Origin of the sequence: Nocardia sp. NPDC006982, assembly GCF_042869435.1 — a bacterium.
In the GTDB taxonomy this organism is placed as follows: domain Bacteria; phylum Actinomycetota; class Actinomycetes; order Mycobacteriales; family Mycobacteriaceae; genus Nocardia.
Genome location: NZ_JBIAFV010000022.1, coordinates 1 through 90,444, shown reverse-complemented (window position 1 = coordinate 90,444; position 90,444 = coordinate 1). Strand labels below are relative to the sequence as shown.

Below are 90,444 nucleotides of genomic sequence, written 5' to 3'. Positions count from 1 at the left end.
GTTCGCGGCCCCCTGGTGTCTCGCGTCCGAGCCGTCGAGACTCGCGCCTGCGGCGCATGCGCTTCGACGACTCGGACGCGAGACGGGCCGCGAACTCCTCGCTCGTAAGACTCGCTCCGTAGTCGTTGCGTCGGCGATGGAAATGTCACCCCAAATGGAGCATCACCCCAAGAGGACGGCTTCCATCAGGGCGCAGACGCGGGCCAGTTGTTCGGGCCGGGGATCGAATTTGGTCAACCGGCCCACGTCGATCACCTGAGCGATGGCGGCGTGCACGCGGAAGCGCGCCTCCACCGGATCGCCGTCGAGCAGGTTGGCCCACTCCAGCACGTTCTGGCGCTGGATGGCGCGCAGCTTGTGCTGTTCGGCCTGCGGCAGATTACTGAATTCGGCGTAGTAGACCGGCATGATCTCCGGCATCGAGAAGGTGAGCCGGGCTTGGCGATAGGCGATACGCCGGACCGCGTCCGGACGGCTGGTGGCCTCGGCCAGCGCCTCGGTGATCGCGATGGCCACCCGGTCGCCGGTGCGGTGGAAGGCGGCGGCGAGCAGGTCGGCCTTGCTGGTGAAGTACCGGTAGACGCTGGAGGCGTTGATGCCGACGGCCGCGCCGATTTCCTCGATGCTGGCCTCGTGATAGCCCTGCCTGCCGAAGATCCGGATCGCCTCGGTGAGCAGCTGTTCGCGTTTCGAGGTGACCGGTAGGCCGCGGGTGGCCGGTCCGGGCTGGGGCTCGGTCGGTGCGGGTGGCAGTTCGGCGCGCAGGATCGACCAGCTCATCTCGCGCAGCAGCGGCATCAGCCGGGCGGTGGCGAGCGTGGTGCGATGCGAGGAGATGCTGGCGATGGCGCTGAGCACCCCGGCGGCGAGCATTGCCACATCGGCGGGCGGCGCGGTGGGGCGCAGCTGTCCGATCGGTTCGGCCAACGTGGCGTTGAGTGCGTCGTAGACCTTCCTGATCCGGGCGCGGTCCTCGGCCTCCAGGTAGCGCCGCTCCCAGCGATACAGTCCGGCCTCGCGGCGGATATCGATGGTGTGTTCGCTGATCGCCTTGATCAGGGCATCGAGCCTGGCTTCGGGCTCCAGATCCGGGTTGTCGGCGGTGCGCGCGACCTGCAGCAGGTGCAGTGCGCCTTCTTCGGCGGCCGCGACCAGCAGTGCGTACTTGTTCGCGAAGTGGCGATACAGCGCGGGGCCCGAGATGCCGACCTCCGCGGCGATCTCGTCGACGCCGACCGGGTAATACCCGCGCTCGCTGAACGCGCGCGCGGCGGCCCGGATGATCTGGACCTTGCGATCCTTCGGGCGACGCCGCACCGGCTCCGCGCCGGTCCTGCTCGCACCCGCGTCAGGCCGCGCGGAAGCGAGACCGACCTCGCTGCGATCCGCGACCATGTAGCTCTCCGTTCCGGTACGGCGCTGCTGGTTGACAGCGCCGGACAAATCATCCTAAGTTAACCACAATTCGCAAAGTTAACCACCATTCATGGTTCCCACTAGCGATTGCTTGCAGATCGCTCGAAAGAACCATCCCCGCTGAATTCCAGACCAGGAGCACCAGATGAGCCAACCGGATTCCGCGACCACACCCGCCGGTTTCAGCGCCGTCCACGACGGCAAGGTGCTCCGGGTCACCATCACCAAGCCCAAGCGCAAAAACGCCATCGACTACGACACCATGGTCGCCCTCGGTGACACCTTCCTCGCGGCCGCCGAGGACCGCTCGGTGCGGGTGATCGTACTGACCGGCGAGGGCGGCGACTTCTGCACCGGCGCCGATCTTGCCGCATCGGCCGCCGAGGCGCAGCGCGGCATCACCTCGAACATGGTGATGGATGTGGCCAACCGGCTCGTGAAAGCCATTGTGGACGCACCGATTCCGGTCATCGCCCGGATCAAGGGCGCGGCCGCGGGAGTCGGCGTCGGCATCGCGCTGGCCGCCGATCTGGTCTACGCCGCCGAGGATTCCTACCTGCTGCTCGCCTTCATCAATATCGGCCTGATGCCCGACGGCGGCGCGGCAGCCATGGTCGCCGCCGCGGCCGGACGCCCGCTGGCCGCCGAAATGGCCCTGCTCGGCGAACGACTCCCCGCGCCTGCGGCCAAGGCGGCCGGGCTGTTCACCGCCGTGGTTCCCGAGGACGAACTCGACGCAAAGGTCGAGGCGGCGGCAGCCAAGATCGCCACGGGCCCGCGCCGTGCCCTCGAACTCACCAAGAAGGCGCTCAACGCCGCAACCCTCTCGGCATTGGACACCGCCCTCGCCGCCGAAAAAACCGGCCAGAGCGAACTGCTCCAATCCCCCGACTTCTTCGAGGGCGCGACCGCCATGCTCACCAAGCGCAAGCCGGTCTTCGCCGACTGATCGCACGAATCGGGCGCGCCGTGATCCCGGACACAGGTGCGCCCGCACAAGCGACTATGTTGATCGGCTATGGCTTACCTGGTTACCGGAGCAACTGGGTTCATCGGTCGATTTCTTATTCCCGAGCTGCTGAAACGGGAGGGGGATATTCATGTATTGGTCCGGCCGGGGGTCGATTCAGCGGACCGGTATACCTGTTGTGCTCGGGAGTGGATGGGTGGCGAGCGGGTGCGGCCGGTGCGCGGGGATATGGGCGCACCCGGGCTCGGTATCGATCCGGCGTGGATCGCCGAGCACCGAGGGTCGATCGACCACGTCTTCCATCTGGCGTCGAGCTACGACCTCGCTGAACGCGACGGCGGCACCAGACATGTCGTCGATGTCGCGGAGCAGCTGAAAGCCACTCTGCTGCACCATGTCTCGACGGTTGATGTGGCGGGCGGGTTCGACGGTCTGTTCACCGAGGACATGTTCGACGAGGGGCAGGTGCTGCGTTCGCCGATGCAGCGGGCGAAATTCGAGGCCGAGAAGATCGTGCGCGAATCCGAGTTGGGCTGGCGGATCTATCGGCCCTCGATCGTGATCGGGCATTCGCGCACCGGTGAGATCGATCGAATCGATGGGCCGTACTACTTCTTCCGGCTGCTGCGCATGGCCGCGCAGCTGCCCAGGATTCTGCCCGTGCTGGTGCCGAAGCTGGGTGAAACCAATATGGTCCCGGTCGATTTCGTGGCTCGCGCGCTGGCCCATATCGCACACCGGCCCGACTCGATCCGCACCACCTACCACCTGGCCGATCCGCGCCGACAGAGCGCCGCCGAGGCGCTGAATCTGTTCGCCGACGAGGCCGGTGCACCGCATCTGGTGGAGGTGATGCCCAAGCGCACCCTCGAGATGATGCTGCGCGTCCCCGGCACGAGCTGGCTGCTCCCGCGCGTCGGCGTCCCCCAGGATGTGTTGGAGCACAGTGAATTCAGCTGCTGGTTCGACTGCCGCAATGCCACCGCCGCACTCGCGGGCACCGATATCAAGGTGCAGCCGCTGGCCGCCTATGCCCCGATGATCTGGAAATACTGGATCGAGAACTGGGTCTGATCACCCTGCCTGCTCGTATTCGGCTCTGGCCGCATCGATTTCATCGATGTGTTCGATGGCCCAGGCCCGCAGAATGTCTACGGCGGCACTGAGGCTGTGCCCGAGCGGTGTCAGCGTGTATTCGACGGTGACCGGCACGGTCGGATACACCGTGCGCGACACCATGCCGTCGCGCTCCAGGCCGCGCAGCGTCTGGGTGAGCATCTTCTGCGTGATGCCCTGCACCTGCCTGCGCAACTCCGAGAAGCGCAGCGTGCCCGGCTTCAGGGCCAGCAGCACGAGCCCGGTCCAGCGTTCACCGAGCCGGTCGAAAACCGCGCGGGACGGACAGTTCGGATTGAAGATGTCGTATGCCATGGGATTGTTGGTATCCACCAGGTACCTATACCACTAATTACTGCCTTCTTTCATCTGGAAACCAACCCTCTTAATGTCGGTTTTCGTCGCAACGACCAGGAGGAAGTCAGATGAAAGCCCTTGCAGCAACCGGTGATCGGGCCTTGGTGCGGTTCGCCGACACCCCCGAACCAACGGCCGCCGCCGATGCCGTGATCGTCCAGGTCGAGGCATTCTCGGTGAACCGCGGCGAGATTCTCGCCATGACCGGCGCCTACGGCACGCCGACCGCACCGGGCACCGTGATGGGACAGGATGTTGTCGGCCGGGTCGTCACGGCCGCCGCCGACGGCTCGGGGCCGGCCGTCGGCACCCGCGTGGTCGGTCATGCCGAAGGCGGCGGCTGGGCAGAACGGGTGGCCATCCCGACCGCCGCACTGGCCCAGTTGCCCGACACCATCACCGCCACCACCGCGGCAGCTTTGCCACTCGCGGGTTTGACCGCATTGCGTCTACTCCGGCACGTCGAGGCCCCTGCGGGCAAGAAGGCACTGATCACCGGAGCATCCGGCGGAGTCGGTCACTACCTGGTGGAATTGGCAACGGCGGCAGGCATTTCGGTGACCGCGGTGGCGGCCTCGCCCGAACGCGGCGCCCGGCTGGCCGAACTCGGCGCGGCCGCCGTCGTCCATGATGTCGCGGACGCCGACGGTCCCTTCGATGTCATCTTCGAATCGGTCGGCGGCGATGTCTTCGCGGCGGCGCTCGCCCGGATCGCGCCCGGCGGCACCGTGCTGTGGTTCGGTCAGGCGAGCCTGCAACCGATCCGGCTCAGCTTCTTCGAATACCTGACGGCCTCGCCGTTCACGCTGCGGCATTTCCCGCACTGGGTCGCCGACACCACCGATGCCGAGGATCTGCGCGTCCTGGTCGACCTGACGGCCACCAGCCGCCTGCATCCGGAGCTCGGTAGGGTCGCCGACTGGGCCGAAACGGCAAGCGTACTCACCGATCTGAACAACCGCCGGATCCGCGGCAACGCCATCCTCACCATCGACGTCTGAAGGAGCATCATGTCGACCACAGAGCAGACCCGCGCCACCATCCTTGCCTATATCGAGGCACTCGGATCCGGTGACGCCGAACGCGCCGCAGGCTTCTTCACCCCGGATTCGACCTGGACCCTGTTCGGCGACCTGCCGACCGCGCGCACCTGGACCGGACCGGAGGAGATCTTCGGGCAATTCGTCGCGCAGATGATCGAGCGGATGGATGTGTCACAGCCGATCGGCCAGGAGGTGCGGACCGTGCTGGCCGACGGTGCGCAGGCGGTCGCCGAATGGACCACCCGCGCGACCACCAAGGCGGGCGAACCGTACGTCAACAATGTGGCGATCGTCTTCCGGGTCGAGAACGGCAAGATCGCCGAGGCCCGTGAGTATTTCGATACGGGCTATGCGCAGCGCATGCTGTTCGCCTAGTCGCCGGTGACGGTCAGGTAGATCAGTGCCACGTTCAGCAGGCTGATGATGATGGCGACCAGCCAGGCCAGGCCGGTGGTCACCCGGTGGTTGACGTCGGTGCCCATCAGTATGCGGTCGCTGGTGAAGCGGACCAGCGGGATCAGGGCGAACGGGATGCCGAACGACAGCACCACCTGCGAAATGATCAGTGCGCGAGTGGGATCGATGCCGATCGCGAGGATGATGATGGCCGGAATCAGGGTGACCAGCCGCCGGACCAGGAGCGGAATCTTGCGGCGCAGCAACCCTTCCATGATCATCGCCCCGGCATACGCGCCGACCGAGGTCGATGCCAGACCGGAGGCCAGCAGGCCGATCGCGAGCAGCAGCGCGGCGACCGGGCCGAGCGCATCGCCGACGGCGGCGTGCGCACCCTCCAGGGTGTCGACATTCTCGCGGCCGCGCAGGGTGTTCGCGGCCATCAGCAGCATGGCTAGATTGACCGTGCCCGCGAGCACCATGGCGAGTCCGACGTCGTATCGGGTGATCCGCAGCAGCCGGGTCCGCAGCGGACCGATCTCGGGCTGACCGTGGCGGTCCCGGGCCAGCCCGGAATGCAGGTACACCGCGTGCGGCATGACGGTCGCGCCGATCATGGCCGCCGCGAGCAGCACGCTCTCGGTGCCCTGGAACCGCGGCAGCAGACCACCGACGGTGCCGGAGGCCGACGGCGGCGAAATCACCACGCTGGCCAGGAAGCCGATGGCGATGACGGCGAGCATCCCGGTGATGACCCGCTCGAACGGCTTCTGCCCGCGATGGTTCTGCACCAGCAGCAGCGCCATCGAGACCACGCCGGTGATCACGCCGCCGACCAGCAGCGGCAGATCGAACAGCAGCTTCAGCGCGATCGCGCCGCCGACCAGCTCGGCCAGGTCGGTGGCCATCGCGACGGTCTCCGCCTGCACCCAATAGGCAAGGCGCACCGGACGACTCGACTTGTACCGCACCGCCTCCGGTAGCGACATACCGGTGACCAACCCCAGCTTCGCCGACAGGAACTGCACCAGCCCGGCCATCACATTGGCCATCACGATGACCCACACGAGTAGGTAGCCGAACTGGGCGCCCGCGCTGATATTCGAGGCCACATTGCCGGGATCGACATAGGCGATGGCCGCTACGAAGGCCGGACCGAGCAAGACGCTGACGGATCTCGCCCGGGTCGTCGCGTTCCGCGCCGACTCGACCAGGGTTGTACTCATAGAACAGAATTTTACGGGTTCCCAAACTTTTTGTTTAGCACTATCTATAAAAAACAGACCGCCCCGATTGTGCAATAGCGCACAATCGGGGCGGTCGGCTGGAAGTCGCGGGGATCAGCTCAGATGCCGAGGCCCTTGGCCAGGGTAGGCCAGGAGGCGTGCAGCTCGTCGTTCCAGTAGCCCCAGGAGTGGGTGCCGTTGGGACGGAAGTCGTAGGTGGCGGGGATGCCCAGCGAATCCAGCTTCGCCTGCATGTTGTGGGTGCAGTAATTGGTGCCCGCCTCGATGACACCACCAATCAGGATCTGGTTGGCCAGGCCGCCCGGACCGGGCAGTGTGTACGGACCGTCGAGGGTGTCGTACGGGCCGGGCAGACCACTGCCGGTCGAGATGTAGAGATCGGTGCCGCGCAGCCCCTCGGCATTGACGTACGGATCGTTCGCCACCCACTCCGGCCCACCGACCGGGCCCCACATGTTGTCGACATTGCCGCCGCCCCAGGTCTCGACGGTCAGCTTGACGAACTCCGAGCCGACCGGATCACTGGTCTGGGCGCAGCCGCTGTAGGCCGCGGCGGCCTTGTACAGACCCGGCTTGGCGATCGGCAGCGCGAGCACGGTGGTGCCCGAGGTGGACAGGCCCGCGATGGCATTGGTGCCGTTGGTGCCGAGCGCGCCGTCGATCAGCGGCGGCAGCTCCTCGGTGAAGAAGGCCTTCCACTTGTTGCGGCCGAGTACCGGATCATCCTTGATCCAGTCGGTGTAGTAGCTCCACTTGCCGCCGATGGGCTGGACCACATTGACGTTCTTGTCGCCGAGGAACTTCAGCGCATCGGTCTTGGCCACCCAGGACGCGCTGTCCTCACCGCCGCCCGCACCGTTGAGCAAGTAGAGCACCGGACGCGGCACCGAGGCGTCGGCGGGGCGCTGCACGTCGATCGGGAAGGTCCGGTCCATGGCCGCGGACCAGACGTACAGGCGGATGCTGCGGTCGTCCTTGTACTCGGCCTTGGTGATCTTCGAGCCGTCCGGCGCAACCGGGTTCGCCAGCAGCGTCTTCGAATCGATGATCGGATCAGCCGTCGCGGTAGATGCGCCGAAGCCGGACATGACTCCCGCGAATACCGCGGTTGCCGCGATCACCGCCGCCGCACGTGTGCCGCGACGCCGGATCAGACTACGCATCAATTTCACACCTTCACTTCGTATCGTGATTACGGGAGGGCTTCCCCTGGCCGCGGGCATGCACCGCGGCCGACCATACGGCCTATTTAGTCGTGACGATAGTGGACATCGTTACCGCAATGTTGCTCCATCATGCCTCAGCGGCCGGAATGTGATCATGGTCGCCCCGGATATCGCTGACCGTATTCGGCCAGTCCACCGAGGGCCCGTATCCAGTGTTCGGCGAAAGTCTTGACCTCGTCACCACCGAATACCTCGGCCGCGTAGTCGAAGCGCACGAGCAGGCCTTCGGCAGTCGCGTCGGCGGTGATATCGAGCAGCAGATCAGCGGCCGGTGCGTCGGTGTGCACGCGCGCCGGGCGCAGATCTCTGTAGCGCAACGCACACCGGCCGGCGGGGAGTGCGCTCAGGGCGGCGGCGGTATCGGGATTGAGATAGCGCAGCAGGCCGTAACCGACGCCAAAGGACGGCACGGCTCCGATGAGCCGTTTGACCTGCTCGATCGCGATACCCGCCGCCCGACCACCGACCAGCGCCTCCTGGATGTTCACACCATCCAGTTGCAGCGGGAGCGGGTAATCGGTGGTGAAGGCGCCGACGAGGGCATCGGTCTCGGCCATCGACCGGCTGTCGGCGTGCAGCCGGACCACCGGGCCCATCGCCTCGGTGACGGTTTCGCCCGCGGAGGTGATCTGTGCGATCGCCAGTGCGGTGAGCAGGACTTCGTCGATGCCTGCACCATGCGCGGCGGCCGCGGCGACGACGGCGGCGGTGCCCTCGGTAGTGATCGTCAGCGAGACCCGGCGCCGCGCTCGCAGGTTCTTGTTCGTGGCACCGGCCTTGGCGGCGGGGACCGCGCTCAAGGTGTGGTGCCACCACGCCACTTCCTCGATTGCTGCCGGGCCGCTCGCCCCCTCGGACAGCACCCGGAGCAGGGCGGACAGTCCGGCCTCGGGAACGGCGGGCGAGCGGTGCCTGCCACGCGACCAGGCCAGCGACAGCTTGTCGATGATGGTGCGCCAGGAGGTGTCGTCCACGACGAGACCGTTGGCGACGATGACCATGGTCGATGGCACCTCGCGGCCGCCGACCAGTACGAAACGGATATTGCGGCCATTGACCGGATCGAGTTCCGTAGCGACCGCACGCACCACATCGTCGACCGGCGGCGGCGTCTGCTCGATGCCGTATTCCAGGCTGAGGAACGCCTCGTCGAGACGCTGCGCCTCGGCCGGGATCTCGAAGACCGGATCGGCGCCCGCACGGTCACGATGCAGCCGGACCCACAGCATCGGGTGCTGTTCGAGCACCGTATCGACGGCGAATTGCACCGCTTCCGGTGAGTAGTTGGGCGGGATCTCGAGGGTGACGACGCGCAGTTCGACACCGGAGTCCAAGAGCCGCACGGCATTCGGAGTCAGCGACAGCGGGATGGGCGCGTCGTCGGGTTCGTCGCGACGGTGCGGGACGGCGTACTCGATCGGATCGTCGTCGTGGATGACCGCGAACGGGACACGCTCGGGCTGGACCGCGATCTCGGGTTCGTCGGCAATCTCGGGTTCGTCGTCGTCGAGGTCCAGGACCGGTGCCTCGACCGTCGGGGGCAGCTCCTCGATCGGTGCCGGGACATCGATTTGTACCGGGACCAGGACCGATGTCGGATAGTCGTGGTCGAACCCGGCCGGATCGGCGAGCGGTGCCGCGTACTCGTATCCCTCCGGTGCGGCGGCGTATTCGACCGGTGCCTCGGCTTCGGTTGGCTCCGCGGCATTCTCGACCGGGGGCTCGGGCTCGGTGAGCAAGGCGGCCAGGACGGGTCCGATTTCGGCGAGGGCCGCCGGTGACGTCATCAGCTCATGGGTCGCCTCGACCGGATGCTCGTTGATCGTGCCGTCGACATACGGCCGCCAGGCCCGGGATTCGGCGGTGTGGCCGGTGGCGCTGAAGAAGTCGAGTGTGCCGTGGAAAACCTTGTGCTGATGGTTGATTCCGAGCTCGACCGAGCGCACCGCGCCACGGTAGCTCTGGCGCAGGCGTTCCGGGGTCAGCAGTGCCAGTTCGGGCGGAATGTTGGCGTACAGCACCGCGAGCGCCTCTTCGGTGAGGTTGCGGATATTGCTGTCACCCAGCATGTCCGGGCCGATGCCGAGTTCGGCGAAGGCCGAGCGCAGTTCCGCCCAGAAGTCGGCGATATTGCCGCCGGTGCGGCTGTCCAGCATGGCGAGCAGTGCGACTTCCGCACCCGCGGACTGTAATTCGACGGCGACCGCATGGGCCAGCGCACCACCGAGCGACCACCCGAGCAGCCGGTACGGCCCCTCTGGCTGCACCGCGCGGATCTCCTCGACATAGCGCCGAGCCATGGCATCCAGCGAATCCGGCCGGAAGTCGGATTCGGACAGTGCGGGCGACTGCACACCGAAGATCGGGCGCTCGGCGGGCAGATACTGCGCGAGACCGGTATAGCACCAGGACAATCCGGCCATCGGATGGATGCAGAACAGCGCTTCGCCGGTGCCGTGGCGAATCGGCAGCAGCACGTCGAGTGCGGCCTCGGCGTTCAATCCGTATTCGTAGACCTCGGTTTCGTCGGCGGCCATGATGCGCTGGGTGAGCGCCGCGACGGTCGGATCGGTGAAGAACCACTGCACCTGGACCGCGATTCCGGTCAGCTCGCGCAGCTTGTTCACCGCGCGCATGGCGGCCAGCGAACTGCCGCCGAGTGCGAAGAAATCGTCATCGGAGCCGACCAGGTCGAGGCCGAGTACCTCGGCGTATACGTCGGCGACGGCCTGTTCCTGCGGGGTCGCGGGCGCGAAATAGGGACGCGGGGCGAGTTCGGGTGCGGGCAGCGCCGCGCGGTCGAGCTTGCCGACCGGGGTCAGCGGCACATGGTCGAGGACCACCACCGCCGAGGGCACCATGTGCCGAGGCAGACTGCGCGCGGCGTATTCGGTGAGCGCACCGGTATCGATGGTCCGCCCCACCACCGGAAGCACGTAGGCGACGAGAATCTTTTCCCCCGTCGGGTTTTCCCGACCGATCGTGACGGCGAACTCGACATCGTCGTGCCCCCGCAACACCGCATCGATCTCACCGAGTTCGATGCGCAGACCGCGGATCTTGAGCTGGAAGTCCGTGCGACCGACGTATTCGAGCTCCCACTCCCCCGGTTCGCCGACCCACCGCACCAGATCACCGGTGCGATACATCCGGGCACCGGGCGGGCCCCACGGGTCGGCGACGAAACGTTCCGCGGTCAGCGTCGGGCGGTCATGATAGCCGCGTGCCAGCGCGTTGCCACCGAGATAGAGCTCGCCGACCGCACCCGGCGGCACCGGGCGCAGCCGCGAATCCAGCACCACCATCGGCGTTCCCGGCACCGGGCCGCCGATCGTAATGCGCTGTCCGGCGATCATCTCGCTCCAGGACGCGGCCACCGTGGCCTCGGTCGGACCGTAGCCGTTGATGAAATGCCGTCCCGGTTGCCATTTGGCGACCAACTCGGGCGAACTGGAATCGCCACCGCAGCACAGGAATCGGAATTCGTCCAGACCGGCCGGATCGACGGTGCCGAGCACAGCGGGGGTGAAGATCGCGTGCGTGACCCGCTCGGTGCGCAGCAGCGCGGTCAGATCCGGGCCGCCGAGGATGGTGGACGGCACGATGACCAGCGTCGCGCCGTTGTGGAAGGTGCACAGCCACTCCAGAATCGACGGATCGAAGCTCGGCGAGCACAGATGTAGGAACCGATGCTGCGGACCGAGCTGGAACACTGCGGTGGCGTTCTCCACGGCACCGCCGAGGCCGACCTGGGTGACGGTGACGCCCTTGGGTGTGCCCGTCGACCCGGACGTGTAGATCACGTACGCCGGATGCTGCGGCAGCAGCGTGCGCAGCCGCTCGGCATCGGTGATCGGCGATGGCGACTTACCGGCCACGGCCGCGTGGATCGCGGGATCGTCGAGCTGTAGCCAGCTGGTTTCGGTCGACTCCTCGGGCAGCCGCTCGGTGTAGGTGGAGGTGGTGATGCCGAGGACGGCACCGGAATCGGTCACCATGTGCCGGATCCGGTCCGTCGGATAGGTCGGGTCGATCGGCACGTGCGCGCCACCGGCCTTGGCGATGGCCCAGAAGGCCGCGACCATCTCCAGCGAACGCGGGAAGGCAAGGGCGACAAGGCTCTCCGGGCCGACACCCCGATCGATCAGCACCCGGGCCAGCCGCGACGAGTATTCGTCCAGTTCGCGGTAGGAGATCGAGCGACCGGCGGTGCGCACCGCGACATGTTCGGGATCGACGCTGACCGCGCTGGTCAGCAGGTCCGGCAGCAGCCGGACGGCGGGTGTCTCGCCGCGCCGCACCGGTGTCAGCGCCTGCTCTTCGGCGGCGCCGAGCAGCCGCAGGTCACCGATCGGGGCATCGGGCCGCGCGACGATCTCGGTGAGCAGCCGGGTGAACCGGGCGGCGAACATCTCGATCGTCTTGTCGTCGAACAGGTCTCGCGCGAAGTTGAACTCACCGCGCAGGCTCTCCTCGGCGGTACCCGGCGCCCACATGGTCAGCGAGAGATCGAATTTCGCGGTGTCGACGGCGAAATCGAAGGTCTCCGCGCGTAGTCCGGGGAGTTCGAAGGTGCTGGTCGGCAGGTTCAGATACGACATCGACACCTGGAACAGCGGGTGCCGAGCCGTGGAACGCGGCGGGTTCAGCAGTTCGACCAGTCGCTCGAACGGAAGGTCGGCTTGCGAAAAGGCTTGCAGGTCGGTGTCTTTGGCATGGGCGAGCAAATCACCGAAGGTGCGGTCGTCGGGCACCGGTAGGCGCAGCACCAGCGTATTGACGAACATGCCGATCATGTCGTCGAGTTCGGCCGCGCCGCGACCGGCGACCGGGGTGCCGATGGCGATATCGTCGGTGCCGGACATGCGCGCGAGGAATACCGACAGCGCGGCGTGCACCACCATGAACATGGTGGCGTTGTGCCGGCGGGCCAGGCGCACCAGTCCGGCGTGCACCAGCGGGTCGATCTCGAATTCGGTGCGACCGCCCGCGAAGGTCCGCAGCGCCGGGCGCGGCCGGTCCGCGGGCAGGTTCAGTTCGTCGGGCAGATCGGCCAGCGCTGTCCGCCAATATGCGGCCTGTGCCGAGATCAGGCTCTCCGGATCGTCCTCGGAGCCGAGCACATTGCGTTGCCAGACACTGAAATCCGCATACTGCACCGGCAGCGGTGACCACGAGGGCAGCTCACCCGCGCTGCGGGCCGAGTAGGCCAGCATGACGTCGCGGACCAGCGGCGACATCGACCATCCGTCGGCGCCGATGTGATGGGCGACGAACACCAGGATGTGATCGGCGTTGTTTCGAGCGACCTGCGAGTAGTCGCTAGCGGCGGTATCGAGCCGGAACAGGGTGGCGCGGAAGGGCACCTCGACGGTGACGTCGAAGCCAGCCGCGACGATCTGCTGCACCTGCTGCACCGCATCCGATTCCGCGATCGGAATCGGGACCAGATCGATCGGCACTTCGCTGGGTGCGAGCACCTCCTGCACCGGACCGTCCGCGGTCTGCGGGTAGACGGTGCGCAGCACCTCGTGCCGCGCCACCATGTCCTCGACCGCCGAACCCAGTGCGGCGATATCGAGTTCGCCGGAGAGCCGGATCGCCACCGGGATGTGGTAGGCCGCCGAGCTGGGATCGAACTGGTTGATGAACCACATCCGCAACTGCGCCAGCGACAGCGGGATCTGCTCCGGCCGCAGCCCGGCCAGCAGCGGCTGCCGCCGACCGGAACCGGCATGGGTTTCGACCTTGGTGGCGAGGCCGGCCACGGTCGGCGTCTCGAAGATCGAGCGCACCAGCACCTTGGTATCCAGCGCGTCGCCGACCCGGGCCGCCACCTGTGTGGCAAGCAGCGAATTGCCGCCCATGGCAAAGAAGTCGTCATCGCGTCCGACGCGCTCCACGCCGAGCACATCGCCGAAGACTCCGGCCACGATCTCCTCGACCGGTGTCGCAGGCGCGCGGAAGACCTGGGTCTCGAACTCCGGATCGGGCAGCGCGGCGCGATCGAGCTTGCCATTCGCATTGCGCGGCAAGGCCATCAGTGTGACGAACGCATTGGGCATCATGTACGACGGCAGCACCGCGGCCAGCGCGGCCTTCAGTTCGGCGACCACGATCGGCGTAGCGTCGTCAGCCGGCACGACATAGGCCACCAGCCAATCACCGATCCGCGCATCGGATTTGACGAGCACCGCGGCCTGCGCGATCTCGGGCCGGGCGAGCAGTGCCGTCTCGATCTCGCCGAGTTCGATCCGGAAGCCGCGGATCTTCACCTGGAAGTCGGTGCGGCCGTGGTATTCCAGCTCACCGTGCTCGTTCCAGGACACCAGGTCGCCGGTGCGGTACATGCGGGCACCGGATTCGAATGGGTTGGCCACGAACCGTTCCGCGGTGAGGTCGGTCCGCCCGAAGTAGCCACGCGCCAATTGTGCACCGGCCAGGTACAACTCGCCGGATACGCCGACCGGCACCGGCCGCAAGCGCGAATCCAGTACGTAGACATGGCTGTTCCACTCCGGCCCACCGATCGGCACCGAAACGGAGTCGGCGTCGGTCACCCGATGGTTGGTGATCGAGACCGCGGCTTCGGTGGGGCCGTACAGGTTGAACAGGTCCGCGCCGTTGCCCTGGCGGAATCGCTGCGCGGTGGCGGCCGGTAGCGTCTCACCGATGGCCAGCACCCGGCGCAGCGATCGGGACAGCTGACCCGTCGACAGCGCGTCCAGCATCGACGGCACCACATGCAGGGTCGTCACCGACTCGCGCGCCATCAATTCGTTCAGATAGGCCGGATCCCGATGACCATCCGGCGCCGCAACGACCACCGTGCCACCGCATATCGCCGCCGTCCAGAACTCCCATACCGACAGGTCGAAGGTGGCGACCGTCTTGAGCAGCAGCACATCATCGGCTCCGAGCCCGAATTCGGCCGTCTCCCATAGCAACTGGTTGACGATCGCGCCGTGCGGAACCGCGACGCCCTTCGGCTGCCCGGTCGAACCCGACGTGTAGATCACGTACGCGGTATTGCCTGGCAGCAGTGCGCCACGGCGTTCGTGCGCCGCGAGCGGAGCGTCCGAGTAGCGCGACAGGTCGAGCTCATCGATCGTCACGGAATCGACGGCGTCGGTGTGGAAGCCGTCGTGCACGGAGCTCAGCAGGCAGACCGGTTGTGCGGTTTGCAGGATGTACTCGACGCGTTCGACGGGTTGATCCGGATCGATGGGCACATACGCCGCACCGGATTTCGCCACCGCGTACATGGCGACGATCAGATCGATGGACCGGCGGATGCCCAATGCCACCCGGTCCTCCGGGCGCACACCGCGCTCGATCAGGTACCGCGCCAACCGGTTCACCCGGGCGTCGAGCTCTGCATAGCTGAGCTTGCGCCCCGGCTGATCGGATACCACCGCCACCGCATCCGGCGTGGCGGCCACCGTCGCATCCAGGAGCGACACCAGCGTCGCGGTCGCATCGATCGGATGCGCGGTGTCGTTCCAACCCGCCAGAATCCGCGAACTCTCGTCAACGGCGAGCAGTTCGATCTCGCCGACCCGCACCGACACATCGTTGAGCACGGCGTCGAGCACCCGGACGAACCGGTCGGCGAAACCTTGCACCGTCGACTCGTCGAACAGGTCGGTGGCATAGCCGAAGTTCGCCACGATCCCGGCGGGCGCGCCGTCGTCGGTGTAGCGGTCGGCCAGCGAGATGTGCAGATCCGTCTTGGCCAGCTGCAGATCGAAATCGACCGTGGCGACAGAGAGTCCGGGTAGCTCCAAGGTGGTCTCGGCCAGGTTCTGGAAGGAAAGACCCACCTGGAACAGCGGATTGCGGGCGATCGAGCGAACCGGATTCAGCGCCTCGACGATTCGCTCGAAGGGCACATCGGCATTGGCGAAGGCCTCGAGATCGCGCTCGCGCACGTCAGCGAGCAGGGCCGCGAAGCTGTCACCGGGACGCACCCGCGTCCGGAACACCAAAGTGTTGACGAACATGCCGATCAGATCATCGAGTTCGCGCTCGCCACGACCCGCGATGGGCGTACCGACCGCGATGTCGTCGGTGCCCGACAACCGGGCCAGCAGTACTGCGAGCGCCGCATGCACGACCATGAACAGCGAGGCGTGATTGGCCCGCGCCAGCGCATGTAGTTCCGCGTGCCGATCCGCCGAGATCTCGAACCGCACCGACTTGCCCTGGAACGACTGCACCGGCGGGCGCGGACGATCGGTCGGTAGTTCCAGCTGGTCCGGCAACTGCGCCAACGTCCGTCGCCAGTAGGCGATCTGCTGTGCGGCCGGCGATTCCGGATCGTCCTCGTCGCCGAGTGCCTCGCGCTCCCACAGCGCGTAGTCGGCGTACTGCACCGGCAGCGGCTGCCACAGCGGCGCCTGCCCCTGCACCCGCGCGGCGTAGGCGACCATGAGATCGCGGGCGAGCGGTCCCATCGATGCGCCGTCGGCCGCGACATGGTGCACGGTCAGCGCTATCACATGCTCGCGCGGCGCCAGGCGGAACAGCTCGACCGCGACCGGAACCTCGACGGCCACATCGAAGGTCAGCACCGCGAAGTCGATGAGCCGACGTACCAGTTCGTCCTCGGCCACATCGACCGGCACCATGGCGAACCGTGTGTCCGGCACCGGATGGATGACCTGATGCGGCCGCCCGCCGATGCTCGGATAGGTGGTTCGCAGCACCTCGTGCCGGGACAGCACATCGCCGATGGCCAGCCCGAGCGCCGCCGCATCCAGCTCACCCGTGAGCCGCACGGCGAGCGGAATATTGTCCACAGCCGAAGTTTCGGTATCGAACTGGTTGAGGAACCAGTACCGCTGCTGCGCCAGCGACAGCGGAATCAGTTCGGGCCGCTCCCCCGCGACCAGCCGCGGCCGACTCCGGCCGGATCCGGCGGTGCGTTCGACCACGGCGGTGAAGGCGGCGACCGTAGACGCGTGGAACAGATCGCGGACCGCCAACTGCGTATCCAGCGCGGCATCCAGCCGTGCGGTCACCTGGGTGGCCAGCAGCGAATTGCCGCCTAGCTCGAAGAAGTCGTCGTCCAGGCCGACGCGCGCGACACCGAGCACATCACCGAAGGTGCCCGCGACGATCTCCTCGACCGGTGTCGAAGGTGCGCGGAACACCTTGGCCTCGAATACCGGTGCGGGCAGCGCCTTGCGGTCCAGTTTGCCCATCGGCGTCAGCGGCACCTTGTCGAGCACCGTGATGCACGCGGGCACCATATGCGCCGGCAATTTCCGCTCTACCAGTGCCTTCAGCTCCGCCATATCGACGGTCAGCCCGTCGATGGGGTGCACATAGGAGGCCAATACGGTGGTACCGCTGTCGAGTTCGTGCCCGACGGTTACCGCGAAATCCACATGGTCGTATGAGCCGAGTACCGCGTCGATTTCGGTGAGTTCGATGCGGAAGCCGCGGATCTTGACCTGGGAGTCGTTGCGGCCGAGGTACTCCAGTTCACCGGTCGCGGTCCAGCGCACCAGATCGCCGGTGCGGTAGAGCCGGGTACCCGGTTCGAACGGGTTGGCCACGAATCGGGCCGCGGTGAGCGTCGGTTGGCCCAGGTAACCGCGCGCGAGTTGCGCACCGGCCACATACAGTTCGCCGACCACCCGGTTCGGCACCGGCACCAGCCGATCATTGAGCACATAGGCGGCGATGCCGTGGATCGGCGAGCCCAGGGTCACCGGCTCCCACGGCACCATCGGCGCGGTGATATTGGTGGCGATGGTGGCCTCGGTCGGACCGTAGGCATCGAAGAATTCGCGCAGCAGCCCGCCCGCGATCGGTAATACCCAGCGCCGCACCAACTGCGGCGGGCAGGCCTCACCACCGGTCACCACGACCCGCAGTTCGTCGAGTCCGGCGGGCTCCACCGAGGCCAGGGCCGCGGGTGTCACGAAGGCGTGGGTCACCCGCTCACGCCGCAGCACCGCGGCCAGTTCCGCGCCACCGTAGACGGTCGGCGATACGACCACCATGGTTGCCGCGCCGCCCAATGCCAACAACAGTTCCAGCACCGATGCGTCGAAGGACGGCGAGGCGAAATGCAGTGTCCGGGCGGTGCTGATAACCCGGTATCGGGTCCGCTGTTCATCGCAGAAGCCGGATAATCCCTGATGGGTGACCACCACGCCCTTGGGGACGCCGGTCGAGCCCGAGGTGTAGATGACGTAGGCCGGATGTGCGCCGTGCAGTGGTCGCACCCGATCTTGATTGGTCACCCGGTCCACCGGATACCGCTGCAGCTGTTGCGCGGTGATCGGGTCGTCGAGGATCAGCCATTCGGCGTGATCGGGCAGGCCGCGGCGGACCGCGGCGACGGTCAGGCCGAAGCTCACACCGGAGTCGGTCAGCATGTGTGTGACCCGATCCGCCGGATAATGCGGGTCCACCGGCACGAATCCGGCGCCGGTCTTGGCCACCGCCCACACCGCGAGCACCGAATCCACCGATCGCGGCACGGCCACCGCGACCAGATCCTCCGGTCCGACACCACGATCGATGAGCAGCCGGGCCAGCCGGGTCGAACGCTCATCCAACTCGGCATAGGTCAACCCGCCGGAGGTGGCGGCGGCATCGGCGAATACGACGGCGAGGCCGCCGGGATTCGCCTCGACGGCGGCCGCCATCAGCTGCGGCAGGGTGATGACGCGCGTCCGCTGTGTCCGTGTCCGAGCCGGCCGCACCCGAGCCTGGCGCGTCACCTGGTCACCGCTTCCTCATGCCGACGTTGTCCAACCACCCGAAACATGAAGGAGCTCACCTACCCTGTAATCCCTAAAAAGTGCTCCCCTCCCAGTGCTTGCTCAGAAGCATCGCATGGTCAGACGCCGATCGTAACCGCATTGGCAGCTTGTTCCCGTCGACGATCCACCTGCGTTCCCCGGCCGGTTGCTACCGCTCAGGGGTTTCGAGCAGCTCAGCGAGCCGGGGACCGATCTCGGCCAACGCTTCGGCAGAGGTCATCAACTCGTGCGTCGACCCGATCGGGCGATCGATGATCTCATCGGAGACGAAAGGCTGCCAGTCGGTGGGGGCGCGATCTGCTCGAGCCTCGGCATCGACCGTGGCGCGGAAGAACTCGAGCGTCCCCTCGAATACCCCCGGCCGGTACTGCGACTCCAGCTCGACTGTGCGCATGGCCGTGCGGTAGATCAGCCGTATACGTTCGGGGGTGAGCACGTCCACGCCCTGGCCGATGGCCATGGTGTGCAGCGCCGCCACGGCCTCATCACCGATTTCCTGCAGATTTTCCGCCGCGGGCAGAGCCGCCGCGCCCAGTCCCAATTCGGTGAAGGCCTCGCGGATCTGGTTCCGGAAATCGGTGAAATCGCCGCCCGGGTAGGCGTCCAGAATCGCGAGCAGTTCGACCTGCGCGCCGTCGGCCTGCAGTTCGGTCGCCACCGCGTGGGCCAGCTTGCCGCCGAGCGACCAACCGAGGATCCGATACGGCCCCTCGGGCTGCACCGCCCGCATCTCGGCGACATAGCGACGCACGATCTCGACCATCGAGCCCGGGTCATAGTCGTCTTCGGTGAGCGCGGGTGTCTGGATGCCGTAGATCGGTTGGTCGGCCGGGAGGACCCCGGCCAGTCCGGCATAGGACCACGACAGTCCGGCCAGCGGGTGCACGCAGAACAGCGGCGCCCTGGTGCCCGCGGCGCGGATCGGGAGGATCACGCCGAGTGCGGCCGCGGAGCCGGAGTCGAAATCGCGCCCGTGCTCGAGCACCGCGCTGATCTGCTTCGAAATGCCGAGCACCGTCGGCTCGGTGAAGAACCAGGCGACCTTGATCTGCGCGCCGGTCACCTTGCGCAGTCGGCTGACGACCTGGGCGGCCAGCAGCGAATTACCGCCGAGGCCGAAGAAGTCGTCATCGATGCCGACCCGGTCGATGCCGATGACCTCGGCAAAGACAGCGGCGACTGTCGATTCCAGCGGGGTCGTCGGTGCGCGGAACTCCCGTGCCGCGAAGACAGGATCGGGCAGGGCGCGGCGATCGAGCTTGCCGTTGGGGTTCAACGGCATGGCGTCGAGGACCATGATGGCGGCCGGAACCATATAGGACGGCAGATGTTCGGCGACATGGGTCCGCAGTGCCTCGGCATCGACCGCGGTGGTGGCTACGACATAGGCGACGAGCTGATCTGAACGCACCAATGCCACCGCCTGGGCCACCGAATCGTGTGCGGTGAGCGCGGTTTCGACCTCGCCGAGTTCGATGCGCAGACCGCGCAGTTTGACCTGGAAGTCGGTGCGGCCGAGGTAGACGATCGAACCGTCGGCCTTGCGGGTGACCAGGTCGCCGGTGCGGTACATCCGGGAACCGGGGCCGCCGAACGGGTTGGCGACGAAGCGATCCGATGTCAGGTCGGTGCGACCGGCGTAGCCGCGGGCCAATTGCGCACCGGCCAGGTACAACTCGCCCGCGATGCCTGACGGCACCGGATGCAGCCGGGAATCCAGTACGTACGCTTGGGCATTCCAGACCGGCAGGCCGATCGGCACCGCGCCCTCGATATCGGCGGCCACCGGACTGTGCGTCGCGTGGACGGCGAATTCGGTCGGTCCGTACAGGTTGCAGAGCTCGGCTGAGCTGACCTTGCGGATGGCCTGCACCGCGTCGGCAGTGAAAGCCTCACCAGCGATCAACAGGGTGCGCAGGGATGCCAGTGTGGAGCCGTCGACCGCGCCCGCGAAGACGGTCAGCATCGAGGGCACGAACGAGGTCATGGTGACCCGCTCGGCCGCAATGACCTCCGCGAGGTACTGCGGGTCACGATGGCCGTCCGGGGCGGCCACGACGATTCGGCCGCCGGTGGACAACGGGCCGAAAAGCTCCCACACGGACACGTCGAAGGTGGCGGGGGTCTTGAACAGCACGATGTCGTCGGCACCGATGCCGTATTCGCCGGTGATCCAACGGATCTGGTTCACCACTGCGGAATGCGGCACCGCCACACCCTTCGGGCGACCGGTCGAACCGGAGGTGAAGATGACGTACGCGGGGTTGCTCGGCCGCAGCGGCGCAATCCGCTCGGTGTCGGTGACCGGCTGCTCCGAATAGCCGGACAGGTCCAGCTCATCGATCGTGATCGTAGGCAGTTCAGTCTCGAAGTCGTCGCGCGAACTGGTCAGAACGCACACCGGTGCGGCCGACTCGAGTACATACCCGATCCGCTCCGCGGGCTGCTCGAGGTCGAGCGGCACGTAACCGCCACCGGCCTCCTGCACGGCGTATGCGGCGACCACGAAATCGACCGAACGCCGCAGGGCAAGGGCGACAAGCTTTTCTGGTCCGACATCAGCCTCGATCAACCGCCGCGCCAGCCGGTGCACACGCACACCGAATTCGGAGTAGGTAGACGAAGTGCCGGTCGCCGGATCGATGATCGCGACCGCATCCGGCGTCACCGCGGCCTGCCTGGCGAATTCATCCACAAGCGTCCCCACCGCGGCGAGCTCACGGTTGGTGTCGTTCCACCGCCACAGCACCGCGGCCCGTTCGGTATCGCTGAGCAGATCGATATCGCCGACCGGTGCGTTCGGCCGGGCAATGATCTGTTCGAGCAGCCCGACGAACCGATCCGCGAACCCTTGGACGGTGGCGTCATCGAAAAGATCCCTGGCGAAGGACAATTCGGCGACCATACCGGCACTCCGAGCCGCCTCCTGAATGGTCAGCGACAGATCGAATTTCGCGGCATCGATCTCCAGGTCGACCGCGCCGATGCGCAATCCGGGCAGTTCGAACGAGGTGTCCGGCAGATTCTGGAACGACAGCATGACCTGGAACAGCGGATGCCGCGCGGTCGAGCGCACCGGGTTCAACAGGTCGACCAGCCGCTCGAACGGAATGTCGGCGTGTGCGAAGGCCCGCAGATCCGCATCCTTCGTATGTGCCAGCAGCGCATCGAAACTCAGTTCACCCGACACCGCGCTGCGCAGCACGAGGGTATTGACGAACATGCCGATCACATCATCGAGTTCGGCCTCGCCGCGACCGGCGACCGGGGTCCCGATGACGATGTCATCGGTGCCGGACAGCCGCGCCAGCAAGACCGCGAGCGCGGTGTGCACGACCATGAACATGGTCGCATTCTCGGCCCGCGCGAGTTCCTGCAGGCCACGGTGCAATTCGGTGCCGACCGCGAAGGCCACCCGGCCACCGCGGAACGACTGCGTCGTCGGACGCGGCCTATCCGTAGGCAGATTCAGCTCGTCCGGAATACCGGCTAGCGCGTTGCGCCAGTAGTTCGCCTGGGCCGTAACGACGCTGTCCGGATCGGCTTCCGAACCCAGCACCGCACGCTGCCAGATGCTGAAATCGGCGTACTGCACCGGAAGTGGCGACCAATCCGGTGGCGAACCGGCCGAGCGAGATGCGTAGGCGATCATCAGATCCCGGGTCAGCGGGCCCATCGACCAGCCGTCCGCGCTGATGTGATGCGCCACCAGCACAAGCACATGCTCGTCCGACTCGACCTGGAAGAGCTTGGCCCGCACCGGAACCTCGACCGTCACATCGAAACCCGCCGAGGCCGTGGCGACGACCTGCATGGGCAGATCGGCCGCGCTCACCCGCACCGGCGTCAGATCCGGCACCGCCTGCTCGGCGGGCACGATCAATTGCACAGGACCGTCATCGGTCTGTGGATAAACAGTGCGCAGTACCTCGTGCCGCTCGATCAGATCCACGACGGCCAGCTCCAGCGCAACCAGATCCAGCGCACCGGTCAGGCGGACTGCGGCCGGAATATTGTTGACCGCCGAGGACGGATCGAGCTGGTTGAGGAACCACATCCGCTGCTGTGCCATCGACAGCGGAATCCGTTCCGGGCGCGGACCGGCGGTCAGCGCGCGGCGACCACCGGATCCGGCATGCTGCTCGATCTTGACCGCGAGCCCGCCGACCGTCGACGCCTCGAACAGGGTGCGCACCGGCACCCGGCCGCCGATGGCCGCACCGAGCCGGGCCACCACCTGGGTGGCGATCAGCGAGTTGCCGCCGAGTGCGAAGAAATCGTCGTCGGCGCCGACTCGATCCAAGCCGAGCACATCGCCGAAGACGCCCGCCACGATTTCCTCGACCGGTGTTGCCGGGGCACGGAATTCGCGGCTGGCGAAGGTGGGTTCCGGCAGCGCCTTGCGGTCCAGCTTGCCGCTGGTATTCAGCGGGAGTGAATCGAGCGCCACGACGGTGGCCGGAACCATATATGCCGGAAGAGTTCCCGCGATCACGGTCAGCAGTTCGGTCTGATCGATCTGGTGACTGGGGGCAGGCACGGCATACGCGACCAACTGGTCGCCCAACGTCGACGGCAGCACAACGGCCACCGCCTGGCTCACCGAAGCCTCGGCCAGCAGCGCGGTTTCGATCTCGCCGAGTTCGATGCGCTGACCGCGGAATTTGACCTGGAAGTCCGTGCGGCCGATGTATTCGAGCACACCGCCGGACTCGGTCGCGCGCCAGACGACGAGGTCACCGGTGCGGTACATGCGTGTGCCATCGCCGAAGGGGTTGGCCACGAACCGATCCGAGGTCAGATCGGGTCGGCGCACATAGCCGCGGGCCAGCTGGTCACCGGCCAGGTACAGCTCACCGGCCACGCCGGCAGGCACCGGATGCAGTCGCGAATCCAGTACGTATACCTGGGTGTTCCACTGTGGCAGGCCGATCGGGACGCCGGGGCGGTCGTCGCCGCGCGCCTCCCAGTAGGTCACCGAGACCGCCGCCTCGGTCGGACCGTAGAGGTTGTGCACGCGGGCATTCGACATGGCCCGCACGGCGGCGACGGTTTCCGGCGGCAGCGCCTCGCCGATCACGAAGATGTCCCGCAGCGTCGGGCAGGAGCCCGCCGGTGTGTGCGCGGCGAAAACGGTGAGCATCGACGGAACGAAGTCAGTGACGGTGACGCTCTGTGCAGCAATGGTTTGCGCGACATAGGCCGGGTCGCGGTGGCCGTCGTGCGTGGCGACCACCAGTTTCGCGCCCGCGCGCAGTGGCATGAAATAGCCCCACAGCGAGACGTCGAAGGTGGTCGCGGTCTTCTGCAGGTACACATCGCCGACGCCGAGCGGATACTCCGCTAGCATCCACGTGGTCTGGTTGTGGATGGCCGCTTGCGAGATCGCCACGCCCTTGGGACGTCCGGTCGAGCCCGAGGTGAAGATGACGTAGGCCGGGTTCTCCGGACGCACCGGACGCAATAGTTCGTCGGCGCGCACCGGATTCGCGTCGAATCCGTCCAGTGCCAACGTATCCAGGTGCAGTACCGGCGTATCACCTGGCACCGCAACCGCATCCGCGGTGGTGGTCAGCACCGCCACGGGCTGGGCGGTATCCAGAATGTGCGCGATCCGCTCCGCCGGATGATCCGGATCCAACGGCACATACGCGCCACCGGCCGTCACGATCGCGTACATCCCGACGACCAGCTCCACCGAACGCCGAATCGCCAGGCCGACCAGGGATTCCGTGCCGACACCGCGCTCGATCAGCAACCGCGCCAAACGGTTGACCCGCTGATCGAATTCCCGATATGTCAGGGTCGCGGAGCGACTCGATGAGCGGTGGTGGCCGGGCGACGGGTGGGCCAGGGTCGCGGAGCGACTCGATGAGGGGTGGTGGCCGGGCGACGGGTGAGCCGGCTCGGTGCCCTCGTAGACCACCGCGATCGCGTCGGGGTGGTCCGCGACCGCTCGGCGATAACCGTCGAGCAATAGTTCCGGGGCCACCGGATTGGCGGTCTGGTTCCATTCGAGCAGGATTTGCTCCTGCTCGGCGGTGGCCAGCAGGTCGAGTTCGCCGACCGGGATGCGCGGTGCGGCGATGATCCGGTCGAGCAGGCGTGCGAAGCGCTCGGCGAACCCCTCGACAGTCGCCTGATCGAAAAGGTCCCTGGCATAGACGAATTGACCGGCGATACCGGCGGGCACGCCGTTCGCATCGTAGGCGTCGCTCACGATGAGGTTCAGATCGAACTGCGCAACCTGGGTGTCGATGCCGACTCCGGTGACGGTGAGGCCGGGCAGTTCGAGGCTGGACTGCCCCAGATTCTGGAACGACAGTCCGACCTGGAACAGCGGATGCCGCGCGGTCGAGCGGACCGGGTTGAGCACCTCGACCAGCCGCTCGAACGGTATATCCGCATGGGCAAAGGCCCGGATATCGGCCTCCCGCTGGCGCGCGGTCAGCTCGGCGAACGTGGCACCGGCATCCACCCGGGTGCGGAACACCAGGGTGTTGACGAACATGCCGATCAGATCGTCCAGCGCGGCCTCACCGCGACCGGACAACGGGGTACCGATGGCAATGTCATCGGTACCCGAGAGCCGCGCCAGCAGTACGGCCAGCGCGGTGTGCACGACCATGAACAGCGTCGCGCCCTCGGCACGCGCCAATTCGATGAGGGCACGGTGGGTTTCGGGATCGATGCGCACCTCGGCCGTGCCGCCCGCGAAGGACTGCACCGCAGGACGCGGCCGGTCCGACGGCAGATCCAGCTGTTCGGGCAGATCGGCCAGTGCGTCACGCCAGTAGGCGACCTGCTCGGCCGCCAGTGATTCCGGATCGTCCTCGCTGCCGAGCAGTTCGCGCTGCCAGATGCTGTAGTCCGCGTACTGCACGGGCAGTGGTGCCCAGCCCGGCGCGGCATTCGCGGAGCGGGCTGCATACGCGAGCATCAGGTCGCGGGTCAGCGGTGCGACCGACGAACCGTCACCGGAGATATGGTGCACCACCATGGCGAGCACATATTCGTGTTCGATGACGCCGTCCGCGGATCCCTGTGCACCCACGCCAGCCACCACCTCCGACCCCGCCGCACCAACACCGCCGATAGCGAACAGCACGACCCGGACCGGCACCTCGCGGGTGACGTCGAAGGTCGTCGAAGTCAGCTCGACGACTGCGGATTCGAGTTCATCCGACGCGACCTCGCGGACCTCGAGTTTCGGCACGACACCATCCGAGGGCAGAATCAGCTGGACCGCACCCGCATCGGTCTGCGGGTAGATGGTGCGCAGGATTTCGTGCCGCTCCACTACATCCGCGACCGCTTGGCGCAGCGCCGCCACATCGAGGGTGCCGGTGAGCCGCACGGCAATCGGGATGTTGTAAGCCGTGGACTCGGTGTCGAATCGGTTGAGGAACCACATCCGCTGCTGTGCCAGCGACAGCGGAATATGTTGCGGCCGATCGCCTGCCACCAATGCCTTGCGAGCGCCGGTACCGGCGAGCTGTTCGAGCTTGACCGCGAGTTCGGCGACCGTGGATGCCTCGAAGAGCACCCGAACGGGTACCCGGGTGTCCAGTGCCGCGCCGAGACGCGCGACCAATTGCGTTGCCAGCAGCGAATTTCCGCCGAGGGCGAAGAAATCGTCGTCCAGGCCGAGGTAGCGGCCGTCGTCGGTACCGGTGCCGATGCGCAGCACGGCCGCGAACGTGCTTGCCACGATCTGCTCGGTATGGCTCTTCGGCGCACGGAAGGCAGCCTGCTCGAAGACCGGTTCCGGCAGCGCCTTTCGATCCAACTTGCCGACCGGGGTCAATGGGATCTCGTCGAGCACGACGACCGCGGACGGCACCATATGCGGCGGTAGACGCCGCGCGGCGTGTTCGACGAGCACTCTGGGCTCGATGACCCGACCGGGCACCGGCAGCACATAGGACACCAGGATCGTGACACCCGCGTCGCTCCGCCTGCCCATGGTGATCGCGAATTCGACATCGGCGTGCCCGCCGAGCACGGCATCGATCTCACCGAGTTCGATGCGGTAGCCGCGAATCTTCACCTGGAAGTCCGAGCGGCCGACGTATTCCAGCGCCCACGGGATCGACGGCAGCGCCGCATTGCCCATCCGTAGGTCGGGTTCGGCGAACCAGCGCACCACGTCACCGGTGCGGTACATCCGCGCTCCCGGCTCGCCCCACGGATTGGCCACGAAACGCTCCGCGGAAAGCCCCCGACGGTTGTGGTACCCACGCGCCAACGCGCCGCCGGACAGATACAGCTCCCCCGCCACGCCCGGCGGGACCGGGTGTAGCCGAGCATCCAGCACCAGCGCCGACATGCCGTGTACCGGTGTGCCGATAGTGATCGGCGAACCCGCCCGCAGCGTCGCGTAGGAGGCGATCACGGTCGCCTCGGTCGGGCCGTAGCCGTTGTAGTATCTGCGGCCCGGCTGCCACTTACCGAGCAACTCCGGTGTCGTGGCATCGCCGCAGACCATGAGCATTTCGAGCTGCTCGAGCCCGACCGGATCCACCGAGCTCAGCACCGCCGGGGTGATGATCGAATGCGTGACCCGCTCGCTGCGCAGCAGATCACCTAGTTCCGGACCGCCGATGATCGCCGCAGGGACAATCACCACAGTCGCGCCGACCGAAAGCGCGACAAGCCATTCCAGCACCGACACGTCGAAGCTCGGCGAACAGATATGCAGCAGCCGGTGCCCCGGCTCCAGCCGGTACAGGCCGACCGAATGGTCGACCAGGCCGCCGAGACCGGTGTGGGTCACGGCGACGCCCTTGGGCATACCGGTAGAGCCGGAGGTGTAGATCACGTAGGCCACATGGTGCGGCCGCAACGGCATGATCCGGTCGGCGTCGGTGACCGCTGCGGCGGATCGGTCGGCGCACAGCGCGTCCGTCGCTGCATCGTCGAGCGCAAGCCATTGCACGTCGTCCGGCAACTCACTCAGGTACTGCGAACCTGTCAGGCCGACGAGCGCACCCGAATCGGTCAGCATGTGCCGCACTCGATCCACCGGGTAATTCGGGTCGACCGGGACATGTGCGCCACCGGCCTTCGACACCGCCAACACGGCGGCCACCATCTGATACGAGCGCGGCAGAGCCAGCGCCACCAGGCTTTCCGGTCCAACGCCGCGATCGATCAGCACCCTGGCCAACCGCGACGAGTACTCGTCGAGTTCGCGATAACTGATCGACCGGCCCTGATAGCGGATCGCGGTACGCTCGGCACCACGACGCAGCCCGCGCACCAGCAGATCGGGCAGCAGCCCACCGGCCGTCACATGATCCGGATGCACCCGGGTCAGGAGTTTCGCCTCGGCTTCGGCCAGCAGCGGCAGATCACCCACCGGCAGCTCCGGCCGGGTGGTGATCGACTCGAGCAGCCGAACGAACCGATCCGCGAAAACCCGAACGGTGGACTCGTCGAACAGGTCACGCGCGAATGAAAACACCGCGTACATGCCCTCGGATGTGCCCGGCAGCTCGGTAATCGCCAGCGACAGATCGAATTTCGCAGTATCGATATCGAGAGCGACGGCGCCGACCCGCAATTCGGGCAGCTCGAATGAATTATCCGGCAGATTCTGGAACGACAGCGCCACCTGGAACAGCGGATGCCGTGCTGTGGACCGCTCCGGATTCAGCAGATCGACCAGGCGCTCGAACGGAATATCGGCATGGGCGAAGGCCTGCAGGTCGGCGTCCTTCACCGCCGAAAGCAATTCCGGGAAGGTCGCGCCGCCGCGTACCGGGGTCCGCAGCACCAGCGTATTGACGAACATGCCGATGACGTCGTCCAATTCGGCCGCACCCCGACCGGCTGTCGGCGTGCCCACGGCGATGTCCTCGGTGCCCGACAGACGTGCCAGGAAGATCGCGAGCGCGGTATGCACGACCATGAAGATCGTCGCGTTCTGTTCGCGGCCGATCTCCCGCAGCCTGCGGTGCACCCGCGGGTCGACCGTGAAACCGACTGTGCCACCGGCGAACGACTGCGTCGTCGGGCGCGGCCGGTCGGCGGGCAGGTTCAGCTCGTCGGGCAGTCCGGCCAGTGTCGTGCGCCAGAATTCGGCCTGCGCGGTGATCAGGCTTTCCGGATCGTCCTCGGAACCGAGCACTTCCCGTTGCCAAAGACTGAAATCCGCGTATTGCACCGGCAGCGGCTGCCAGGCAGGCGGTGTACCTGCCGCGCGCGATGCGTAGGCGAGCATGAGGTCGCGGGTCATCGGTCCCATCGACCAGCCGTCCGCGCTGATGTGGTGGGCCACGAAAACGAGCACGTACTCGTTCTCAGGTGCGACCTGGAACAGTGCGCCTCGCAATGGCACCTGATCGGTGACATCGAATCCGGGGGCGATGATCTCGACGATCTTCGCGTGCACCGCATCCGGCGTGACCTGCTGCGGAGTCAGATCCGGAACCGCCTGTGCCGCAGGCACGATCACCTGATGCGCGATACCGTCGCGGTCGGCAGGATAGACGGTGCGCAGGGTTTCGTGCCGCTCGACCAGATCGGCGACCGCCTGCTGCAATGCGGCGATATCGAGCGCACCCGTCAGCCGGACCGCGACCGGCAGATTGTTCACCGCCGATTCGGTATCGAACTGGTTGAGGAACCACATCCGCTGCTGTGCCAGCGACAGCGGAATCTGTGCCGGCCGTGCACCGGCCACCAGCGGCACCTCGCGACGCTGACCCGCGCCGGGTGCGACCGCGGCGGCCAAGGCGGCAACCGTCGGCGCTTCGAAGACGGCGCGCACCGGGACGCGGTTGCCGATCGCGGCACCGAGCCGGGCCACCACACGGGTGGCGACCAGCGAATTACCGCCGAGGTCGAAGAAGTCGTCGTCCGCACCCACGCGCTCGATGCCCAGCACATCGGCGAATACCTCGGCAACGGAGCGTTCCAGCGGCGTCGACGGTTCCCGGTAGGGCTGTCCGATGAACTCCGGTGTGGGCAGGGCCTTGCGGTCGAGTTTGCCGCTCGCATTGAGCGGCAAAGCGTCCAGATGCACGATCGCGGACGGGACCATATATGACGGCAGCGCCGCGCGTGCCTGGTCGAGCAGGGCATCGTCATCGATCTGCGCGCCGGGCGCGGCCACCACATACGCGACCAGCCGATCGCCGGCGCTCCCCTTGACCAGCGCCACCGCGGCGCGCTGTACGGCATCCAGACCGAGCAGCACCGTCTCGATCTCACCGAATTCGACGCGCTGGCCGCGCAACTTGACCTGGAAGTCGCTGCGGCCCAGGTATTCCAGGGCGTGTCCGCCATCGCGAGGCAGCCAGCGCACCACATCGCCGGTGCGATACAGCCGCGCACCTTCGACATGCGCGACGAACCGTTCGGCCGTCAGCGCTGGTGCATTCACATAGCCACGCGCCAATTGCACACCGGCGACATACAACTCGCCGACCGCACCGACCGGTACCGGCCGCAACTGCCGGTCGAGCACATGCACCCGAGTGTTGGCGACCGGGGTACCGATCGCAATCGCCACGCGCCCATCGGCTTCGGCGGGATAGGCGGTGACGACCGTCGCCTCAGCCGGGCCATACCAGTTGAACAGGTCCGCATCGGGTACGAAGGTGTTGAAGCGCACGGCGGTCTCCCCCGACAGCGCCTCACCGGCGGCGAACACCCGGCGCAACGACGGGTACGCCGCCGGCGCGCCGTCGAGAAATGCGTCGAGCATCGACGGCACGAAATGCACAGTGCTGACCGAGTATTCGTCGATCACCCGGGCCAGGTACGCGGGATCGCGGTGCCCATCCGGTTCGGCGATGACCACCGCCGCCCCGGTCTGCAAGGTCCAGAACAGCTCCCACGTGGAGATATCGAAGGTGATCGGCGTCTTGTGCAGCACCACATCACCAGGACCGTGCGGATAGGTCCGCTGCGCCCAACGGAATTGGTTCGCCATCTGCCGATGCGTGATCGCCACGCCCTTGGGCCGACCGGTCGAGCCGGAGGTGTAGATGACGTAAGCGGTGTTGCCGGGAAGCGGCGCCGTGACGGTCGGCAGGTCACCGAAGATCGAGGCGTCGGCCGCAGAGCGAACAGGTCGCTCGAAAATGTCCACATAGACCAGCGGTGTGTCGGTCTCGGTTTCGAAGCCGGTCCCGGTCGTGGTCAACACACACACCGGCGCCGCACTGGACAGCACATATTCACTGCGCTCGGCCGGATGGTCTGGATCGATCGGCACATACGCCCCACCGGCCCGCAGCACACCGTAGATCGCGACGACCATCTCGATACTGCGCCGCATCGCCACCGCCACCAGCGATTCCGAGCCGACGCCGCGACCGACCAGGTCCCCCGCCAGCTCCCGCGAACGCGCATCGAGTTCGCGGTAGTTCAGCGTGGTATCGCCGTAAATCACCGCGGGTGCGTCGGGGGTGCGGGCGACCTGCGCGTCGAACAGCGTCAGCAGTGTCGAATCATCCAGCAGCTCGGCCACTTCGGTGGCATTGACGGCGTCGAGCACGGCCCGATCGGCATCGGTCAGCGCGTCGACCTCAGCGACCTTTGCGAACGGATCGGTAAGGAAGCGCCCGATCAGTGTCGAGAAGCGTTGAGCCAGCGCTCGCGCCGCCGCCTCGTCGAAGACATCGCGCAGGTATTTGAGGGTGAAGTGCATGCGCGCGCCGGGGACGATCACTACGGTGACCGGATAGTGCGTGCCGTTCACCGCGACCGCGCCCTCGATGCTCATGCCATCGAGTGCACCCGCCGCCGCAGTAAGCGCCTGCTCGTCGACCGGGAACGATTCGAACACCACCAGGGTGTCGAAAAGCCCTTCCACGCCGACGATTTCCTGAATTTCGCTCAGGCCGACGTAGTGGTGGTCCAGCAGCGCCGCCTGTTCGGACTGCAACTGCCGCAGCAATCCGGCGAGGGTGTCGTTCGCATCCAGGCGCACCCGGACCGGAATCGCATTGAGGAACAACCCGACCATGGTCTCGATGCCGTCGAGCTGCGGCGGCCGCCCGGAAACGGTGGCACCGAAGACGACATCGTCGCGATCCACACTCCGGCCGATCAACAAACCCCAGGCCGCCTGGATGACGGTATTGACGGTGACCCCGGCATCGGCGGCCAACCGGCTCAGCGCCTTCGTGTCCGCCTCGGTCAGTTCGAAACCGACTTCGCCTACGCCCGCGGCGATTTCGCGGGCCGGATCGACCGAAGCCAACGGTGTCGGCTCGGTGATGCCGTCCAGCACCTCGCGCCAGGCCTTGCGCGCGGCCCCGTGGTCCTGCGCACCGAGCCAGGCCAGATAGTCACGGTAGGAGCGGGCCCGCGGCAACTGGCTCGCATCACCACCGAGCACATAGAGCGTCAGCAGGTCCTGGGTCAGCAGCGGCATCGACCAGCCGTCGATGAGGATGTGATGACTGGTCACCAGCAGGTGATAGGCATCATCCGTCGAACGGATCAGCGTGAACCGCAGCAGCGGCGCGGTCCGCATATCGAAGTGGTCGGCCAGCTCGGCGGCCATGATCCGCTGCAACTCGGCAGTGGCGTCCGCGCGATCGGTGAGATCGACTGCACGCCAGGGCACTTCGACCTCGTCGAGCACGACCTGCACCGGATTACCCGCGGCATCCTCGGTGAATGCCACCCGCAGATTCACATGCCGACCCACCACGGCGACCGCCGCCGCGCGTAGTCGCTCGGCATCGACATCGCCGCCGAGATCGACCATGAACTGGGTCATATACGCATCGACCGAGGACTCGGCCAATTGCGCGTGGAACAGCATGCCCGACTGCAGCGGGGTCAGCGGCCACACCTCGGCGAGCTTCGGGTATTCCCTTGCCAGCCGGTCATTATCGGCCTGGGACAGCTCGACAAGCGGACCCTGCGTGTCGGTCTCGACCAGTGCCCCCTGCGTGGCGAGCGGCGCGAGTACGGCGACCGTACGCGATTCGAAAACGTCGCGCGGCGTGAAGATCACCCCGCGCGCCCTGGCCCGCGACACCACCTGGATCGAGGTGATGCTATCGCCGCCGAGTGCGAAGAAGTCGTCGTCGAGACCGATGCGCTCGATACCCAGCACCTCGCCGAGCACCTCGGCGATGATCTGTTCGATTTCGGTCTTCGGCGCCCGGTACTCCTTGGTCTCCAGCACCGGTGCGGGCAACGCCCGGCGATCCAGCTTGCCGACCGGGGTCAGCGGAATCGTATCGAGCACCGTAATGGTCGTCGGAACCATATGTGCCGGTAGTGAGCGTTCGGCGAAGGCGGTCAGCTCGCCGGTATCGACAACCGCGTCGCCCGCCGGGTGCACATAGGACGCGAGAATCGTTGCACCGGTGTCGAGTTTGTGCCCGATGGTGACCACAAAGTCGACACTCTCGTGCGCGCCGAGCACCGCATCGATCTCACCGAGTTCGATGCGGAATCCGCGGATCTTGACCTGGAAGTCGTTGCGGCCCAGGTATTCGATCTCACCGGCCGATGTCCAGCGCACCACATCGCCGGTGGCGTAGAGCCGAGAACCGCTGGGATCGAACGGATTCGCCACGAAACGCGATGCGGTCAGCGCGGGCCGATCGTGATAACCACGCGCCACCTGCGAACCCGAGATGTACAGTTCGCCGACCACGCCGCTGGGCACCTGATTCAGTCGGTCGTCGAGCACGTATTCGGTAATGGCCCGGATCGGGCCGCCGATGGTCACCACCGCACCGGGTGTCATCGGCGAGCTGATATTGGTCATGATCGTGGTCTCGGTCGGCCCATAGCCGTTGAAGAACTCACGTGTTCGGCCGTCGGCGATCGGTAATACCCAGCGCCGCACCAGATCCGGCGGACAAGCCTCGCCACCGGCGACGACGACCCGGAAATCGTCGAGCCCCGCCGGATCGACCGAGGCGAGCGCGGCCGGGGTGATGAATGCGTGCGTCACCCGTTCCCGGCGCAGCAGCGTCGCCAGTTCGTCGCCGCCGTAGATATTCGGCGCGACCACCACCATGGTCGCCGCACCGCCGAGTGCGAGCAGCAGCTCGAGCACCGACGCGTCGAAGGACGGCGACGCGAAATGCAGTGTGCGCGACTGGTTCGTGACGCGATACCGCTCGCGCTGTTCATCGCAGAAGCTGGACAATCCGGCCTGCGTGACGACAACACCCTTCGGCCTGCCGGTGGAGCCGGAGGTGTAGATGACATAGGCCGGGTGCTCCGCCCGCACCGCGCGAACCCGGTCCGCATTGGTGATGGCCTCGCCCGAGTATTCCGCCAGGCGCCGTGCGAATTCGGGCGCATCGATCACCAGCCACTCGACCCGATCCGGCAGCTCCGCCGCCACCTCGGCGACCGCGAGCCCGAGCACCGCACCGGAATCGGTCACCATGTGCGCGACGCGCTCGGCCGGGTAATTGGGGTCGACCGGCACGAATCCGGCACCGGTCTTGGCCACCGCCCACACCGCGACCACCGACTCCAGCGACCGCGGAATACCAACGGCGACAAGATCTTCCGGACCGACGCCGCGTTCGATCAGCAACCGGGCCAACCGGGTGGACCGATCGTCGAGTTCGGCGTAGCTGAGCTGTCCCAGGGTCGCGCCGGCATCGGCGAAAACGACCGCGATGCCGTCCGGATTCGCCTCGACCGCGGCACCCATCAACTGTGGCAGCGTGGTGACCCGCGACTGACGGGTCCGGACCGGACGGCTTCGGGCTGGCCGGGTCACGCGAACGACCCCCCTCCGATACCGAGCGGCCGCGCCCGATCCTGTCCCACCGACCGGTATCCCGGCATAGGAACTTCCTCCCCTCGCTCATCGTCACTACCCGGATCTCCCGGGTGGAAGATCAGCTCGGGTGCTGGACGCCCAATAGCGCACCGAGGTCGACCACAACCGGGACGGCCCCGAATTCCGGCGCGGGCGCGCCGTCATCGAGCACCACCGCGTGCAGATCCTCCAGCCCCGTCACCTCGACCGGCCCGAGTCCGGCCCGATCGATGAACAGGTGTGTAACCCATTCGTCGGCCAACAGTGCCGAAAGCGTTACGTTATCCAGGTCGCCGGCGGTCACCACCACCGACGCGCCGTTCTCTCCGGCCGCGACCACTTCCAATAGCGCCGCCGCCGAATCCGCGCGGCCGTGCCGGAACACCCGGGACTCGAAGGTGAGCTCGGTGCGCGCCCGCAGCCGCTTGGTCGCGACGGAAATATCGTTGTAGGACAACGTAACCGCGGCCACGAAGGCCGGATCCTCACCGCGCAGCGCCTGCGTCCGGTTGGCATAGGTCACCGGGCGCGGCGATTCGGCGGCGATCTCGGCGAGCACATCCGGATCGTCGAGTGCCAGCCAGTCGACGCTGCTGTCGGCGGGCCATGCGCCGGTGGTAATTCCGACCTTGACCTGCAGGCCGACGGGCAGTGCTCCGTCGAGGGCGGTCACCGGGGTCAATGCGGCACCGGCTTTGAGCACGGCCCAGGTGGCAACCACCGCGTCCACCCCGCGATCCAGCCGGATCGCGACACCGGTGCGCGGACCGCAGCCGCGGGCGATCAGCACCCGAGCAAGTCGCGAGGACCGCGCGTCGAGATCCTGGAAGGACACCGCGTCCTCGCCGAAGACCACCGCGGGTCCGTCCGGATCGTCCTCCACCGCGGCGGCCAGCGCCTGGGTCAGGGCAGCACCGCTGATGACCGGTACGCCATCGGCGGCAGGCTCGAGCACCGTTTCCGGCGCGGCCAGTGCGCGATCGCGTTCGGCGGCATCGAGGATATCGATATCGCCCACGCTGACCTGCGGGTCCGCGACCACCGCAGTGCAGATCCGAGTCAGCCTGCGGCCGAATGCCTGCACCGTCGGCGCATCGAAAAGGTCTGTGGCGTAATTGAATACCGCGACGAGCTCGCCGGGTGCGCCGTCCGCACCGTGCCGTGGCTCGACGGTCAGCTGCAGATCGAACTTCGCCGCGACCGCACCGGTATCCAGTGCCGCGACCGTCAGCCCCGGCAGTTCCAGTTTCGGCTGCTCGAGATTGTCGAAGGACAGCACCACCTGGAACAGCGGATTGTGCGAGGTCGCGCGGTTCGGCAGCACCACCTCGACCACCCGCTCGAACGGGATATCGGCATTGCCGAAGGCCGAAAGGTCGGTCTCGCGAACAAGTTCGACCAGCGCGTCGAAGGTGGTCCCCGATTCGGTCCTGGTGCGCAGCGCCAAGGTATTGACGAACATGCCGACCAGATCGTCGAGCGCGCGCTCGCCGCGGCCCGCGATGGGGGTGCCGATGGTGATATCGGAACTGCCCGACAGCCGCGCAAGCAGCACCGCGAGCACCGCGTGCACGACCATGAACAGCGACGAATTATGTTCCCGGGCAATGCGAATCAGTCCGGCGTGCACCTCGGGCGAGAGCGTGAAGGCCATCGAAGCACCGCGCATGGACGGCACCGCGGGGCGCGGCCGGTCCAGCGGCAGCTCGATCGCGCCGGATAGTCCGGCCAGTTGGTCGCGCCAGTAGGCCAATTGCTGTGCGGCGACGGAGTCCTCGTCGTCATCGGTGCCGATGACCTCGCGCTGCCAGATCGCGAAGTCGGCGTACTGCACCTCGAGCGGCGTCCAGGTCGGGACATCGCCCGCACAGCGCGCGGCGTAGGCGAGCATGAGGTCACGGGCCAGCGGGGCCATCGAGGCACCATCGGCCGAAATGTGGTGCACCACCATGGCGAGCAGGTGACGGTCCGGGGTATCACCGCGCAGCAGTACGCCGCGCACCGGAACCTCTCGGGTCACATCGAATCCGGTCGACATCAGCTCGGTGATGCGGACTATCGGGTCGGCGTTCGACTCGACGGCGAGCCCGCCCGGCCAGGCCTCGGCGACCGGCAGGATCTCCTGGTACGGCAGCCCGCCGGGACCCGTCGACGGGTAGCGGGTGCGCAGCGCCTCGTGCCGCTCGAGCACATCGGCGACCGCATCGCGCAGCGCCTGCACATCGAGCGCACCGGTCAGGCCGATGCCGAGCGGAATGTTGTAGGCCGCCGAGCGGGTATCGAACTGATTGAGCACCCACATGCGCTGCTGCGCCAGCGACAGCGGCACCCGCTCCGAGCGCACCGCCGCGACCAGCGGGGCACGAGTTCCGGTCGAGGATCCGGGCACGATCCGCGCGGCCAGCGCCGAAACGGTCGATGCCTCGAACAGTTCGCGCACCGAGACATTCGCGTCCAACGCCTCGTTGATCCGGCTGACCGCCCTGGTGGCCAGCAACGAGTTACCGCCGAGGCCGAAGAAATCGTCGTCCAGGCCGACATCGCGCATGCCGAGCAGTCCGGCGAATACCTCCGCGACGGCCTGCTCGATGGGGGTCTGCGGAGCGCGGTAGGTGGCGCTGCTGACGAATTCCGGTGCGGGCAGCGCCTTTCGGTCCAGCTTGCCGTTGGGAGTCAACGGCAGCGCGTCCAGTACGACGATCGCGTCCGGAACCATATAGCTGGTGAGGAAATCGGCGACCGCAGTGCGCAGCTCCGCACCCACTACCCGCGAATCCGGCTCGGCTACAACGTATCCGACCAGGCGATCACCAGCGTGCTCGTCGGAGCGCACCAGCACAACTGCCTGGCTGACCGAAGGCTGGGCAAGCAGCGCCGATTCGATCTCACCGAGTTCGATGCGGAAGCCGCGCAGCTGCACCTGCTGGTCACTGCGCCCGGCGTATTCGAGATTCGCGTGGCCCGCGAAACCAGCCCAGCGACCGAGGTCGCCACTGCGGTACATGCGAGATCCCGGGGCACCGAACGGATTCGCCACGAAACGGGCCGCGGCCAACCCGGGCCGACCGAGGTAGCCGCGGGACAACTGCCCACCGCTGACATAGATTTCGCCCGCCACTCCGACCGGAGCCGGATGCAGCCGGTCGTCGAGCACATAGCTCTCCAAGCCTGGCAATGCGCGACCGATCGCGCTGGCCGGATTCTCGGCGAGCTGCTCATCCAGCGCCAGGAACGACACGTGCACCGTAGTCTCGGTGATGCCGTACATATTGACCAGCCACGGCGCATCGAAGGCGTGCCGCTCGTACCAGCGGCGCAGCTGACGCAGGTCCAGTGCCTCACCGCCGAATACGACATAGCGCAGCGCGAATTTGCCCTGGTCGCCGGCATGCGAGGCGCGATCGGCCTCGGCCAGCTGATAGAACGCCGACGGCGTCTGGTTCAGCACCGTGACCTGTTCGCGAATCAGCAAGTCGCGGAACTGTTCCGGCGAACGCGAGGTCAGATAGTCGACGACGACCACGGTGCCGCCATTGGCCAGCGCGCACCACAGTTCCCACACCGAGAAGTCGAAGGCGAAGGAGTGGAACAGCGTCCACACATCGGTATCGTCGAATTCGAACATCAACTGGGTGTTGGCGAACAGCTCCACCACATTGCGATGCGCGACGCCGACGCCCTTCGGGACGCCCGTGGAGCCCGAGGTGTAGATGACGTAGGCCAGGTTGTCCGGACGCAGCCGGGACGTGCGCTCGATATCGGTGATCGGCGATTCGCCGAAGCCCGCTGTCTCATCCAGCAGCACCAGCGGAATATCCGTCGCCGGAATTTCGCCCAGCAGATCGAATGTGGTCAGCACACAGGTCGGCTGCGCGTCGGTGAGCATGAACTCGAGCCGCTGCGCCGGGTAGGTGGTGTCGATCGGCAGATACGCCGCACCCGCGGTGAGCACGCCGAGCAGCGCGACGGGCAACTGCTCGGACCGCCCGATGGCAACGGCGACCAGTGCTTCCGGCCCCGCACCGCGCGCCATCAGCGCCCGTGCCACCTGGTTCGCGCGCCGCTGCAGTTCACCGAAACTCAGTGCGGTATCACCGAATCGGACCGCGATCGCATCCGGACGGCGGCGTGCCTGCGCCTGGATGAGATCGAGCAGCGTCACATCGGGCACCGTCGCCCCGGCCGAATTCCATTCGTGCAGTACCAGATCGCGCTCGCCGGGGGCGAGTAGATCGATATCGCCCAGCACCGCATCGGAATCGGCGGCCACCGCGGACAGCACCCGCAGGAAGCGGTCGGCGAAGTCCTGCACGGTGGCGGCGTCGAACAAGTCGGTGGCGTAGGTGAACGTCGCCGACATGCCCCTGGCGGCTGTGTCCGATTCGCGCCGCTCCCGGTGCCCTACGTGGTTATGCTCCGCTACCGCCTCCGGGCCCGTCGCTCGCGCCGCAAGGTTTTCCGCGATCTCGAGCTGCAGATCGAACTTGGCCAGCGACACCCCGTGATCCACACCCGCGACCGCCAGGCCCGGTAGCTCCAGTTCGGTGCGCGCCAGATTCTGGAAGACCAGCATCACCTGGAACAGCGGATGCCGCGCGGCCGAGCGCACCGGATCGAGCAGCTCGACCAGCCGCTCGAACGGCACGTCGGCGTGTCCGAAGGCCTCGATGTCGACCTTGCGCACCGCACGCAGCAGATCGTCGAAGGTCATGCCGGGATCGATCTCGGTCCGCAGCACCAGGGTGTTGACGAACATGCCGATCAGATCGTCCAGCGCCGCCTCACCGCGACCGGCGACCGGGGTGCCGATCGCGATATCGCGGGTGCCCGACAGCCGCGCGAGCAGTACCGCGAGCGCGGCGTGCACAACCATGAACAGCGTCGAATTGTGCTCGTGCGCAAGATCATTGAGTCGCGTGTGAATCGCGGCGTCGATGTCGAACGCGACGACGGCGCCGTTGTGCGATGACGTGGCAGGCCGCGGCCGATCCGCGGGCAGATCCAATTGGTCCGGCAGCGCGGCCAATTCGTTGCGCCAGAATTCGATCTGCTGCGCGAAGACCGATTCCGGATCGTCCTCGCTGCCGAGGATCGCGCGCTGCCAGATGGTGTAGTCGGCGTATTGCACCGTCAGCGGCGGCCATTCGGGCCGTCCACCGCGCAGGCGATCGGAGTACGCCGCCACCAGATCGCGGGCCAGCGGACCGAGCGAGAAACCGTCGCCCGCGATGTGGTGCACCACGCACACCAGCACGTACTCGGATTCGCCGAGCCGGAACAGCCGCAGCCGCACCGGCGGCGCGACCGTCACATCGAATCCGGCCAGCACCTCGGCACTGATCAGCTCCGGAAGTTCTTGTGCCGCAGCGTCGGTGAGTGGAAGGTCCGGCACCGCGCGCACATCGGTTACCGGCAGGACGACCTGGAATCCCTCACCATCGATGTCCGGATAAATGGTGCGCAGCACCTCGTGCCGCTCGGTCAGATCGCGCGCCGCCGCACGCAGTGCCTCGACATCCAGGCGCCCGGACAGCCGCACCGTCAGCGGAATGTTATTGACCGCGCCTGCCGTATCGAAACGGTTCAGGAACCACATCCGCTGCTGCGCGTACGACAGCGGAATCCGATCGGGACGGGTCTGCGCGGTGAGCGCCCGGCCGTCGGCCGAACCCGCGTGCTGCTCGACTCGTTCGGCCAGTACCGACACTGTCGAGGCCTCGAAGATCAGCTGCACCGGCACCCGGACACCGAGTGCGAAACCGATGCGCGCGGCGGCCTGGGTGGCCAGCAGCGAATTGCCGCCGAGTTCGAAGAAGTCGTCGTCGACACCGACGCGTGCGTCCGTGCCGCCACCGTGCAGCACCGCCGCGAAGACATCGGCGATGATCTCCTCGACCGGTGTCGCCGGGGCACGGAACTGACGTGCCGCGAAGACCGGTTCGGGCAGTGCCGCCCGGTCCAGCTTGCCGACCGGGGTCAGCGGGATCTCGTCCAACACCATGATCGCGGCCGGAATCATGTAGTCCGGCAACGATTCTCCGATACGCGCCGCCAGCTCTCCGGTATCGAGGGTGGCACCGTCACGCGGCAGCACATACGCGACCAGCGCGGTGGTACCCGAGGGCAGCGTCTTGCCGAGGGTGGCCGCGAAGTCGACATCCGGATGTGCGGTGAGCGCGTTATCGATCTCGCCGAGTTCGATCCGCAGACCGCGGATCTTGACCTGGAAATCGGATCGTCCGAAGTACTCCAGTGCACCGGTTTCGTTGCGCCGCACCAGATCTCCGGTGCGGTACAGACGCGTCCCTGGACTATCGAACTCCGCGCCGAACGGGCTGGCCACGAAGCGCTCCGAGGTCAGCTCCGGTCGACCGAGATAGCCCTGTGCGAGCACCGCACCCGAGACGTAGAGCTCACCGACGACGCCGGCGGGCACCGGCCGCAAACGCGCGTCGAGAATGAACGCGCCGACGCCCGCGATGGCGGAACCGATGGTGATGGGCTCACCGGACTGAAGTGCCTCGGTGCTGGTGACCATGACGGTCGCCTCGCTAGGCCCGTAAGCATTGAATACCGAGCGGCCGCTATCCGCCCACCGGGCCACCAATTCCGCGGGGAGCCGATCACCACCGGCCACCACGACCTGCAGGTCATCGAGATCAGCGGTATCCAGCGATTCCAGCGCACCCGGGGTGATCAGCAGATGGGTGACCTGCTCGCGGCGCAGCAGATCCGCGAGTTCGACACCGCCGAATACCGTCGGCGGCGCGATGACCAGCGTCGCGCCCACCGAGAAGGTGAACAGCGTCTCCATCATCGAGAAATCGAAACTGGGCGAGCTGAGATGTGAGACGCAGGAATCCGCATCGATCAGATAGTGCTCGCCGATCGCCGCGAGCCCGGCCAGACCGGTGTGGGTGACCGCGACGCCCTTCGGCTTACCGGTGGAACCCGAGGTGTAGATGACATAGGCCGGATGGTTTTCATTGACCGTCCGCACCCGATCGGCATAGGAGACCGGGTGATCGGGCCGGGCGGCGATGCGCTCCGACAGCACCGGATCGTCCAATTCGATCCAATACGCCGAGGTCCCGAGCTTCGCGCGATGCGCCGAGGTGGTCAGACCGTGTGCGGCACCCGAATCGGTCACGATGTGCTGGATCCGGTCCGCCGGATAGTTCGGATCGACCGGCACATAGGCCGCACCGGTCTTCGCGATCGCCCACAGCGCGACGATCGATTCGACCGAGCGGGTAATACCCATCGCCACGTAATCGCCCGCGCCGATCCCGCGAGCGATCAGCTCGCGCGCGACCCGCGAGGAGGCGGCATCCAATTCACGGTAAGTGAGTTCACGCTGGTCAGCCGGATTACCGGTCGGGTTGAAGCGGAGTGCGACAGAGGTGGCGGCGGACTCCACTGCGGCAGTGAGCAGCTGGGCCAAAAGTGGGCTTCCCGACCTGCGGCGGCGACTACCTCGGGCGGAACGACGAGCAGTTTCCATTCGGGTGTAATCACCTCTCGGGTCGAGCTAAGACCTGCCCCCGACCCCGTAAAAGGGCATCGTTGCGCCGGGGGCCAAACCAGTCCGAGTCATCATATAAGCGTTGAACATGCACTGATACGCCTCAGCCTCAGACGGCGCAGACGCGACAGCTATGTATCGGTCTCAGACGGTAGATGTTGCGACGCGCCCCGCCGCAGTGAACTACGTCACATAGCAGATGTGCATCTCCAGCCCGGATTCTCCATTGAAGCTGACCTCATTCGTCGAGCCACCGCTCGATCTGATCGAGGTCCGCGGCCGAATAGGTAGTCGCGCCGTCTTCGGCATCGAGCAGCATCCAGTCGTAGGGCACCCCGGAAGCACGTTCGAGCCGATAGCCCGCCCGTCCGGCTCGTGCCGTGAGCTGCCGAATCCGCACCGCCGTGGGCTCGGCCGGTACCAGCCTAAGCCGCCTGTCGTCGTCCACTAGACGAACCGCCCTCGTGAATTTCTCCGGCGCGGAGTGAATTCCGCCCAGTACTCATGCCGAATCGCATCCCACAGCCGCGAAAGCTCCGGAAATCGCTCTCGCATCTGCGCCAGATCCGGGGCCGAAGCCGCAGTGCACAAAAGCAAGGGTTTCTCGGAACCATTGCGCACCAACATCATCCGAATCTGATGGTGGTCAATCCGCCACTCGGCCAGCCAGCCGTCTACTTCGGTGCGATGCTCGCCCATGCCCTACCCATTCGGATCGAATGCCAGGGACTCGAGCCTGTCCAGCACCTCACGTAGCGTCCCCGGCGAATGCCCGCTCGGCAGTAGCGCGTCGCTCTCGGACGCTCTCGGGTAATAGATCCCCCTGGCGGCGGCGCGTTCACGCGGACTCATCGATTGCGGGACCAACCGTCCGGCGAGCACGAGCGTCTGGTACGCCGCCGATTTCCACACGCACCGGTTGATACGGCACGCGCGATGCCGTTGCCACAGCCCGTGCGCCAACGTCACGTCCACGGCATCGCACAGCCGCGGCACGGTGACGAGTACGGTGTGCGATTGCTTCGCACCGTTCCGAATCCGAATGTCTTCGTAGCCAGGGCGTTTCGCGACGTTGCGGCTTCCGTGTTGCTCGACCATGTGGTTATGTTGCTCCCGCCACACGGCGTCAGCAGGGCCGAAACGGATAGTCCGATCAAAGTTGGCCATCCCCCCAGAATCTCGACCGGCCAACAGATCGAATAAGTCCGAACCGGACTGCGACCTGGGCCGTTTCGGACCAAGCAGGGGAAGGGGAGTCATGGCAAGGGAGGATCAACCGGACTCGACGCTGCCGCGTCGACAACTCGGCCGCGCACTTCGAGAGGCCCGCGAGGGAGCCGGGTTCACACTCGAGCAGGCGGCGCGCGAGATGGAGATAGGCAAGACCTCGGTCATACGGGTTGAAAAGGGGCACAACGACAAGATCAAACTGCGCGATGTCGAGGGGTACGGCCGCATCTATGGTCTCGATGAGCGAAGGATCGAGGAACTGAAATCCCTTGCGCAGGAGACGGCTACGAAGTCTTGGTGGCAGGCATTGCGCTATTTGATGCCGCCTGGATATGGCACATATCTGGGGCTCGAATCCGGCGCATCACGGCTGTCGGTGTATCAACCCATAGTCGTTCCCGGACTGTTTCAGATAGCCGACTACGCCAGAGTCATCGAACAACCGGTCCTGCCGGGTGACACACCGGAGGATCTCGAACGCCGAGTTGAAATGCGATTGCGTCGAGCCGCGATTCTGACTCGGCAGCACAGACCGGTGACAGCTGATTTCATCCTGCATGAGTGCGTTCTGCACACGATTATCGGCTCGCGCGAGATCATGGCCGCGCAATTGAGGCATATCGCCGATATGAGCACGCGACCGAATATCACCATCCGAATATTGCCGTTCGCGGTCGGGTTTCAGGGCAGTGCGACTCCGGTTCTGCCGTACATCATTCTCGATTTCCCAGAGGACAGCCGCAGTTTCGGGACGGAGCCTCCGGTCGTCTACGCAGAACACACTCTCGGAGCAATGTTCCTCGAGGACAGGGCTGATGTGCAACGCTGCCGCGAGATTCATGACGACCTGCGGCGTGGCACACTGGACGAGCAAGCATCGAGGGACCTGCTCAGGCAGGTGGCAAGGAGATACGACTCGTGACCATCGATGTGACGGGCGCGAAGTGGTTCAAGTCATCGCGCAGCACTTCGGGCAGGGAGTGTGTCGAAGTCGCCTGGCTCGAAGCCGGTCACGTCGGAGTCCGCGACTCCAAAAACCCAACCGGCCCCGCACTGATCTTCACCCCCAACGAATGGGCCACCTTCACCACCGGCGTGCACGACGGCGAGTTCAACCACCCCACCGCATAGTCGCTCCTGCCCAGCTGACGCAAGGAGATACGACCCGTGACCATCAACCTGACCGGCGCGCAGTGGTTCAAGTCGTCGCGCAGTGGTCCGGCCAACGACTGCGTCGAAGTCGCCTGACTCGAGGCCGGTCACGTCGGTGTCCGCGACTCCAAAAACCCAACCGGCCCCGCACTGATCTTCACCTCCAGCGAATGGGCCACCTTCACCACCGACATGCACGACGGCGAGTTCAACCACCCCACCACATAGCACTCCAAAACCGGGCATCCGCCGAACGCAGTCAAATGGTGGTTCAACGCTGACTGACCAGCCACCATTTGACTACCTTCGACAACTCTCGACAACGCAACCACAGCCAGTCGACCACGCCGGAAGCCGCAGGCCTGCCCGCCTGACCGCGGAAGGTAAGCCGGGTACGGCACACGACGCACCCAGCACTACACCGGCAAAACCACAGAACGCCAAGCCCTACTGGACGGCCAAACTCCGGAAGTCAGTGCAGAACAACAGGACCCACCGCCGCCCAACCAACCCGACCCCCACACCCCTTTGTTCCGGCCCACACCCCATGTCCCAGCCACATCCCGACCTGGACAACCGCTCACCATGCAACCCTGCAGGCAAACATCGAGAACACCCCTCCACCAACACATTCTCAAGCCCTCGTCTCTCGCTTTCCCTCCACAAAGACGCCCGAGAACGCAACCATAGTCCCGGCCACACCCCTTGCCCGGCCACGCGCCCACCTGGACAACCGCTCACCATGCATCCATGCAGGCAAACGCCGAGAGCGCCACTCCACCAACACATTCTCGACCGCTCGCCTCCTGCATCCCTGCACAAAGACTCCCGAGAACGCAACCACAGCCAGTCGACCACGCCGGAAGCCGCAGGCCTACCCACCTGACCGCGGAAGGTAAGCCGGGTACGGCACACGACGCACCCAGCACTGCACCGGCAAAACCACGGGACGCCAAACCATCCCGGACTCGGCAAACCCCGAAAGTCAGTGCAGAACAACAAGACCCACCACAGCCCCACCAACCGAACGCAACCCCCACACCCCTTGCCCCGGCCACGTACCGACCCGGACAACCGCTCACCATGCATCCATGCAGGCAAACATCGAGAACACCCCTCCACCAACACATTGTCGAGCCCTCTCGCATCGCCACAGGCCAAACCATTGCGAACGCAGACATCAGCGATGAGGCTTCGAAACTGCTTGCTGGACATTGTGATCCGGGTGACGAGGTGTGTGCCGTCGCCCTGAACTGGTGCCGTTCGGACCACCCTGGCACCGGGCGAGCAGCTGCTAGCGCGGGCCTAAGAATCCGGTCAGCTCGGTCGCGACAGTGGCGGGATCGTCTTCGTGGGCATTGTGTCCGGCGTCGGGGATGATTCGCAGCCGCGCGTGGGGGATCAGATGGGCGAGCGGCCGAGCCTGTGACAGGTCGACGACATGGTCGTTTTCGCCCCAGAGGATCAGCGTATCGGCTTCGATCGTGCTCGCTTCCCGCTGCACTGCGGCCAGATCGAGGTTACGCGGCTGCTTCCACATCGCGGTCCGGTTCTCGGCGCTGCTGAGCGGAGTCCAATACGTGTCCGCCAGCTCGTGGGTCAGTATCTCGGGATGCGCGTAGGCGCCGCGCAGTCCCGCCGCATAGATCTCCTCGGTCATCACCGAGGTGGCGAGTTCGCCCGCGATCGGCCGACGCATCAATTGCATGTTCACGTTGAGTTCGGTGTCGAGGACGAGTGGCGCGATGAGCGCCAAGCGATCCACCTGCTCCGGGTGTCGTGCCGCGAAATCCACTGCGACAGAACCGTTCAGGGAGTGCGCAAGGATGGACGCGTGCGTCAGTCCGACCGCGGACATGAACTGGCGCAAGGCATCCGTCATGGCCTCCACGTCGTATCCGAAGCCGCGATCGTGCAGCGTGGTGTACCCGGTGCCGGGCAGATCGACGGCGTAGACGGTGTGCTCGGCGGCGAGGGCTGGGATGATGCCGCGATAGGTGTAGGACCACATCGTGCCGCCGGGCAGAAGGATGAGGGGTGGTCCTTCGCCCGCTTTCCGGTAATGGAAACGCGCCAGCGGAGTTTCGACGCACCACCCCTCGCCGGGAAACGTCGATTCGACCACTCGGTCTCCGCTCGGTTCGGCTCGGGCCGGTGCCGCCACGCTCATCATCAGCAGGGCGGGCACTGCAACGAGCACCCGCCACCGCCGGAGCCGCCGATGCTGCGACCTGTCGACCGACATTCACTTCCTCCTTATCGTTGCCGGTCGTCGGATCAGCCTGCGGTGGTGTGGCCTTGAGCCGCCATCGCGAGGTCCTTCCACTCGGCCCAGGTCTCGAGCCGGTCGGCGTAAACCTGCGGCACGATCTGATTGCCCCCGGACCCGAAGAACACCCGCAGGGGCGGGTTGGCGGAGTCGACGACCTCGAGCAGCGCCCGGCCCGCGGCGGACGGGTCGCCGAGATCGAGCGTCTGTGCGTACGCGGCGAAGGCCTCGCGCAGACCCGTGTAGAGCGGGTCGGCCTGAGCGTGCACGGCGCCGGCGGCGCCATCGGTGGCGTAGGAGGCGGGTTCGACCAGGGTCACCTTGATGCCGAAGCCGGCGACCTCTTGGGCGAGGGATTCACTCAGACCTTCGAGGGCCCATTTGGAGGCGTGGTATGCGCCGCCGAGCGGCCATGCGGCGAGACCACCGACCGAGGAGATCTGGATGACGTGCCCCCCGCCCTGGGCGCGCAGGTACGGCAGCGCGGCTCGAGTGACCCACACCGCGCCGAACAGGTTGGTCTCCAACTGATCTCGCAATTGCTGCTCGGTCAGCTCCTCGACCGCGCCGAGCAGGCCGTAGCCCGCGTTGTTCACGATGACGTCGAGACGGCCGAAACGCTCGTCGGCGCGCTTCACTGCGTCGAAGACTCCGGCCCTGTCGGTCACATCCAGCTCCAGCGGAAGCACCGCATCGCCGTACTCGGTGACCAACTCGGCAAGGCGTTCGATATTCCGGGCGGTCGCGGCCACCATATCGCCCCGGGACAGCGCGGCCTCGACGAAGTTTCGGCCCAGGCCGCGGGAGGAACCGGTGACAAACCAGACCTTGCTCATGATGTACGTCCGTTCTTTCTGCAGTGGCGATCTCGACGGTGCGGGGCGTCCGCACCGCCGGTGTTCCGTGCTGCGCACCGAACTAACACAAGACGGCGACGACCCGATTTTCGTAACGGCACGATGGCGTGACGTGCGTCACCACCGAACGCCGGTGCTCGTGTCGGCGCGGAGGTGATCTGCATCACGAGTTGTTATGTATTGGCGGTGGTAAGCGTCTCGAGGGCATGACTGAGCACAACAGCACCACCGTGGCGAACCCGTGAGCACCACCGACGCACATGCCGAGCGATTCACCCTGTTGCGGCCGCTGCTGTTCACGATCGTCTACGAAATCCTCGGCTCCGCACTCGAATCCGACGACGTGCTGCAGGACAGCTACCTGCGGTGGGCGCAGGTGGACCTCGCGACGGTACGGGACACCAAGTCCTTTCTGGCGCAACTGGTGACCCGCCAGGCACTGGATGCCTTGCGGGCCAATGCTCGCCGCCGCGAGGATTATGTCGGCCCGTGGCTGCCCGAGCCCTTGCTGCTCACCGAGCACGATGCCGCCGCCGATATGGTGCTCGCCGAGTCGGTGTCGATGGGGATGCTCGTGCTGCTCGAATCGCTCAACCCCGATGAACGCGCGGTGTTCGTCCTGCACGAGGTATTCGGGTTCGGCTACGACGACATCGCCGCAGCGGTAAGCAAATCCGTGGCGGCGGTGCGTCAGATGGCGTACCGCGCCCGTGAATACGTTCACGCGCGGCGCAACCGGTTCGGGCCGGTCGACGCCGCTCGCACCGCCGAACTCACAGCACAGTTCATGACGGCGGCGACCACCGGCGACTTGGCGGGTCTGCTGGCGATGCTCGCACCGAATGTCACCTGGACCACCGACAGCGGCGGCAAAACCATCGCGATACGCCAGCTGGTCATGACGGGCGCAAAGCAGGTCGCCACGATTCTGATGAATCTGCTCCAGGCGGCGCAACGCAGGCCCGGCATGCGGATCGAGCCGGTGAACTGCAACAGCGAGCCTGCGGTGGCCATCTATACCGGCCACTACCTCGAAGCCGTCCTGCTACTCGAAATCGTCGATGGCTTGATAACCAACGGCTACGGCATCCGCAACCCCGACAAACTCGCCGCCCTGGCGATCGCGCGCACCATCACCCGCAATACCGGCCAGGCGTAAATGCGGTTCGAGCGCGACCAACTCGAACCTAAAGCCCCAACCCAATATTTCTCCAGGAGTGACCGACCATGATCGAACTCAGCGACCTGACCGGCGACTACGTCGTCGATACCGCCCACACCCGGATCGAATTCATCGCCCGGCACACACTGGCCACCAAGGTGCGCGGGAACTTCCGGGAGTTCGAGGGCAGCGCGCACCTGGACGCCGACGAACCGTCGAACTCGAGCGCCCACCTCACGATCCAGGCGACGAGCATCGACACCCGCAACCAGCAACGCGACGATCTGCTTGGCAGAAAGTTCCTCGGCGTCGAAGTCCATCCGACGATTACCTTCGTCTTGACCGAGGTGGAGCAGTTCGACGAGATCAACGTCAAAGTCACCGGTGACCTGACCATCCGCGGCGTCACCAGGCCGGTCACCGTGGACTTCGAACTGACCCGCACAGAGAACGACCCGCACGGCGCCCTCCGGATCGGTTTCACCGGCCGCACAACGATCAACCGCAAGGACTGGAAAGTGCACTGGAAGGCGGCCGCGGGCATGGTCAGCCCGAAGGTGAGGCTGGAGTTCGATGTCACGATCCGGAAGCTCTGAGCGGCCACCCACCGACCACACTTCGCACCGAATCCCTTGGCACCGAGTGGAAATGGAGTCACTGTGACCGACTACACGCTACGACCCATCGGATACGTCGAATCCGGGCTCACCGACCCGACCACAGCCGCGCGCCAACCCGATGAAGGCGCCCCGGAAGCCTGGCTGATCCTCGACGAGCGGTACACCCGCGCACTGGACGGCGTCACCGCCGGCACGGACCTCCTACTGCTCACCTGGCTGGACCGCGCCGACCGCGACACCCTCACCATCCACCCGCGCGGCGACGCCACTCGGGCCGTCACCGGAGTTTTCGCCACCCGCGCACCGCACCGCCCCAACCCGATCGGCCTGCACCACATCCACATCCTCACCGTCGGCGGCACCCGCATCCATGTGCGCAACCTCGAAGCCCTGCACGGCACACCGATCCTCGACCTCAAACCCCTCCTCACCCCCAACCGATGACGTGCATCCGAGTTTCAGTCATGAGTCTGCGCTGCGGGTTCCTGCCAAACGTCGGTCAGCACCTTGCCGATTTCCGCGAGTCCGTCGGCGGCGGTCATGCGCCAGTGGGTGGTCGGCACCGCGCGATTGTCCACGGCACCGTCGACGACCTCCGCCCAGATCGACGCGCCGATCGAACCGGTGGGATCGTCGAGCGCCGCGGTGAAATAGATGACGTCGCCGTGGAATCGAACGGGCTGATACGCATTGCGCAGCACGACCGAATGCACGGCCGTATCCAGCACCCGGGTGAACCGGTCGGAGCCGAAGGAGGCGAACGGTTCCGGCAGTTCGACCAGTCGCTCGGCGAGCTGTCCCCAGTCCACGTCGATGTCGAAGCCCAGGTCACCCGCCTTTTCACCGAGTAAGCCGCCGATCAACTCGGCCACCGGCACGGGTGAGCCCGCGCCTTGTGCGCGTTCGTCGGGCGGATCGGCCATATAGCTGTCCATCACCGCGAGCGTCGCCACTCGTTGTCCGGCTCGCTGTAGTTGCACCGCGATCTCGTGGGCGAAAACACCGCCCATCGACCAGCCGATGAGGTGATACGGCCCCTTCGGCTGGACCGAGCGGATCGCATCGACATAGATCGCGGCCCACTCCTCGATCGTGTCCGGCAGCACCGCCGGTGCGGCGAGTGTCGGCGCTTGGATGCCGTAGATCGGCCGGTCGGAATCGAGGTAGGCGGCCAGACCAGCGAACGACCACGCGATACCGGATACCGGATGGATGCAGAACAGCGGGTCGGCGGTACCCGTCGCACGCAGCGGCAGCACCACATCGAAGGCCACCTCACCCTCGACCTGCCCACCCGCCCGGCGGGCGAGCTCAGCCAGGAAGTCCGCCGGGGTCGGCGCGGTGAATACTCGCATCACCGGAATCTTCTCGCCGAGAAGCGAACTCAGCCGCGCGGTCAGCTTGGTGGCGATCAGTGAATTGCCGCCGCGCTCGAAGAAGTTGTCGTCCATACCGAATCGGTCGAGGTCGAGCACCTCGCCGAACGCGGCGGCGACGGTTTCCTCGATCGGTGTGGCCGGTGCGCGGTACTGCCGTGCCTCGAATGCGGGTTCGGGTAGCGCGCGCCGGTCCAGCTTGCCGTTCGGCGTCAGTGGCATGACGTCGAGCACCACGATGGCGGCGGGAACCATGTAGCCGGTGAGGAATTCGGCAACCTGAACGCGCAGCTCATCGGGATCGATGCCGGCACCGGCGGCGGGCACCACATACCCGACGAGCTGATCACCGAGACGTTCGGTCGAGCGGACCAGCACCACCGCTTGGCTCACGCCCGGGCAACGCAGCAGCGCGGATTCGATCTCACCGAGCTCGATTCGGAAGCCGCGCAATTGAACCTGTTGATCGCTGCGCCCGGCATAGGCGAGTCCGGAGTGACCCCAGCGACCGAGGTCGCCGGTGCGGTACATGCGAGATCCAGGTGCTCCGAAGGGATTCGCCACGAAACGCACCGCGGCCAGCCCCGGCCTGCCGAGGTATCCCCGGGACAGCTGGGCTCCGGCCACATAGATCTCACCCGGTGTTCCAACCGGCACCGGGTGCAGGCGCTCGTCGAGCACATATCCGTCCAAGCCGGGCAGCGCGCGTCCGATCAGACTGTCCGGACTGTCCGCGATCTGTTTGTCCAGCGCCAGGAACGATACGTGCACGGTGGTTTCGGTAATGCCGTACATATTGACCAGGCGCGGTGCATCCGCGTCATGCCGCTCGTACCAGCGCCGCAACTGACGCAGATCCAGCGCCTCACCACCGAATACGACATGTCGCAGCGCGAATTCGCGGTCGGACTCGGCCCGATCGGCCTCGATGAGCTGGTAGAACGCCGACGGCGTCTGGTTCAGCACCGTCACCCGTTCGCGAATCAGCAACTCGCGGAACAACTCCGGTGCCCGCGAGGTCGCATAGTCGACCACGACCACCGCGCCGCCGGTGGCCAGCGCACACCACAGCTCCCACACCGAGAAGTCGAACGCGAAGGAGTGGAACAGCGTCCACACATCGGTCTCGTCGAAGCCGAACAGCGGCTGGGTGTTCGCGCACAGCTCGATCACATTGCGATGCGCGACACCAACGCCCTTCGGCACGCCCGTCGAACCCGAGGTGTAGATGACGTAGGCGAGATGGTCCGGAAGCAGCGGTGTGATTCGGTCGGCATCGCTGACCGGACGGTCATCGAATTCCGTTGTCTCTTCGAGCAATATCACCGGCAGCTCACCAACCGGCACATCGGCCCGCTGCTCCGCAGTCGTGAGCACACAGACCGGAACCGCATCCGAGAGCACGAAGGCCAGCCGCTGCGCCGGATAGGTGATATCGATCGGCAGATACGCCGCACCCGCGATGAGCACACCGAGCAATGCGACCGGCAACTCTTCGGTGCGCGGAACCGCAACGGCCACCAGCGATTCCGGTCCGGCACCGGCGGCAATGAGCGCCCTGGCCACCCGGTTGGCCCGCTGCCGCAGTTCAGCGAAACTCAGTGCCGCATCGCCGAAACGGACCGCCACCGCATCGGGCCTGCGCCGGGCCTGATCGGCGATCAGTTCGGGCAGTGTCGCGGCGGGCACCCACGCACCGCGCGAGTTCCATTCGTGCAGAACTCTGGTGCGTTCGCTCGGTCCGAGCAGCTCGATATCGCCGACGGTCACGGCGGCATCGGCGACGACCGCGGTGAGGATTCGAGCGAACCGATCGGCGAAGCCCTGTACGGTCACGGCGTCGAACAGGTCTGTCGCATAGCTGAATTCGGCCAGCACGCCCTGGGTTTCACCGCGCGGTCCGATCCGCTCGTTCAGCGAAAGCCGCAGGTCAACGGTGAGCGGATCCGTCGCCACGGTGTTGCCCATCGCGACTTGGAACAGCGGATGTCTGCCGGTCACCTGGACCGGGTCGAGCACCTCGACGAGTTGCGCGAACGGCACATCGGCGTACGCGAATGCGGCGGCGTCGACCGAACCGACTTCGGCCAGCAGTTCATCGAAGGTCGCGCTCGGGTCGTATTCGGTACGCAGCACCACAGTGTTGTCGAAGGTTGTCCCCGAGGCTGGAGTACCGGCGGCGGCCGGACCGACCGCGACGCCCATTTCATCGAAGGTTGTCCCCGACGCCTGTACACCGATTGCGATATCGCTCATGCCGGCCAACCGCGCCAACAACACCGCGAAAGCCGCATGCGCCACCACGAATACCGAGGTATTCCTGGATTCGGCAAGCCGACGCAGTTCGTGGTGCAGGTGCACGCCGATTTGCAGCGCGACCTGCCCACCGATATATGAGGGCACGGTCGAACGCGGACGATCCATCGGCAGCGTCAACTCATCCGGCAGCCCTGCCAGCGTGGTGCGCCAGTATCGAACCTGACTGAGTACATCGGGGCCAACACCGTCACGCACCGCTGCTACCGAATCCGCAGTGACGAGTTCACCGAGCACAGTGCGCAACCGCTGGGTCAGCGCCAGCGCCGCCGAATCCGCGACGGCATCGCCGCGATACAGCACCTCCACTCGCAGCTCAGCACCCAGTTCCGCCCGGACGGTAACCGGATAGTGGGTGTTGTCGACCGAACTGACACCACTGACCACCAGCCCATCGACGGCATTGCCCGCCTGCCGCAGGCCGTCGGCGTCGATCGGATACGACTCGTAGGCCACCAGCGTGTCGAACAACTCGCTGCCGCCCGCGATCGCTTGGACGTCGGCCAGCCCGAGATAGTGATGCTCCAGCAGCGCCGCCTGCTCGCCTTGCAACTCGGTGAGCAGCTGCGAAACCGTTGTCGCCGAATCGAATCGAACGCGCACCGGAATGGTGTTCACGAACAGGCCGACCATCGCGTCGACGCCGTCGAGCTGCGGGGGACGTCCCGAAACGGTGACGCCGAAGACGACATCGTCACGGTCGGTGATACCGGCGACGACCACGCCCCACGCCGCCTGCAACACGGTATTGACGGTGACCTCGGTCGCCGCGGCGAAGGCCGTCAGCGCGGCCGTCTCGGACGCCGACAGTTCGAATGCCGACCTGCCGAATCCATTGTCCGGCACCGCAGGTCGCACCAGCGCGGGCGCAAGCAGCGTCGGCGCGACCGTGGTCAGCGCGGTTTCCCACGCGCGCAGTGTGGCTTCGCGATCCTGCCGCGACAGCCACGTCAGATAGTCGCGGTACGGCCGCAACCCGGGCAGCAGCGCGGTATCGCTCCTGGTCGCGTAGAGGATCAGCAGATCCTTCATCAGCAGCGGCATCGACCAGCCGTCGAGCAGGATGTGATGCGCTGTCAATACGAGGTGGGTGTGCCCGGATACGGTGCGGTACACCGTGAATCGCAGCAGCGGTGCCAGCGCGGAATCGAATCCGGTGCGCTGGTCGGCGACGAGCAGATCGGGCAGTTCGGCATCGGCCACCTCGGTGACCACGCGCCACGGCACCCGGACACCGTCGGCAATGAGCTGCACCGGTTTGCCGTTCGCACCGAAAGTGAAGGCGCTGCGGAGATTCGCGTGCCGGTCCAGCACCGCCTGTGCGGCGCGGCGCAGACGCTCGAGTTCGAATTCGCCCGAGAGTTCGACCGCCACCTGAATGACATAGGGATCCACCGACTCCGCCAGCATTTCCATCAGGAACAGCAGGCCGGTTTGCAGCGGCGAAAGCGGCAGAACGTCGACCAGACCCGGGTAGTTCGCCCGCCAGGTGTCGAGTTCGTGCTGGGTGGTCGATACGAGCGGCACATCCGACGGAGTGAGACCACCGGCGGCCGGGTCGGCTACGTGTCCGGCTACTGCCGTGAGCGCGGTCAGCCAGTCATCCGCCAGTTCCTGTACTGCCGCCGCGTCGAGGATTTCACCGGCGTACTTGAACACCACATCCATCCGCGGTCCGGTATCGGTATCGACGACGATCGCATTGATATCGACCACCGCCGACGCGGGCAGCGCCGGATCCTGGCCGTCGTCGAGGTCACCCAGATCGCCGGACGGCAGCCATCCCGGATCGGTCAGCCCCGCCGATTCGCCGGTGGACACCCGGCCCAGGTAGTTGAAGCCGATCTGCCCGATATCACCGGCCAGCGCAGCGGCCGTGCCCGAATTCAGTTGGCGCAGCAGGCCGAAGCCGATGCCCCGATCCGGAACCGCGAGCAATTGCTCCTTCACCGACCGCAGCACCGCCGCGGTCTCCTCGGCAACGTCGCTCAGATCGAGCGCCACCGGGTACACACTGGTGAACCAGCCGATCGTGCGCGTCAGATCGGCACCAGGCACGGTCGCTTCTTCACGGCCGTGACCCTCGAGTCGAATCCTGGTGACCGTGGCGTCGATCCCGCGGCGCGCCCGCCAGGCCCGCACCGCCATGGCCAGCGCGGCGAGCAGACCGTCGTTGACACCGCCCCGGTACAGCGCGGGCACGGTGGTCAGTACCGCATCGGCGACTTCGACCGGCACCTCGACCGTCAACTGACGCACCGTCGCATGGGTATCGACCGCGGGATCGAGCGCACGCGAACCGAGCAAGGGATCCGGTGTCGCCAGCACAGTGCGCCAGTAGTCGAGCTCGGCCATTCGCGACGGCGAGCCCGCCGCCTCCACCAGACCGTGTGCCCAACGCCGGAACGATGTTCCGACCGGCGGCAACGCAATGGCCATCCCGGCGGAACGCTGTGCCCATGCGGTGATGAGGTCCGGGATCAGAATCCGCCACGACACACCATCGATCACATAGTGATGCGCCGCGACGACCAGCAGATCGCGAGCATTCGACCTGCGCAACCAACTGAACGCGACCATCCGGCCCGCAGCCGGATCCAGTGCGGCCAGCGCGGAAACCATGGCGGCGTTGCCGATTCGGTTGAGCTCGGCCTCGTCGGGAACGTCCCTCTCGGACACCAGGGCCTCGAGGGTGCCCGGCGCGGCGACCTGCTGCCACCACCGGCCGTCGACCTGCCATACCCGCGCGCGCAACATGTCGTGGTGGTCGAGTACAGCCGTGAGCGTAGCGGCCAGTCCGGTGCGATCGATCCCCTCCGGCAGCGCGAGCACGAGGGTCTGCGCGAATCGGCCGAACGAACCGTTGTCGAGGAAGCCCGCGAGCACCGGCGTGAGCGGGATATCGCCGACACCGCCACCGGGCAGCTCGGCCAGCGCCACCGGCGCGGGATCCGTGCCGAGCACCGCGACCCTGGCCAATCCGGCGACGGTCTTCTGCTCGAAGACATCGCGCGGGGTGAAGCCGATTCCGACCGCCTTGGCCCGCGAAACCAACTGGATCGAGACGATGCTGTCGCCGCCGATGGCGAAGAACGAGTCATCGGCTCCCACCAGCCGCACGCCGAGAACCTGCGCGAACAGTTCGGCGATCCGCGATTCCAGCGGGCCGGACGGCGCCCGCGACACCGTGGCGGTGAACTGCGGCTCGGGCAGCGCGTTGCGGTCGAGCTTGCCATTGGTGGTCAGCGGCACCTCGTCGAGAACGACGATGGCCGAAGGCACCATATGCGAAGGCAGTACCCGCGCCGCGAATTCCGTGAGTCGGTCCGCGTCGACAACACGATCCGCCACGCGACGCACATACGACACCAGTACCGTTGCGCCAGCGGCGGTTTCGTGGCCGAGGGTGACCGCGAATTCGACATCCTCGTGACCGCCGAGCACCGCATCGATCTCACCGAGTTCGACACGGAAGCCGCGAACCTTCACCTGGAAGTCGCTACGCCCCACATAATCCAGCTCCCATGCCCCGGCCGGAGTCGCATACCAGCGGACCAGGTCGCCGGTGCGGTACATCCGGGCACCCGGCTCGCCCCACGGGTTGGCGATGAAACGTTCCGCGGACAGCCCGGCTCGGTTGCGGTAACCGCGGGCCAGCGCGCCGCCCGCCAGATACAGCTCACCCGTCACCCCGGGCGGTACCGGATTCAGCCGCCCGTCCAGCACCAGTGCGGACATGCCGCGCACGGGCGTGCCGATCGTAATGTGCTGTTCCGCAATCAATTCCGCATAGGACGAGATAATCGTGGTCTCGGTCGGGCCGTAGCCGTTGTAGTACCTGCGACCGGGCTGCCACTTGGCCAGCAGTTCCGGTGTGGTGACATCGCCACCGACGGAAAGCATCTCGAGGTCGTCGAGGCCGGTGGGGTCCACTGTGCCGAGGACCGCCGGTGTGATGATCGCGTGCGTCACCCGTTCCGCGCGCAGCAGCTCACCGAGTTCGGGCCCGCCCGGCACGCTGGACGGCACGATCACCAATGTCGCGCCGACCGAGAAGGCGCACAGCCATTCCAGTACCGACGGGTCGAAGCTCGGCGCGCAGATATGCAGGAAGCGGCGGGTCGGCTCCAGCCGGTACAGCTCGATCGCATGCGCGAGCAGGCCGCCGAGTCCGGCGTGGGTCACCGTGACGCCCTTGGGCACACCGGTCGAGCCCGAGGTGTAGATGACGTAGGCCGGGTGGTGCAGACGCAGCGGAACGATCCGGTCGGCATCGGTGATCGGCGCGGCGGACCGGTTGGCGCACAACGCTTCCGTCGTGGAATCGTCGAGCGCGAGCCACGGCACGTCATCGGGGAGGTCGCCGAGGTACTCGGTGGCGGTCAGTCCGACGACCGGGGCCGAGTCGGTCAGCAGGTACCGGATCCGTTCCAGCGGATGGTTCGGATCGATCGGCACATGTGCGCCACCGGCCTTAGCGACGGCCAAGACCGCGGCGACCATCACGTAGGAGCGCGGCAAGGCCAGCGCGACAAGGCTTTCCGGGCCGACACCACGCTCGATCAGGACCCTGGCCAACCGCGACGAGTACCGGTCGAGTTCGCGGTAGCTGATCGACCGGCCCGCATACCGGACAGCGACACGGTCCGCACCGTGGCGCAGTCCGCGCAACAGCAGATCGGGCAGCAGCCCACCCGCCATCACATGATCCGGCTGCACCCGGGTCAGGGATTCGACCTCGGAGTCGGCCAACAGCGGCAGATCACCCACCGGTGTTTCCGTGTTCGCGACAATCGCGGTGAGCAACCGCACGAATCGATCCGCGAAGACGCGCACCGTCACGTCATCGAAAAGGTCGCGCGCATAGGTGAACGCGGCGAACATGCCCGAAGCCGACTCGCGGATCGCCAGCGACAGATCGAATTTCTCGGTGATGAGATCGAAATCCACCGGGGCGACCTGCAATCCGGGCAGCTCGAACGAGTTGTCGGGCAGGTTCTCGAACGAGAGCGCCACCTGGAACAGCGGATGCCGTGCCGTCGACCGTTCCGGTTCGAGCAGATCCACCAAACGCTCGAACGGTATGTCCGCATGTGCGAAGGCCTGTAGGTCCACATCCTTGGCGTGTGCCAGTAGCTCGGCGAAGGTGCTGTCACCCGATACCTCGGTGCGCAGCACAAGCGTATTGACGAACATGCCGATGACATCGTCGAGTTCGGCCTCGCCACGTCCGGCGACCGGCGTTCCGATGGCGATATCGTCGGTGCCCGACAGGCGCGCCAGCAGTACCGCCAGCGCGGCGTGAACCACCATGAACAGGGTCGCATTGTGCTCGCGGGCCAATCGCAGCAGCGCGGCTTGCAACTGCGCGTCGATCGGGATATCGCACCTGCCGCCGACGAACGACGGGACGGCGGGCCGAATCCGATCCGACGGCAGGTTCAGCTCATCCGGCAGCTCGGCCAGTGCCTGTCGCCAATACGACACCTGCTGTCCGGCAAGCGAATCCGGATCTGATTCCGAGCCGAGTACGGCCCGCTGCCACAGCGCGAAGTCCGCGTATTGCACCGGCAATGGCGTCCACGTGGGCGCGGATCCGCCGGTGCGCGCGATATAGGCCAGCATCAGGTCGCGGGTCAGCGGCCCCATGGACCAGCCATCGGCACTGATGTGATGAGCCACGAGCACCAGCACATAGTCACCGTCGCAACGCAATAATTCGGCACGCACCGGCACTTCGGCGGTCACATCGAACCCGGCACCGACCAGCTCGACGATTCGATCCCGCAGCTCATCAACACTGATATCGACGACTGCCAGGTCCGGAATCGCCTGCCCCACAGGCAGAATCACCTGATACGCGATACCGTCGCGAGACGGATACACGGTGCGCAGCACCTCGTGCCTGGCCACCACATCTGCGACCGCCAATCGCAGTGCATCGATATCCAGTGCACCGGACAGTCGCACCGCGACCGGCACGTTGTACGCGGCCGATGCGGTATCGAATTGGTTCAGGAACCACATTCGCTGCTGTGCCAGCGACAATGGCACCCGATCCGGTCGTGTACCCGCAGCCAATGCCAGTCGCCGACCGGAGCCGACCCCATGCTCCACCCGGACCGCCAGTGCTGCGACGGTGGTCGCCTCGAACAACACCCGCACCGGTACCTGTGTATCCAGCGCAGCGCCCAGGCGCGCCGCCACCTGGGTTGCGATCAGCGAATTGCCGCCGAGCGCGAAGAAGTCGTCATCGATACCGACCCGATCAACCCCGAGCACATCCGCGAACACCCCGGCGACGATCTCCTCGATCGGCGTCGACGGCGCACGGAAGACCTGGGTCTCGAACTCGGGCGCGGGCAATGCCTTTCGATCCAGCTTGCCGTTGACGGTGCGCGGCAGCGCGGCCAGGACCACATAGGCGGCAGGCACCATATAGGAGGGCAGCACACGCGCGATCGCCGACTTCACCTGTGCCACATCGATATCGACGCCCACCAGATACGCGACGAGCCGATCACCGGTCCGCTGATCGGCATCCGCGATAACCGCGGCCTGCGCGATCTCAGGCAACGCGGCCAACGCTGCCTCGATCTCACCCAACTCGATCCGGAAACCACGGATCTTCACCTGGAAGTCGGTGCGACCGCGATACTCCAACTCACCGGCTACATTCCAAGCCACGAGGTCACCGGTGCGGTACATCCGTGCACCGGACTCGAACGGATTCGCCACGAACCGCTCCGCGGTCAGATCGACCCGGCCGAAGTAGCCGCGCGCCAATTGCGCACCGGCCAGGTACAACTCACCCGAAACGCCAACCGGCACCGGACGCAACCGCGAATCCAGCACGTAGACACGACTGTTCCACTCCGGCGCACCGATCGACACCGACGCCGCATCCACATCGGTCACCCGATGGCTGGTGACCGACACCGCCGCCTCGGTCGGGCCGTACAGGTTGAACAGTTCCTTCTGTGGATAGGTGTCCCGGAATCGCTGTGCCAGCCCCGCGGGCAATGCCTCACCGATGACCAGCACTCGCCGCAAGGTGAACGGCAGCCGACCGGTCAACAGCGCGTCCAGCATCGACGGCACCACATGCAGGGTGGTCACCGACTCCCGCGCCATCAGATCGTTCAGATAATCCGGGTCGCGATGCCCGTCCGGGTGGGCCAGCACCAATCGCCCACCGAATACGGCCGCCGACCAGAACTCCCACACCGACAGATCGAAGGTGGCTGCCGTCTTCAGCAGCACCGCATCGCCAGGTCCGAGCACGAATTCGCCGGTCTTCCACAGCAATTGGTTGACGATCGCGGCATGCGACACCGCGACCCCCTTCGGCCGCCCCGTCGAACCCGACGTGAAGATCACATACGCGGTATTCGCCGCGCGCAGCGGCCTTACCCGCTCACCATCGATGATCGGTGTCTCGGCGAGCCAACCGAGGTCGAGCCGGTCCAGTCGCACGACCGGCGCCAGCGCGGTGTCGAAACCCGCTGCCGCGTTGGTCAATACGCAGACCGGTGCCGCGGCACCCAGAATGTAGTCGGTCCGCGCGGCGGCCTGGTCCGGATCCACCGGCACATATGCGGCACCGGCCTTGGCCACCGCGTACATCGCGACAACCAGGTCCACCGAGCGGCGGAAGGCGAGCACCACCCGCGACTCCGGCCCGACGCCCCGCGAAATCAGATGCCGCGCAAGACGATTCACCCGTGCATCTAGCTCGGCATAGGTTACCGGTTCGCCGTCCGCGCCCATAAGTGCCACCCCGCCCGGTGTGGCGGCCACAGTCGCATCCAGAAGCGACACCAGCGTCGCCGACGCATCCACCGCATGGTCGGTCGCATTGCGACCGGAGACCAGCTCGGTCCGTTCCGCAGCGTCGAGCAGTTCCAGCTCACCGACGACGGTGCGCGGTGCGGCGGCGATCTCGCCGAGCAAGCGCGCGAACCGGGCTACGAAGCTTTGAACCGTCCGCTCGTCGAACAGATCGTGCGCGTACGTGACGGCACCGGTGATACCCGCGGGCTGCCCCGTCTCGTCGTAGTGATCGCCGATGATCCAGTGCAGATCGAACTGCGATACCGCGGCATCGAAGTCCACCGCCGCGACGGTCAGTCCGGGCAGCTCCAAACTCGTCGCGGCAAGATTCTGGAACGACAATCCCACCTGGAACAGCGGATGCCGCGCGGTCGAGCGAACCGGATTGAGCACCTCCACTAGCCGTTCGAACGGCACATCGGCATTGGCGAAGGCCCCGAGATCCGTCTCGCGCTGCCTCGCGAGCAGTTCGATGAAGGGTGCGGATTCATCGACCCGGGTCCGGAACACCAGGGTATTGACGAACATGCCGATCAGCTCGTCGAGCGCCGCCTCACCGCGACCGGCCATGGGCGTACCGACGGCAATGTCATCGGTACCCGACAACCGGGCCAGCAGAACCGCCAATGCCGCGTGCACGACCATGAACAGCGTCGCGCCCTCGGCGCGCGCCATTTCGGCCAGCGCACGGTGGGTTTCGGCATCGATGCGCACCGGAACCTTGCCACCGGCGAAGGACTGCACCGGTGGCCGCGGCCGATCCGTCGGCAGATCGAGCTGATCGGGCAGTTCCGCGAGTGCGTCCCGCCAGTAGGCAATCTGTCCGGCCGACAGCGACTCCGGATCGTCCTCACTGCCCAGCAGTTCGCGCTGCCAGATGCTGTAATCCGCGTATTGCACCGGCAGCGGTGTCCAGCCGGGCACGGAACCGGCCGAGCGTGCGGCGTAGGCGGTCATCAGGTCGCGCGTCAGCGGTCCCATCGAGGTGCCGTCACCGGCGATATGGTGCACCACCAGCGCCAATACGAATTCGGCAGGCGCGTCCTCGACCTCGAACAAGCCGACCCGCAGCGGCACCTCGGCGGTCACATCGAAGGTCGTCGAAAGCAACTCGCGCACGGCGGACTCGAGCTGCTCGGCGGCAACTGTCTGGACCGTCAGCTCGGGAAGCGATTGGTCCGTGGGCAAAATCAGCTGCACCGGCCCGGCATCGGTGTTCGGATAAATCGTCCGCAGGACCTCATGTCGCGCAACCAGATCCGCGACCGCCGCCCGCAGCGCGGTCACATCCAGCGCACCGCTCAATCGCACCGCGATCGGGATGTTGTATGCCGCCGATCCGGTATCGAACCGATTCAGGAACCACATCCGCTGCTGGGCGAGCGACAGCGGAATCGCCTCCGGACGCGGACCGGCAACCAATGCCTTGCGGTCACCCGACCCCGCGTGTTCCGCCACCGCGGCGGCCAGTCCGGCCACGGTCGGCGTCTCGAAAAGCAGACGCACCGGAATCCTGGCATCCAGCGCGGCACCGAGGCGCGCCATCAGCTGGGTGCCGATCAGCGAGTTGCCGCCGAGTTCGAAGAAGTCGTCATCGGCGCCGACCGGCACGTCGAGCGCAAGAACGTCGGCGACCAGTTCGGCGACTACCGGCTCGATCGCACCCGACGGCGCTCGGAAAGTCTTGGTGCGCAACTGCGGTGCCGGCAGCGCCCGCCGATCCAGCTTGCCGACCGGAGTCAGCGGGATCTCATCGATCTCCATAATGGCGCTCGGCACCATATGGGCGGGCAGTTTGCTTGCGGCCCACTGGGTCAGTTCCGTCGTATCGATGGCAACACCATCGACCGCGTGCACATACGACACCAGAATCGTCGCACCGCTGTCCTGTTCGTGACCGATGGTGACCACGAAATCGACGCCGTCGTGCGCGGCGAGCACCGCATCGATCTCACCTAGTTCGATGCGGAAACCACGGATCTTCACCTGGAAATCATTGCGCCCCAGATACTCCAGCTCCCGCTCCGCCGTCCAGCGCACCAGATCACCGGTGCGGTAGAGCCGCGCACCCGGCTCACCGAACGGATCGGCCACGAACCGAGCGGCGGTCAGACCCGGTCGTTCGTGATAGCCGCGAGCCACCTGCGCACCGGAAATATAGAGTTCGCCGACGACCCGGCCCGGCACCGGCGCGAGTTCCTCGTCCAGCACATATTCGGTGATCCCGCGGATCGGCCCACCGATGGTCACCGGTTCGCCCGGCACCAGCGGTGCGCTGATATTCGTCATGATCGTGGTCTCGGTCGGACCGTATCCATTGAAGAATTCCCGGGTGCGTCCATCCGCGATCGGTAATACCCAGCGCTGCACCAACTCCGGTGGGCAGGCCTCACCACCCGCGACCACGACGCGCAACTCGTCCAGTCCCTCGGCAGGCAGCGACGCGAGCGCGGCGGGGGTGATGAAGGCGTGCGTCACCCGCTCCCGGCGCAGCAGTGCGGCCAGTTCCGCGCCGCCGTACACCGTCGGTGCGGCGACAACCATGGTCGCGCCCCGGCTCAACGCAAGCAGCAACTCCAGGACCGATGCGTCGAAGGAGGGCGAGGCGAAATGCAGTGTGCGCGAATCGGAAGTCAGCGTATAGCGTTCGCGCTGCTCATCACAGAAATTCGACAGGCCGGCCTGAGTGAGGACCACTCCCTTGGGCTTTCCGGTCGATCCGGAGGTGTAGATGACATAGGCCGGATGCTCGGCACGCAATTGCCGGATCCGATCCGTGTAGGTGATCGGTTCCGCCGAATATGCCGCGATGTCCGCGGTATCGATGGCGAGCCATTCCGGCCCGTCGGGCAGGTCCACCGCCGCGACGGTGAGGCCGAATGCCGCACCGGAATCCGACAGCATGTGCGCAACGCGATCGGCGGGATAGTTCGGGTCGACGGGCACGAATCCGGCACCGGCCTTGGCGATCGCCCACACTGCGACAATCGATTCCACCGACCGCGGAATACCGACCGCGACCAAATCCTCCGGGCCGATGCCGCGCTCGATCAGCAAGCGCGCCAAGCGGTTCGACCGATCATCGAGTTCGGCATAACTCAACTGCGCCAATATCGCTGTGGCATCGGCGAAGATGACCGCGGCTCCGGCCGGATCGGCCTCGACGGCAGTGGTCAGCAATTGCGGCAGTGTCTTGATCCGCGGGCGTCGAGTCCGGTTGGGCCGCTCGCGATTCGGCCGCGTCATGCGCCGAACCCCTGTCGCGCACCGCGCGCGAATGCCAACACACCTTCGAACAAGCCGAGCATTTCCGGGACTACTTCCTAGCGTTGTCGTTACATCTCAACCTCCCCCCATGCACCGTCATCTACTCAGCTCGACACCACCGGCAGCAGCTCATCCAACGGCACGATCTCGGCCGATTCGGGCACCACGACCTCGGCGGATGTGCCCTGCTCGAGCACCACCACCCGCAGATCCGCCAGCTGGGCGGTATCGATGGCGGCCAGCGCGGCCCGATCGGCGATCAGATGCGTCACCCACTCCTCGGCGAGCGACGCACCCAGGTCTTCGGCACCCGGCACCACGATCAGGCCGGCCCCGGTCGCACCGGCACTCACCACCTCGAGCAGCGTCGCCGCCGAATCGGACCGGCCGTGCTGGAAGGTGCGCGATTCGAAGGTCAGGTCGGTGCGGACACGCAGGCGATCGGCCGCGGTGGCCAGCTCGTCGTAGCTCATCCGCACCCCGGTCGCGGCAATGACGAGGGCCGGATCGGACCCGCTGAGCACCCCGGTCCGATTCGCGTGGTTCACCGGTCGCAGTGATTGCGCGGAGATTTCGGCGCTGGTCGCGGCATCGTCGAGGCGCAGCCATTCGATGCCGTCACCGATCGGACTCGCATCGGTGGTCAACCCGATCCGCACGGAGAGCTCATCGGGTATCGAAGACTCGTCCGCGGGCAGCAGTACCAGCGCCGCCCCCGCCTTGAGCACCGCCCACGCGGCCACCGCCCAGTCGGGACCGCGCTCCAACCGGATCGCTACACCCGTCCCCGGACCGCAACCACGCCCGATCAGCACCCTGGCCAGCTGAGACGACTTGGCATCGAGTTTCCGATAGGGCATTTCCTCCTCGCCCCACACCAGTGCGGGCGCGTCCGGATCGTCCTCCACCGCGGCGGTCAGCAGGTGGGTCAGCTCGGTGCCGTCGGTGGCGGTCGTGGCATCGGTCGCGGTGCGAACCGGATCCTGCTCATCGACAATATCGATGCCGCCGATGCGCACGCCCGGATCGGCGACCACCGCGGTCAGAATGCGCTCCAGTATGCGCCCCAGGCCACGCACCGTCGATTCCTCGAAAAGGTCTGTGGCGTAGGTGAATACCGCTACCAGCTCATCCGGCGTCCCATCCGCCTGCAGGCGCGGTTCGACGACCACCTGCAGATCGAACTTCGCGACGACATCGCCTGCGTCCAATGCCGCGACGGTGAGTCCCGGCAGCTCCAGGCTCGGCTGCTCCAGATTCTGGAAGACCAGCATCACCTGGAACAACGGACGCCCCGGGGAGACCACCTCGACCACCCGCTCGAACGGCAGATCCGCATGCGCGAACGCCGCCAGATCCGTCGCACGCGTCTGCTCGACCAACTCGTCGAATGCCATGCCGCGCTCGACCGATGTGCGCAGCGTCAGCGTATTGACGAACATGCCGACCAACTCGTCCAACGCCCGCTCACCGCGCCCGGCGATCGGTGTGCCGATGGCGATATCCGAACCACCCGACAGCCGGGCGAGCAGGACGGCCAGTGCCGCGTGCACCACCATGAACACTGAGGATCGATGCTCGCGCGCGATCCGGACGAGACCCTCGTGCACCTCGGCGGGCACGGACCAGCCGACCGATGCGCCGCGCCCCGACGCCGCCACCGGACGTCGACGATCCAGCGGCAACACCGGTGCGCTCGAAAGTCCGGCGAGCTGCTCGCGCCAGTACGCCAATTGCCCTGCCGCCACCGAGTTCTCGTCGTCATCGGTGCCGATGACCTTGCGCTGCCAGAGTGCGAAATCCGCGTACTGCACCGGAAGCGGCGACCAGCCGGGGGCCGCACCGCCCACGCGGGCGAGATACGCGGTCACCAGATCCCGAGCCAATGGCGCAAGCGAAGCGCCGTCGGCCGAAATATGGTGCACCACGACAACGAGCACAAATTCGTCCCCGTCGGCCAATAGTCGAGCCCGCACCGGAACAGCTTCGGTCACATCGAAGCCGGCCGACGCCAGCTCGACGACCCGACCGAGCACATCGGTGGTGGTCTCGACCTCGAGCCCATCGGGCAGCACCTCGGCGGCAGGCAGAATCTCCTGATACGCCTGCCCACCGGTACCCGCCGTGGGGAACCGGGTGCGCAGCGCCTCGTGCCGCACCAGCACGTCCTCGACGGCCAGGCGCAACGCCGCGACATCGAGCTCGCCGGTCAGCCGGATCGCGAACGGCAGGTTATATGCCGGAGATTCAGGATCGATCCGATTGAGCACCCACATCCGTTGCTGGGCAAGGGAAAGCGGCACCTGCTCCGGGCGCTCGGCCTTGGTCAGCGGTATGCGCGCGGCGGCGGCACGGCCCGCTCCGGGGGTGATTCCGGCGGCGAGTGCGGCGACGGTCGAAGTCTCGAACAGATCGCGCACGGCGACATTCGTATCAAGCGCATCGTTGATTCGCGCAATGACCCTGGTAGCCAGCAGCGAATTACCGCCGAGTGCGAAGTAGTCGTCATCGAGGCCGACCCGCTCGATGCCGAGCACCTCGGCGAAGACGGCAGCGACGATCTCCTGCGTCGGAGTGATCGGAGCGCGGAATTCGCGTGCGGTGAAGGTCGGCGCGGGCAGTGCCTTGCGATCCAGTTTGCCGCTGGTATTCAGCGGGAAGGCATCCAGCACCACAATGGCGGCCGGAATCATATATGCCGGAAGCACTTCGGCCACCGCGGTCCGCAATTCCTGCGGCTCGACCTGCTGCCCCGGCCGCGGCACCACATACCCGACCAGCTGATCACCCGACTGCACAACCGATGCCGCGGCTTGGCTGACCGAAGGCTGGGCGAGTAGCGCGGTCTCGATCTCGCCGAGTTCGATGCGCTGACCACGGAACTTCACCTGGAAGTCGCTGCGGCCCAGGTACTCCAACCGGCGCGGGTCCTCGCGCCACACAACGAGATCACCGGTGCGGTACATCCGCGCCCCGGCGGTGAACGGGTCGGCGACGAAGCGATCCGCCGTGAGATCCGGTCGGGCGACGTACCCGCGCGCCAACTGCGTCCCAGCCAGGTACAGCTCACCGACAACCCCGGCGGGCACCGGCCGCAATCGCGAATCCAGCACGTAGACCTGCGAATTCCACTGCGGCAGGCCGATCGGCACGGTGGTCTGCTCGATCGCGTCCGCGCGCCACGCGGTGATCGACACCGCCGCCTCGGTCGGTCCGTACAGGTTGTGCACAGCCGCATCCGACACCGCACGCAGCGCGGTCACCGTCTCCGGTGGCAATGCCTCGCCGATCACGAAGATATCGCGCAGGGCCGGGCAGGACCCGGGCGTCAGATGTGCGGCAAACACCGTCAACATCGAGGGCACGAAGTCGGTGACGGTAACCCGTTGCGTGGCAATCGTTTCCGCGAGGTACACCGGATCGCGATGACCGTCGGGCGTGGCGACCACCAGCTTCGCACCCGCGCGCAACGGCATGAAGTACCCCCAGAGGGATACGTCGAATGCGGTGGCGGTCTTCTGCAAATACACATCATCGGGACCGAGCGGGTAGTGCGCGAGCATCCACTCGATCTGGTTGTTGATGGCCGCGTGGGTGACCGCAACACCTTTCGGGCGACCGGTGGAGCCCGAGGTGAAGATGACGTAGGCGGGATTGTCCAGCGAAACCGGTCGCAGCAGTTCCGTCGGCAGCACCGGATCTCCCGAGAATGCCGACAGCTCAGCGGTATCCAGGTACACCACCGGCGTATCGCCTGTTGAAACGGCATCGGCCGTCGTGGTCAGCACACAGACGGGCGCGGCGGTATCGAGAATATGCGCGATCCGCTCCCTCGGATGATCCGGATCCAACGGCACATACGCACCACCGGCCGTCACGATCGCATACATGCCGACGACCAGGTCGATCGAACGCCGAACCGCCAGTCCCACCAGGGCTTCCGCGCCGACGCCCCGCTGGATCAACAGCCGCGCGAGCCGGTTGACCCGCTCGTCGAATTCGCGATAAGTGAGTTCAGCCCCCTCGTAGGCCACCGCGACCGCATCCGGATGCGCCGCTACGGCACGGCGATATCCATCGAGCAGCAGTTCCGGGACCACAGGGTGCGCGGTGTCGTTCCAGTCCCGCAGCATCCGCTGCCGCTCGGCGGGCGCGAGCAGTTCGAGCTCCCCGACCACCAGGTGCGGATCCGCGGCCACCGCGCCGAGCACCCGATTCAGGCGCTGCGCGAAACCGGCCACCGTCGCCTCGTCGAAAAGGTCGGTGGCATAGGTGAACGATGCCGCGAGACCGTTCGCCGCACCATGGTCCTCGCGCGGCACGACGGTCAGCTCGAGATCGAACTTCGCCTGCACGACACCCAGATCGATGCCGGAAACAGTGAGGCCGGGCAGCTCCAGTTCGGGCCGGTCCATGTTCTGGAAGGTCAGCATCACCTGGAAAAGCGGATGCCGCGCCATCGAACGCACCGGATCGAGCAACTCGACCAGTCGCTCGAACGGCACATCCGCATGTCCGAAGGCCGCCACATCGGCCCGCCGGAAGTTGCGCAGCAAATCGTCGAACGATAGTTCGGGGTCGACCTCGCCACGCAGCACCAGCGTATTGACGAACATTCCGATCACATTGTCGAGTGCGGCATCCCCACGACCGGCAACAGGGGTTCCGACGGCGATATCGGTGGTCCCGGCCAGCCGGGACAGCAGCACCGCGAGTGCCGCGTGCACCACCATGAACAGCGTCGAATGATGATCGCGAGCAATCCGTTCCAGCGCCGTATGCACCTCGGCATCGATCTCGAAGGCGAACACGGCGCCGCGGCTGGACAGCACCGCTGGACGCGGCCGATCGGTGGGCAGCGCCAATTGCTCGGGCAATCCGGCCAATTCGGTGCGCCAGAAGGCGATCTGCTGAGTCAGCAGCGAATCCACGTCGTCTTCCGCACCGAGCACCGCCCGCTGCCAGATCGCGTAATCGGCGTACTGCACGTCGAGCGGCTGCAGCTGCGTACCCGCACCGACCGACCGAATCGAGTAGGCGGACATCAGATCCCGCGCCAGCGGCCCCATGGAGAAACCGTCGGCCGCGATGTGGTGCACCACGCACACCAGCACCTGCTCGGTTTCGCCGAGCCGCACCAGACGTAGTCGAATCGGCGGCGCGACGGCGACATCGAAACCGGCGACGGCCGCGGCGATGACCAGCTCGGGCAACTCGGCCGCACTCGCGGACACGATCTCGAGCTCCGGCACCGCACGGGCATCATCGATCGGCAATACGACCTGGATGCCCTCGCCATCGAACTCCGGATACACCGTCCGCAGCACCTCGTGCCGCGCCACCAGATCACGCGCCGCCGCACGCAGCGCCTCGACGTCGAGCGGCCCGGACAACCGCACCGCCAGCGGAATGTTGTTGACACCGCTGGTCGGATCGAAGCGGTTCAGGAACCACATGCGCTGCTGCGCGTAGGAGAGCGGAATCCGATCCGGACGCGGCTGCGCGGTCAAAGCATGTCCGGCCGCCGCGAGTACCGTCACCCGCTGAGCGAGTTCGGCGACTCCGGGGGCCTCGAATACCAGCTGCACCGGCACCCGCGTGCCCAGCGCGGTACCGATGCGCGCGGCGGCCTGCGCGGCCAGCAGCGAGTTGCCGCCGAGTTCGAAGAAGTCGTCATCGACACCGACATCCACACCGTCGGCGAGCAACAGCGCAGCGTACACCTCGGCGACGACCTGCTCTTCCCGCGTGGACGGCGCACGGAACTCCCGCGCCTCGAAAACCGGATCGGGCAGCGCGGCGCGATCCAGCTTGCCCACCGGCGTCAGCGGAAGTTCGTCGAGCACCACAATGGCCGTGGGCACCATGTACTTGGGTAGCGAACGCTCCAGTGCGGCAACGAGTTCGGCGGTATCCACGACGGCATCGGTGCGTGGCAGCACATACGAGACGAGCGCGGTCGTACCCGAAGGCAATGTCTTGCCGAGCGTGGCCGCGAAATCCACATCCGGATGCGCGGTGAGCGCGTTATCGATCTCGCCGAGTTCGATGCGCAGACCGCGAATCTTCACCTGGAAGTCGGACCGGCCCAGATACTCCAGCACGCCGGTTTCATTGCGCCGCACCAGATCTCCGGTCCGGTACAGCCGCGCGCCGGGCGCACCGGCTTCCGCACCGAACGGACTCGCCACGAACCTTTCCGCGGTCAGTCCGGGTCGTCCGAGATAGCCCTGCGCCAGCGCGGGTCCGCCAAGGTACAACTCGCCGACAGCACCCGAAGGCACCGGCCGCAAGCGCGAATCGAGCACAAAGGCTCCGACTCCGGCGACGGTGCCGCCGAGGGTGACCGATGCGCCGGGTTCCATCTGCCCGGTCGTGACCATGACCGTGACCTCGGTCGGGCCATAGGCATTGAAAACGGCCCGCCCGTCCCGCGCCCAGCGATCGACGAGTTCGGCACCGAGCCTGTCGCCACCGGCCACCACGGCCCGCAGTTCGTCCAGCCCGGCCGGATCGACCGATTCCAGCGCACCCGGGGTGATCAGCAGATGGGTAACCCGTTCCCGGCGCAGCAAATCCGCTAGCTCGACACCTCCGAACACCGTCGGCGGCGCGATCACCAGCGTCGCCCCGGCAGAGAACGTGAAAAGCATCTCCATCAGCGAGAAGTCGAAGCTCGGAGAACTCAGGTGCGTCACCCGCGAATCGCCGGTCAGCGCATACCGCTGACCGATCGCGGCCAAGCCGGCCAAACCGGAGTGCGTGACCACGACGCCTTTGGGCCGTCCGGTGGAACCGGAGGTGTAGATGACGTAGGCCGGATGCCGCTCGTCGAGCCGGCGCACCCGATCGGCATAGGAGACCGGCCGCTCTGGCTGCGCGGCGATCCGCGCGGCCACCACTGGATCATCGAGTTCGATCCAGTCGACCGATGTACCGAGCGCCGCGCGATGCGCCGCAGTGGTCAGGCCGAGCGCAGCGCCGGAGTCCGACACCATATGCGCGATCCGCTCCGCTGGGTAGGCCGGATCCACCGGGACATAGGCCGCGCCCGTCTTCGCGATCGCCCACACCGCGAGGACGGACTCGACCGATCGGGCCAGCGCGGTAGCGACAATGTCGCCCGGGCCGATGCCGCGTGCTATGAGTTCCCAGGCCAGCCGCGAGGATGCCTCGTCGAATTCGCGATAGGTCAACTCGCGCTGGTCGGCCGGATCACCGGTCGGATTGAAGCGCACCGCAACCGCATCGGCGGCGGATTCGACGGCAGCGGTGAGCAGTTGACCGAAGAGTGGGGTGCTTGCTCGGCGCCGACGGTTGGTCCGAACAGATCGACTCGCCCTATCCATTCCCAACCATTCGCCTTTCACATCGAGCACATGGCAGGGTCGAACAACCGCACACGGAATTCCGCCGCCGCATTCGCTCCTGCGCAACGCAATCGGGTAGCCGTCTTAGCGAGAGCTAACTCTCCGCGAATACGGAGTGCGTGGTGCTATCTCCGAATCCGTTGTGACGCAAGCCCTCAAACATCCCGGGACACTGATCGTTCAGCATTCGTCCCATGTTGTCCACTCGAGCGTTCACTTGCTCGAGCTAAAGCCATCCTCGCCTCGTCGCCTGCACGCCCGCCTGGAACCGGGTGCTCGCGCCGAGCCGCTCCAGCAGCCGCGCCGTGCGCCGGACCACGGTTCGACGGGACATGCCGAGTCGGCGAGCAATGGTGTCATCGGTCGCACCCAGGCCCATCAGGGTCAGAATCGCCTTATCCCGCTCGTCGAGTTCGTCGGCTGCCGGGTTCACCGAAATCGGCGCCGCAAGCGACCACAGCACATCGAAAGTCTTCACCAGCAACCGCAATCCGGGCGATCCGGTAATGCGCAGACCCATCGGATCCGGGCGGCGCTCGTCGGCGTGCAGGACCAGGCTCGCGCGCTCATCATCACTGATGATCAGCTTGAACGGCGGCTCCGGCAGAGTGCGCGCCTGTGCCCCACTGGCATTGGTGGACAGCGCGTGCCGCAACCTTTCCGCATCCTGATAAATAGTGTCCTGATATAGCGTCTGGTAGCGGATGCCGTCACCGATCCGAGAGCGCTTGAGCAGGAACAGCTGTCGCTCGCGTTCCGGATCGCTGAGATAGGGACCGCGTTCGATCACCTTGACCGTGTTGCGGGCCGAAGTCTGGACCTCCTCGAAATCCGCGAGCATTTCGAGGCGTTCGAAGACCGGCACAATCGCGCCATTGGTGCGCGGCGAGCGGCGCACCGATCGGAACGTCTCGCTCAGTCGCGCAGCCGCGGCGTGCATCTGGTTGATCTCGTGCTGCCTGCGCCGCGCCTCGGCCTCGGACAGCGATTCGGGGGCGTGCGCATCCCAGATGGCCTCACCGTCGGCGGATAGTTGACTCACCGCAGCCTGCAGGTCGGTCAATACCTCCAGCGATGCGGCGGCGGTTTCCTTCGAGACGCCCAGATATTCGGCGACCTCGCCCAGGCTGGATCGCGGATGATGCACCAGCACGGCGTAGGTCCGCCCATGCGGTGATCCAGGCTCGAAGATATCGCCCAGCGCAGTCATCGCCTGAGCCTAACGACCGTACGGTCCCCACGGGGACCCCGTCGGAATATCAAGCCGGGCAAGAAAATCAGTGCGCCGACGGGCCCCACTGCAGCGGGACACCCTTGGCTGCCAGGTACGGCATCGGGTCGACCTTGTTGCCGCCCTGATCCCAGATCTCCAGGTGCAGATGCGGTCCGGTCGAATTGCCGCGGTTGCCGACGGTGGCGATGACATCGCCCGCGTTCACATGCTGCCCGGCGTGCACGAACATCTCGTTGACGTGGCCGTAGACCGCAATGGTGCCGTCGTCCTGCTGGACCCGCACCCACAGGCCGAAGCCGGAGGCCGGGCCCGCCTCGATGACGGTGCCGCTGCTCACCGAGTGGATCGGCGCGCCGAGTTGATCGGCGAAGTCGAGACCGTAGTGGAATTCACCCCAGCGGGAACCGAATCCGGAGCTGATCTCACCGGCGACCGGACGCACCGCGGGGGCCGGGGCGAACTGCTGCTGCGCACCTTTGAGGACCTGTTCGACCTGGGCCAGCGGGCCCGCGATCTCCGGCGGCAGATTGCTGATGCCGAACGGATTGGCCACCGCGTCCGCGATCGGCGCGGCTACCGGAGTAGCTGTGACGGCCTGCGCGGCTTCGGCGACCGGAGCCGCGGCCTTGGCCTCTTCAACAGGTAATTCCGCCGTGCCCTTGAATGTGATGGGCGCGGCGGCTTCCTCGTCCCCGTCGTGCGCACCCGGCAGGAGCGGTGCGGCAATGGCAGGCGCGACCTGGGCTGCGGTGCCGATGAGGGCGCCGGTCGCGACGGCGACACCGGCCGCGACCTTCACCCGGTCGGTGGTCGACGGCTCGGCGCGATGCCGCGTCGGCCGACCCGCAATGCCGTCGCCGATGAGGCTCATGACGGTGATGGAACTGGGGCCTACCCGATGCTGCGACAAAGCTGGTCCTTGCGCTCGACCTACAGTGACTCAATGGCTTCCGAAGTTTTGTAACGTTTCGGCATCCGTTGTGACGGGAACTCTACCCCGTCGTGACCATTCCGCAACCTTCTCGACCAAAGTCCTTGTTTAAGGCCTGGTCAGACGCGCGGGTCGGCATCACGAAGCTGACCCTTTCGAGCGACCTGCAAGCAGTCGCCAGCGGCGACCGATGCGCCACACTAGGACCGTGATCCTCAACGAGTTGAGCGTTCCGATCGTGCTTGCGCCGATGGCGGGCGGGCCGTCCACACCGGAGTTGACGGCGGCGGTCTCCGCGGCGGGCGGCCTCGGCCTGCTGGCCGCCGGATACCTGACCGCGACCGATACCGCGGCACGACTCGCGGCCACCCGCGAACTGACCACCGCGCCATTCGGCGTCAACCTCTTCACCCCGGGCCCCGCCGCCGCGCCCGAGGATTTCGCCGACTACCTCGCCGAGTTGGGGCGCACCCACGAGGTCGGCGTCCCGAAGTACGACACAGATGAATGGGACGCCAAGCTCGAGTTGCTCATCGATGCGCCGGTAGCGGTAGTCACCTTCACCTTCGGCTGCCCGAGCGCCGCCGAGGTCGCCCGGTTGCACGAGGCCGGTTCGGAAGTCTGGGTGACGGTCACCTCGGCCGCCGAGGGTCGCATCGCGGTCGAGGCGGGTGCCGATGTTTTGATCGCCCAGGGCGCGGAGGCGGGTGGGCATCGCGCCACCTTCATCGATCGCGTCGCGGATGACGCCACCGATCCGCTCACATTGCTCGCACTGCTGCAGATCCTCAATGCGACCGTCGACCGGCCGATCGTGGCCACCGGCGGCATCACCACGGGGGCCGGCATCGCGGCAGCACTCGCGGCCGGCGCGGCGGCCGTGCAACTCGGGACCGTCTTCCTGCGCTCCCCGGAGGCGGGCACCAATCCGGTGCACCGCGCCGCGCTCGGCGCCGACACCCCGACCATGCTGACCCGCGCCTTCACCGGCCGCCGGGCGCGCGGCCTGCGCAATCGGTTCATGGACGAACATTCCGCGACAGCACCGGCCGCCTATCCGGAAATCCATTACGCCACAGGGCCGTTGCGGGCCGCGGCCCGAGCGGCGGGCAATCCGGACGATGTGAATATGTGGGCTGGCCAGACCCACACGCTGGCACCCGAGCTACCGGCTGGTGAACTGGTCCGCACCTTGGCCGCTGATGCGAAAACCGCGCTGACCACAGCACTTTCGGGACGAATCCAGTCTTGTTGACAACAGTTTCCGTTTAGAATCGAGGGGCATCGCAACAGCCATCCAGGTCAGGAGAGCGCTATGTCCCTCGATGTTCCCACCGCCTTACTCGAACGCGCCGAACGCGGCGAGGTCGACGACGCCGACTTCGTCGAGGTCGTGCGGGTCTCGCTCCCGTATGCCTGGGAGGTCGTCAGCCGGGTGGCCGGTGAGCTGCATTCCGGCACAGCCGAATTCGCCGACAATGTCGTCGCGCCGCCCGATGAGGTGGCCCGTGGACAACTGCTGCGCGCCATGGCCTCCGACGCCATCCGCGGCGGCCTGGAACGCCATTTCAACGTGAAGCTGGCCTTCCAGAACTGCCACCGCGTCGCAGCCTTCCCGATCGCCGCAGTCGGCGGCGAGACCTACACCACCTTCATCGGGACTCGCGCCCAACTGCTGAACCAGAGCCCCGAACTCCGCAACTGCTGATCGGCATCGCAAAACCCCGGCGCGGCACGGATTTTCCGGCCGCGCCGGTGTCGCGCGTAGTGTGAGCAGGCATGAGCGGCAACGATCTTCGCGACGAGATCGATCGGCGGCTGCAGCCCTGGCTGCCGCAACTCGGCTCGGATCGCGGCGCGTATACCAACCATGTGCTGCGCGTGCTGGAGCTATGCGATCTGCTCGACAGTGGCTCGGGCAGCTTGCCGAGCACCCGCGAGGAGTTCCGGACCGCCGCGGCCTTTCACGATCTAGGAATCTGGACCGCGGGCACCTTCGACTACCTGGCGCCCTCCGCCGACCTCGCACTGCAATGGCTCGACCAGATCGACCGCGCCGACTTGGCCGACCTGGTCGTCGCGATGATCGACGAGCACCACAAAATCCGATCCGCGGGTCCGGCCGCCGACCCGATCGAGATCTTCCGCCGAGCCGATGCGATCGATGTCGAATACGGCCTGCTCGGACGCTTCGGGATACCGCGCTCCACCTACCGCGAACTGGCGAAGCGATACCCCGACAAAGGCTTCCACCGCCGGTTGATCCAACTGGCCGCCAAGCGAATCCGGACGCACCCCACGTCACCACTGCCGATGCTGAAGTGGTGACGCAGGGTTTGTCGTTCTAGGACAACGTGGTGACCGTGAGGTCGCCGTCGGCGTACTGCGCGCGCAGGCGCTTCTTATCGAATTTGCCGACGCTGGTCTTGGGAACCTCCGCGATAAAGGTCCACCGTTCCGGCAGTTGCCATTTGGCGAACTTGTCGGCGAGGAAGTCGCGCAGCTCTTCGGGTTTGGCCTCGGTGCCCTCGGCGAGCACGATCGCGACCAACGGGCGCTCGTCCCACTTCTCGTCCGGCACACCGATGACCGCGGCCTCGGCGACGGCCGGGTGGCCCATGACCGCATTCTCCAGATCGACCGAGGAGATCCATTCGCCGCCGGACTTGATGACGTCCTTGGAGCGGTCGACCAGGGTGAGGTAGCCGTCCGGGCTGATCTTGCCGACATCACCGGTACGCAGCCAGCCATTGTCGAACTTGTCGGGATCGATCACCGCGCCGTCCGGGGAGTAGTACGACCCGGTGATCCAGGGACCGCGAACTTCCAACTCGCCCAGCGACTCTCCGTCATTGGGGACCACGGTGCCGTTATCGCCGACCAGGCGGGCCTGCACACTCGCCGGGAAGCGGCCCTGGGTGAAGCGGTACTCCCATTCGTCCTCACCTTCTACCCCGGCGGGCGGATGCGCGACGCTGCCGAGCGGGGAGGTCTCGGTCATACCCCAGGCGTGCAGGATGCGCACGCCGTGCTTCTCCTGGAAGGCGCGCATCATCGACGGCGGCACCGCCGAACCGCCGACGACCACCGACCGCAGATGCGAGATGTCCTGCGGCTTCGCGGCCAGCCCGGCGAGTACGCCACCCCAGATGGTCGGGACGGCCGCGGCGAAGGTCGGCTGCTCGGTGGCCATCATTTCCAGCAGCGGACCCGGCTGCAGGAAGCGGTCGGGCATGAGGACATTCGCGCCCGACATCAGCGCCGCATACGGCAGGCCCCAGGCATTGGCATGAAACAGCGGGACGATGGCGAGCACATAGTCGCGGTTGGAGAAGCCCATGCTGGTCGGCTGGCACACCTGCATGGCGTGCAACCAGTTGGAGCGGTGTGAATACACCACACCCTTGGGGTCACCGGTGGTGCCCGAGGTGTAACACATTGCGGCGGCGGAGCGTTCGTCGATCACCGGGTAGTCGAAGGTATCCGGCTGCGCGGCGAGCAGTTCGGTGTAGGAGTGCACCTGGACGCCCTCGGGGGCCTGCAGCGCGGCGGCATCGCCATTGGCCACGATGACGTGGCGGACGGTCTTCAGATTGGGCAGGTACTGGGCGAACATCGGCACCAGCGTGCCGTCGACGATCACGACCTGGTCCTCGGCGTGATTGGCCACGAAGACCAGTTGCTCCGGGAAGAGCCGGATATTGAGCGCGTGCAGCACCGCACCCATCGCGGGTACCGCGATGTAGGCGACCATATGCTCGTTGTTGTTCCACATGAAGGTGCCGACCCGATCGCCGTCACCAATTCCCAAGGCGCGCAAGGCATTTGCCAAGCGTGCCGATTCGGCGCCGAGCTCACGGTAGGTCATGGTGCGTACGCCGGTGCCGGTCCAGGTCGAGACGGTGGAATCGCCCATGAACGTCGATGCGTAGCGCAGCAACGTCGCCAGCGACAACGGCTCGTCCTGCATGGTGCTCAACATGGGTACTCCTTATTTATACGGTGGCTACGGCAGCCTGCCGACCATGAGCCACATCACACCGGGGATGCTACCCAAGGGTAGGGCGCGCAGAAGACCCCATAGCCAATTCCATCAGCAGGCGGGTGCCATCAGTTTGGCCAGCTGGGCCGCGTTTGCGAGGCGAGTCGAATGGCGGCCCCAGGTGCCGGGGAACCGCCATCCGACGACGCTCGACGGCAAGTCAGACCGCGGAGTGAGCGGGGTAGGCGTGGACGAGGGCGCTGTCGAGTTTGGGCACGGCATGGGTGAGGGTGTGCTCGGCGCCGTGGGCCAGGCGGTGGGCGTCGGCCAGCGTGATGCTCGGGGCCACATCCAGCTCGACATCCGCATGCAAGCGGTGGCCGATCCAGCGCATTCGAAGGCTGCGCACGCCGAGCACACCGGGTTCGGCGACCAGCGCCTGCTCGGCGGTACTCACCAGGGTGGGCTCGACGCCATCCATCAAGCGGCGGAACACATCTCGCGCGGCCGTGCGCAATACCGCGAGAATCGCGATCGTAATCAGCAGTCCGACAATGGGATCGGCGAGCGGGAATCCGAGCGCAACCCCGCCCGCACCGATCAGCACCGCCAGTGAGGTGAATCCGTCCGTCCGCGCATGCAATCCGTCGGCCACCAGTGCCGCCGAGCCGATTCGCCGCCCGACCCTGATCCGATACAGCGCGACGGTCTCATTGCCGAGAAATCCGATGAGTCCCGCTGCCGCAACCCAACTCAGATGCTGGATCTGCACCGGATCGATCAGTCTGCGCACCGCCTCGTATCCGGCGATGATCGCGGACAACGTGATCATCCCGACCACGAACAACCCGGCCAGATCCTCAGCCCGGCCGAACCCATAGGTATAGCGCCGCGTCGCCGCCCGCCGACCGAGCGCGAAGGCGATCCACAGCGGCACCGCGGTCAGCGCATCGGAAAAGTTGTGAATGGTGTCCGCCGCCAACGCGACCGAACCGGAAGCCAGCACGATAGATACCTGGAGCACGGCGGTCAGCCCGAGCACCACCAGACTGATCTTCACCGCGCGGATCCCGACAGCGCTGGACTCCAGCGCACCGTCGATACTGTCGGCGGCGTCGTGGCTGTGCGGTACGAAGATCTCGCGCAGCGCACCACGCAATCCCCCCGGATGGTCGTGGTCATGGTGCGCACCGTGGTCGTGGTCGTGCCCATGATCGTGGTCGTGCTCGTGGTGCGGACCGCGCGAATGTCCGTGCTCATGATCGTGGTCCGCACCATACGAATGCCCGTGGTGGTGATCACGCGAAATGTTCTGCCAGCGTTCAGGATTGCGCTCGTGACTCATTCCGCCACCGCCTGATCGCGAGCAGGCAGTTCGCGTACCGACCCCTCGCCGCGGTGATGCGGAGGTACACCGGGGCCCGCATGTTCGGCGTTGTACACGGCATCCACGACCAACCGGCGGACGTGTTCGTTCTCCAGGCTGTAGAAGATGGTGGTTCCGGCGCGGCGGGTCCGGACCAGACGAGCCATGCGCAGTTTGGACAGGTGTTGCGATACCGAGGGGCCGGGCTTGCCGATGTGACCGGCCAGATCATTGACCGAGAGTTCCCTGTCGACCAGCGCCCACAGGATCTGTACGCGGGTCGAGTCGGCCAGCATGCGGAAGACTTCGACGACCAGTCCGACCTGGTCCTCCGCAATCGGTAGCCGCAGTGGCTCGTTATCTGCATTCATACGCAGATAATAAACCTATGCTGCGTCGGATGGAACGGTCCCTTCGGACCGGCCCGACGGCGACATCCCTGCACTGCCGTCGGCAGACCGGTCCGCTCCAGCTCATCGGTTCAGTCGGCGTGACTCGTTCGCGGTCAGTACCGACGGGCGCCCGCGTAGGGCATCGAGGACATCGGCGACATGATCACGCCGGTCCCATAGGTCGAAGCGTGGATGACCTTGCCGTCACCGGCATAGAGGGCCGAGTGGCTGCCGTTGTAGAAGGACACCACGTCACCGGGTTCGAGCTCGTCCTGGGCGACCGGGGTGCCCGCGGACAGTTGCTCATAGCTGGTCCGCGGCACCTTCACCCCGGCCTGCTTATACGACCACTGCACCAGCCCGGAGCAGTCGAAGGCATCCGGCCCCGTCGCGCCCATGCTGTATCCGGTGCCGACCTTGCCGCGTGCCGCGTCGACCGCGATCTCACCGTGCGTGCGTTGGGGCGCCACCACGGGCGGCGACGCGGGCGGCTTGATGCCGAGAACACTGCTGAGGTACGCGATTTCACTGCGGAACATATCCGCGGGCACCGTAATCCCGGTCCCCGGAATCGTCGCGAGCGCCGGCGGCTCGGCACCGGGGGCTCCGCCGGGTGCCGATCGCCCGGCCTCCGGAGCCGAACGTTCACCCCACGGAATCACCACGGGCAGTGAGCGCCCTGTCTGCGGCGCGGACCGTTCCGCGCCGGGGATCGCGAGCGGAGCAGACCGCTCCAACCCGAACACCCCGACAGGTATCGAGATTTGTGCACCCGGGACCCCCAGCGGAATCGAAAGTTCCTTCCCGCGGACTTCGACCGGCGCGAATTCCGGGACAGCGACCGGATACTCGACCGCGGGAATCAGCGGGAGTTCCGAACGCCCGATACCCAGAGTCCGCAGGGGCACCGCGAGTGCGGAACCCGGCGCAGTCAGCGGCGCCGAAAGTTCCTTCCCCGGTATCGCGACGGGCGCGGCACCCAAGGGAGCAATGTAATTCTCAACCGCAGGAATCAGCGGAAGCACAGAACGCTCGACACCCATGGCCCGCAAGGGCACCGCGAGTGCGAGACCCGGCGCAGTCAGCGGCGCCGAAAGTTCCTTCCCCGGTATCGCGACAGGCGCGGCACCCAAGGGAGCAATGTAATTCTCAACCGCAGGAATCAGCGGAAGCACAGAACGCTCGACACCCATAGCCCGCAAGGGCACCGCGAGTGCGAGACCCGGCGCAGTCAGCGGCGCCGAAAGTTCCTTGCCCTGCACCGCGACAGGCGCGGCACACGAAGGAGCCACCTCAATAGTGGAAATCAATGGAAGTGCCGAACGCTCGATATTCAAAAACGCGAGGGGCGCGGAGAACTTCGCGCCCGGAATCGTCGGCGGAATCGAAAGCTCATTACTCGGGACCCCGAGGGGCACCTCGAGTTCCGCACCGGGAACCGCGCGTGGTGCCGAAAATTCCTTCCCCGGAACTTCAGCTGGCGCGATTTCCGAAGGTGCGACGGAATCCGCTACCGCGGGAATCGGAGTGGGCAATGTCGGCCCATCCGCCGGACCCTCGATACCGGGAATCGAAATCTGATCCGGGACTTCGAATGTCCCGATACCCGGAATGGTCAGCGGTTGCGCTGACGCGTGACCTCCTGCGAGCAGTGTCGCGGCGATGGCCGCGCCTGCGATGACTCCCGCGCCGACGGCCCATGGGAGCGCGCGCCGCAGGAAACGAGAATATCGACCCTCCGTAGTTGATGCCATGATCCGGTCCTCCGATGCTCGTATCGAAGTTCCTGGCCGGCCGTCGACGCCGAACTGCATTGGCGTTCCGGACTTCACCAAGACCTCGAATGAATTCGAAAACCATCACGGTGATCTTTAGTCCAGCGGATCCGAGCGCCATGTTTCGCTCAATCCGCGCCAATTATGCGACACGACACGCGCATTGACGATAACAAAAGCGTAACTAAACTGAAATGCCCCGCAACAGAATCTCTTCCGCAGCGGGGCATTCCGGCACAAAAATGGCTCAGGCGATGATCTGTTCTTCGATCTGTTCGGCGAGAGTTCGCAGTTTCGCGGCGAATTCGCGCGCCGCCGCCGGATCATTATTCGAGCCCTTGACAACTCGTCGCGTCAGCGCGGCGAACCGCGATTCCACCGCGGCGAACAGATCGACGGCTCGCTCACTCGATCGGTCCCGCAACTCGCCGCGCAGCCAGGCCTGCAGCAATTCGACCACCTCGGCCTTGTCGAACCGCTCGGGCAGCAGCGCGACGGCCTCGCGGAGCTTGCCCGCGGTGACCTTCACGTCGTCGACACCGGCGATCGTGGTGTATACGGTGACCGCCGCATCTTCGCCGTGCTGGGCGGCCACGGGCAGCAGTTCGCGAACCTGTCCCTCATTGATCGCAGGGGCGATCGGATGCAATTTGGCGGCGAGCGGCCAGGCCCGAATCAACTTGTGCGCGTATGACCGCTGCATATCCCAGCGCTGCTCCACATAATCGTCGAAGCTCGCGTGCCGATCCCGGTAGAGCCGACCGTCGCGCACGATTTGCAGCGCGCGTCCGGCCGACCAGAAGGCGACCCGCAGGCCGTCGATCGACGTTTCACAGGCCGTCAACTGGGCCTGTTCGCGATCGTCGAGCGGCCCGTCCAGCCCGGTTTCGTTCGGCGCGGGCAGCGGCATCGTCAGTACATTCGCCTCGACCGCCGGCGCGATCACCTCCAGCGACGCCGCGCTCAGCGGACCCGTTCGCCACTCGGCATCCCGCAGCGGGGATACCGGCGGCGTGTGCTCGGCACTATCCGCCAACGGATTCGCGCCGCCGATCGAGCCTTTACCGATGGAACCCTTTCTACGCTGCGGAGGCATCAGGCGGGCACCTCCACCGCGACCCGGTACGGACTCACCAGTTCCTCGCCGACCTGCCGGTATTCACCGAGATCCATGATCGGATTCTCGGCACCCTCCCCGACCTCCCCGTCGGCCGCCTCCCGGTACCACTTCCACGCGCTCAAATAGGATGCGAATACGTCGTAGCCCGCATCCTCCAGATTTCCGCGCTGCGTGCGGTATTCGGTCGAGACGTTCACGCCGTTCTTCATCGTCACCGGCACCTTGGTCATCAGTACCCGCACCCGGATTTCGCGGCCGCTATCCGCCGCGGCCTCCTCGGCGGCCTTATAGGTGCTCGGCACCCGCTTGACCTCCGATGGGCTGACGCTGGTCAACAGAATCAGCTCATCGCTCTGCGGTATGGCGGCCTTGAATATCTCGGCCGACTCGCCACCGGCATCGACGATGATCACATCGAATTTCCCGGCATTGTCGGTAATGCAGTCGTCGACATGCCGGGACGGGAAGGCGATCAGCTTGAACGGCACCTCGATCCCGCCCCTGAGCAGCCGGCGATACCAGGAATATCCGGTCTGACTGAGCGGGTCGGCGTCTATGACGAGCACACGCAATTCGTGGACCTGCGCGAAATACGAAGCCAAGAAAAACGCTGATGTCGTCTTGCCGACGCCGCCTTTGAGATTTCCGAGCGTTATGACCAGCGGTTCGGGTATTTCCAGTGGCGCAACAGAATTCTTCATGGACAGTCCTCCGAGGGTGAGGATGGTCAGCTGTGGCTGGGGCCAAGTTTCGCACAGCGGAGTTCAATTTCCACTGATTGCGGACCTGCCATTTCCTCGCGCGCGAGCGCTGTGCCCGATTTCGGCGGCAAAGCTGTGTCCAATTGGACACACCCGACCGCCCTGTCGCCAACCTGGCGCACAGGTGAAATGTCGACCCGATGCTCCCGACGCCGAGGCCCGAGACCTGAGCGGGCTCACTCGCGATATCGCTGACAAGATGCTCGAGCCACGTGTGGTCGAAATCCGAGAAGACCGAAACCTTTCCAGACGGCGCGGATCGGGCGAAACCATCGGCGCCTACAACATTTCCGAAGCGCATGCCGGATCCGATGCGGCAGCGCGGCGTGTCGGGCCACCTCGGTTTACAGGAAACATGATAGGCGTTGCAGGACAAGGACTTTCGATCGCATTCAGCGCTCCGGACTCGCCAGGCCAGTATCGCGAAACTGATCGCCCCCGATGCCGCGATGAAGGTCACCACCGATGCGGTGCAGGTGTTCGGCGGCTGCGGCTACACCCAGGATTTCCCGGTGCAGCGCTATCTGCGCGAGGCCGAGGTCGTGCAAATTTTCGAGGACCGGATCCAACGTCTGGTCATCGCCCGGCAGTCGCCGGACAATGGACACGGCGGGTCACCGCCCGCCGCGAAGCTCAGCCGAGTCTCAGCTAGCCCCCAGTAAACTCGGGGCGACCTGGAACGATGACGAGAGGGGCGCGAGCGATGCTGTGGGTACTGATCGGCGTTGTCATCCTGCTCGCTGCGGCCTACGTCATCTATCAGACGCAACAGAGCAAACAGCGCGCGGCACGGCAGTTCGACGATGCGGCCGCCGACGCCAGGCAGATGATCGAGCGACTCGCGGGTCAGGTCTACAACCTCACCGGCAGCAACGAGGCGGCTAAGCAGGCACTCGCCGACGCCTCGGAGCGGCATATCGCGGCCGGCTCACAGATCGAGCAAGCCCGCACGCCCGCCCAGGCGCGGCTGGCGAAGCAGACCGCGGTCGAGGGCATGTACTACATCCGCGCGGCGCGCACTGCGATGTTGATGGATCCGGGCCCGGTGATTCCGACGCTGGACGGTCAGGAGACCGCCGGGCGGGTCACCGAGAATCGGGTCGTCGAATACGAGGGCCGCGACGTCGCCGCTTCGCCGAATCCCTCCGCGGAAACGCCGAATTACTATCCGGGTGGACGCGTCGCCGGGCGGCCGGTACCCGCGGGCTGGTACTCCGAGCCGTGGTGGCGGCCCGCATTGATCGGCGGCGCTTGGGGTTTGGGTTCGGCGCTGCTGTTCTCCTCGCTGTTCTCCGGAATGTCCGGCGTCGGGTATGACGTGCAGGGGTTCGAAAGTGGTTACGGCGAGGGGTATCAGGACGCGCTCGACGCGGCAGGTGGGGATCAGGGGTACGACTCGGGTGATCAGGGCGGGTACTCCGACGATCAAGGTGGGTACGACTCGGGTGGCGGGTTCGCCGATGGGGGTTTCGACGGCGGCGGGTTCGATGGAGGCGGGTTCGATGGGGGCGGCTTCGACGGCGGGTTCTGACCGCCGCAGGGCGCTGGTCGATACCAGCGGCCACTCCGAGCACCCCAACAGTCTCAGACAGTACTGCGGCATGGTCGACCCTCAACCGATCCAGACCTGATGACACCCTCTTCGCGCTTCGACTAAATCGATTCAACCCACCCGCCCCCGACCCGGTAGACTCCCCGTCGTCCCACCGGTGCCCCCGGCACCACCAGTTCAGCCCTCGTAGCTCAGGGGATAGAGCACCGCTCTCCTAAAGCGGGTGTCGCAGGTTCGAATCCTGCCGAGGGCACAAACCTCCGACAGTGTTTCCGCAGGTCAACAGGATTTTCCGGACAATCCCGGAATAGCCGCATCGAGAAACCCCAGGTCAGACGCGGCTCTTGTAGGGCACATCGAATATGGGAACGCACACCGAGCAAATGCGACCATCCGCGCCAGACGACCGACATGAGCGCGTCACACCCCGCCCCTTTCGATCAAGGATGCCCCGCTTCACCGAACTTGTTACAAAACAACAACATTGAGCCGCGCCGGGCTTCTACTCACCTGCGCTCTCGACCGCCACCGATCACGCGCCCAGCGGCAATAGCGGATGTTAGGCCTGCGGTGACGTGGACGAATTGTCCGTCAGCACAGGCATCGGAACACTCGGAGCGGATTCCGCACTAGGTGGACGTGGCGTCGGCGCTTTTGTCGTATTCGGCGCGGGCGGCGTCGATGTGCGCCAGGTGCGTAATGCTCCACTCCAGCAGGGGTAGGGCCGCTGCGCGCAGACTCGTGCCCATCGGGGTGAGTTCGTAGCTGACGTGGGGTGGCATGACGTTGCGCACGGTCCGGGTCAGGATGCCGTCGCGTTCCAGCGCGCGCAGGGTGACGGTGAGCATGCGCTGGCTTATGCCATCGATGCCGCGCTTGAGTTCGCTGAACCGGCGTGGCCCCTGGCTGAGGTGTCGCACGACCAGCAGTGACCACTTGTCCCCGACGATGTCGAGCACTTCTCGTGTCCGGCACGCGTCGCCGTGGCTCTGCGGCGGCCTGCCCTCTGTGGCGGTCATGGTTATCTCCAGGGAACCGGGGCACCGAAATGTGCCTTATTGCCCGATCCATGTCGAGCGCACCACACTGATCGTGGTTCTCAAAGTGTACCGAGGTATGAAAAGTAACCAACAGCGTCGGTGCACTACCGCACGTCGAAAAGGAACGATCGTGTCAATTTTTCTGCTGGTCCACGGCGCCTGGCACAGTGGCCGCTGCTGGCAGCGAGTGGTACCGCTGCTGGAATCGGCCGGGCATCAGGTGCACGCGCCATCGCTGACCGGCTACGGCGACAAGGCGCATCTTCTCGGCCCCGACGTGGGGCTCGACACCCACGTCGCCGACGTCATCGAGCTGATCAAAGACAAGGACCTCACGAACGTGGTCCTCGTGGGGCACAGCTACGCGGGATTGGTCATCTCCTCGGCGGCCAACGAGATTCCGGACCGCATCGCGCACCTGGTGTACCTCGACGCGATGGTCCCGGAGGACGGCGAGACCGCGGTCGACGTCCAGCCCATCAGCCAGCGCCTGATCGACTTCGCCGCACAGTCGGGAAGCGGCTGGCGCATTCCCCCGATGCCCGAGCAGCCGGCGCCTTTCGGCCTGTTCGGAGTCACCGACCCGGCGGACATCGCCTGGCTGCGCACGATGCTCTCGGATCAACCGGTGCGTTGCCTGCAGCAACCGGTCCGCTTGGACAATCCGGCCGTGAACGCGATCCCTCGCACGCACATCCACTGCGTCGGTGCCACTCCGGCGGGCATCACCCGGCGAGCCATTCCCGCGATACAGCCCAACGGTTCCGCTGCGCAGGTGTGGGAGTTGCCGACCGGCCACGACTGCATGATCACCATGCCAGCCGAACTCAGCGAACTGCTGCTGAAGCTCGGCCTTTAGCAACCGGCCGTCAGCGATCTGGCCGGAAGACGGAGCTGGCATCCGGTCACCGGCAGTGCAGTGCGATGCCGTGACCGAGATGATCTCGGCGCGTTTATTTCAGGATTTTCCGGCGGGGCCGCTTTAAACCGCGCGGGTCGCGGCATTTCAGGATGTGGCTTTGCCGCCCGGTCTGGGCGTTGCACGCCGAGAAGCAGCATGCGAATCCTCTACCGTGAGCGGGACACCGAACCGCAGGAGCAGGCGGAGGACACCATGACCGAGGATCGGCCCGGAGACGCCGTCGTATCCGTTCACGGTGGGGCGTTTCAGGTCTACGACAAGGCCCTTGAGGACAGCATGTCCTCGCTGATCGCGAGCATCCTGGGCGGACCCGGGATCTACTGCTTCGCGGGCGACTGGCGAGGAGTGCAGTACCTGCTGCCCGATCGTGAATCCAGCAGCGCTGCCGACGCTTTGGTCGAAATGTTCGACGCCTCCAGCATGCGATGCGAACCGTTAACCGCCTTCGGAAAACTAATGGCCGCGGTCCCTACCGGGCAGATCTTGTCCTTAAGCACCTGCGCGAACGTCAGCATGTCTTCGTCGATGACCTTGGGGCGTCCGCCGTGGTTGCCTTTCGCCGCGGCGGTGGCTTGGCCTTCGAGAGTCTTCTCGCGGATGTAGTTGCGTTCGATCTGGGCTGCGGCGGCCAGGACGGCGAAGCCCACCACGAGAAGGCCGCTGGCTCGTGGCGCCCCTTGTCCTCGCTGCCACCACAGGCTCGGCGGGTGGATCACTCAACGTCACCACTAGAACTCCTGATCTCGCCCCGACTCGCCCCTTAAAACCGACCGGTCACCCGGTTAATAACGAGCCGACGGCACAGGGACCGCGCCACTTTCGCCCGATCACCCACCCATGGCTGCTACGGCAGCCTAATAAATGCATCACATTTAGTTTCGATACCGACCATCCAAACCTAAAGTTTATTTAGGAGCTACCGCCTAGAAGCGTAATATCGTAGTAACACGCGTCGAGTGCCGTAAGTACTTCACTGGTTGCCGAGGCAATAGAACTGATCCGCTCGCATTCACGATTGCCTGTGAAGCTCAGGGATAAATTCTATCTGTCGAGGAGTTCCTATGAGCTCGTCATTTCGTGCTGTATCGGTCATTCCAGGGTTGCCCGGCGGTCCCAGCCCACCGATTCCGGAACTACCACCGCAAGGCCCCGGCGGTCCAGGTGGACCCGGAGGTGAAGGTGGTCAGATCGGCCCCGAGACAGCACCGACTGCGACGTCAGGGACCCACCGCGGCCCGGCTGGAACCGGAATGACTGAAGCGCGACCGTGCACTCCGCGCAGCACCGGTCGCAGTTCGCCGGTGTCGTCGCGGCACCTGCGGATAGCGGCGAGCATTCTGCTACTTCTCGCGGCACTGAGTCCGATCGCTCGATTGTGCCCAGGTGGGAATCTCGTCCCGGCCCCCCATGCCGCCGTGACCGCATTCGGTCCCGTTGCCCCGGCCGGGCTCCCGGAATCGCTCCCTGTGGAACTACACATCCCGGCTATCGCCGTGGATGGACCGCTCTCCGAACTCGGCCTCAATCCTGATCGCACCGTGGAACTTCCGACAGACTTTCAGGTAGCGGGCTGGTACCGATACGGTCCCCCACCGGGAGACATGGGCTCCGCGGTAATCCTGGGACACGTAGACTCCTACACCGGGCCCGCGGTCTTCTACCGGCTATCGTCACTGCGCCCCGGGGACGAGGTCCACGTGACAAGAGCCGACCGATCGGTTGCTCACTTCCTCGTCCAGACAGTAGCCACCTATCTGAAGTCACAGTTCCCAAGCCATGAGGTCTACGACTCGCGCGGATACAGCGCGCTGCAACTGGTGACGTGTGGCGGCGAATTCGACCACACCATCAGAAGCTATCAGTCCAACGTGGTGGTTTACACCGCGCTCGTGGGCATCACCCCGCCGACCGCTGGCCCACCATGAGAGACCCGGCCCCAGCAACAATCTTGGTCGATGAGGGCGGCTTGACCGCGAATACTGCGAGCCAGGCTGTTGCGGGAGCGGGAGACGGTGCTGATCTTCCTGTGGTGGGTCCACCCTTGCGCCACGGCCGACCCACCACCACTGCAAAATGGCGATTTGTCGAAATCCCCTACAGGAGCTCGCGTACCGACACCGCGATAATCGACATGGCTCCGACTGCTGCGGCTATCGGCGGCGCGCTCCAATACCAGCTGGTGATGTTCGAGGCTGAGTTCGCGGACCCTGCAAGAAAATTGGATGCGACACCGGCGTCATCGCCAGCAGTGAGCCGATGTCGAAGCAGTCGCCACGAAACCAGGAACATCAGGAGCATCCACGCGCAATCCCACATAGCGGTGTCGGCTTGGTCAGCGGTAACGGATGCTGACATGCCTTTTCGCGGTGCGCGATGCAGGAGCTGGGATTTGGCCGTAGCTGGTTCGGCGGCCTGGTTCGACGGTGGAGATGCATCATCTGGCGCTACGGCCTGATGCGGATCCATAGGCCGACTGGGAACACTCGGTGCACCGGAAGCCTTGGCATTGGCGGCGGAGCCTGTCCGGGTGGCGAGACTGCGTGCCAGCGCTGAAAACCAGTCCGCGACGAATTGGGTGGGCGTCTGGCCGGTTTCGGTGACGGATTCCCATACATAGGCGCCGTGGCGTGCGACAACATCCTGATATCTCGCCCACGTTGCGGGTTCGAGCAGCGAAGCGTTGTCTGCGACGGCAAAGGCGACCGCGTCGAACGCTTGCGTCACCAGGTTCCCGGCGGATTCGATCGGCTCCGATGGGAATCGCGGGCCAGTAATCTTTTCCGTAAGAAGGGCGATGCCGTCCAACGGTTGATTTTCGCCCACGCTGAGAATTTCGGCGACTTCGCTCGGTTCGAGTGTCACACCTACTACGGCGAGCAAAATATTGAGCGTGACTGTCGACACTTTGAGCAACGCTGCCTGCGCGTCGGGACCATAAACCGGCACTCGCGGGTCCGAGGCTTCTGCAAGGCGCTGACTGAGCGTCCTTTCGGACGTCAGCGTCAGTGTTTCGACCGTGTTGCCATCCACGTCATGGCTGACCACGGCGGCGGCGGTCTTCACGGTTGTCGCGACAACGGCTTGAATGATCGAGGACAGTACGGTGAGTGGGTCGAGCGGGGATAGCAGTGCCTGGCCGATGATGTTCGTCAACGCGTGCAGTATCGGTGTGCCGGCGGGTGCGTCGCAGGCGAGGTCTTCTGCAACGCATAACGAGGCCACCCGTCCGGTGAGTGCGCCGAAGTCTGCGGCAATGTCTTGTTGCGGTCCGATGCCACCGCCCGCTGGCATCGTCTGCGCAACTGGTGGCAGGCCCGCTAATGCTGTTCGGTCGGTGCCGGGCGCGGGGGCGGGTGTGCGCTGTCCCGGCGCGCCGGGGAACACCGGTGCCCCCAGGTCACGGGTCGGGTCGGCGAAGAGTGCGGCGCCAGCTATCTTGTCCGGTGCCACCACACCGTATCCGAGCCCAACCTCTCGCAGGAACAACGAAACAACGTGCGCCCCTTGTGAATATCCCAGCAAAGCCAGGCTGGTGTTCTCGCATTTATCGCTGATCGCGCGGGCCATGCTGCGCAACTCGTCGAGTCCGGCGAAGACGGATTGTGCGTACGGCGGCGTGGCAGCGCCGGGCACGATCCCGCCGAACGCCGCAGGATAGGGCACGTATGCGCGATCGACCGCTCCGGGCTTCGAAACGCCGGCCAGCAATGGCGCGAAAACGCCCGACAGCATGCCTGTGTCGACGGTGGGCGATGCGCTGAGAGAGGACTGCCCTGTGCCCTGAACCCCGAGGGTGTACAGGGCCGGGCAGTCGGTCGGATCGAATTCTGGAGCAGCGGTAGAGAGTTGGGCGTCGACGGCACCGGTCGCTGCGATGACGGCACACACGCCGGTTACGGCGAGTGCTCGAGCTATCTTCCTCGACACAACGATCTGACCTCTCACAGACTCGAGCTTTTACTTGGACTTGCCACACTTCACGTTCATCCCACTGGGTTGTGATAGCCCCTAGAGCAGGCCGCCGGTCAGAAAGTGGACTGTGTCTCCCACGACGGCGAGAAGTCCTGTGACGAGGTT

At 66.0% G+C, this 90,444-nt stretch carries 39 protein-coding genes, 1 tRNA gene and 3 pseudogenes; 18 read left to right on the top strand and 25 right to left on the bottom strand.

The features are described 5' to 3' along the window. Positions 1-162 precede the first annotated feature (162 nt). Positions 163-1,395: a TetR/AcrR family transcriptional regulator gene (locus tag ACFYOW_RS43925; RefSeq protein ID WP_387297097.1), complete on the bottom strand. Its 1,233-nt coding sequence runs from the start codon at positions 1,393-1,395 to the stop codon at positions 163-165. Positions 1,396-1,561: 166 nt separating this feature from the next. Here ACFYOW_RS43925 and ACFYOW_RS43920 point away from each other — a divergent pair, with 166 nt between their 5' ends. Together ACFYOW_RS43920 and ACFYOW_RS43915 are read left to right on the top strand one after the other, a co-directional pair. After that, complete coding sequence (locus ACFYOW_RS43920) at positions 1,562-2,365, top strand: enoyl-CoA hydratase (protein ID WP_387297095.1); 804 nt, start codon at positions 1,562-1,564, stop codon at positions 2,363-2,365. A gap of 69 nt (positions 2,366-2,434) precedes the next feature. Continuing rightward, complete coding sequence (locus tag ACFYOW_RS43915) at positions 2,435-3,460, top strand: SDR family oxidoreductase (RefSeq protein ID WP_387297093.1); 1,026 nt, start codon at positions 2,435-2,437, stop codon at positions 3,458-3,460. Here ACFYOW_RS43915 and ACFYOW_RS43910 read toward each other — a convergent pair whose 3' ends face one another. Continuing rightward, positions 3,461-3,817, bottom strand: coding sequence for a winged helix-turn-helix transcriptional regulator (locus tag ACFYOW_RS43910; RefSeq protein ID WP_387297091.1), 357 nt, complete (start codon positions 3,815-3,817; stop codon positions 3,461-3,463). It abuts the gene before it with no gap. 110 nt (positions 3,818-3,927) lie between these two features. Between ACFYOW_RS43910 and ACFYOW_RS43905 the strand changes: the two genes are divergently transcribed. Both ACFYOW_RS43905 and ACFYOW_RS43900 read left to right on the top strand, forming a co-directional pair. Then, positions 3,928-4,860, top strand: coding sequence for a zinc-binding dehydrogenase (locus ACFYOW_RS43905; protein ID WP_387297089.1), 933 nt, complete (start codon positions 3,928-3,930; stop codon positions 4,858-4,860). A 9-nt stretch (positions 4,861-4,869) separates the two neighbouring features. Beyond that, positions 4,870-5,277, top strand: coding sequence for a nuclear transport factor 2 family protein (locus ACFYOW_RS43900; protein WP_387297087.1), 408 nt, complete (start codon positions 4,870-4,872; stop codon positions 5,275-5,277). On the opposite strand, the gene ACFYOW_RS43895 is transcribed toward ACFYOW_RS43900, so the two are convergent. The 7 genes from ACFYOW_RS43895 to ACFYOW_RS43865 all read right to left on the bottom strand — a co-directional run bounded on the left by ACFYOW_RS43895 (position 5,274) and on the right by ACFYOW_RS43865 (position 42,938). Continuing rightward, entirely contained in the window at positions 5,274-6,524 is a 1,251-nt protein-coding gene (locus ACFYOW_RS43895) for an Nramp family divalent metal transporter (RefSeq protein ID WP_387297085.1), read from the bottom strand. The genes ACFYOW_RS43900 and ACFYOW_RS43895 overlap by 4 nt on opposite strands. 119 nt (positions 6,525-6,643) lie before the next feature. Next, positions 6,644-7,633: an alpha/beta hydrolase gene (locus tag ACFYOW_RS43890; RefSeq protein WP_387297107.1), complete on the bottom strand. Its 990-nt coding sequence runs from the start codon at positions 7,631-7,633 to the stop codon at positions 6,644-6,646. Positions 7,634-7,863: 230 nt separating this feature from the next. Then, on the bottom strand, positions 7,864-18,510 hold the full coding sequence (locus ACFYOW_RS43885; protein WP_387297083.1) for an amino acid adenylation domain-containing protein: 10,647 nt from the start codon (positions 18,508-18,510) through the stop codon (positions 7,864-7,866). Positions 18,511-18,700: 190 nt separating this feature from the next. Further along, on the bottom strand, positions 18,701-34,273 hold the full coding sequence (locus ACFYOW_RS43880) for an amino acid adenylation domain-containing protein (RefSeq protein ID WP_387297081.1): 15,573 nt from the start codon (positions 34,271-34,273) through the stop codon (positions 18,701-18,703). A 121-nt stretch (positions 34,274-34,394) separates the two neighbouring features. After that, a complete protein-coding gene (locus ACFYOW_RS43875; RefSeq protein WP_387297079.1) occupies positions 34,395-41,819 on the bottom strand; it encodes an amino acid adenylation domain-containing protein in 7,425 nt (2,474 codons plus the stop codon). A 259-nt stretch (positions 41,820-42,078) separates the two neighbouring features. Further along, complete coding sequence (locus ACFYOW_RS43870) at positions 42,079-42,240, bottom strand: hypothetical protein (RefSeq protein WP_157124820.1); 162 nt, start codon at positions 42,238-42,240, stop codon at positions 42,079-42,081. A gap of 302 nt (positions 42,241-42,542) precedes the next feature. Continuing rightward, on the bottom strand, positions 42,543-42,938 hold the full coding sequence (locus ACFYOW_RS43865; protein WP_387297077.1) for a hypothetical protein: 396 nt from the start codon (positions 42,936-42,938) through the stop codon (positions 42,543-42,545). Positions 42,939-43,098: 160 nt separating this feature from the next. Here ACFYOW_RS43865 and ACFYOW_RS43860 point away from each other — a divergent pair, with 160 nt between their 5' ends. From ACFYOW_RS43860 to ACFYOW_RS43850, 3 genes and pseudogenes are all read left to right on the top strand, one after another. Then, on the top strand, positions 43,099-43,992 hold the full coding sequence (locus tag ACFYOW_RS43860) for a helix-turn-helix domain-containing protein (protein ID WP_387297075.1): 894 nt from the start codon (positions 43,099-43,101) through the stop codon (positions 43,990-43,992). Next, positions 43,989-44,201, top strand: coding sequence for a DUF397 domain-containing protein (locus ACFYOW_RS43855; RefSeq protein ID WP_387297073.1), 213 nt, complete (start codon positions 43,989-43,991; stop codon positions 44,199-44,201). Before ACFYOW_RS43860 ends, ACFYOW_RS43855 begins: the two co-directional genes overlap by 4 nt. Positions 44,202-44,237: 36 nt before the next feature. Further along, a pseudogene (locus ACFYOW_RS43850) lies at positions 44,238-44,450 on the top strand (DUF397 domain-containing protein). Positions 44,451-45,516: 1,066 nt separating this feature from the next. On the opposite strand, the gene ACFYOW_RS43845 reads toward ACFYOW_RS43850, so the two are convergent. Together ACFYOW_RS43845 and ACFYOW_RS43840 are read right to left on the bottom strand one after the other, a co-directional pair. Continuing rightward, positions 45,517-46,467, bottom strand: coding sequence for an alpha/beta fold hydrolase (locus tag ACFYOW_RS43845; protein WP_387297071.1), 951 nt, complete (start codon positions 46,465-46,467; stop codon positions 45,517-45,519). 32 nt (positions 46,468-46,499) lie between these two features. Next, the gene (locus tag ACFYOW_RS43840; protein ID WP_387297105.1) at positions 46,500-47,330 is read right to left on the bottom strand and encodes an SDR family NAD(P)-dependent oxidoreductase; all 831 of its coding nucleotides are present in this window, start codon (positions 47,328-47,330) and stop codon (positions 46,500-46,502) included. A gap of 259 nt (positions 47,331-47,589) precedes the next feature. Between ACFYOW_RS43840 and sigJ the strand changes: the two genes are divergently transcribed. The 3 genes from sigJ to tsaA all read left to right on the top strand — a co-directional run bounded on the left by sigJ (position 47,590) and on the right by tsaA (position 49,574). Further along, the gene (sigJ, locus tag ACFYOW_RS43835; protein ID WP_387297069.1) at positions 47,590-48,507 is read left to right on the top strand and encodes an RNA polymerase sigma factor SigJ; all 918 of its coding nucleotides are present in this window, start codon (positions 47,590-47,592) and stop codon (positions 48,505-48,507) included. Between the two features lie 68 nt (positions 48,508-48,575). Continuing rightward, positions 48,576-49,106 carry a YceI family protein gene (locus ACFYOW_RS43830; RefSeq protein ID WP_387297067.1) on the top strand — a complete coding sequence of 177 codons (531 nt, stop codon included), beginning with the start codon at positions 48,576-48,578 and terminating at the stop codon, positions 49,104-49,106. Between the two features lie 63 nt (positions 49,107-49,169). Continuing rightward, entirely contained in the window at positions 49,170-49,574 is a 405-nt protein-coding gene (tsaA, locus tag ACFYOW_RS43825; protein ID WP_387297065.1) for a tRNA (N6-threonylcarbamoyladenosine(37)-N6)-methyltransferase TrmO, read from the top strand. Between the two features lie 14 nt (positions 49,575-49,588). On the opposite strand, the gene ACFYOW_RS43820 is transcribed toward tsaA, so the two are convergent. The 4 genes from ACFYOW_RS43820 to ACFYOW_RS43805 all read right to left on the bottom strand — a co-directional run bounded on the left by ACFYOW_RS43820 (position 49,589) and on the right by ACFYOW_RS43805 (position 73,397). After that, positions 49,589-63,757 carry an amino acid adenylation domain-containing protein gene (locus tag ACFYOW_RS43820; RefSeq protein WP_387297103.1) on the bottom strand — a complete coding sequence of 4,723 codons (14,169 nt, stop codon included), beginning with the start codon at positions 63,755-63,757 and terminating at the stop codon, positions 49,589-49,591. A gap of 269 nt (positions 63,758-64,026) precedes the next feature. Continuing rightward, on the bottom strand, positions 64,027-71,271 hold the full coding sequence (locus ACFYOW_RS43815; RefSeq protein WP_387297063.1) for an amino acid adenylation domain-containing protein: 7,245 nt from the start codon (positions 71,269-71,271) through the stop codon (positions 64,027-64,029). A 247-nt stretch (positions 71,272-71,518) separates the two neighbouring features. Next, complete coding sequence (locus ACFYOW_RS43810) at positions 71,519-72,502, bottom strand: DNA-binding response regulator (RefSeq protein WP_387297061.1); 984 nt, start codon at positions 72,500-72,502, stop codon at positions 71,519-71,521. A gap of 67 nt (positions 72,503-72,569) precedes the next feature. Beyond that, a complete protein-coding gene (locus ACFYOW_RS43805) occupies positions 72,570-73,397 on the bottom strand; it encodes a M23 family metallopeptidase (RefSeq protein WP_387297059.1) in 828 nt (275 codons plus the stop codon). Between the two features lie 250 nt (positions 73,398-73,647). Here ACFYOW_RS43805 and ACFYOW_RS43800 point away from each other — a divergent pair, with 250 nt between their 5' ends. The 3 genes from ACFYOW_RS43800 to ACFYOW_RS43790 all read left to right on the top strand — a co-directional run bounded on the left by ACFYOW_RS43800 (position 73,648) and on the right by ACFYOW_RS43790 (position 75,785). Further along, entirely contained in the window at positions 73,648-74,712 is a 1,065-nt protein-coding gene (locus ACFYOW_RS43800) for a nitronate monooxygenase (protein WP_387297057.1), read from the top strand. A gap of 60 nt (positions 74,713-74,772) precedes the next feature. Further along, positions 74,773-75,165: an SCO5389 family protein gene (locus ACFYOW_RS43795; RefSeq protein ID WP_387297055.1), complete on the top strand. Its 393-nt coding sequence runs from the start codon at positions 74,773-74,775 to the stop codon at positions 75,163-75,165. 71 nt (positions 75,166-75,236) lie between these two features. Beyond that, positions 75,237-75,785, top strand: coding sequence for a hypothetical protein (locus ACFYOW_RS43790; RefSeq protein WP_387297053.1), 549 nt, complete (start codon positions 75,237-75,239; stop codon positions 75,783-75,785). A gap of 16 nt (positions 75,786-75,801) precedes the next feature. Here the strand turns inward: ACFYOW_RS43790 and ACFYOW_RS43785 are convergent, their stop codons facing one another. The 6 genes from ACFYOW_RS43785 to ACFYOW_RS43760 form a co-directional block, all read right to left on the bottom strand. Next, positions 75,802-77,439 (bottom strand): long-chain fatty acid--CoA ligase, encoded by a 1,638-nt coding sequence (locus ACFYOW_RS43785; RefSeq protein ID WP_387297051.1) that lies wholly within the window; start codon positions 77,437-77,439, stop codon positions 75,802-75,804. A 220-nt stretch (positions 77,440-77,659) separates the two neighbouring features. Beyond that, complete coding sequence (locus ACFYOW_RS43780) at positions 77,660-78,784, bottom strand: cation diffusion facilitator family transporter (RefSeq protein ID WP_387297049.1); 1,125 nt, start codon at positions 78,782-78,784, stop codon at positions 77,660-77,662. Then, complete coding sequence (locus ACFYOW_RS43775; RefSeq protein WP_387297047.1) at positions 78,781-79,176, bottom strand: ArsR/SmtB family transcription factor; 396 nt, start codon at positions 79,174-79,176, stop codon at positions 78,781-78,783. The genes ACFYOW_RS43780 and ACFYOW_RS43775 overlap by 4 nt, the downstream gene beginning before the upstream one ends. A gap of 134 nt (positions 79,177-79,310) precedes the next feature. Further along, the gene (locus ACFYOW_RS43770) at positions 79,311-79,862 is read right to left on the bottom strand and encodes a C40 family peptidase (protein ID WP_387297101.1); all 552 of its coding nucleotides are present in this window, start codon (positions 79,860-79,862) and stop codon (positions 79,311-79,313) included. Between the two features lie 1,357 nt (positions 79,863-81,219). Further along, a complete protein-coding gene (locus ACFYOW_RS43765) occupies positions 81,220-82,068 on the bottom strand; it encodes a hypothetical protein (protein WP_387297045.1) in 849 nt (282 codons plus the stop codon). Next, positions 82,068-82,793, bottom strand: a complete 726-nt coding sequence (locus ACFYOW_RS43760) for a ParA family protein (protein ID WP_387297043.1) — start codon at positions 82,791-82,793, stop codon at positions 82,068-82,070. The genes ACFYOW_RS43765 and ACFYOW_RS43760 overlap by 1 nt, the downstream gene beginning before the upstream one ends. A 464-nt stretch (positions 82,794-83,257) precedes the next feature. On the opposite strand from ACFYOW_RS43760, the pseudogene ACFYOW_RS43755 reads away from it, so the two are divergent. From ACFYOW_RS43755 to ACFYOW_RS43745, 3 genes and pseudogenes are all read left to right on the top strand, one after another. Continuing rightward, positions 83,258-83,440, top strand: a pseudogene (locus ACFYOW_RS43755) (acyl-CoA dehydrogenase family protein); the annotation flags it as partial. A gap of 119 nt (positions 83,441-83,559) precedes the next feature. Next, positions 83,560-84,384 carry a DUF1542 domain-containing protein gene (locus ACFYOW_RS43750; RefSeq protein ID WP_387297099.1) on the top strand — a complete coding sequence of 275 codons (825 nt, stop codon included), beginning with the start codon at positions 83,560-83,562 and terminating at the stop codon, positions 84,382-84,384. A 201-nt stretch (positions 84,385-84,585) separates the two neighbouring features. Continuing rightward, positions 84,586-84,658 (top strand) — tRNA-Arg (locus ACFYOW_RS43745). Positions 84,659-85,034: 376 nt separating this feature from the next. On the opposite strand, the gene ACFYOW_RS43740 is transcribed toward ACFYOW_RS43745, so the two are convergent. Then, complete coding sequence (locus tag ACFYOW_RS43740) at positions 85,035-85,424, bottom strand: winged helix-turn-helix transcriptional regulator (protein ID WP_387297041.1); 390 nt, start codon at positions 85,422-85,424, stop codon at positions 85,035-85,037. A 151-nt stretch (positions 85,425-85,575) separates the two neighbouring features. Here ACFYOW_RS43740 and ACFYOW_RS43735 point away from each other — a divergent pair, with 151 nt between their 5' ends. Beyond that, on the top strand, positions 85,576-86,304 hold the full coding sequence (locus ACFYOW_RS43735; RefSeq protein WP_387297039.1) for an alpha/beta fold hydrolase: 729 nt from the start codon (positions 85,576-85,578) through the stop codon (positions 86,302-86,304). 380 nt (positions 86,305-86,684) lie between these two features. Here the strand turns inward: ACFYOW_RS43735 and ACFYOW_RS43730 are convergent, their stop codons facing one another. Then, entirely contained in the window at positions 86,685-87,017 is a 333-nt protein-coding gene (locus ACFYOW_RS43730; protein WP_387297037.1) for a hypothetical protein, read from the bottom strand. Between the two features lie 765 nt (positions 87,018-87,782). On the opposite strand from ACFYOW_RS43730, the gene ACFYOW_RS43725 reads away from it, so the two are divergent. After that, positions 87,783-88,292 (top strand): class F sortase, encoded by a 510-nt coding sequence (locus tag ACFYOW_RS43725; protein ID WP_387297035.1) that lies wholly within the window; start codon positions 87,783-87,785, stop codon positions 88,290-88,292. A gap of 169 nt (positions 88,293-88,461) precedes the next feature. On the opposite strand, the gene ACFYOW_RS43720 is transcribed toward ACFYOW_RS43725, so the two are convergent. Both ACFYOW_RS43720 and ACFYOW_RS43715 read right to left on the bottom strand, forming a co-directional pair. Beyond that, complete coding sequence (locus ACFYOW_RS43720; RefSeq protein WP_387297109.1) at positions 88,462-89,520, bottom strand: hypothetical protein; 1,059 nt, start codon at positions 89,518-89,520, stop codon at positions 88,462-88,464. Between the two features lie 36 nt (positions 89,521-89,556). After that, positions 89,557-90,099, bottom strand: a pseudogene (locus ACFYOW_RS43715) (cutinase family protein); the annotation flags it as partial. Between the last annotated feature and the right edge of the window lie 345 nt (positions 90,100-90,444).

Bases quoted from the DNA above. Each gene is read 5' to 3' on its own strand.
- ACFYOW_RS43860 (WP_387297075.1), top strand. From the start codon at position 43,099: ATGGCAAGGGAGGATCAACCGGACTCGACGCTGCCGCGTCGACAACTC.
- ACFYOW_RS43805 (WP_387297059.1), bottom strand. From the start codon at position 73,397: ATGAGCCTCATCGGCGACGGCATTGCGGGTCGGCCGACGCGGCATCGC.
- ACFYOW_RS43895 (WP_387297085.1), bottom strand. From the start codon at position 6,524: ATGAGTACAACCCTGGTCGAGTCGGCGCGGAACGCGACGACCCGGGCG.
- ACFYOW_RS43905 (WP_387297089.1), top strand. From the start codon at position 3,928: ATGAAAGCCCTTGCAGCAACCGGTGATCGGGCCTTGGTGCGGTTCGCC.
- ACFYOW_RS43845 (WP_387297071.1), bottom strand. From the start codon at position 46,467: ATGTCGGTCGACAGGTCGCAGCATCGGCGGCTCCGGCGGTGGCGGGTG.
- ACFYOW_RS43910 (WP_387297091.1), bottom strand. From the start codon at position 3,817: ATGGCATACGACATCTTCAATCCGAACTGTCCGTCCCGCGCGGTTTTC.
- ACFYOW_RS43875 (WP_387297079.1), bottom strand. From the start codon at position 41,819: ATGGAAACTGCTCGTCGTTCCGCCCGAGGTAGTCGCCGCCGCAGGTCG.
- ACFYOW_RS43815 (WP_387297063.1), bottom strand. From the start codon at position 71,271: ATGGATAGGGCGAGTCGATCTGTTCGGACCAACCGTCGGCGCCGAGCA.
- ACFYOW_RS43900 (WP_387297087.1), top strand. From the start codon at position 4,870: ATGTCGACCACAGAGCAGACCCGCGCCACCATCCTTGCCTATATCGAG.
- ACFYOW_RS43830 (WP_387297067.1), top strand. From the start codon at position 48,576: ATGATCGAACTCAGCGACCTGACCGGCGACTACGTCGTCGATACCGCC.
- ACFYOW_RS43865 (WP_387297077.1), bottom strand. From the start codon at position 42,938: ATGGTCGAGCAACACGGAAGCCGCAACGTCGCGAAACGCCCTGGCTAC.
- ACFYOW_RS43740 (WP_387297041.1), bottom strand. From the start codon at position 85,424: ATGACCGCCACAGAGGGCAGGCCGCCGCAGAGCCACGGCGACGCGTGC.
- ACFYOW_RS43915 (WP_387297093.1), top strand. From the start codon at position 2,435: ATGGCTTACCTGGTTACCGGAGCAACTGGGTTCATCGGTCGATTTCTT.
- ACFYOW_RS43925 (WP_387297097.1), bottom strand. From the start codon at position 1,395: ATGGTCGCGGATCGCAGCGAGGTCGGTCTCGCTTCCGCGCGGCCTGAC.
- ACFYOW_RS43775 (WP_387297047.1), bottom strand. From the start codon at position 79,176: ATGAATGCAGATAACGAGCCACTGCGGCTACCGATTGCGGAGGACCAG.
- ACFYOW_RS43795 (WP_387297055.1), top strand. From the start codon at position 74,773: ATGTCCCTCGATGTTCCCACCGCCTTACTCGAACGCGCCGAACGCGGC.
- ACFYOW_RS43920 (WP_387297095.1), top strand. From the start codon at position 1,562: ATGAGCCAACCGGATTCCGCGACCACACCCGCCGGTTTCAGCGCCGTC.
- ACFYOW_RS43765 (WP_387297045.1), bottom strand. From the start codon at position 82,068: ATGCCTCCGCAGCGTAGAAAGGGTTCCATCGGTAAAGGCTCGATCGGC.
- ACFYOW_RS43800 (WP_387297057.1), top strand. From the start codon at position 73,648: ATGCGCCACACTAGGACCGTGATCCTCAACGAGTTGAGCGTTCCGATC.
- ACFYOW_RS43890 (WP_387297107.1), bottom strand. From the start codon at position 7,633: ATGTCCGGCTTCGGCGCATCTACCGCGACGGCTGATCCGATCATCGAT.
- ACFYOW_RS43810 (WP_387297061.1), bottom strand. From the start codon at position 72,502: ATGACTGCGCTGGGCGATATCTTCGAGCCTGGATCACCGCATGGGCGG.
- ACFYOW_RS43790 (WP_387297053.1), top strand. From the start codon at position 75,237: ATGAGCGGCAACGATCTTCGCGACGAGATCGATCGGCGGCTGCAGCCC.
- ACFYOW_RS43785 (WP_387297051.1), bottom strand. From the start codon at position 77,439: ATGTTGAGCACCATGCAGGACGAGCCGTTGTCGCTGGCGACGTTGCTG.
- ACFYOW_RS43780 (WP_387297049.1), bottom strand. From the start codon at position 78,784: ATGAGTCACGAGCGCAATCCTGAACGCTGGCAGAACATTTCGCGTGAT.
- ACFYOW_RS43760 (WP_387297043.1), bottom strand. From the start codon at position 82,793: ATGAAGAATTCTGTTGCGCCACTGGAAATACCCGAACCGCTGGTCATA.